The 115,343-nt window shown below is 54.1% G+C and carries 90 protein-coding genes, 1 tRNA gene and 1 pseudogene (2 of these 92 cut by a window edge); 25 read left to right on the top strand and 67 right to left on the bottom strand.

What is annotated here, in order from left to right:
- The 3 genes from AC6T8Q_RS05660 to AC6T8Q_RS05650 form a co-directional block, all read right to left on the bottom strand.
- On the bottom strand, nt 1-1,081 hold the 5' portion of the coding sequence (locus AC6T8Q_RS05660; RefSeq protein ID WP_500678144.1) for a SulP family inorganic anion transporter. Its footprint begins 902 nt before the window's first position; only the first 1,081 of its 1,983 coding nucleotides appear in the window; it begins with the start codon at nt 1,079-1,081; the stop codon falls past the left edge of the window.
- Between the two features lie 67 nt (nt 1,082-1,148).
- Nucleotides 1,149-1,448, bottom strand: a complete 300-nt coding sequence (locus AC6T8Q_RS05655) for a hypothetical protein (protein WP_500678143.1) — start codon at nt 1,446-1,448, stop codon at nt 1,149-1,151.
- Between the two features lie 52 nt (nt 1,449-1,500).
- Nucleotides 1,501-2,166 (bottom strand): carbonic anhydrase, encoded by a 666-nt coding sequence (locus AC6T8Q_RS05650; protein ID WP_500678142.1) that lies wholly within the window; start codon nt 2,164-2,166, stop codon nt 1,501-1,503.
- Nucleotides 2,167-2,969: 803 nt separating this feature from the next.
- Between AC6T8Q_RS05650 and AC6T8Q_RS05645 the strand changes: the two genes are divergently transcribed.
- Together AC6T8Q_RS05645 and AC6T8Q_RS05640 are read left to right on the top strand one after the other, a co-directional pair.
- Nucleotides 2,970-5,315 (top strand): DUF4159 domain-containing protein, encoded by a 2,346-nt coding sequence (locus AC6T8Q_RS05645; RefSeq protein ID WP_500678141.1) that lies wholly within the window; start codon nt 2,970-2,972, stop codon nt 5,313-5,315.
- 114 nt (nt 5,316-5,429) lie between these two features.
- Complete coding sequence (locus AC6T8Q_RS05640; protein WP_500678140.1) at nt 5,430-6,455, top strand: vWA domain-containing protein; 1,026 nt, start codon at nt 5,430-5,432, stop codon at nt 6,453-6,455.
- A gap of 70 nt (nt 6,456-6,525) precedes the next feature.
- Here AC6T8Q_RS05640 and AC6T8Q_RS05635 read toward each other — a convergent pair whose 3' ends face one another.
- The 10 genes from AC6T8Q_RS05635 to AC6T8Q_RS05590 all read right to left on the bottom strand — a co-directional run bounded on the left by AC6T8Q_RS05635 (nt 6,526) and on the right by AC6T8Q_RS05590 (nt 21,156).
- Nucleotides 6,526-7,137 (bottom strand): HdeD family acid-resistance protein, encoded by a 612-nt coding sequence (locus tag AC6T8Q_RS05635; RefSeq protein ID WP_500678139.1) that lies wholly within the window; start codon nt 7,135-7,137, stop codon nt 6,526-6,528.
- Between the two features lie 236 nt (nt 7,138-7,373).
- A complete protein-coding gene (locus tag AC6T8Q_RS05630; RefSeq protein ID WP_500678138.1) occupies nt 7,374-9,977 on the bottom strand; it encodes a glutaminase family protein in 2,604 nt (867 codons plus the stop codon).
- Between the two features lie 80 nt (nt 9,978-10,057).
- Nucleotides 10,058-10,531: a hypothetical protein gene (locus AC6T8Q_RS05625; RefSeq protein WP_500678137.1), complete on the bottom strand. Its 474-nt coding sequence runs from the start codon at nt 10,529-10,531 to the stop codon at nt 10,058-10,060.
- A gap of 16 nt (nt 10,532-10,547) precedes the next feature.
- Nucleotides 10,548-11,600 (bottom strand): DUF1559 family PulG-like putative transporter, encoded by a 1,053-nt coding sequence (locus AC6T8Q_RS05620; protein WP_500678136.1) that lies wholly within the window; start codon nt 11,598-11,600, stop codon nt 10,548-10,550.
- 132 nt (nt 11,601-11,732) lie between these two features.
- Entirely contained in the window at nt 11,733-13,259 is a 1,527-nt protein-coding gene (locus AC6T8Q_RS05615; protein ID WP_500678135.1) for a LamG-like jellyroll fold domain-containing protein, read from the bottom strand.
- Between the two features lie 89 nt (nt 13,260-13,348).
- Nucleotides 13,349-14,845 (bottom strand): LamG-like jellyroll fold domain-containing protein, encoded by a 1,497-nt coding sequence (locus tag AC6T8Q_RS05610; protein WP_500678134.1) that lies wholly within the window; start codon nt 14,843-14,845, stop codon nt 13,349-13,351.
- Nucleotides 14,846-14,922: 77 nt separating this feature from the next.
- Nucleotides 14,923-16,899 carry a PQQ-dependent sugar dehydrogenase gene (locus tag AC6T8Q_RS05605; RefSeq protein WP_500678133.1) on the bottom strand — a complete coding sequence of 659 codons (1,977 nt, stop codon included), beginning with the start codon at nt 16,897-16,899 and terminating at the stop codon, nt 14,923-14,925.
- A 119-nt stretch (nt 16,900-17,018) separates the two neighbouring features.
- Complete coding sequence (locus tag AC6T8Q_RS05600) at nt 17,019-17,978, bottom strand: LamG-like jellyroll fold domain-containing protein (protein ID WP_500678132.1); 960 nt, start codon at nt 17,976-17,978, stop codon at nt 17,019-17,021.
- Between the two features lie 70 nt (nt 17,979-18,048).
- On the bottom strand, nt 18,049-19,548 hold the full coding sequence (locus AC6T8Q_RS05595; protein WP_500678131.1) for a PEP-CTERM sorting domain-containing protein: 1,500 nt from the start codon (nt 19,546-19,548) through the stop codon (nt 18,049-18,051).
- Nucleotides 19,549-19,638: 90 nt separating this feature from the next.
- Nucleotides 19,639-21,156 carry an alpha-L-arabinofuranosidase family protein gene (locus AC6T8Q_RS05590; protein ID WP_500678130.1) on the bottom strand — a complete coding sequence of 506 codons (1,518 nt, stop codon included), beginning with the start codon at nt 21,154-21,156 and terminating at the stop codon, nt 19,639-19,641.
- Between the two features lie 572 nt (nt 21,157-21,728).
- On the opposite strand from AC6T8Q_RS05590, the gene AC6T8Q_RS05585 reads away from it, so the two are divergent.
- The 4 genes from AC6T8Q_RS05585 to AC6T8Q_RS05570 are packed head-to-tail and all read left to right on the top strand — an operon-like array spanning nt 21,729 to nt 27,740.
- Nucleotides 21,729-22,883, top strand: coding sequence for a XylR family transcriptional regulator (locus AC6T8Q_RS05585; RefSeq protein ID WP_496919528.1), 1,155 nt, complete (start codon nt 21,729-21,731; stop codon nt 22,881-22,883).
- A gap of 18 nt (nt 22,884-22,901) precedes the next feature.
- Nucleotides 22,902-25,346, top strand: coding sequence for a PSD1 and planctomycete cytochrome C domain-containing protein (locus AC6T8Q_RS05580; protein WP_500678129.1), 2,445 nt, complete (start codon nt 22,902-22,904; stop codon nt 25,344-25,346).
- A gap of 57 nt (nt 25,347-25,403) precedes the next feature.
- Nucleotides 25,404-26,882 (top strand): DUF1501 domain-containing protein, encoded by a 1,479-nt coding sequence (locus AC6T8Q_RS05575; RefSeq protein WP_500678128.1) that lies wholly within the window; start codon nt 25,404-25,406, stop codon nt 26,880-26,882.
- Nucleotides 26,883-26,930: 48 nt separating this feature from the next.
- A complete protein-coding gene (locus AC6T8Q_RS05570) occupies nt 26,931-27,740 on the top strand; it encodes an SDR family NAD(P)-dependent oxidoreductase (protein WP_500678127.1) in 810 nt (269 codons plus the stop codon).
- Here the strand turns inward: AC6T8Q_RS05570 and AC6T8Q_RS05565 are convergent.
- Together AC6T8Q_RS05565 and AC6T8Q_RS05560 are read right to left on the bottom strand one after the other, a co-directional pair.
- On the bottom strand, nt 27,737-30,037 hold the full coding sequence (locus AC6T8Q_RS05565; protein WP_500678126.1) for a GH92 family glycosyl hydrolase: 2,301 nt from the start codon (nt 30,035-30,037) through the stop codon (nt 27,737-27,739). The genes AC6T8Q_RS05570 and AC6T8Q_RS05565 overlap by 4 nt on opposite strands.
- Nucleotides 30,038-30,715: 678 nt before the next feature.
- Nucleotides 30,716-31,150: a phosphotransferase gene (locus AC6T8Q_RS05560; RefSeq protein ID WP_500678125.1), complete on the bottom strand. Its 435-nt coding sequence runs from the start codon at nt 31,148-31,150 to the stop codon at nt 30,716-30,718.
- On the opposite strand from AC6T8Q_RS05560, the gene AC6T8Q_RS05555 reads away from it, so the two are divergent.
- Nucleotides 31,109-31,831, top strand: coding sequence for a DUF1559 family PulG-like putative transporter (locus AC6T8Q_RS05555; RefSeq protein ID WP_500678124.1), 723 nt, complete (start codon nt 31,109-31,111; stop codon nt 31,829-31,831). The two genes, AC6T8Q_RS05560 and AC6T8Q_RS05555, sit on opposite strands and share 42 nt — an antisense overlap.
- 36 nt (nt 31,832-31,867) lie before the next feature.
- A tRNA-Arg gene (locus AC6T8Q_RS05550) sits at nt 31,868-31,940 on the top strand.
- 541 nt (nt 31,941-32,481) lie between these two features.
- On the opposite strand, the gene AC6T8Q_RS05545 is transcribed toward AC6T8Q_RS05550, so the two are convergent.
- The 11 genes from AC6T8Q_RS05545 to AC6T8Q_RS05495 form a co-directional block, all read right to left on the bottom strand.
- The gene (locus tag AC6T8Q_RS05545; protein ID WP_500678123.1) at nt 32,482-33,237 is read right to left on the bottom strand and encodes a hypothetical protein; all 756 of its coding nucleotides are present in this window, start codon (nt 33,235-33,237) and stop codon (nt 32,482-32,484) included.
- Nucleotides 33,238-33,517: 280 nt separating this feature from the next.
- A complete protein-coding gene (locus AC6T8Q_RS05540; RefSeq protein WP_500678122.1) occupies nt 33,518-34,615 on the bottom strand; it encodes a PEP-CTERM sorting domain-containing protein in 1,098 nt (365 codons plus the stop codon).
- Between the two features lie 527 nt (nt 34,616-35,142).
- Nucleotides 35,143-35,817 (bottom strand): VIT1/CCC1 transporter family protein, encoded by a 675-nt coding sequence (locus AC6T8Q_RS05535; RefSeq protein WP_500678121.1) that lies wholly within the window; start codon nt 35,815-35,817, stop codon nt 35,143-35,145.
- A 26-nt stretch (nt 35,818-35,843) separates the two neighbouring features.
- The gene (locus AC6T8Q_RS05530; protein ID WP_500678120.1) at nt 35,844-36,035 is read right to left on the bottom strand and encodes a hypothetical protein; all 192 of its coding nucleotides are present in this window, start codon (nt 36,033-36,035) and stop codon (nt 35,844-35,846) included.
- 174 nt (nt 36,036-36,209) lie between these two features.
- A complete protein-coding gene (locus AC6T8Q_RS05525; RefSeq protein WP_500678119.1) occupies nt 36,210-36,479 on the bottom strand; it encodes a hypothetical protein in 270 nt (89 codons plus the stop codon).
- An 8-nt stretch (nt 36,480-36,487) separates the two neighbouring features.
- Nucleotides 36,488-36,880 carry a cupin domain-containing protein gene (locus tag AC6T8Q_RS05520; RefSeq protein ID WP_500678118.1) on the bottom strand — a complete coding sequence of 131 codons (393 nt, stop codon included), beginning with the start codon at nt 36,878-36,880 and terminating at the stop codon, nt 36,488-36,490.
- A 292-nt stretch (nt 36,881-37,172) separates the two neighbouring features.
- Entirely contained in the window at nt 37,173-37,844 is a 672-nt protein-coding gene (locus tag AC6T8Q_RS05515; protein ID WP_500678117.1) for a response regulator, read from the bottom strand.
- 3 nt (nt 37,845-37,847) lie between these two features.
- The gene (locus AC6T8Q_RS05510) at nt 37,848-38,642 is read right to left on the bottom strand and encodes a sensor histidine kinase (protein ID WP_500678116.1); all 795 of its coding nucleotides are present in this window, start codon (nt 38,640-38,642) and stop codon (nt 37,848-37,850) included.
- A 313-nt stretch (nt 38,643-38,955) separates the two neighbouring features.
- The gene (locus AC6T8Q_RS05505; RefSeq protein ID WP_500678115.1) at nt 38,956-42,510 is read right to left on the bottom strand and encodes a PQQ-dependent sugar dehydrogenase; all 3,555 of its coding nucleotides are present in this window, start codon (nt 42,508-42,510) and stop codon (nt 38,956-38,958) included.
- A 203-nt stretch (nt 42,511-42,713) separates the two neighbouring features.
- Nucleotides 42,714-44,183: a cryptochrome/photolyase family protein gene (locus AC6T8Q_RS05500; RefSeq protein WP_500678114.1), complete on the bottom strand. Its 1,470-nt coding sequence runs from the start codon at nt 44,181-44,183 to the stop codon at nt 42,714-42,716.
- 498 nt (nt 44,184-44,681) lie between these two features.
- The gene (locus tag AC6T8Q_RS05495; RefSeq protein ID WP_500678113.1) at nt 44,682-45,095 is read right to left on the bottom strand and encodes a thiol-disulfide oxidoreductase DCC family protein; all 414 of its coding nucleotides are present in this window, start codon (nt 45,093-45,095) and stop codon (nt 44,682-44,684) included.
- Between the two features lie 68 nt (nt 45,096-45,163).
- Between AC6T8Q_RS05495 and AC6T8Q_RS05490 the strand changes: the two genes are divergently transcribed.
- The gene (locus AC6T8Q_RS05490; protein ID WP_500678112.1) at nt 45,164-45,574 is read left to right on the top strand and encodes a hypothetical protein; all 411 of its coding nucleotides are present in this window, start codon (nt 45,164-45,166) and stop codon (nt 45,572-45,574) included.
- 40 nt (nt 45,575-45,614) lie between these two features.
- On the opposite strand, the gene AC6T8Q_RS05485 is transcribed toward AC6T8Q_RS05490, so the two are convergent.
- From AC6T8Q_RS05485 to AC6T8Q_RS05475, 3 genes are all read right to left on the bottom strand, one after another.
- Nucleotides 45,615-46,430 (bottom strand): ABC-2 transporter permease, encoded by an 816-nt coding sequence (locus AC6T8Q_RS05485; protein WP_500678111.1) that lies wholly within the window; start codon nt 46,428-46,430, stop codon nt 45,615-45,617.
- A complete protein-coding gene (locus AC6T8Q_RS05480; protein WP_500678110.1) occupies nt 46,427-47,326 on the bottom strand; it encodes an ABC transporter ATP-binding protein in 900 nt (299 codons plus the stop codon). Before AC6T8Q_RS05480 ends, AC6T8Q_RS05485 begins: the two co-directional genes overlap by 4 nt.
- A gap of 111 nt (nt 47,327-47,437) precedes the next feature.
- Nucleotides 47,438-48,448 (bottom strand): inositol monophosphatase family protein, encoded by a 1,011-nt coding sequence (locus tag AC6T8Q_RS05475; protein WP_500678109.1) that lies wholly within the window; start codon nt 48,446-48,448, stop codon nt 47,438-47,440.
- A 249-nt stretch (nt 48,449-48,697) separates the two neighbouring features.
- Between AC6T8Q_RS05475 and AC6T8Q_RS05470 the strand changes: the two genes are divergently transcribed.
- Genes AC6T8Q_RS05470 through AC6T8Q_RS05460 form a run of 3 tightly spaced genes read left to right on the top strand, consistent with a single transcriptional unit; the run spans nt 48,698 to nt 51,682 of the window.
- Nucleotides 48,698-50,149 carry a PQQ-binding-like beta-propeller repeat protein gene (locus tag AC6T8Q_RS05470; protein WP_500678108.1) on the top strand — a complete coding sequence of 484 codons (1,452 nt, stop codon included), beginning with the start codon at nt 48,698-48,700 and terminating at the stop codon, nt 50,147-50,149.
- A gap of 12 nt (nt 50,150-50,161) precedes the next feature.
- Complete coding sequence (locus tag AC6T8Q_RS05465; RefSeq protein WP_500678107.1) at nt 50,162-50,854, top strand: methyltransferase domain-containing protein; 693 nt, start codon at nt 50,162-50,164, stop codon at nt 50,852-50,854.
- A gap of 24 nt (nt 50,855-50,878) precedes the next feature.
- Nucleotides 50,879-51,682, top strand: a complete 804-nt coding sequence (locus AC6T8Q_RS05460) for an ABC transporter ATP-binding protein (RefSeq protein ID WP_500678106.1) — start codon at nt 50,879-50,881, stop codon at nt 51,680-51,682.
- Between the two features lie 18 nt (nt 51,683-51,700).
- Here the strand turns inward: AC6T8Q_RS05460 and AC6T8Q_RS05455 are convergent, their stop codons facing one another.
- The 5 genes and pseudogenes from AC6T8Q_RS05455 to AC6T8Q_RS05435 form a co-directional block, all read right to left on the bottom strand.
- Nucleotides 51,701-53,389 carry a glycosyl hydrolase gene (locus tag AC6T8Q_RS05455; RefSeq protein ID WP_500678105.1) on the bottom strand — a complete coding sequence of 563 codons (1,689 nt, stop codon included), beginning with the start codon at nt 53,387-53,389 and terminating at the stop codon, nt 51,701-51,703.
- 100 nt (nt 53,390-53,489) lie between these two features.
- A complete protein-coding gene (locus tag AC6T8Q_RS05450; RefSeq protein ID WP_500678104.1) occupies nt 53,490-53,951 on the bottom strand; it encodes a YraN family protein in 462 nt (153 codons plus the stop codon).
- A gap of 615 nt (nt 53,952-54,566) precedes the next feature.
- Nucleotides 54,567-55,052: a DUF6941 family protein gene (locus AC6T8Q_RS05445; RefSeq protein ID WP_500678103.1), complete on the bottom strand. Its 486-nt coding sequence runs from the start codon at nt 55,050-55,052 to the stop codon at nt 54,567-54,569.
- Entirely contained in the window at nt 55,045-55,446 is a 402-nt protein-coding gene (locus AC6T8Q_RS05440) for a hypothetical protein (protein WP_500678102.1), read from the bottom strand. Before AC6T8Q_RS05440 ends, AC6T8Q_RS05445 begins: the two co-directional genes overlap by 8 nt.
- A 2-nt stretch (nt 55,447-55,448) precedes the next feature.
- Nucleotides 55,449-55,775, bottom strand: a pseudogene (locus tag AC6T8Q_RS05435) (hypothetical protein); the annotation flags it as partial.
- A 467-nt stretch (nt 55,776-56,242) separates the two neighbouring features.
- Between AC6T8Q_RS05435 and AC6T8Q_RS05430 the strand changes: the two are divergent.
- On the top strand, nt 56,243-56,644 hold the full coding sequence (locus AC6T8Q_RS05430; RefSeq protein WP_500678278.1) for a transposase: 402 nt from the start codon (nt 56,243-56,245) through the stop codon (nt 56,642-56,644).
- Nucleotides 56,645-57,505: 861 nt separating this feature from the next.
- Here the strand turns inward: AC6T8Q_RS05430 and rplS are convergent.
- The 7 genes from rplS to AC6T8Q_RS05395 form a co-directional block, all read right to left on the bottom strand.
- Nucleotides 57,506-57,904, bottom strand: a complete 399-nt coding sequence (gene rplS, locus AC6T8Q_RS05425; protein WP_496919599.1) for a 50S ribosomal protein L19 — start codon at nt 57,902-57,904, stop codon at nt 57,506-57,508.
- A gap of 38 nt (nt 57,905-57,942) precedes the next feature.
- Complete coding sequence (gene trmD / locus AC6T8Q_RS05420; RefSeq protein ID WP_500678101.1) at nt 57,943-58,623, bottom strand: tRNA (guanosine(37)-N1)-methyltransferase TrmD; 681 nt, start codon at nt 58,621-58,623, stop codon at nt 57,943-57,945.
- Between the two features lie 16 nt (nt 58,624-58,639).
- Nucleotides 58,640-59,098 carry a 30S ribosomal protein S16 gene (gene rpsP, locus AC6T8Q_RS05415; protein WP_500678100.1) on the bottom strand — a complete coding sequence of 153 codons (459 nt, stop codon included), beginning with the start codon at nt 59,096-59,098 and terminating at the stop codon, nt 58,640-58,642.
- Between the two features lie 195 nt (nt 59,099-59,293).
- Nucleotides 59,294-60,778, bottom strand: coding sequence for a signal recognition particle protein (gene ffh, locus AC6T8Q_RS05410; RefSeq protein WP_500678099.1), 1,485 nt, complete (start codon nt 60,776-60,778; stop codon nt 59,294-59,296).
- A gap of 139 nt (nt 60,779-60,917) precedes the next feature.
- Nucleotides 60,918-61,817 carry an aminotransferase class IV gene (locus tag AC6T8Q_RS05405; RefSeq protein WP_500678098.1) on the bottom strand — a complete coding sequence of 300 codons (900 nt, stop codon included), beginning with the start codon at nt 61,815-61,817 and terminating at the stop codon, nt 60,918-60,920.
- A gap of 40 nt (nt 61,818-61,857) precedes the next feature.
- The gene (locus AC6T8Q_RS05400) at nt 61,858-62,925 is read right to left on the bottom strand and encodes a hypothetical protein (RefSeq protein ID WP_500678097.1); all 1,068 of its coding nucleotides are present in this window, start codon (nt 62,923-62,925) and stop codon (nt 61,858-61,860) included.
- 298 nt (nt 62,926-63,223) lie between these two features.
- The gene (locus AC6T8Q_RS05395; RefSeq protein ID WP_500678096.1) at nt 63,224-63,694 is read right to left on the bottom strand and encodes a hypothetical protein; all 471 of its coding nucleotides are present in this window, start codon (nt 63,692-63,694) and stop codon (nt 63,224-63,226) included.
- Between AC6T8Q_RS05395 and AC6T8Q_RS05390 the strand changes: the two genes are divergently transcribed.
- Both AC6T8Q_RS05390 and AC6T8Q_RS05385 read left to right on the top strand, forming a co-directional pair.
- Entirely contained in the window at nt 63,693-63,896 is a 204-nt protein-coding gene (locus tag AC6T8Q_RS05390; RefSeq protein ID WP_500678095.1) for a hypothetical protein, read from the top strand. The two genes, AC6T8Q_RS05395 and AC6T8Q_RS05390, sit on opposite strands and share 2 nt — an antisense overlap.
- Before the next feature lie 271 nt (nt 63,897-64,167).
- Complete coding sequence (locus AC6T8Q_RS05385; protein ID WP_500678094.1) at nt 64,168-65,322, top strand: transglutaminase-like domain-containing protein; 1,155 nt, start codon at nt 64,168-64,170, stop codon at nt 65,320-65,322.
- Between the two features lie 91 nt (nt 65,323-65,413).
- Here AC6T8Q_RS05385 and AC6T8Q_RS05380 read toward each other — a convergent pair whose 3' ends face one another.
- The 7 genes from AC6T8Q_RS05380 to AC6T8Q_RS05350 form a co-directional block, all read right to left on the bottom strand.
- Entirely contained in the window at nt 65,414-65,977 is a 564-nt protein-coding gene (locus tag AC6T8Q_RS05380; protein WP_500678093.1) for a TlpA family protein disulfide reductase, read from the bottom strand.
- A 127-nt stretch (nt 65,978-66,104) separates the two neighbouring features.
- Nucleotides 66,105-68,012, bottom strand: coding sequence for a dockerin type I domain-containing protein (locus AC6T8Q_RS05375; RefSeq protein WP_500678092.1), 1,908 nt, complete (start codon nt 68,010-68,012; stop codon nt 66,105-66,107).
- Nucleotides 68,013-68,291: 279 nt separating this feature from the next.
- Nucleotides 68,292-74,387, bottom strand: coding sequence for a hypothetical protein (locus AC6T8Q_RS05370; protein WP_500678091.1), 6,096 nt, complete (start codon nt 74,385-74,387; stop codon nt 68,292-68,294).
- Between the two features lie 130 nt (nt 74,388-74,517).
- Nucleotides 74,518-75,822, bottom strand: coding sequence for a type IV pilus modification PilV family protein (locus tag AC6T8Q_RS05365; protein ID WP_500678090.1), 1,305 nt, complete (start codon nt 75,820-75,822; stop codon nt 74,518-74,520).
- A complete protein-coding gene (locus tag AC6T8Q_RS05360) occupies nt 75,822-77,264 on the bottom strand; it encodes a hypothetical protein (RefSeq protein ID WP_500678089.1) in 1,443 nt (480 codons plus the stop codon). Before AC6T8Q_RS05360 ends, AC6T8Q_RS05365 begins: the two co-directional genes overlap by 1 nt.
- 132 nt (nt 77,265-77,396) lie before the next feature.
- Complete coding sequence (locus tag AC6T8Q_RS05355; RefSeq protein WP_500678088.1) at nt 77,397-78,491, bottom strand: prepilin-type N-terminal cleavage/methylation domain-containing protein; 1,095 nt, start codon at nt 78,489-78,491, stop codon at nt 77,397-77,399.
- Entirely contained in the window at nt 78,488-79,510 is a 1,023-nt protein-coding gene (locus AC6T8Q_RS05350; RefSeq protein ID WP_500678277.1) for a type II secretion system protein, read from the bottom strand. Before AC6T8Q_RS05350 ends, AC6T8Q_RS05355 begins: the two co-directional genes overlap by 4 nt.
- Here AC6T8Q_RS05350 and AC6T8Q_RS05345 point away from each other — a divergent pair.
- Nucleotides 79,452-79,616 (top strand): hypothetical protein, encoded by a 165-nt coding sequence (locus AC6T8Q_RS05345; protein ID WP_500678282.1) that lies wholly within the window; start codon nt 79,452-79,454, stop codon nt 79,614-79,616. The genes AC6T8Q_RS05350 and AC6T8Q_RS05345 overlap by 59 nt on opposite strands.
- Nucleotides 79,617-79,941: 325 nt before the next feature.
- Here the strand turns inward: AC6T8Q_RS05345 and AC6T8Q_RS05340 are convergent, their stop codons facing one another.
- From AC6T8Q_RS05340 to AC6T8Q_RS05295, 10 genes are all read right to left on the bottom strand, one after another.
- Nucleotides 79,942-81,270: a type II secretion system F family protein gene (locus AC6T8Q_RS05340; RefSeq protein WP_500678087.1), complete on the bottom strand. Its 1,329-nt coding sequence runs from the start codon at nt 81,268-81,270 to the stop codon at nt 79,942-79,944.
- 135 nt (nt 81,271-81,405) lie between these two features.
- Nucleotides 81,406-83,121: a GspE/PulE family protein gene (locus AC6T8Q_RS05335; protein ID WP_500678086.1), complete on the bottom strand. Its 1,716-nt coding sequence runs from the start codon at nt 83,119-83,121 to the stop codon at nt 81,406-81,408.
- Between the two features lie 61 nt (nt 83,122-83,182).
- Nucleotides 83,183-84,286 (bottom strand): type IV pilus twitching motility protein PilT, encoded by a 1,104-nt coding sequence (locus AC6T8Q_RS05330; protein WP_500678085.1) that lies wholly within the window; start codon nt 84,284-84,286, stop codon nt 83,183-83,185.
- Between the two features lie 98 nt (nt 84,287-84,384).
- Nucleotides 84,385-86,091, bottom strand: coding sequence for a GspE/PulE family protein (locus tag AC6T8Q_RS05325; protein WP_500678084.1), 1,707 nt, complete (start codon nt 86,089-86,091; stop codon nt 84,385-84,387).
- 356 nt (nt 86,092-86,447) lie between these two features.
- Entirely contained in the window at nt 86,448-86,906 is a 459-nt protein-coding gene (locus AC6T8Q_RS05320) for a hypothetical protein (protein WP_500678083.1), read from the bottom strand.
- Nucleotides 86,907-87,039: 133 nt separating this feature from the next.
- Nucleotides 87,040-87,849: an all3515 family Zur-repressed PEP-CTERM protein gene (locus tag AC6T8Q_RS05315; protein ID WP_500678082.1), complete on the bottom strand. Its 810-nt coding sequence runs from the start codon at nt 87,847-87,849 to the stop codon at nt 87,040-87,042.
- Between the two features lie 209 nt (nt 87,850-88,058).
- Nucleotides 88,059-88,502 (bottom strand): Fur family transcriptional regulator, encoded by a 444-nt coding sequence (locus AC6T8Q_RS05310; protein ID WP_496919624.1) that lies wholly within the window; start codon nt 88,500-88,502, stop codon nt 88,059-88,061.
- Between the two features lie 74 nt (nt 88,503-88,576).
- Nucleotides 88,577-89,065 (bottom strand): hypothetical protein, encoded by a 489-nt coding sequence (locus AC6T8Q_RS05305; protein WP_500678081.1) that lies wholly within the window; start codon nt 89,063-89,065, stop codon nt 88,577-88,579.
- A 1-nt stretch (nt 89,066) separates the two neighbouring features.
- A complete protein-coding gene (locus AC6T8Q_RS05300; protein WP_500678080.1) occupies nt 89,067-90,080 on the bottom strand; it encodes a DUF1559 family PulG-like putative transporter in 1,014 nt (337 codons plus the stop codon).
- 111 nt (nt 90,081-90,191) lie between these two features.
- The gene (locus AC6T8Q_RS05295) at nt 90,192-91,097 is read right to left on the bottom strand and encodes a cytochrome c (RefSeq protein ID WP_500678079.1); all 906 of its coding nucleotides are present in this window, start codon (nt 91,095-91,097) and stop codon (nt 90,192-90,194) included.
- A gap of 130 nt (nt 91,098-91,227) precedes the next feature.
- On the opposite strand from AC6T8Q_RS05295, the gene AC6T8Q_RS05290 reads away from it, so the two are divergent.
- Nucleotides 91,228-93,036 carry a phospho-sugar mutase gene (locus tag AC6T8Q_RS05290; protein ID WP_500678078.1) on the top strand — a complete coding sequence of 603 codons (1,809 nt, stop codon included), beginning with the start codon at nt 91,228-91,230 and terminating at the stop codon, nt 93,034-93,036.
- A 156-nt stretch (nt 93,037-93,192) separates the two neighbouring features.
- Nucleotides 93,193-94,581 (top strand): excinuclease ABC subunit UvrC, encoded by a 1,389-nt coding sequence (locus AC6T8Q_RS05285; RefSeq protein ID WP_500678077.1) that lies wholly within the window; start codon nt 93,193-93,195, stop codon nt 94,579-94,581.
- 11 nt (nt 94,582-94,592) lie between these two features.
- Here AC6T8Q_RS05285 and AC6T8Q_RS05280 read toward each other — a convergent pair whose 3' ends face one another.
- A complete protein-coding gene (locus tag AC6T8Q_RS05280; RefSeq protein WP_500678076.1) occupies nt 94,593-95,792 on the bottom strand; it encodes an outer membrane protein assembly factor BamB family protein in 1,200 nt (399 codons plus the stop codon).
- Between the two features lie 277 nt (nt 95,793-96,069).
- Between AC6T8Q_RS05280 and AC6T8Q_RS05275 the strand changes: the two genes are divergently transcribed.
- On the top strand, nt 96,070-96,555 hold the full coding sequence (locus AC6T8Q_RS05275; RefSeq protein WP_500678075.1) for a division/cell wall cluster transcriptional repressor MraZ: 486 nt from the start codon (nt 96,070-96,072) through the stop codon (nt 96,553-96,555).
- A 353-nt stretch (nt 96,556-96,908) separates the two neighbouring features.
- Here the strand turns inward: AC6T8Q_RS05275 and AC6T8Q_RS05270 are convergent, their stop codons facing one another.
- The 3 genes from AC6T8Q_RS05270 to AC6T8Q_RS05260 form a co-directional block, all read right to left on the bottom strand.
- Nucleotides 96,909-97,331, bottom strand: a complete 423-nt coding sequence (locus tag AC6T8Q_RS05270) for a DUF1844 domain-containing protein (RefSeq protein ID WP_500678074.1) — start codon at nt 97,329-97,331, stop codon at nt 96,909-96,911.
- 11 nt (nt 97,332-97,342) lie between these two features.
- On the bottom strand, nt 97,343-99,040 hold the full coding sequence (pyrG, locus tag AC6T8Q_RS05265; RefSeq protein WP_500678073.1) for a CTP synthase: 1,698 nt from the start codon (nt 99,038-99,040) through the stop codon (nt 97,343-97,345).
- A gap of 286 nt (nt 99,041-99,326) precedes the next feature.
- The gene (locus AC6T8Q_RS05260; RefSeq protein ID WP_500678072.1) at nt 99,327-99,983 is read right to left on the bottom strand and encodes an orotate phosphoribosyltransferase; all 657 of its coding nucleotides are present in this window, start codon (nt 99,981-99,983) and stop codon (nt 99,327-99,329) included.
- 171 nt (nt 99,984-100,154) lie between these two features.
- Here AC6T8Q_RS05260 and AC6T8Q_RS05255 point away from each other — a divergent pair, with 171 nt between their 5' ends.
- The 4 genes from AC6T8Q_RS05255 to AC6T8Q_RS05240 all read left to right on the top strand — a co-directional run bounded on the left by AC6T8Q_RS05255 (nt 100,155) and on the right by AC6T8Q_RS05240 (nt 103,647).
- Complete coding sequence (locus AC6T8Q_RS05255) at nt 100,155-101,423, top strand: hypothetical protein (RefSeq protein ID WP_500678071.1); 1,269 nt, start codon at nt 100,155-100,157, stop codon at nt 101,421-101,423.
- Between the two features lie 124 nt (nt 101,424-101,547).
- Nucleotides 101,548-102,129 (top strand): DUF2513 domain-containing protein, encoded by a 582-nt coding sequence (locus AC6T8Q_RS05250; RefSeq protein WP_500678070.1) that lies wholly within the window; start codon nt 101,548-101,550, stop codon nt 102,127-102,129.
- A 480-nt stretch (nt 102,130-102,609) separates the two neighbouring features.
- Nucleotides 102,610-102,882: a hypothetical protein gene (locus AC6T8Q_RS05245; protein ID WP_500678069.1), complete on the top strand. Its 273-nt coding sequence runs from the start codon at nt 102,610-102,612 to the stop codon at nt 102,880-102,882.
- A 171-nt stretch (nt 102,883-103,053) separates the two neighbouring features.
- Entirely contained in the window at nt 103,054-103,647 is a 594-nt protein-coding gene (locus AC6T8Q_RS05240; RefSeq protein ID WP_500678068.1) for an RNA polymerase sigma factor, read from the top strand.
- A gap of 107 nt (nt 103,648-103,754) precedes the next feature.
- Here the strand turns inward: AC6T8Q_RS05240 and AC6T8Q_RS05235 are convergent, their stop codons facing one another.
- The 5 genes from AC6T8Q_RS05235 to pilM form a co-directional block, all read right to left on the bottom strand.
- Complete coding sequence (locus tag AC6T8Q_RS05235) at nt 103,755-104,162, bottom strand: DUF423 domain-containing protein (protein WP_500678067.1); 408 nt, start codon at nt 104,160-104,162, stop codon at nt 103,755-103,757.
- 71 nt (nt 104,163-104,233) lie between these two features.
- On the bottom strand, nt 104,234-107,899 hold the full coding sequence (locus tag AC6T8Q_RS05230; RefSeq protein WP_500678066.1) for a type II secretion system protein GspD: 3,666 nt from the start codon (nt 107,897-107,899) through the stop codon (nt 104,234-104,236).
- Nucleotides 107,900-108,310: 411 nt separating this feature from the next.
- Nucleotides 108,311-110,383, bottom strand: coding sequence for a hypothetical protein (locus AC6T8Q_RS05225; protein WP_500678065.1), 2,073 nt, complete (start codon nt 110,381-110,383; stop codon nt 108,311-108,313).
- A 65-nt stretch (nt 110,384-110,448) separates the two neighbouring features.
- Nucleotides 110,449-111,813: a hypothetical protein gene (locus tag AC6T8Q_RS05220; RefSeq protein WP_500678064.1), complete on the bottom strand. Its 1,365-nt coding sequence runs from the start codon at nt 111,811-111,813 to the stop codon at nt 110,449-110,451.
- 44 nt (nt 111,814-111,857) lie between these two features.
- Nucleotides 111,858-114,071: a type IV pilus assembly protein PilM gene (gene pilM, locus AC6T8Q_RS05215; protein WP_500678063.1), complete on the bottom strand. Its 2,214-nt coding sequence runs from the start codon at nt 114,069-114,071 to the stop codon at nt 111,858-111,860.
- A 442-nt stretch (nt 114,072-114,513) separates the two neighbouring features.
- Between pilM and cmk the strand changes: the two genes are divergently transcribed.
- Both cmk and AC6T8Q_RS05205 read left to right on the top strand, forming a co-directional pair.
- Nucleotides 114,514-115,221 carry a (d)CMP kinase gene (cmk, locus tag AC6T8Q_RS05210; RefSeq protein ID WP_500678062.1) on the top strand — a complete coding sequence of 236 codons (708 nt, stop codon included), beginning with the start codon at nt 114,514-114,516 and terminating at the stop codon, nt 115,219-115,221.
- Between the two features lie 39 nt (nt 115,222-115,260).
- Nucleotides 115,261-115,343, top strand: the 5' end (the start) of a protein-coding gene (locus AC6T8Q_RS05205) for an FAD-dependent monooxygenase (protein WP_500678061.1). 1,552 nt of this gene lie beyond the right edge of the window; only the first 83 of its 1,635 coding nucleotides appear in the window; its start codon is at nt 115,261-115,263; its stop codon lies off the right edge, out of view.

Here is a 115,343-nt window from a genome sequence, read left to right as displayed (position 1 = left end):
CGGGGACTTCGACATAAAACACCGGAACGATTAAGAACGTCGCCAGAAGTGTCGCGGCCACAACGGCCACAAGCGGAGCGGGCAACACTTTGAGCGTGGTCGGGGCGAACGCTTGCCAGAGCACAATGACAAGAATCGTGAAAATCCCCAGCAACGCCGCGGAGTTGTGATTCTTGAGGTTCCCCAACAAGTTTTCCAGCGACAACCGAAATTCCTGTTGAGCCTCGATCGCCGTGGTGAGATTCTGGCCTTCCAGTGAAGAAATCGCATTGCGGCCCTGTGTAAGGGCTTCTTGAGCGGCCAGAATAATTTCTTGAGCGCGGTCTGTTTCGGGGGCCTTCTGTTCGAACTCGATCAATTGTTGTTCGAGTTTTTCAAATTGATTGACCAGCCCCTTTTCTTGCGGAATCAACGAATTGATATCGGCTGAAATGTCGGGAGACAATTCCGTTGGCACTTCGCTGCCGTCATGCGGCAGGTGCTCGGCCAACTGTTCCTGAATGTTGACCTGCTGGCGATGCAACTCGCCGACGCTACGCAGCATTTCGGTATGAACTTCCCGGACTTCGCGTGGCAAGGGCTTGGGGAGTTCCGCGCTTTTCCAAATTGCCGCAGGGATCGTGGCCAGATTCTCTGCCCCGCTGCCGCTCGGTTTGTCGTCGATCATGACGTGGAATTGGCTGGCTAGAATCAAAAAGCCAATTCCCGCGAGCATGCCTTGAATCACGGCCGGCGACACGGCGCGGAACCATTGCCCCAATCGCATCACCCCGGCGAGCATCTGCATGACACCCGCCAGCAGCACAACGAGCCCCAGCATTTCCAGACCGTGGTGCTGGATGATTTCATAGACAATCACCGTAAGGCCCGCGGCAGGTCCGCTGACTTGCAAGGGGCAGCCAGCGATCGTGCCGACGAGCAATCCGCCGACGATACCGGTAATTAAACCGGCGGCAACCGGGGCCCCCGAAGCGATTGCGATGCCCATGCATAAGGGAAGCGCGACCAGGAAGACGACAACCGAAGCGAGCAAATCGCTTTTGAACGTCGACTTCTTAAGACCAACCGAATTAGAGCTCATTGTGTTCATGACACAATATTCTAGCTTTTTTGCTGGCTGCCGCCTAAAGAAAGCGGCAAAATTCGCACTAAGCAGCGTCTTCGGCTAGTTCACTCTCTAAGTAAGTTTCCTGCCGACCGCTGCGTGCCTGCTGGATAGCATATTTGGGTTTGGCCTTAAACAAGCTAATGATGCCTAGCATCAAGTAAAAAGCACTAATCACCAGGAAAGCACTCAATGTGGTTTCTGAGGTGGTCAGTACATTCACAACATAGCCAATCAAACCTAGAACTAAGCACCCCGCCGCGGCTCCGAAACACATTTGCGATTCCGCGGAGAGGGCCGAAAGTCCTGCGATGCTGGACGCCTGATTCTTATTAGGTTTCATATATTTATTGCCTCGTTTATTTTAATTGAATCAATAATCAAACCGCCCCGCCTCAGATTGCCGGCAAATGGACGTGCATGTCACTCGTGTCGGTAAAGACCTCTTCAATCGTCAAGAATTGACCATGCTCGGGCTCGTAGGCAAAGACTTGTCCCGATTCGAACTTGTAGACCCAGCCATGAATCTTGAGATCGCCGCGCATCATAGCGGCGGCGACGGAAGGATGGGTGCGTAGGTTCTCAAGCTGGACGAGCACGTTTTCTTCCACCGCCGCTGTCAGCTTGGCCTGAGCGTTGTCAATGTGCGAATAGTTTTCCTTAATAATTCGCGCGGTGGCTTCGGCGTGGCAGAGCCAATCCTTAACCGCCGGCAGGCCCTCGGTGGAACTGGGGTCCAAGATGGCACCCATGGCACCACAAAGCGAGTGGCCGCAGATAATAATGTCCTTCACTTTGAGCACGCTTACGGCGTACTCGATCGTGGCGGCCTCTCCGCCGCGAACGGCGCCGTAGGGAGGCACGATGTTCCCAGCGTTCCGCATGATGAACAGCTCGCCGGGATCAGTTTGTGTGAGCAAATTTGGATTAATGCGCGAATCGCTACAAGTAATGAACAGAGCGATCGGGTGTTGCCCTTTGCTCAAGCGTTCAAACAGCCGCTTTTGATCGGCGAACGCAATGTTTTGGAACTGATGAATTCCCTGAATCAACTTCTGCATCGTGAAAGCTCCGAAAGAAGCAAGGTCGATTGTGCGACCTGCCAACACTGGGGAGATGAAAAACCTTGGCGAATTGTTGCGCTACAACAAAAAATGGCCGACAGAAGAAACCGAGCCGCACACCGCGAATGTAGCCCTCTCACTGAGAGACACAACCAGCGCGCAACCATCAGATACTTAACAGCGCAACGGGGCGAGAAGTTCATGAGACAGCCTATGCCCCGTGAGTGGAACAGCCTGCTGCCTGGGAAGAGCCGAATAAAGGGCATCTATGGATAAAAGACTGGGAGAAGTCCACAGCAGGCGAATACGGACGAGACGAGTTTCGAGGCAAACGACCGCTTCCGTGCATGATTCCTTCGACTCGACGGGAGTCGTGGGAGCTTCGGTACTCTCACTGCCCATCACGGGGCCGGACGCTAACAAAACTGCTAGCAAGCAGAGATTGCCGACGGCAATCCGCACGAATGCTAACAATCTTAGTATTGTCGAACGTCGACCCATCGAGTGCTATCTTCCCACTTTTATCAGAAAAGTCTGCCTAACAGTCCTAGTATCGGTCATTGGCCCTTGGGCGTCCAGCGAGAAAGCGCGGTTCCTAGCTATTAAAGCATAGCTTTCGCAGCACCTTGCCGGGACCCAAAATTCACTGCGTCCAAGCCTGTTCTGGCACAAATTCCGACTCATCTGTTACCGATCCGACAGGCGGCCTTTCACAGCCGCCAAATAGAATTGTTGCCAATCACATGGGCTGATATGAAATACCAATCCTCGTATTCGCGCAAAACTCCGAAAATTTGCCTATGTTGCCAACAAGTCACTTTATCCGTGGCTTCACGCTGTTCGCTACGACTCTGGTCTTGGGTTGGTTCGCTGCCAGTACAAAAATCTTGTTGTATGCTCAGAATTCCACAGACATAACGGCCACTGAAGTCCGTGACACGATTCATCGGGCTGTTGAGTTCCTCAAGCTCCATCAAGAGGCGGATGGCACTTGGCCCGAACGACCGGTCTACGGTGGCGGACTCACGCCACTCTGCACGCTCGCCCTCTTGCACGCGGGTTGTCCCGTTACAGATGGCGCGGTGACCAGAGCGCTCGATCATTTGGAGGGTTTCGAGCCTTACTCGACCTACACCGCTTCGCTCCAAACGATGGTCTTCTGCGTGGCCGACGCTGAAAAGTATCGCCCCCTGATCGAGCGGAATGTTCGCTTCCTGGAATCGACTCAGCACAAAAGCGGGGAGAGCGCAGGGATGTGGTCGATTCCGCGTGTCGGCACCCCCGAGCACACCGACAACTCCATGACACACATGGCGATGCTCGCCCTGTACGAAGCCGAGCGATTCGGCGTGCCGGCCAATGATGAAACGTGGCGGTTGGCTAGAGAATATTGGCAACGATATCAAAATCCCGATGGATCGTGGGGCTGGGGACCCGAGTATCCTGGCTCTGGGAGCATGACTTGCGCGGGAATTGCCTCGCTCGTGAACTCGGCCCGCGTGCTGGGAACGGCCGACGCCGAGGTGATCGGTGATGAGATTAACTGCTGCACCATACCTGTGGCTGACGAACACGTCGATCAAGCGTTTGCCTGGCTCACGAGAAACTTTACCGTCAATCGCAATCCGGGCACACGTTTTTGGTTGTCCTATTATCTCTACAGCCTCGAACGCGCTGGCCGCATCACTTCGCGGCGATTCATCGGCGATCACGATCGGTATCGCGAGGGAACTCGGATGCTCGTCAATTTGCAATCGCCCGACGGCTCTTGGCCATCGGATCTCGATGAAGAGGAGCTTGATGATCCACTTGTTTCCACGAGTTTCAATCTGATGTTCCTCAGCAAGGGGCGCTGGCCCGTGTTGTTGGGTGAGTTAAAACATCAGCCTGACAACGATTGGCGACATCATCGCAACGCACTTTTTAATCTTGTGAACAAGGTGGAAATCGCGTGGGAACAACCCCTTTCTTATCAGACCGTGGACATTGCCACGGCTACAGTGGAGGATCTAATGGAATCTCCCGTGCTTTACATGACAGGAAAGACCGCGCCCGATCTCAGTGACAAGGACATCAAAAAACTCCGGCAGTATATCGACCGCGGAGGATTTTTGTTTGCGCACCCCTCGTGTGACGGTGGAGAATTTGACTCCGGCTTTAGAGCTTTAGTGAAACGGATCTTTCCCGATTCGCCATTGCGTTTGCTCTCGCCTCAGCACCCCGCCTGGTATGCAGAAGCAAAACTCGATGCCCGCTTTTTGCGGGAACTGTGGGGTGTTGATACAAGCTGTCGCACGGCTGTTTTCTATTCGCAGCACGACTTGGCCTGCTCGTGGGAGCTGGCTCGCTCGACTCGCGTGAATCAGTATTCGCCCGAAGTACTGGGACGCATCGATCACGATGTTGCGATGGCGATGAATATCTTGGCGTATTGCACGAACCGTGAAGTGAAATTTAAAAATCCCGCCGTACCAACCATGACGGCAAGTGATGAACCCCACACATTTGATCGCGATCGTGTTTACATCGCAAATGTCCTTCATCCGGGGGGATGCGATGCCGCCCCAGGTGCCTTGCGACAACTCTTGCAACTAGCCACGGAAGAACTCGGGATTCACAGCAATACCGTGCAACATGATGTCCGGCTGACCAACCCGGATTTATTTAAGTATTCTCTGCTGTTTATGCATGGCCGCACAAGTTTTGAACTGACCTCTGCCGAACGTAAACAACTGAGAATTTTTCTGGAACGTGGTGGTACGTTGCTGGCTGACTCGGTTTGCTCGAGCGAAGAGTTTACCGATTCGTTCCGGCGCGAAATGTTGCTAATCTCACGCAACCCTCTTTTGGAACGCATCCCCCCCAATGACGTTGTATTCACCAGCAAGTTTGGGGGGTTCGAGATCGACAAAGTTTCCCGGCGGCGGCCGCATGTGGGAGATGCTCCTACCACGTCGCAAATCTTTCGTACCCAGCCCGATATTGAAGGTCTGATGCTGGATGGCCGCTGGGCAGTGTTCTTCTCACCCTACGATTTGAGCTGCGCGCTCGAAAGCTGTGATCCCGTGGAATGTGCCGGTTATACCCGCGAGGACGCAGCCCGGTTGGCCCTCAACATTCTCCTCTATTCCTTAGAACACGAATAATCTGTCGCACGATAGGCAGATTGGGGTTCCGGATTTCGGCTCGGAACCTTGAAACCGTGTTTTTTTCCGCGGCACGGTTATAATGAAGGCCGGAACAATTCTTGAGAGGATGCCGTGCCCACGCTCAGCGCACCTATCAATTCGCAGCCTGTCGACGCTCGCTCGACCAAACGGTACGAGGCGCTCCCTCCTTGGCTATTGTCGACCGCCATTCACATGGTGCTGGTGATCATTCTGGGGATGATCCAGATTGGTATTACCCCCGGCAATAATCTTAATCTGTTATTCTCTCCCACCGAAAGTCTGAACGACGTCGAAGCGGATACCACGGGCTTGGCGGATCTGGATGTCAATCTCGAAGCGAATCCTGAATCGTTCTCAACGGTCGACGATGTTGCCGCACCCTTGGCATCCGCAGAGTTACTCACGGACCTTGAGGGTGATTTTCAGAATCTCGTTTCCGCGGAAAGTGGAGCCCCCTCGCTCATCCCTGGGTTGGGTGAAGGCACGCTAGGCAAAGGCCCAGGTGGGACGGGCACCACAAGCTTGTTTGGTCTCGCCGGCGAGGGCGGCAAGTTTGTGTATGTCTTTGACCGCTCGGAAAGCATGAACTCGGTCTTCAGCTTGTACTCGGCACAGCAGATACTCGCGACGATTACGCCGCTCAAGTCAGCAAAAATGGAGATGGCACGCAGCTTAAACGCGCTCTCGAAGGCCAATGAGTTTCAGATTGTGTTTTACAACGACTTGGTGGAAATCTTTGGCGAAAGCCATGATGAAAAGAAGCTCTATCGCGCCACAGCAGACAACAAGCAGCGCGCCAACGAGTACATCGAAAGCATACCCGGCGAGGGATTTACCAATCACTTGCTAGCGCTCGAAACGGCCATGACGCTCGATCCTGACGTGATTTTCATGTTGACCGACGGCGAAGCCAAAGATGATCTGCATCCCAACATGGTGCGGAAGATTGTCAAGTTCTGCAAACGCCGCAACATCGTCATTAACATTGTTCACTTCTGTCAGGCGCCGCGCGACAATTGCACGCTCGTGGGTCTGGCCGAAAAAACCGGCGGGCAGCATGTTTTCATCAGCCTCGAAAGCCTGGCCGAGGCGTTGATCAATCCGGTCGCGCTGTAGTAAAAAACGCGGCCAAGTGGGATTTAACCACTTGGCCGCGTATCATTCTTTATTCCAAGCTAAAAAATTCTTAAGCTTGGGCGGGAGTCGGCTCGGGCAGCTTTTCGGTCACTTGACGCAGACCAAGCGCCAAGGCAACCCAGGCCCAACCATTGAAGATCAGATCGATGCCGATGAACAAACCAATCACCCAGAGACCCGAGGCGGGCCACTGCTTATAGATCAATAAGCCCAAGACGAACGTCACCACGCCGTTGAGCAGCACCCAGCCTGAACCGGCAAAACGCTCGGCCACGGCAAACACGACGCGAAAGATACCGCTGATCATCAGGAAGATGGACATCAACAAAGTCAATTCAATCGCTGCATTGAGCGGTTGGTCGATGATGATGAATCCTACCAAAATGTAAAGCACACCCACTAGCAAGTGCAACAACATGCCGCTCCAGCGTCCGACCCAGAACGAGTTGATAACTTCACCGATACCGCCGGCAAGCAAAAAGAAGCCAAACAACCAGGTGGCGGTCACTGTCACGGTGGCAATACATGACCAACTGATGGCGATGGTGCCCAAGATGAGCATGGCGACGCCCAGGGCCATAAACCACTTCCAATACTTACGAAGCAAACCCTTTTCATGAGAAAGAAGGTCGACAATGGGCGAGGTGGTAAAACCGTTCATGGTAATGTTCAGCCTTGTACGAATGGAATTGAAGCTACGGCGGGAGTCTCCCCAGCACTTCCGCACGAGAAGCACTGGTCAAGTGTAGCTCAATTCTGTGAACGGTTTACAAGACTGTGTCACCAAACGGCATGGGTTAAACCTTGAATTGCAGGCATTTGCCGACGCTTGTCCGACAAGAACAATCGGTATAAGCGTGCAAACGAGCGCATTCGTTCGCAGAATCGTTCCACGAGTTACGGCCCCGCCGTCTCGACCGCCACAAGGCCAACGTCGATATATTGGCCCCCATGCGTCTGATGACAATGCACTGCCAGGACATTCCCCGTGGGGCGCAAGGTTTTCGCTGCCGCCTCTGAGATAGGAAAGCAAAAATATCCATTCGAGTGGCCCGAAATCTCCGCGGCCAACACGCCATTGATAAGCACTTTGGCGTCTTCGTCATTATGGATATAGAGCAAGAGCTGGCCGGCTGGCTTTTCGGAAAGATCGAATCCTCGCCGCATCCAGATGTCGTTGGTGTTCCAGAGTGTGCCCACGACGGCACCCGGAGTGTGCGGAGTACCAAAACCTGATGGCCCTTCGCTCCATGCGGAGTCGTCGTATTCCAAGTCCGTCCAAGAGCTATGGGGCTCGGCCGTCGTAAAGCGCCATTGGGCCGCTTGCGAATCGGCGGCAGGCACAGTCGAAGTCATCTTCGGTGGCGTGGGTAATGGCGCGTAATCTCCCACCTTCGTTTGACCAAAAGCGGACCATTTTTTCCACAGGTCGTCATCGTAAAGCAGCTTCATGAATACGCCCCCCACGACGGGTCGGGCAGTGAAGCCAACCTTCTTGGCATCGTGCGTGTGGTACCAATCAGTCATCGGCGACTTGTCGGGCGTTTCTTGCAAAAACTCAAAGACTGGCTGCACGAGTGCCGTGAAGTCGTCCTGATTCTCCGTCAATGTCGCCGACCATAATATCCAATCAAGCTTGGTGTAGGTGCTGCGATTGTCCAAAGGCAAACCATATTGATTTTGAACCTTAAGATAGTAATCCATCTCTTTGCGGCGAACGCTCTCGGGAAACAAATCGAGACCCAGCACACGGTCCCACACGAGATTGTATTTCTGGCTCCAGCTCTCGGGATTATCGAACGTCAGACGATAATGGTCGCCGGCATCCGCTTCAGCCATCCAACGTTCCGCAAAGTCGCGTGCAAGTTGGCGATATTCCTCAGCAACTTGTTCTTCGCCTCGCATTTCGCAAAGTTTTGCATAGGCGCCCAAACCGCAAATCGATTTGGCCGAAAGATTCACGTTGTGAGCCAAATGTCCGGCGAAATCATCGGTACACAATTGATTTTCGGGATCAAACCCTTTGCTCTTCAAGTACTCGGCCCAAGTGGTGAGCCTGTCCCAATAGCGATTGGCAAATCCGGGATGTCCTTCAACCTGAGCAACCGCCGCCACAAGGATCAGCACGTTGCCGCACTCTTCCACGGGCATTTGATTGTCTTCGGTCTTTTCGCCACCGCCATAAACTTGGCCGTTGGCCATCGGATAAGTACCGATGTCATGCGGAGCAAACGGAAACTTCCAGCGATCACTCGCGGCGTATTCCATATAAGGAACGAGAAACGACTTGGCCAATGCCGGCCCAAACAACAGAAATTGAGGCGACATCGGATAGAACACGTCGGCGGTCGCGATGCATCCATTCGAGTGATTTTCTTTGCTAAACTGAAGCGGCTGGCCGTTGGCATCGGCGACGAACTTGCCCGCGGCAAAGCATTGCCGATATGCGAGTGCCGCGATTTGCGCGTATTCCGTACCGCCAGACTTCTCTAAGTCGTGCATGAGCTCCGCATCGAACTCATCGCATCGTTTCATCAAGTCGGCATAGTTGGCAGCCGATTCTTTCAACAAACCGGCAGCGTCAAGTCCGTTCCGCCGCCAGTAGGGACGTAACTTGTTGTGCATGAACTCGATGGAATAGAGATCATCGTAAGCCAGCATCAACCAACGCCGTACTGGCTCATCGCGGACCTGACCACAGTCGATCACAAGACCGGCTGCCACGCCTTCCGCAGGGCGCGGATCGGTGGATTCGCTCGCAGGCAGCTTCCCAGCTTGCTCAAATTCAGTAGCTAACGACTGTTCTTTGCCGAAAGCTTCGGAGGTCACTGATTCCTGAGGCGCGGCCAAATAGAGATAACCCCAATCAATGCGACGATCGTCTCCCTTGGTGGCCAGCACGGGTTGTTGCTCGGAGCCGATCCGCTGCACGGCGAGGCCCGGCACGTCATCCTTGGCATACACAATAGCCTGTTTGGGTATATTGACGGCCAATTCGGCTGAGGCCGAGAAAAAGATTTCGAGCTGATGCTGCTCACCATCATTAGACTGCACGTCGTAAGTAACATAAGTGACGGGCCGCGAGAGCGTGTCGATGTCGTCGGGCAAGAGGGGCGTTGTAAAGGTCAGGGTGAGATCAATTCCGCCACCGGCAAATTCATAAATACTTTGCGTGGGTGTGATCGTGAGTTCGGTCTGTTCCAACACCGATGTTTTTTCCGACGTGGTTCCCATCACGCGGAACACTTTTCCGTCGATGCGCACCAATGACACGAGTCGATGGGGTTTGCCCGTCCAATGAGTCGTATCAGCGGCGTTGAGCTTGGGTCCAGGCGACCAAATACTGAAATATGGATCGCAAGCCACCAGCGGCGTCGCAGGGGGGACCAATTTTGCATGCCGGGAGATTGGCGTGTTTGTTTCAGCACTGGTCGTGCCAGCGAAACAAAACAGACAAGCCAATGCGAATAACATATTTTTAACGAACAATCGAACTTTCATCTTTGCTCCGAACGTAAATCTTAAAACCAATGCGCGCAGCATCTCCCTTGAAGACAGGCCGCCTTCATTTTTTTGCCTGTCTATTCTGGGCGGGGGACGCCGGTTATAGAAAAATCAATCGTCTGATCACCCGGCATGATCTCGACTTGCTTGCTGTTGCCTTCCGCATCTTCGGCGATGTAGTCGGCGGGTTCCATTCCATCAGCCCATTGCTTACCGGCCTGTCTGGCCTCCTCAGCTTTTTTGTAGGCTTCTTCCGAACTCATGTAATGGTCAATTTCTTTCGTGCCAAACACCACGACCATTTTTGTCCCTGGCGTCACCTTATCGGCAGCTTCATACTTTCCGTCTTTGATTCGTGCACCGAACGACTGACCTGTGCCATCTGTCGGTCGGAAGGAAATCGTACCCTTTTTAACCGGTTCACCGTTGTAAGTAACGGAACCACTAACAGTTGTTGCTTTCTCGCCACAGCCAACAAGAAGCACCAGTATCAAAGGGCAAATCGCAGTGATTTTGATCTTATTAATTACACGCATATCATGAATATCCATCCGTACTAATCGGAAATTAACGCGCATTATCAGCGAAGCGCCCTGTGCCTAGAGCGCGCCATAATGCTGTATCTGTATCATCACTCGCAAAGGTCACTGAACCATCGGTCATGGCAGCATTCACACCTCCCGGATGATAGCTTCGTGCGTACACCATGGCACGATCACCACCAGGTGCGGTCGCACCCGGGTGCCCTTGGAACGAGTCGCAATTGTCGGGGTATTGCTCATCGAGCAAGTCTTCATGCGGGCAGGGCCCAACAAGTCGATCAAGTTCGGAGGTATTGGGAGGATAAAAAGCGGAAAACATTGATCCACCCATGTTCCCATAGATCATGGATCCGATAGGGCCTCCCCAACCAGGGATAAAGGGCGAAAGGCCTTCCGAAATGAGCAATGTAGATGATGTCCCATCACTAATCTCCGCCAATTTTGCGCCCCGCAAAAACTTCTGTGGGTTGGATGTATCTTTCTTAACCCCTAGTGAGCCCAGCAAATCTCCAGGCATAGGTAAAGGGAGAAACGATGTATTGTCCTGGCGATTTCCATACATGTCGCTACCACCCACGCAACCTCGGTAATTACCACGTAACGTGCCAAACTCCAGAGTGTCCAGTTCATTGGCAATTGGCGTTTGATCACTCGGACAATAGAACAGCGATATGGGCGTCGTGCGGGCAGTCCGCATTCGTTCGTCATTGCCAATAGGTCCATTGCTACTTGGCGCACCTGCGGTGGGCGCTCCCCAAGATTGATTAGGCAAAGTCCAATACATGTCGTAGACCGCTTGCTGTTCGATAAACGGCAAGATGTACTCCGTCCAAGTGTAGCTATCCCAATAATTGAACTTTCTTCCGGGAGGAAGATGTTTGTTCGTTGATTCGTAATTAAGGCAAGCTAACGCTAAGTTTTTGATATTGTTTGTGCACGACGACCGACGCGCCGCCTCGCGTGCCGCTTGTACGGCGGGGAGCAACAATGCCACCAACACGCCGATAATCGCAATCACCACCAGTAGTTCCACGAGAGTAAAACCACGAGACTGCCACCCGGAATTCTGACGTTTCATGATTTAATCCTTTTGTCCATAACTCGCAGCCTGTTGACTGCTCCACGGACTAGCGGCAGCGCTAGTCCGTGGTTCGTCAAATAATCTTAGGCATCGAGTTTCAACATATACTGACCATCCCAGAGGTTGGTCTTACGCCCCTACCAATCTGCCCCGTGCGGAAACCACAACGGCACCCGCAATCGACAATAGAATCACTGTGGTTGGCTCAGGCACAGCGGTGGCATTGGCTGTCAACGCACCTCCGTTGTAAGCCGCCTGCCAAACCGCCAAGCTACCGACACTGGGGTTACGCTGCCACAGTAGGAAGTCGCGACCAGTGACGGCACCATCACCGTTGAAATCCCCTGGCAAGCTGGCCGAAAGATATTCAACAAGCCCGCCCGCGAGGGACCCGCCGTTGTAACCGAAGCTGAACTCCAGATCGCCATCGTTGCCTGCACCAAAGATGGACGTATTGAAGGCATTACCCAAGATGATTTCAGCACCGGCGGGAATGATCGAACCTTCTTCACGCAAGAATTGTTCGACCAACTGATTGGCGTTGCTCCCACCAGCTTGGTCCCAACCTTCACCAGGCGAGTTGCCAGCCACTCCGCCGACGTCTGGGCCGTCAATAGCATCGAAATTGCGATCATCCAGACTCTGTGTCCAACCCGCTACACTCAGAGCGCCGCCATCGCTGACGATCTCATAAAAGTCGATGTTCACATCAAAGCTAACGTCGTTGCGGAGGGTGATTTGGCCGCTCGTGGTGTCGACTTCAATCGACAGAGGAGAACGGTTCAAAAATTCTGTCGGAGTTAACGCGCTGTTCGAGATGCGCACTTCATCGATGAAACCGTAAGCCCGGTCACCGTGACCTCCGTTGAACAAACCGCGCCCCACCGACCAACTACCGGCATCCCAGTCACCACCGTCGGTCGTACCTACAGCCAAACGGGGATCAGCACTCACGATCGGGGAAGAGGCAACTAGTTTGTTGTTCACGTACAACTTCACGTCAGTGCCGTCGCTGACGCCCACCAAGTGATACCAATCGGCATTGAGTCCGTCGGGATCGCTTCCAAAGTTGTAGCCGACAGCTAACCCCGGGGCAGAAACGGCTTGGTGAACATTGCCTGCCACGTCCGTAAAAAGAAACTTGATGCTGTTATCCGGCTGAGCCTGCAAATAGAGAGCTGCCAAGGCTCCCTCGCCGGTAGCGACATTTTGCGCATCGCGTCCCACCACCGTGCGATGGCCGCCGTTTTCGAATTTCCAGCTTGCTTCGACGGTAAACGTCGAAGGGGTCATCGTGTCGATGTTCACCCCCGTGGGGTTGCTCACAGCGGCCTTGGTAAACATGCCCGGTCCGCCACCGGTGTTCTTGACGCTCAAGTTGTTGGCTGCTCCCGTGCCAGCCACAACCGGCGCAGAAACATCGTCGCGATAGGCATAGCCGCAACAACCACCGGTGTTCCAGGTGGAAAGGTGATTGCCATTACCTGAAACGTCTAATATATCTGCCGAAAACGTGTTGTCGGCACCGGCAATGTGGGTGACGTCGGTCCCCGTTGTGCCGTCTTCAAAGCGCCAATAAGCAACGGTATCTGCGTAGGATGCGTTCGCCGTGGCCAACGCCGTCATGAGTCCCAGAATCCAAAGTTTCATATTCATCTGCGTCATCTCCCTCAGAGGTTTGTGTTTTCTTTTTGCGGCATTCTAGTTGCCGTTGAGGTGTTTATATTAAAAAAGGATTGATTAGGTTACTTGCGACGAGCACTCAGCATCAGCGATGCGAATAGTATGAGAACCATGCTACTGGGTTCAGGCACGGAAGTGAAAAGTGCGTTGAAACCACTCAAGCCGTTCGCAGCGATATAGTCGCTTTTGAACAACTGGAAGTCTTGGTAATCGTTGTCGAGATCGCCATCGAGGTCGCCCTTGAGATAAGCGCCAACAGCCGACTGACTCGACAAGTCGGCATAGCTGTTCTGCACAAACGTCGTCCAGTCAGCAGCGTTGATCGAGCCATCACCGTTAAGGTCGCTACGATCAACCTCCGAGCCGATGTATTGAACGAGCCCCGTTCCTGTCGAGTTGTCACCCAGCGTAAAACTAAACGTGAGGTCCTCAATGGGAGTTTCTTGCCAAGGCGTGCCGATGCTCCACGAGGCATTGCCATTGATCGTGCCGCCATCGGTCGTGCCACCAGTGACCGACTCAGCGATACTCAAAGTCGTTAGCGATTGGGTCGTCCAAGTCCCGTTATTGTCGAACAAATTGCCAGTATCGATTGATGACCAAGAAAGCGGATCGAGAGCACCTCCAGCGGAACCAATCGTGTAACCCTTTAAAACGATATTGCCTAATGTTTCGTTCTTAATTGAAATCGCGCCCGTGTCCCGATTCACAATCAATACCGGTAGCGGAGCAGGGTCGGGGACGGAAGCTGCAATTTCCGCAGGAGTCATCGCCGAGTCATGTACACGGAACTCATCGATAAAACCATCGAATAGTCCATCACCCCACTGTGAGCGTCCTAACCAATTGTTGTTGTCGAGCATCGAATCAATAAAGGGACGTATCTCCGCTGAAACAGGGGCTCCATTATTGAGATAGAGCTTGGTCGTTCCATTCGGCCCGGCGGTGCTATCGAAAATATCAAACGTCATCACGACGTGATGCTTTTGGTTGAGAGCCAACGGAGTTGGGCTGCCAATAATCGGAGTTTCTTCCGGATCACCTGCGGCCGCTTTGGTCGTTGCGCGAAAGTCATTGAAGCCCCCTCCCGACTTGGGAATCAAGGCAACATAGTCGGAATCAGCACCTCCCCCTGAAACACCTTCGCCGCCATCGCTCGTGCCAAAGGTGAACACTTCGGCCCAATCGTGGTGCTGTTGCACGGAGAACCAAATTTCCAGCGATGCCTGGCCAAAGACGCCATTGTTGACCGCACTCGTAAAGATGCCGTTGGGTAGATCGACAAAAGCTCCCACGGTTGCCGGGTTATTAAAATCTTGACCCGAACCCGCACCGTTGTTAGCAGACAGATTGATGGTGCCACCGGTGAAGCTTGAAATTCCGGTGTTATCAACCACGGTGCCATTCATACCACCGACGCTGTCGGCCGCGCTTCCATTGTTGAAGGTGTACTTATTGACCACCGCCGCGTGAAGCGAAAGCGGCCAGGATACGATCAGGCAAGCCACGCTTGCCCGCCATAAGTTCCGACCGAACGTCGTCTGAGAAGAGTGAAACATAGGTCCTCCTGGAACAAAAATGTCTTGCAACTTGAGTCTGAGTAAATTTGCGATTCTTAATTCTATAAGTTGAATACTTATCGCTTGGGGGCCGACCGCCGTCCCAACAAGCAACTTGCCAATCCGAGCATCAATAAGGCCGACGTAGGTTCGGGTACGCCCATGAGCATTGCCTCAAATGCACCCAACCCATTGGCCTCATTAAAATCTGCTTTGAAAACTTGAAAGTCTTCGTAGTCGCTAACTCCATCACCGTTCAAATCCCCCAATCCGTACGCCTCCGCGGGGCTCAATCCTGCGAGATTTGTATAACTCGAAGCTATAAATGCGGCCCAATCATCGGCACTGATCTCTCCATCAAAGTCGAGATCGCTCCGTTCAAATGGGTCGCCATTATTGCCCGTGTAAGAGACGTTGATATTCACAAGTCCGCCGCCACTGGCCATGAATGTGGCTTGGATATCCTCGGTAGGAGACTGAATCCAACCATTACCTGGCGAGAAGGTTATGCTCTGCCCAGCGGCCAGAGTGCCAAAGTCGCCGGTTGTTGCTTCAGTGAAAAGCGTGTTGTCGCCAGCGCCCGAAGTGATCGACCAGTTATTGTTGCCATCAACATCGCCGTTTCCTGACAAATCATAATTGCCCGTGATGGGCGTGAGAGCATTGGGATTAAGTCCGCCAAAGGCGCTGCTCATACTCAGCGACGTGAGATTCACAGGTGCACTCGTGTTATTGACCAACGTCATCGCACCACTGGCCCGATCAACCAACAATTCAACCGCCGATGACGAAATCGGTGTGATGCGAAAGATTTCCCCCTGTCCCAAGGGCGGGAAGAAACTATTGCCGAACTTAATGATGTAGAGGTTGCCCGAGTTGTCCTCGGCAAAGGAGGTGACGAACTGAATATTCGCGCCACCGGCCACTTCCGATTCAAAGGCCGTCGTGTGATTCACAATGTCGGTCATGTTCGTACCGTCAAACGCCGCAGGATTTGTGTTCGAATTGAATGACCCTGAATAAACATTTCCATTTAGGTAATCGGAAAAGAAATAGCGTCCTTGAAGCTCTGGGATTGCTCCTCGGTACACATAACCGCCAGTAATCGATTGCCCTGATATCAGTGAAGGATGCGGCAATGGTTGTCCGCCGTGGGCATAGTCAAAAATCGGATTGATGTCGCTCGGTGAACCTTGACCGGGATTGAGTTCGATGGTTCCCTCGCGATCAGTCCAACCGAAGTCAAGCACGGGGGCGGAGGTGTTGGCCAGATGGCTCGATGAGATGAAATTGACTTCTTCAGCCGTATTGAAACCGACGTCGGCGATGTAGAAATCACCAGTCAGTCGATCAAAAGACGATCGATAAGGATTACGCAACCCTCGCGCGACAACATCCACCCCCGCGTGAGTAGGACCTGTCGCCGGCGTGGGATAACTCTCATTCAAATCGACCTTCATCAACTTCCCATACGGAGAGTTGAGACTTTCGATCAATGCGGGATCAAAACCGGGGGAATCGGCTTGTGTGCCGCCATCACCCGTTGTGACAAAGAGTTCCGAGTTGTTGCCATTCGGGCGGAAATGGACTTGGTTAATCGTGTGAAACACGTTCTCCAAGCTGTTGTACTGCAGCAAACGCCGCTGCATTTGAGGTGTGCCGCTGACGACTTTGTATTCGTCAAGTGCATTGACGCCACTGACGTTGGAAGTCACGTAGAACAAGCTATTCGTTTGATAATCAGGATGGAACGTCATCCCCAACAGCCCACCATCGGAAAAAATACTTCCTGTCAGGTCAAGAAAAGTGTTGAATGTATGCGTCTGTAAGTTGTAGCGACGTATTTTGCCGAGCGAATTTCCCGAGTCGCTGCGTTCAACGATATAAAGCGAGTCGTTCTCGCCAGGGGCCTGAGTGAGGTACATCGGCTGATTCAAGCCACCCACAACTCGCTCGACTGTGTAATCCGCATGCGCTTGGTCGATCAATACACAGGTCGCCAGCAAGCTGAAAGTAAGCCGTGAAAAGTTTAAAAATTTTGTGCTGATAGCCATGATGCCTATTTCTGTATTGAGTTGGATCCTTTGCCGAGCCTGCAGCCAATCTGCCCAATCAGCCGACAGGACTCGGCAGAGAATCCCTGATAACCAATCTCTATCTTTCAGTACTTGTGTTAATTGCCGCGGCGAATTCTTGTCAGCCCGAACACGCTTCCCAGCAGCAATAGGGCCGCTGATCCCGGTTCAGGGACACCCAAGAACTCACTTGGCGACAGTGCGTGGTCCGAGATGCGAACTTCATCGATAAAGCCGTATGCGCGATCACCATGCCCGCCGTTGTACAAACCACGTCCAACACTCCAACTGCCGGCATCCCAGTCACCACCATCGTCAGTACCGACTGCTAGTCGTGGATCGGAATTTACAATCGGCGAGGAAGCAACCAGCGCACCATTCACATACAACTTGACGGTGTTGCCGTCACTCACCCCGGCAAGCTGATACCAATCGGCAAGCAAACCATCGGGATCGGTGGGGAAGTTGTAGCCGACAGCCAAGCCAGGTGCCGAGATAGCGGCATGGGTATTACCTGCCACATCGGTGAACTCGAACTTGATGCTGTTATCCGGCTGGGCTTGTAAATAAAGGGCGGCCAACGCGCCGTTGGAGGACGAAACATTCCGGGCGTCGCGTCCCACCACCGTACGATGGCCGCCGTTTTCGAACTTCCAGCTTGCTTCCACTGTGAAAGCCGAGGGGGTCATTGTGTCGATATTCACTCCCGAGGGATTGCTCACGGCGGCCTTGGTAAACATGCCTGGCCCGCCACCTGTATTTTTTACGCTCAATGTGTTTGCTGCTCCTGTACCAGGCACCACTGAAGAAGCAACATCCGCTCGATAGCCATAGCCGCAGCAGCCGCCGGTGTTCCAGGTCGAAAGGTGATTGCCATTGCCCGAAACGTCTAAAACATCTGCCGAAAAAGTGTTGTCTGACCCAGCAATATGCGTGACATCTGCCCCCGCCACGCCGTCTTCAAATCGCCAGTAAGCGACGGTTGCAGCATGCGTCGATTGAATGGCAACCAACGCCATCCCTATCCCAACGACCGCGAAAACAAAAGTTCGTTTCATCAGCATCTCCCAGTTGAAAAAGAAAAGAATAGGAAGAGAAGGTAGCCCTTAACTTCGCATACAAACACCGTTACTCACCTCTATTCGCCAGCCTACTCTTGTTCAAGCTCATAAACACACTCGCCACAACCAGTAACACCAATGTCGATGGTTCGGGTACGGCGAGATAAACAACTTCAAAAATCCGAAACGACGACGTTGATATCACGTCAGGAAATCCTCGCGTGTGTGGGCCATTTGTCATGATCCCACCGAAGATGTAACCCAAGGTCGCCGTGCTAACCAAGGCGTCGCGATCAATGACTCCATTCTCAAAGGCCGCAATCCCCTCAGCCAAAAAGAATTCTGCATTGGCGCCAAACCGCCATGCGTTGCCTTCTTCATCCAATATCTCTGGAAAATAGCCCATGTGATGTTGGCTATATTCGCCACTTGCGTTAATGGCCACGGAAGTCACATCGTTGACAAAAGGCATGTCGTTATCCGTTTCGACAACTCCTGTGAGCGGATCGACATACTGCAAACTAATGCCACCAAAGAGAAGCTCATGCATGTCGCCGGTGGCTTGCGAATACAATCCGAGTTTAGCCGAGTGATAGCCATTAAAGCCTTGCTTGAATGTTGAAAGATCACTAGGCGTAGCCATCGTTGGTACGCCGCTGGAATCAATTTCTACGGGAACAGTCCACACACCAAACGAGGTCGTGAACACACCCGACAAGGCCACAAGTCCTTCTTCCGTCCCTCCAAAACCATCGGGCGAGAGCACGGGAATCACGTTCAAGTCACGACGGCGATAAGAATTGTTGATGGGAGTTGAAGTTGCATTCTCAATCGCCAAATTCACCCCATCATCAACAATATCAAAGCTGCGTACCTGTCTGGTGTATGCCCCTTCGCTGCGAGGGCTGTACGGACCTTCAAAATCTTGTCCGAAAACAAGGTGCATTCGGCCACCCATCTCATACATGGCCCCTCCTGTGACCGAGACAATCGGATGGTCGACCTGCCGAATCGAATCCACTGCTTGTCCAGTGCCATCAATCACCCAATGAACCAAACCAGGTAGGTCAATGGCCGTCAACGTGTTGAAGGTTGTAAAGTTGTTGGCAGGATTCAAGCCGTAACCACCCGTCATGTAGAGAGTGTTGCCAACTTGCTCGAACTGGTTGTTTGTTGGCGTCAATGATGCGATTTGATTCGGAGATAAGCCTGAAACCGGATCATTCCCTGGCATGGCTGGATTACCTAAAGAGCGGTGCCAAGACTGCTTGGTCACGGGATCAATAACCCACACATCGCGATTCTGGCTTTCTGCAGGAAAACTATCTTCACCTGATGAATCAAGAGTGTGCACACCGTTCGTACGGCCAGCGATCATCACCCACTTGCCGTTGAAAGTTCCAGCCGCGTAAGAATGAAGCCCAGGCAAGTCAGCCGTACCGAAATCGAGTTCTTGAATTTTGATCCGATAGGGAAGCGTTCCACTTTGATCAATTGGAGTGAACGTGCTTGTTTGGTGCTGCCCACTTACAGACAGTGGAAAACCAAGCACACAAGCGCAGTACATGAAAAACCCAGCTATTTGCTGAGTTAGTCGTGTATGTGTTATGTGGCTCGGATTCGAATGCATGGATGATGTATTCAATGTTTCAGTTGCTTATGCCGTTAACTCGATTTCTACTGCTGACACGGTAGCCGCAGGAAATTTCCACCGACCGTTTTTTTCCAAAGAACGCTCACGGATCTGCATTACCTCGGAGCTATTCAACTCCGAAACTTCCACCATGGGATCATCCGAGATCTCGAAAGCTGTTGCTTTCGCAATCCCTCCCGCAGACAAGGTGAAATCCATCGCAATTTCTCGCGAACGGTTAGTATTTACCACGTGCAGGAACAACTTGTTATCCGAGCGACTGGCCACCACGTCTAAGTCGGATGGGGATGACGATACATCCACAGCATGCGTACCGATGTGATGCCGATACAGCTTCATCACACGCGCGACCGGCATCAGATAAGCCCGTCCATGAGGCACGGGAATCATGACTGCATTCACCTGCCAACGCGTGCCACAAAAATCCGCCGCCGTGGCGATCTTCAGCACGTCGCCATGACGCTGATGGTTGTTCAGAATGCGGCCATAAGCTACGCCCGTGGCCCAAGTCGACATCACATCGCAACGGTCGCGGCCTGGAATGGCAAAGTGGCATTCGGTCATCGCCAGCGGCATTTGATGTTCACCCAAGCTTGCGCGAACTTCGCGAATCTTGGCATCGTTCATTTTCCATGCCTGCATCAGGCAATCCCACGTGGCGGCAGGATCGCGACGATATCGTTCACCGCTCAAGACGTGTTCAGGGCGATCCGGGTTGAACATGTGATGGAAGGCGAGCATATCGAAATGCTCGCCAGCCCGCTCACACATGTCCTTGGCCCAACCTGAATCTCCCCACGCGATGACTTTGATCGAAGGGTCAACCGCACGCAACGCCCGAGAAAATTGGATCGTTTTCTCGATCGTGGTCGCCTGATCGAAACCTTGCGAATCGTAAGAGGTTTCATTCCCCAACTGCCAATAGGGGATGGTGAGCGGATCGCTGATACCGTGACTGCGGCGCTCGGCATTGTCAGGATCGTTGCAGTAGGCCACCCAATCCGCAGCCTCCTGCGCATCTGCCGTGCGGACATTGTCTTTAATTTTTTTGTATTGCTGTCGACCATCGGATTCAAAGTTGACGCACATCAACGGCTCGGCTTGCACCTGCCGGCAGAAATCGACGAACTCACCCGTGCCAATCTGATTCGATTCCAACCCGCCCCACATCAGGTTCGCCATCGTGGGACGCTTTTCACGAGGACCAACCCCTTCGCGCCAGCGGTAAAAGTCGCAAAAGATGCCGCCCCAGCGGACCATCGTGGGTGCCAGCTCACGAGTTACGTCGACCACGTCGCCACGCCAGCAATCATTACGGTGATCCCAAGCGGCCTCGACGGAACTGTCGGTGACTCCCAATGGTTCCATGAACTGCATATAAAGATGGGGCGAGAGTTCAAACCGTGGCGTAAGATCAACCCGTAACGCATCGGCCGTGGCGGGTGCATTCGCGCACGCTGATCCGGCCACCAGCCCAGCGGCACCGACCAGCACAGTTTTGACGGCATCACGACGATTCATGTGCATTGAGCAATGAATCGCTGCCTTGATGAAAAGGAGAAACAGACTTCCTGTACGGAAATACGCCAGGATGCCTGTGCCCACCTCCCAGGAGCAACGAATCCAAAGCCTCACCCAAATCCAATGACAATCAGGACAAGACAACGACAAGCGTGTCACGAAAAGTAGTTCGAACTAGAGATGCAGTGATAAGTGTGGATTTCTCTCCAGTCTTTTCTCATTGTGTTTGCATACGACAAGTTCAACAATGAGATTGATCGTCAATCTTATTGAGACATTTTACTCATACTTATTGAGTTTCTTTGTCATTCTGCTGGAAGCGGATTTTTACCACCCAGGCCTTGGGGTTATCGTCGAAATTATGCTATAATTCAAGCTGTATTTAATAACTACTCCTCATCGTCCCCTAGGCCAAGCTTGGCTTTTGATCCTTAACAGAGATACGAAACCGCCATCCTGATTGATATTTCTATCACTCACGATTGAGCTATTCAGCAGGTCTTGTGTGTTTTGTAGGACAATGGCTACCAGGCGTTTTTCTCGTCTAGAACCTCAATTACTGGAATCTTGTCGTGTCAAAAGCGCCTCGTGTAGCACTCGACGTTGAGACTTCGCTCGTCTACGGCCGAAGGATTTTGGAGGGAGTTTCGCGTTATCTGCGTGCCAATCGACCCTGGTCAATCTGCCTGGAGCAGCATGAACTAAGTGCCGATCCACTGGGTTTGTTAAAGCGTTGGAGCGGCGATGGGATCATTACCCGTAATGCCACTAAGGAATCGGTCAAACTGATGCGCCGTCGCCGGTTGGCCACAATTGATTTGGGCGATATCCATGCCCATTTGGGAGTTTTGCGGATTTTGTCAGCCGACATGGTGATCGGCCGGATGGCGGCCGAGCATCTGCTCGAACGGGGTTTTGAAAACTTTGCCTGCTGTGGTTTTGCCGGTGAATATTGGTCCCAGCGTCGCCGCGACGGCTTCATTACGGAAATTGGGCACAAAGGCTTCACAGGAAGCGTCTACGAATCGCCCCGGAGCGGTCAGCAAGCTTGGAAACGCGATCAAATTCAACTCGTCGAGTGGATCGCCTCGCTGAAGAAGCCACTTGGCATCTTTGCCACCAACGATCTCCGCGGCCAACACGTGCTGGATGCTTGCGCGCAACTCGATCTGGCCGTCCCCGAGCACGTGGCCGTTATCGGCGTTGATAATGACGAGATTGTCTGTGGCTTTTGTCAGCCACAACTGACAAGTATCATCCCCAACCCGGAACGTATCGGATACGAAGCGGCTGTCTGGCTCGATCGGTTGATGCAAGGGCAGAAACCGACCACACTAGAGATAGAGGTTCCCCCACAAGGAATCGCCGTGCGTCAGTCTTCGGATGTCTATGCCGTCTCGGATCCGACCGTGGCCTCGGCTTTGAGTTTTATTCGAGAACGGGCGTGTGAAGGCGTCACTGTGAATGACGTACTTGATTATGTGTCAGTTTCGCGAAGTTGGTTGGAGCGTAGTTTTCGCAAACTCGTGCGGCACTCCCCTCAGGCTGAAATTCGTGACGTGCAAATCAAGCGTTGCAAAGAACTTTTGCGGACAACGAACCTACCCTTGGATAAAATTGCTCAGTTGGCTGGATTTGAGCATCCTGAGTACATGAGTGTCGTTTTCAAACGCACCACAAAGGAAACACCCGGCAATTACAGAAAGCGCAACGGCGAGCACAATTGATGTAGAATCACATACAGTATGACTCTTCTTCGTAAACTTCTCATCTCCGCGAATTTGCTTTTAGCCATCAGCATTCTTAGCTGGTTGGGCACGTGCGTTGTGCAAGCTCGCGAAACGGACAAGCACGTTGATTTCGCAACCCAGGTCAAGCCGCTGCTCGCGCGACGCTGCTTTGCTTGCCACGGCCCCGAAACAGGTGAAGGGGGCTTGCATCTCGACAATCCTCAGACGGCGCTTGCGGAATTGGATTCTGGCTTGCATGCCATCGTGCCGGGGGATCCGGAAAGTAGTGAGTTGCTCACTCGTGTTTCTTCGACTGACGAGTTTATGCGGATGCCCCCCGAAGGAGAGCCGCTCAAGCCCGAAGAAATCGACACGCTCAAACGTTGGATCGAACAAGGGGCCGAATGGAAAAAGCATTGGGCGTTCATTCCACCCAAGCCACAAACGCCTCCGCAGGTCAAACAAACCAAGTGGGTCAAGAATCCCATCGATGCCTTCATCTTGGCGGATTTGGAAGCGGCGGAGCTCTCCCCTGCCCCGGCTGCTGACAAACGAACGCTTGCCCGCCGTGCCTACTTTAATTTGATTGGCTTGCCACCCACCAATGAAGAGCTGGATGAATTTGTCGCTGATAATCGACCTGATGCTTGGCCGCGACTCATAGATCGGCTTTTAGATTCCGAACACTATGGCGAACAATGGGCTCGCCACTGGCTCGATGTGGTGCGCTATGCGGAGACAAACAGTTTCGAGCGCGATGGCCCTAAGCCCAATGCCTGGAAGTATCGCGACTACGTGATTCGGTCGTTCAATGAAGACAAACCTTACGATCAGTTTGTCAAAGAACAATTGGCCGGCGACGAGCTTGATGAAGTGACGCAAGATTCCGTAATCGCCACGGGATACTATCGCTTGGGCATTTGGGATGATGAGCCTGCCGATCCCATGCAAGCACTCGCCGACGAAAAAGACGATCTGGTTTCGACGACCGGCCAAGCATTTTTAGGTCTCACACTGGGTTGCGCCCGTTGTCACGATCATAAGGTCGATCCGATTCCCCAACGCGATTACTTTGGCTTTGTCAGCTTCTTTGCCGATGTGACATCCTACGGTACGCGCGGCGATGAAAACAGCAACAGCCAATGGACCATCGAGTCCGAAGAAACCCGCAAGCAGCGTCAGGAGTACAACGCGGAGATTGGCAAGATTGAACGTGAAAAGATCTCGATGGAAGAAGTGGGCATTAAACGCATGTCCGCCGTTGATCAGCGACGCAGCGAAACGCCCGAGCGTCAAGAATTACTGGATGACAAACTAGAGAAATTTCTTAATGACTCTGAGTGGAAACTCTTTCGAGATACGCTTGATCGCTTGAATGAAGTCCGCCGCAAACGCGATGAGCTTCCTGCGGCTGAGGCCGTCTTAGCCTTAGCCCGCTGCGAACCCCAACCCGAGCCGACGCGATTGGCGGTGCGAGGCAATCCTCATGTCCTCGATGAGGTCGTGGAACCACACTTCCCTCAATTGTTCAACATTCCTACGCCATCGATTCCCACCGCGAAAGAGGAGGCTCATTCGGCGGGGCGCCGGCGAATTCTAGCGGATTGGATTGCTTCACCAGACAACATGCTCACGGCCCGCGTGATCGTCAATCGTGTGTGGCAGCATCATTTTGGCCGTGGCATCGTGCGTTCATCCAATAATTTCGGCGAACTCGGCGATCCTCCGACCCATCCTGAGTTATTGGATTGGCTGGCGTTGTGGTTGATCGAACACGATTGGCATCTCAAACCGTTGCACCGTTTGATCATGACGTCCAACGCCTACCAAATGTCGAGCGCCGGCAATGACGAGGCCCTTGCGATTGATCCGATGAACGATTTGTTCTGGCGTTTTGACATGCGACGATTGAGCGCTGAGGAATTGCGTGACGCCACGCTTGTGACCACGGGAAAATTTAACCCACAAGCCTACGGCCCAAGTTTTTATCCGCAAATGTCGGCCGAGGTTTTGGCCACGCAGTCGCAACCCGGCCAAGGTTGGGGCGAATCTTCGTTGGAAGAGCAGTCGCGACGCAGCATCTACATTCACGTGAAGCGTTCGTTGATTCTGCCTCAACTCGCCGCGTTTGATTTCCCCGACGTCGATTCAACCTGCGAAGCACGGTTTGTCACCACACAACCACAGCAAGCGTTGACCATGCTCAACGGCAGTTTCTTCAACGAGCAAGCTCAATATTTTGCTGAAAGAGTGCGCGCCACGAGCAGCAAGAAGCCTCAAGATCAGGTCGCGACCGCCTTGAGACTCACGCTTGGCCGTGAAGCCACGCAGGATGAAATACGATCCGGAGTCAATTTAATGAATCGGTTGCGGAAAATGCATTCGCAAAAGCCTGAAGAGGCCCTGCGGTATTGGTGTTTGACGGTGCTTAATCTCAATGAATATGTGTATCTCGATTAGAGATTGATAAATAAATCCATCCAATAGGCGAATGAGTCTTATACAAGGCCGTTAACTATGAACGATAAATCGAACTCTTCTGGGTCGTTTTGCCGACGTACGCGCCGTGAATTCCTGTGGGAAACGGGTTGCGGATTCGGTGGTACGGCTCTGGCTGCGCTCTTATCAGCCGATGGATTTTTTTCCCGTCCACAGCAAGCGGTGGCGGCACCCAGTGCTGCCTATCACAATCCGTTGGCAGCGCGGGAAGGACATTTCGCACCCAAGGCCAAGAGCGTCATCTTTCTGTTCATGTACGGCGGGCCGAGCCATATCGATACGTTCGATTACAAGCCGGGCATGATTGGCCAGGATGGTAAGACGATCACGGTGAAAACCCACGGCCGGGGTGGCCATAAGAATGAAGGCCGCATTGTTGAACCTCGCTGGAAATTTCAACAGCATGGCGAATGCGGCAAATGGGTCAGCACGCTGTTTCCGCATTTGAGCGGCTGCGTCGATGACATCGCTTTCATGCATTCGATGACCGCCGAATCGCCAATTCATGGTTCCGCGATGTTGATGATGAATTCCGGCAAACTGCAAAGTGGCAGTCCGGCGATGGGATCATGGCTTAATTACGGCTTGGGGAGTGTGAACGAAAATCTGCCGGGCTATGTCGTGATGCTCGATCCCACGGGCGGTCCGATCAGCGGTGCGAAGAACTGGGCCAGCGGGTACATGCCTGCCACTTATGCTGGGACCGTGATCCGTCCTGAAGGTTCGCCCATCAACGATTTATCACTACCTGCGGAAACAACGCGGCCCATGCGGCGTGAAGTTCTCGATACCCTCGCCCATCTCAATCAACAACACCACGCCACACGGACGGATCAAAGCGATTTAGCTTCACGGATTGCGACGTACGAATTAGCGTTTCGCATGCAGCAACATGCCCCGGAAGCTGTTGACCTCAACCAAGAAACCCAATCGACACGCGATCTGTATGGGTTGGACGACGACAAAACTCGGAACTTTGGCACGCGTTGTTTGCTGGCGCGGCGGTTGGTCGAACGCGGCGTGAGATTTATTCAAGTCTATTCGGGTGGTGCCCATAACGACGACAACTGGGATGCCCACGGCGACCTCGTGGCCAACCACGAGAAGCACGCGGGGGCGACGGATCGACCCATTGCGGCCCTGTTAAAAGATCTCAAGCAACGCGGATTATTGGATGAGACTTTAGTCATTTGGGGCGGTGAATTCGGCCGGCAACCCACGGCTGAGTATGACGTCGGCACGGGCCGCGATCACAACTCCTATGGCTTCACCATGTGGATGGCAGGCGGTGGTATCAAAGGGGGCATGAGCGTTGGCTCGACTGACGAGATTGGCTCAGCCGCGGTCGACGATCCAATGCACGTGAAGCGATTGCATGCCACGGTGCTCCAGCAAATGGGTCTCGATCCCAATCGGCTTTCGTACTTTTATCGGGGACTGGATCAAAAACTTGTGGGAGTCGAGCACGTCGAACCCATTCATCAAATCATCGCTTAAACAAGATTAGCAACAAGCGCGAGCAGCAAAAGCAAAAGGGCAGATTGTATGTCAAACAATGGAAAACACTTTCGGCTCGACGGACACGTCGCCTTGGTGACGGGGAGCACCCGTGGGTTGGGGAAGGAAATGGCGCTCGCACTCGCGCAAGCCGGTGCGCGTACGGCGATGAACTATCACAACGACTACGAGAATGCCTTACGGTCGTTCGCCGATTTGCAACAAGTTTCTCGCGATTCGCACCTCGTGCAAGGGGACGTCACCGATGCCGACTCGATCGAGCGGATGTATCAAGATGTCTACGATACGCTTGGACCCATTGATATCTTGGTGATCAATGCCACGTGCAGCCAACCGGAATTGCCCTTTGAAGATTACGATTGGGAATTCTTTCAAACGATGCTCGACTTCTTTGTAAAAAGTCCTGTACTGTTGATGAAAAAGTGCCTCCCATATATGCGACAACAACAATGGGGCCGCATCATTCATATAACGAGTGAAGTGCTGGCCCTGGCTTCCGCCCCCTTCAGTGCCTATGTGGCTGCTAAGGGAGGACAAACCGGCTTGGCGTTAAGCACGGCTCGCGAATTGGCATCGACGGGAATCACCGTGAACATGGTGGCTCCCGGCTGGATCCCTGTGGAACGCCATGCGAATTGCGAACCAGAAGTACTCGACAAATATCGCTCGAAAGTTCCTGCGGGCTGCATTGGCACGCCGCAGGACGTCGCCGCCGCGGTGATTTATCTCGCCAGCGAAGAGGCACGTTTTGTAACTGGCCAAACAGTCTCGGTGAATGGCGGAAACACTATTAAGAACGGTGTTCCACACATGGAACAATATGCCCGCACGGTCTAAAGTTCGGGCGTGCTGGCTGCTGCTTGTATTTTGGAAACAGAGAAAGGTCGATCTTCCAGACGAATACCCCGCGATAAATTCGGCTGATCGCTCATCTCTAGCTCCAACACGCCACCGTTGGTGATCTCGCTGTGCCGTAGGAAATTTCGCTCGAGCGGTTGGCCATTCAGCTTCGCCGATTGAATGTAAACATTCTGCGACGAATTGTTATGCGCTTCGATAACAAATTTCTTGCCTGACTCAAAAGCAATTGTCGCTTTTTTGAAGACAGGGCTGCCCAACACATATTCATCGGTTCCCGGGCAAACGCTATAGAATCCCAAGGCGCTCAGCACGTACCACGATGAAGTCTGCCCTTGGTCTTCGTCGCCGGGATAGCCGTTCTCACTCGAATCGTAAAGCCGTTGCATAATCGTGCGCGTCCACTGCTGCGACTTCCAAGGCTGGCCAGCGTAGTTGTATAGGTAGACCATGTGCTGCATCGGCTGATTACCGTGGGCGTATTGGCCCATATTGGCAAGAACCATTTCGCGCATTTCGTGAATCGGCGCGCCGTATGTCCCTACCCTATAGTCGTTCGGCGCGGTAAAAACCGCATCTAGCTTGGATACGAAGGCCTCGTCTCCTCCCATGAGTTCGATCAAACCGGCCACATCGTGAAACACGGCCCAGGTCCAATGCCAGGCACATCCCTCGGTGAATGGGCCGCCCCACTCCGCAGGATCGAAGTTGTCGTTCCAAGCCCCTTGGTCGTTCTTACCACGAACAAATCCAGTCGACGGATCGAAAACATGGCGATAATTGAACATCCGGCCGCCGAATTTCGTTACTTGATCGTCGCGACCAATGTCTCGTGCAAGTTGCTGCCCACAGAAATCGTCGTAAGCATATTCAAGAGTTTTGGCCGTGGCCTCATGATGGTTGGGATAGGGCAAGTAACCCAATCGTTCTATATCTTCCCAGCCGCCGCGTCCGTTGGCAGGCCCCCAGGGCCCCTTGCCACTTGACTCATGTTGATAGGCCGACAACGCCAGTTCCGGATCAAAGGTGCGAATCTCTTTCACCCACGCATCGGCCAAAAGTGAGATCGCATGATTACCGATCATGCTGCCCGCCTCGCCAGGGAAAGACCACGAAGGCAGCCAGCCACATTGTTTGTACGCGGCCAGAAGTGCCACCATGTAGCGGCCATGCATCGTGGGATGCAGCAACGTATTCAGCGGCATCTGCGAGCGAAATGTGTCCCATAAGCCGGTGTCGGTATACATATAACCGTGATGCACTCGTCCGTCATAGGGGCTGCGGTAAATTGGTTTTCCCGCCGCATCGATTTCGTAAAACTTTCGTGGAAAGAGACTCGCTCGAAATAAGCATGAATAGAATGTACGAAATTCTTCCTCCGTCCCGCCCTCGATCTGAACCTTACCTAGATGATCGTTCCAAACCTTCTTCGCCGCCGTTCGCGCTGCTTCGATGCTGGTAAAGCCGCCCAACTCTTGGCTGAGATTCGCATGTGCTTGCTCTAAATCGATGTAGGACGAAGCAATCTTCAGATTAACAATCGATCCCAGTGGAAACTCTAGATAGCCTCCCACGCGATGCCCTTCAATCTGTGTCTCAGTGGCTTGAATCACGTCGCCGCCATGTTGCCATGTCCCCCACGAAACGAACGGTTGGTCAGCTTCGATGACAAAATAATTGCGGAAACCACGAGGCTGGTTTCTGCCGTTGCGTACGGTTCCAGTCACACACTGTTTGTTAGGAAGAATTTCGAGCGAGCCCTTTTCGGTGTAACCATCGATCACCAAGTATGCTCGCTCTTCAGCGGGAAACCTAATTTGCATAAACACGCCACGCTCGGTAGGAGCCATCGCCACGGATGCGCCATTTGCCAGCTTGACGCGATAATCATACGGCTTTGCAGTTTCATCTTCGTGTCGAAACCCTACGGATCGCTGCTCTTCTTTAACGACTAACGTTCCAACAACAGGCATCACAGAAAAGACAGCATAGTCGTTCGACCATGAGCTGCATTGATGGGCTTGTTGAAAGCCCCGGATGGTGTCTTTCTCAAACTGGTATTTCCATCCGTCACCGTTGGCACCTGTTTGCGGCGTCCAGGTGTGCATACCAAACGGCAATGCCGTGGTGGGATAAGTATTCCCGCGAGTTAGCTCAAAGCGAGAGTTCGTCCCTTGCAGTGTGTTGACGTAATCCGCCAAGTCTTCTGCTTGCAGAGCCGCAAGCAGCGATGAAAGCAAACAAAGCACACCAACAAAAGTGATTCGTAGCAGCATCAAATCGTTCCGGAGATAGAAGGCGAGAGCCGCAATAACGCGACAGCAAAGCAGATTTATTGAGGATGGTCAGGTATTGAATCGAACCCGGAATATTCGATCCAAGGGCAGAATAACTTTACTCCCGTAGAACGATTTTGACAATGACAGACGATCTCCACGGAACCTGTGATTGATAAATCCTCGTTCTATTCAGTTTTATGGCACCTACAATTTTGATTGCCCATGCGGCATCTCAGGGGCGAGTCCCAGCTGCGCTCGTTTTACACTCTTTACCCGATGTTCTCCGAGTAAAACTATTCGAAAAAAATTTTACTCGGGTGCCCAAATTTGACCCTAGATGACCAAGAATGGCAGAATTTGGGTGCCAAGTTTAGTGCCAGTCTCTCAGTGCGTGCCTCTCGAACGGCGTCGGCGCATTTCAATCTGACGCAGTGAAGAGTGTAAAGCTTGGTCGGGAATCTTGGTGGGCCCGAGGCTTCAAAGTGACTGTACTCGGAAACTCCGCAAGCGCTGGCGGTACCAAAACACCATTACGTTTTGTACGTGAAGGTAGGGCGACTTCTGCGGAATATTTTTCTATTCCCAAGCTAACAGCACTTGCCCTATCGCGTGCGATCAGTCGCCTTATCCTACATCGAGTAGAAATGAGCTAATTGGACAGCTTGTGATCATACTTTACGCCGAATTTGCTTGGCACGAATTGTCCCAATAGTTGCCAGCCAACTGTACATCCAGGCGACGCTCGCACGTATCAAGTATTAAAGGTGTGAAACGGCAGCGGTCGATGAAAAGCGTTGAAAGATAGACATGGCGAGCCAACGTCAGGGTCGTAAATGCTTCCACGGTCTTCCATTCTCTCTCACTGTAAGTTCTTATATAGTAAGCTGCGAATTGATTATGGCACTCGGATGCTATCGGAGTGAACGCGGGGTCGCGTAAACTTCGCTCAATCAAATGACCGTGGAAATTGCCAAGATCCAGACCGGGGTCGCTCAGGCAAAATAAATCAAAATCGATGAGACACAATCCTCGTGTTGTGAAGATAATTTGATCGGGATAGAAATCGCGGTGAGTAAGTTCCTTGCTTCTCTGATTTGTCCAAGCGATCAAGCCTACGGCCGAAAGTTCAATCTCTTGAAGACGGGAGTGGGACTGAACTATGCAGAGCTAGCAAAGGGAAACTATGCTGCTTATGTCAGCCCATTTCATGTCGATCTGACTTACCTTTATCCTGGCGCGCTGTCAGCCAGACCAACACCGTTTGCCACGATCGAGGATGGCAGCAGCGTTACGCTCGTTTTGAGCGAAGTACGAACATTGGACAACGAAAAAGACGAACGAGGTACCTGGTCATTGCCGTGGAATGGAGCAACTCTATTGGCGTTCGATATGCATCCCGAAGACTGGTGGAACGAACACGATGGCATCGGTGTGGGAAATCCATACATCATTGAGAATCGTGGGCCTTATTTGGCTAACCCAGATAGCCGTGACGAGGCACAATTGCCTAACAATCAAGGCATCAACTTTGATACTACTAAACAGTGTGACGAGCAATTGGCCACCCTCTCTGCTGAAGCTCAAATGCCCTGCTCTCTGCATATCAGTGCTCAGGACAAGAACGGAATCGGTGTGGGAGGCTATATGTCAGCCGCTCCCCGAAGCCTACATCCGGGAGGCGTTAACGCCTCCTTTCTTGACGGCCATGTAAGATTTCTGGTCAACGAGATTGATGAAGTAGCTATGGCGTATATGATCAGCATCAATGACGGGCTTGTTTCAGGCGAATAGTAGTGCGTATCATGATGATATTCAAACAAATTTAGCGCCCTCGTAGCTCAGGGGATAGAGCGACGGTTTCCTAAACCGCAGGTCGCAGGTTCGAATCCTGCCTGGGGCACTCTCCATAAAGTGGCGAGAAGTTGTAGGTGGAAATTCAGAAAACGACTCAAACCGTCGAAACAGACGTTCGAATTTCCGAATGGCGAATTTGACCGCCTAAGTTTCCTACCCACACCATTGAGGCACAGACGACTAGGCCCCCTAAAAGTAAGATCACTAATAGGACCAGCGAAATGGGCCCCTCTCTTCTGAATGCAACTATACTTACGGCAACGGTAAGCCCCGTAAATATTCCCGCGAGCAGTGTTGCCAATTTTGCAGCATCCTCATGCCTCTCGACTAATACCTCTGGAACATCTCTAAGCTCTTCTACAACTTCTTCTGCTGGCTCCCCGGTAAAATATGCTGCCGCGGACCCTCCCCCTGCGAATACAAGCACAAGTACTGACGCCAAGAACATGCCCCGATCTCCGCGGCTGGCCAGCGTGCAGGCGATTAATAGGACACCGATTACGTACCCTACAATAGGGAGGTGATTGACTATCAAGTGAAGGTGTGCAGCGTTCATGGGCTATCCGAGTTTAAAACCTCTATTTGATCTAGATGATGACTAGCTTGGGATATCTATGAATTGTCGCTACCAAGCAGATAACAATAGTCAGGGTACAAGATGCAGGTTCAGGAATCTGTTGGGACGAAGCCGTCAGCATCTCGATCCCACCATAATGCTGTTGCCAGATCGCAAGATCCCCACTATCAACCTGGCCGCTCCCATCTCCGTCGGCTCCGCTTCCGGGGGGCTCTACCATCGTGCCGTACTCACGTTGCCAGCGTAAGAAATCTGCACCATCGATGTCACCGTCGAGATCAAAATCGCCGGGCGATCCGGCGATGTCGGCGCCTTCAAGCGAGAGATCTATCAAAGCAAAATCGACGAACAGGCCGATCTTGTAAGTGTCAAACGCCCTCAGCGCAGCCGTACTCCCTGGACCGTAAGAAAACGAATTACCGTAATAGCCACTAGCATTGAAGTAGATCGGATCGTTGAAAGCGTCCTCTCCATTTAGCAAGGGCATGATCTCGAATGACGCGCCAGTCGCTGCCGTGTTGGCAAGTAGTTTGGCCGAGAAAGATGTCAGGTCGAAGACATCGCCGTCGACACGCTTGAGCGTGATGCGTGCCTTGTAGTCAGTCACCCCGGGGGGTGGAGTCGTCACGGCCTGTGCTTCTACACCCTCGGGCCAGGGAACACGAACATAGCGGCCGATTGGATCGGGACCAAGACCGCCGGTAAACAATTTATCTCGCGTGTACGTGAACAGATAGCCGTTGCTGCTAATGGTATCAGAGGTCACCCCCGACGTTACTTCCGTTGCTATCTGAGAAGCGTCAAAGAACACGACGGTTGACGCGTTTGCTGTCGCGAAACAGAGGCAGCAAAGCCACATTGCTAGTGTCAGAGTTGCGTGCCGGATCATACAGTCTCGTTTCGATCAAAGAGAATTTAAATTTTTCATGCCCGTCACTCGTTTGCCAGCATTCCGAAGCGAAAGGTGTCACCAACCAATTGAATCAGTGTTGCGCTCCCATAGAGTTGGTTGATGACACCTTGTCACCTCGCTGATAGAAAACCTTTTATTTACGACGCTTGAAGAAGAACGCTCCAAAACTCACAAACCCAAGAATAAGTGTTGAAGGTTCCGGCACAGCAGGTGCCAAAACCGCAGCAACCATATTTGCTGAGATGAAATCGCCACGTTCGGCGGCAAAGACGAGATCCCCATTATCGTCGAACACATCGAGGCCTGGGTCAGCTGGATTGCCGATGTCTTCCCATACCGATATTGGCTCGTTATCTTCATTAACTTCACCAATATATTTGTAGAATTCGTAGCGTCGGATGATCACCTTATCACCTTCTGCGACTTCATCTTCACCCATTTTCTCTTTTGGGTTTTTGCCCCCTTCGAGGAGTTCCCACTCCGACTCAACTTCGATGGGATCCTCGCCCTGAGGAACGAGATTGACATAATTTGGATCGTTTGGGTCGCCGGAGATCAATTTCTCAAGGAGATCCTGCATCTCCACATCACTGAATGGTGACACATCAACTTTGGTTTTGAAGACCTTCATCCAGGTTGAGTCTGGTCTTAGATTAGGCGCGTCTGCAGGTTCTGGCACTTGAATAACCGCTTGCAGTACAGCTGGCCCGCCGTTATTTGCAGGGGGCACATAAGTCCAGGTTGGGCCCGGCACTGTTTCAGGCACACTTCCAATTCTTTCGTAGGCCCCATTGTTGTTGTTCAGCCAGAAGAAACGTGTTGCCGTGGGCTGGGCGCCGTTGAGCCAGAAGCCAAAGTGCTCGCCTCCAGCCGAATAGGTCAGTTCATGCCCGTTTGTCGAAGGTGGATTGATACTCGGCATGAGGGAGCCCGGGTTAGGAGCGCCGGCGAAGTTGTACCCCGTATAGGTAATGCGAGTTCCAGCGAATTGGCCGAAATCGTCGTTGTATTCCAGGATACTTTTACTGCTGTAATGTGCTGGAAAGTCTCCACCAACGCTCGACGAATGAATCCCCTCTAACTCTATCTCGGCCCCCTCACACGGTTCAGGAGTTGTGTTGTAGATATCAAAGTTTGAAAGCGTACCGTAAATACCGCTCGCAATGGCCACAGGCGTACCGAAGATGGTGAACACCGCCAAGGCCACAAGAACTCCAATCTTTTTTTGCAAGGCTCTCTTTCTGTGTAGCGATCTGATCAAACTAGATGATAAGGTCATAAGTCAACACCTCTCCAAATGCTCCGCGTATTTTTCCAAACTCAACACGAAGGAGCATTTCGTGATGTGTTCTGCGGGGTAAGGTTTATTCGAAGTCCCGTGCAAACTAAGGCCGCATTTAGCTAGAGGACTTGTCGTAATGTAAAGCAGTTTTTTTGTGATCGATCCGCCACAAAGTTCAATAATTTTTAAAGAACTTGGAGAATGATGTTAAATAATTAAGTAGAGCCAAACTGCGAATTGCAGTCCCGGAGTCATGCTTAAACTTAATTGCACATCGAAATGTTGCGCAGCGGGGATAACGGCAATTCAAAAAAGCAAATGCCGGGGAAAACCTGCCAGAAAGAATTGCTTGCCAGGGAAACCCCGGCAGATGCGAGCAAACACCAGAAACTAGAACGCTCACCACGGCTTTCAGCAAGCAAAAATACACAACGTATTGCGGCGTTCTGCTAGGAAGTGTACGAAACGGAACACACTCAAACTACCGCACCGAATAGAGCACCGACTCCGGCCGTAAGCGCCATCGCAAGCGCCCCCCAAATCATAACTCGAAATGCAGCTTTGACGACCGGGGCCCCGCCGGCATTTGCGCCGAAACCACCTAGCAAAGCAAGAAGCACGATCGACGTACCAGTCACAAGTGGGATCAGCATGTATGTTGGTACGATCAACACCACTAATAATGGAATCGCAGCGCCAACCGCAAATGTTGCTGCCGACGCAATTGCTGCCTGTACCGGCCTAGCAGATGTAATCTCTGAAATACCAAGTTCATCTCGCGCGTGGGCACTCAACGCGTCGTGAGCCATCAGTTGATCGGCGACCTGTTTTGCCAGTAACGGCTCAATGCCTCGATTAACGTAAATTGAGGCAAGTTCGTTGCGCTCGGATTCTCTATCGTTGACAAGTTCCTTGCGCTCGCGTCCGAGGTCAGCGTTTTCGGTATCAGCCTGCGAGCTGACCGATACGTATTCACCGGCGGCCATCGACATTGCTCCGGCGACAAGTCCAGCAACTCCTGCAACGAGAATGTCGCCTCGCGCCGCGTTGGCTGCGGCAACACCGACGATCAAACTTGCCGTGGACACAATGCCATCATTGGCGCCCAATACCGCCGCGCGTAGCCAGCCGATTCGATCCGTGCGATGCAATTCTTTGTGTTGAACAAACAAGTTATCTATCCGCCTAGAAATATGACCAGCAGAATAACAATCGTTATCAGGAAGCCCACGACGAACAAGTCGAGGACATGAGCGATGCCAAGAGAGAAACAAACGTCGTCCGCAGCGCTGATGGCTCGCAGCCAAAGCGGCTTGTATTGATGAATCACAGTGTAACCAAGGCGGGCGAACTCATGGGCTGCGCTCAAGCCCGCTATTCCAGCCCCGAATACCGCTACCTTTTTTTCATCGCTATTTCATTCTAGTTGATGCATGTTGAGTTTGGCTGGCTTTTGGGCACGAACACTTTGAAAAAGACAATAGTCCCTATGATAGTTATACTAAACACCGCTTCACGCGTCCTTTCCGTTTATCGAAACAATTCACATTTGTTCGGCTTTCAACTGAACTGCAAGCTGTGAACCGGATAAGCCGACCCAGGAACTTTTTTTACAAGACCATTTATTAAGACTCTCATCCACGGACTTCTGGTAAAAACTTGGTGCAGTAAGCGGATGTTTGGCCGTTACCCCGATGGCGTGGATACCAGCATCCTGGCAGGCCCCGCTCAACGTTGGATTGCCTGTTCTGGGAAACACTTGCCAATCCGCTTCTCCAGCGTTCTTGTCAATCTTCTCTTTTCCCCGCTCCATCGCCTTCTTTATTCCGTCGTCTTGCCGTCAAAATGCTCATTGTCGGCCTCCGCTTCTTCGCGAGTACGATGGACGATGCCATCTCGATGATTCGGCGGCGAGTAGATCGTATAGAGTTTCAGTGCAACGCTCCCAGTGTTGACGATGTTGTGTTTGGCGCCCGCTGGGACGAGTACCGCGAAGCCAGCGCGGATCGCCGTGTGGACGCCGTCTAAGACGGCCTCACCGGTTCCCTCCTCCACACGAAAGAACTGGTCGAGTTGATGGATTTCAGCCCCGATATCCTCCTGGGGCTTAAGCGACATGACAACGAGTTGGCAATTTTTTGCTGTATAGAGCACCCGGCGAAAATCTTCGTTCCCGGTGGCCAGTTCCTCAATATCTTGCAAATACCCTTTCAATTTCAAATTCTCCTTGCGTTACGCGTTCATGAATGCAGGTTTCACAGCTTTCAATTAATCTGGCTTATCTTGTGAGAAAAGCCGCACACCATAGGGCCCGATGTTGACCTTTCCTGAAGCAGGAAAGCCGTCGCGTGGCGCGGTGGGTTGCTAACTTGAGCTTATTTATTGCGTTGTTTCTTGCTCAGCGGGGTAACTGGTAATCTAGATGCAAGCTGTCATGAAAACCCGGGCAGATGAACCGATTTGCCGGGGTAACCCTGGCACTTACGAAGCTGCACGACAGAAAGTGTTACAGAAGGGGCTCGCTAGTCCCACTTTTCAGCAAACCCTGTTCAAGGGCAAACCGTGTCAAATCGGCCCGATTGTGTAAGCCAAGTTTATCCATGAGTCGACTGCGATACGACTCGATCGTCTTGACACTTACATCAAGTTGACCGGCAACAGCTTGGTTGGTATGGCCTTGTGCGATCAAACCCAGGACTTCTTTTTCACGAGCACTCAGCTTGTTAAGAAGAGATTCCAACGGTGTGGTTGATGATTGCAAGGGCGTATTGATCGTAGCCGTACTACTGCGCGCATCCACGAACACTCGTCCCTGGGAAACGGCGCGAATCGCACTCAAGAGTTCCGTGTCGGCGGCACTCTTGACGACATACCCAGACACCCCCATGGCCAGGGCCGTCCGCAAATATGCGGGGTCGTCGTGCATGGTTAACACGATCACGCGTGATTCGGGAACCTTTTGACGTAGTTTTTCAATCGCTTTAAGCCCAAGACCTCCCGGCATCGAAAGGTCGAGAGTCACAATATCAGGTCTGATTGCAGTCACCTGCGAAAGGGTCTCGGCAAAGTCACCCGCTTCTCCGACAACCTCCATGTCGTCTTGAGATTCCATCAGAAGGCGTAATCCACTACGGAGAACGGCGTGGTCGTCGGCGATAAGAATACGGATCTTCTTCATCACTTATTCAGGCAAAGGAATAGTTACTTGGATCAATGTTCCCCCACTGACGACTGACCGGATCATACAATCCCCACTCAGCATCTCTGCACGCTCACGAATACTGTTTAAGCCAAGACAATTTTTAGCTAGCAACGATGCATCTTCTGGATCTTCCTGAAATCCGCGACCATTATCAGCTATGGACAATGTTATTACATCGCCAACTCTGTTGAGCCTCACTTCGACAGAGCACGCCTGCGCATGTCGGGCTACGTTGGTGAGTGATTCCTGCAAAATTCTGTACAGCGAAGTTTGAACAGACAATTCCAACACCCCGTTTATGGTCGCAGATGTTTCGAGTCTCACGGGGATAGTATGGGATTTTTCAAAGTCTTCACAAAGTCGCTCGACGGCGGCAATTAAGCCCAACTCCTCGAGCACACCAGGGCGTAGGCCATTCGCCAATCGACGTACTTCTTCGTGGGCCGTTGCGCCTACCTGACGAAGGTCATGTGCCAGCATCTGTGCTTTCGCCAGATCACGGGACGCCTCGATCATTCCTAGTCCTACCAGTAGAGCGGTCAATTGTTGGCCGATTTCATCATGCAAATCACGCGCGATGCGCAAGCGCTCTAACTCATGAGCCCCAAATAATGCGTGCAGCAACTCGCGACGAGAATCCGACAATCGTTGAAGCGGCTTCACTACGACCCACCAAATGACTGGTGCAATCACTAAAGTCAGGATCGAGGCATCGAAAAACCCTTGTAAAAGTTGTGCACTCGACCAACTAGGAAGGTACTGCAGAAGGTACATGATGCATCCTTCGACAGTAAATGTCGTTAGGAGCACTAACACGAAAACCTTAAATGGCGCCGGGGGTGTCCATGCAGTAGCTGGAAATCTATTCATAGAACATAATTCTACTCCTACTGACTGATGGACACTATCATCTCAAATTTGCGTTGGTATTTCTATTTTTTTCAGTGCCTAGATAGTGACAAATTGCCTCGGCATTCCGCAATAGAGGTTTGCTGAACAACGAAGATCAAGACCGCAGGTCGCAGGTTCAACTCCTACCAGGGGCACTCTTAATTAGTTGCGGGTATGAGCATTCTTGGCGGTCGCGTTAGATCATGTCCACCAATTTCCCCCAGCTGGCAAACAAATCGTCAATTAGCTCCGACTCCTTTTGACCGTCATTGTACGCCAGTGGATCGCTCTCGACGCCGTAGCTTGCCGTGACTGGTCCTTTTTCAAAGACTTCATCGACAATTTGTTCGAGTGGCACGAATTCATCGCTAACAGAGTAGTCAAAAGCAACACTTTTCATCGTCGCCGAAAATTCGACCCAAAAAACTGGAAGTGATCCAAAGAGACTTCCCGCTTCCACAGCGACATCTGCTTCGGCTTCACTCTCGGCATGTGTTGACAACGGTGCGGTTGATGCAGAATAAGCGCTCACGAGCGAACTGACCGCCGACAAGTTTGCATTGCCATACTCGGCTTGCCATATGGCTAAATCGGCACTGTTTACGACATCGTCGTTATTGGCGTCCCCAGAAGCCTTCGTGGGATTGGCACTCCCCGCGCCGCGTTGCCAGGCGAGAAAGTCACGGCCATCGACGTCGCCATCCAAGTCGAAATCGGCATCGCCACCAGCGGTAAAGCGAACTCGAAAGATGCGTGCGCCAAAATCAATCGGCGACACGGGATCAAGGTCTTTATACAACTCCGTGAAATAAAGACCATCGGGTCCGGCGATCAATCCCGACACCGTGCCACGCCCGATGCCGACATATTCCACCAGCGTGGTCGGCGCGCCAACGACGTTACCGTTGGCATCGAAAACAAACTCGATGATGCGTTTGCCAGCCGTTTGTTGACCCAAGGCGTAGGTTGGTCCTGATTCGCTGACAAATGCGTGGCCCTGTTTGGAACCAGGAAATTGACTGCCACCAAAAGTCTCGGGCTCGACAAATGTTATATTGACTGGGGCATGGGCGGGATTCCACACGTACCGTGCTTGCGGCAATAACGACGAGTCTGATCCATTCCAACCATAGTTTCCACCACTATCAACACGGGCTAAACGGTCGAGCGCATTGCCGTTCTCCACTGTATAGTGTTTGCCGTCGGCTGCGCGCCAGGCTCCACCAAACGGATTGCGGAATCCGTAGGCATACACATAGTCACGGGCATTAATGCCATTCGATGCATTATAGAAGGGATTATCACTCGGTGCGGTGCCATCGAGATTCATTCGCAGAACTTTTCCGCGGTAGGAATCCAAGTTCAGCGCCGTAGAAGCCGTGAATCCATCCCCATTGTGCACATACAGTTTGCCATCAGGGCCAATCGTTAGATTGGAGATTTGATGGGATTGGCCTTGGCTCTCGCCGACCATATCGCGAATCACCGTGATCGTCGAAGCGGTTCGCCCACCATCGGTGCTGCTCAATCGGACAACCTGCGGATGATGAACGCCACCTTCGATGCCATCGGTATCCGTCACTCGTGTGACGAAGACGTCTCCTGTGAGCGGATCGACAACCAGTCCCGCTAAGCCTTGTTCCCCTGAGCCTGGAAACGCCCCCGTCGGATTAAAGTTCAATAAATTCGTCGCATAGGTGCTCACAGTGAAATCGTTGCTCACAACTTTGATCGTGCCGTAGAGCTCGTTGACGTAGAACAAAGGATCATCGGGATCGGAACCAGGATTAGGCACAAAAGCGATGTTCACTGGCAATTGCAAACCGCCAGCCACTTCGTCGATTTGATAGCCGGGCTCAAATGCAATGAATGGCACGGGCAGTTCCGCTTGTCGCGCCAAACTGGTAAAGACTGGCTCGGTTTGCGACTCGATGCCGTAGTAGGTCGAGCCATCAGCTGCGATCCACAAGTCGAGCCGCCCGTTGGCTCCTAAGTTGATCGCCGGCAAATAGACGGCCCGTTGTTGACCTGCATCATCAGCGAACCGAATTTCTGTCGGTCCCAGGTTCAAGCCATTCGAGCCCGCAACAATGACCGCACGGGGGTTCACGTGTTCGTCGAGCGTACCCGGATTCATGATCGTGTTCGATACGCCATTGTTTCCGGTAAAGGAAAGTAACAGATCGCTGAGCGGACCTTCCAGACGTAGCTGCGATTGATTGGGGCTCGCAACGGGCAAAATGATCGGATTGTCATTGGCAGTGGTCCACGTGGGAGTAGGTGAAGCAGCTATTCCCTCCAATTCGAGCGGGAACGTCGTTGAGGCCTCGTCCACAATGAAATTGCGCGTGGCGTACGCACTCACAGCTCCAACGGCATCGCGGAATCGAACTCGCAGTTGGTATTCCGGCGCAAAGGAATTCAGTAAATCGATAGTCTTCATGCCACCCGAACCGCTGGACGCGATACTTGTGCGAAACGCACCTACCGTCGTAGGAAAATTCTGCTCAATCTTAGCGGCAAACGTGAGCGTGTAATCTCCTGAAGTTGGCGCAGTCACTACCTGAGTTACCGACGCATCGACCGGAACTCCAGGAGTGCCGCGGTAACCTTTGAACCAAACGCCTGTGTTGCCCGATGCGGCGGCCCAGGTTGCAGTTTGAAAAGCGCCGGCAGGTTCGACGCCATCCGATTGAGCCGTCATCACCCAAGCACTATTACTGGTTTGCGTGTTGTTCGTGGCCAACTCAAAACTGCCATCACTAAGCAAATTGCCACTTGCGTTTGTCGTCAACACAAACGAATCGACCATGGCCGAGCGATTCGCTCCCCCTCCGCCGATCGCGTTAAGCATATCCGTAGAGATCGTCAATTGATCTCCGGCGGTCACGCCAGGAATTGTGATTGAGTAAGTATTGAAATTGAAATTTGGAATCGGCGTGGAAATGAGGTCGGTTCGGCCGGCATGGGAGTTCTCAAAAATGCCGTCACCCAAATGAGTGTGCAGCCGTTCCACACCAGTAATGCCCAGCGTGTGCCATACTCGCTCCGGCGAAGGGCCCGTGGTCCAGATTTCCCAGTCCGTGGAATAATGCTCATCTCCTTCGGGATCGACATAATCGACTGCTTCCATATGCACGTCGGCCGGATTGACGATGTCACCTTCGACAACCGGCTCCATAATTGTAGGTGCAGCGGGGCCATTGTTCGGACCGCTAGGCAAGCCAACAACATGAATAAAATTGATACGAGTTGCCATCTCGGCAGCAGAACCTTGATTTAATGTGAGCCGGCCGTCGTTGACCGTCACGGTCCGTGTGTCGGTAAGGAATGCGCCCGATCCGAGTGCGACGGCGTTCCAAACATTCACGCCTTCGACGTTTAACGTGTGAGTGCTGCCAAACGACGGATCACCTATTGAGACAGTGACCTGATACTGCCCGTTGGGCAGTTGCAGTTCCCAGGACTGGTTTTGATGAAAGTGAATCAGTGTATCCAAACGTTGGTCGGCATGGGCGTTGCGTTCGCGAGCCACGTCCGTGTGGTCCGTCGACCAACCATAGCTCCAGCCATTATTGCGCAGCCCAAAAACTTCGCCCGTATCAGCCGCGTACCGCGTCGGCGTCAATGCAGCTTCAAGCTGAAAATTGATGAGATACGTATCTGCCGCCAACAGTTCGCGTTCTTCCAAACGCTCAAACTTTAATCGACGGCTTGCCAGTGATTGTGAACGAGTTCGATAGCCCAACATGCGCGCACCCTCGAATGAAAAAAATCGCGGTACGTGAACTTCCCGCGATAATTCATGAAGCTAAAAGCGTATTGCGTAGCTCACCTTAGGAGAAGCTCGGCTGGCACACTCAAACGCCTGAAAAGACAGCGTTCATTGTAGCCCTGTTAGAAATGGCTGCACAATGTTTGGACAGTGAGAAACATGTTTCCAAGAGTGATCGACTAGGACGGATCACAGTGGATTTTGCGTAAGAATTTGTCGGCGATCTCCTGATGTTTGCAAAGTTTGTCGCCCATCTTGTCGAGTTGACTCACCAACACACTCATACGGTGATTCGACGCAAAAAAGTCCCTGTGCTTCGCCATAAAGCGCCAAAACAGGGCATCCCAAATTTCGCACCAAGGCCCTTTGCGAAAGTCGCTCATGCGGAGTATATAGCTCGAGCCACTGATGTACGGCTTGGTTGTGATGAGCCCGCCATCGGCATGTTGGCTCATACCGTAAACATTGGGCACCATTACCCAATCATACGAATCGATAAAAAATTCCATAAACCATTGATAGATGGCATCGGGATCAACCTCGCAAAGGAGCATAAAATTGCCGAGGATCATTAGCCGTTCGATGTGATGGCAATAGGCGCGTTCGGAGACTCGTTGAATGACAGTATCCACAGGTTCAATGCCAGTCGTACCCTCGTAAAATGCTTGTGGCATTGGCTTGGTATGCTGCCAGAAATTTTTCGTTCGCTGCCGTCGACCATGCACTACGTAAACACCACGGATATATTCCCGCCAGCCGATCACTTGCCGCACAAAACCTTCCAACGAGTTAAGCGGAACGCGATCCTGGTACTCTAATGCTGCTTCCACGACTTGCCGCGGCGACAGTAAGCCTATGTTCAACGCTGGCGTGAGTACGGAATGGAACAGATAGGAATCGCGCGAGCTGATCGCATCTTCGTATTGGCCGAATGACTCCAAGCGAACTCGTAGAAAATCTTTCAGAAATCGTTCGGCTTGAGAACGATTGATCGGAAAACAAAAATTCTCTCTATCACCAATCGCTTGCGGAAAATGCTCAGCGACATACTGCTTTGCCTCATGCACATAAGGACCCTCCTGCGTCCAGGAGATTCTTGGCAATTTAAGGCCTCGCGGAAGCTTCTTGCGATTCTCCACATCAAAACTCAACTTGCCACCTGCGGGCTTACCATCTTCCATCAGAATGTTGAGTCTCTGGCGCTGTAACCTATAGAAATCGGTAAAGAATAGCTTGGAGTGCTTGCGAGCATACGCATCAAATTCATCGTTTGATGTGAGAAAATGGGGATCTTCAACCATCTGATGCTCAATCTTGGCAGAATCAAGCCTACGGATCAGTCGGGTTGTTAACCAATCGTCACATGGGTCGACAAACTGAACGTCTGTCACTCCCCATTTAACAAGCGAGTCGACGATTTGGCCCGTTTTAGTAAGTTCATGCGATTCGACGTATCGCACATCCCAGTGCTCTTTTTTAAGCGCATCCGCGTAATGACGCATCGACGCACGGTGCAAAATAAGCTTCTGTGCGTGAAATCGGTACTGGGCAAAGAAGAGAGGCTCTTCAATCAACACGCATAAATCCACGCCACGGATGGCTGGATGATCGATGAAGAGTTGGTGTGGATAGATCAGTGCAGCGCGCATGGTGTTAACCACTGCCATATTCCATTTTTCTAGATTCCACAAACACGAACTACCACAAAATTTGCCGTGCAGTGAATAGGCAACACAAGATGATTGAACGCAAAGTCCAGGCAAACGTACGAATCCAATTCGAGCGGACCAAGCGATCTATGCAATGCGCGTTGTGGCCGAGCAAGAGTTGGCGGTGCAAGGGCATCTGTCGGAGAGCTGTTGAGATCCAGATTGCAATGAGCAAAATCACGCTCGCTTGATAGACCAGCGACTGTCTTAGCATCGTGCTACTCACAACTAACCCCAGCGAGGTGGCTAATTCTAACAACATCGGGCCAGCGACAACCCAAGTGGTTCGGTTCTGATGAGCCGCCGAAAATGTAGGAAACTGGTCAGCGCCCGCTAGTTTCATCAATGGATAGTGGACCAATTGCACAAACCAGATTAGTCCCGTCATAAACAGCGTGCTTGCGAGTTGCAACAAAAAAAAAAGTTCATTGTTGGCGGTCATGGCTGTAAACCACCAACGCGTTTTCCAGGCACTCGGCAGGTCTCGGTCGTGCAGCGCCCGGTGAGTGCGAGTCTGTACTTAGCGAAGATCACATATCCAAGGTCCATTAACTGAGAAACCACTGGCAAGCGAGTCAGCGCGACCAGTTTGTTGAAGCCGATGGCTCGGTATAAATGGCGAAACGTCTCAACACCTCGGACCCAACTTCCGTCAGGTAACTGCCCATGGATCTGAGCCATCAGTTGATCGTAGCTTTTGCCGACCTCAGCGGGATCAAAACTAGCATCGTCGATATTGGTGAGGCGAACTCGGTTGTGCTTATCACGGATGCGGATCAAGTCGATCTCGCGCCGACACAAGGGGCAACCCCCGTCATAAAATACTTCAATGTCGTACGATGATGTGGTCACGATAGGGATATGCGTATGAGTTAAGTTGAGTCAGCTTGTGCGGTTCTACACTTCGAGGACCGTATAAAATGTCGCATGTTAACCCTGCTCCACCCCGCTGGATGAAGGCCACACTCTCCCTGGCGGCCATTTATAATCTGCTTTGGGGGAGTTTGATCGTTTTTCTGCCGGTTTCGCCCTTTATCTGGGCAGGGATGACACCGCCCAATTACCCTTCGCTTGCCCAATGCATTGGCATGATCGTCGGAGTTTACGGCGTTGGCTATGCCATTGCCGCAACCGACCCGTTGCGGCATTGGCCAATCGTGTTGGTCGGGCTGCTGGGGAAAATCTTTGGCCCCATTGGTTTTGTCTGGGCAGCCAGCCATGGAGAACTCCCCTGGATCGCCGGTCTCACAATTCTCTCGAATGATCTTGTCTGGTGGGTGCCCTTCGCGCTGATTCTTCAAAGCGCATGGAAGCAGTCTGGCAAAAGATAGCAAGGAGTGGTGGAAAGACTGATTTTCATACCATGAGGCCTCAAACTGTGCAAATATTTCGCCGGGCAAAAATCTCACAGGCCGAGACCCACGCAACCCCACCGACGCTCAACAGAATTCCCATGTCTGTGAGCGGCATTGCACCGGTCGCCAGAATCGCAGCGGGGCGGTAGTAGTGCAGAATTCCAAACGGTGCGAGGCCAGAGATAGCTTGCCAAAACTGCACCACGAAATTCAAGAGAAATGATGCCAACAAAATTGTAAAAATCACGGCAATCGCACGACCCCGGTGACTGCTCATAGCCGATACGAAAAATGTCAAGCCTCCCACGGCCAGATACAGGCAATAAAGGTTGGCCAAGATGATAAGCACACGCTGAGGTGATGTTGGCACACTGGAGGGGGCAAACTGGCGGGCCAGAAAATGACCCGTGAACATCATCACGCAGAGGCCTACGCCGGTCGCCAGCCAGATCAGCGACTCAGCACAATACAGTTTCCTGCGCGAAACAGGCCAACTCAATAAAATATCAATCGTACCACGATCAATTTCCCCCGGCGGCAGACGCGTGCAGAAAACAATTTCTTGTGCCCAGATCAATGCCAAGACCGAGGGATGGACCCAGATGATCGCTTGCAAATTCTGTGGGCTAATGTTCGCTCCCAAGTCCTCTCCCAGCAAGGCTTGGATAAGGTCGCTGACAAACGGAAATGCCGACAACACCTGGGTCAGCCCTTGTTCTAACTGTGGTAACAACATCGTGAGCACGGCGGGCACAATCAGCAGCGCCACGCCAAATAACAGTAGCTGCACCCAAGTCTCATGGAGCGTTTTGCGCAATATCCCACGTATCATGCAGGCTCCTGGTCACTTTGGTAGTAGGCGTGGAACAAACTTTCCAAACTCGGCGGGCTCAATTCGAGATCATCCAGCGGCTGTGCAGCGGCCCATGCCACCAACTCAGAAACCGTGCCGGTAAGCTCTCCACTCCAAACATAATTGGTCCGCTGCTCGATTTTCAGGAAATTTGGCAGCTGCATTCCAGCCATGTTTGCGTTTGAGCGGAATCGTAGCATCACCGTTCGGTGGGCGTTTTGTCGTAAGGCCTCTATTTTTTCATCGGCAACAATTTGCCCAGCCCTGACGATCGCCACGCGCTCACAGAGGGACTCGACTTCACTCAAAGTGTGGCTGGAAAAGAAAACGGTTGTCCCTGTCGCGGCTGCCTCACGCAATGTCCGATACAATTCGTCACACATCAAGGGGTCAAGGCCCGACGTGGGTTCATCCAGAATCAACAGCTTTGGCCGATGCGCCAAGGCCAGCACGATCCCCAACTTTTGTCGCATGCCGCGCGACATTTTTCGCACTGGCACATTTTCGTCGAGTTGAAATTGCTCCAGGAGCGCGCTTCCACGCTGCCTCACCTCGCTCTGGCCTCGAACTTCGCTGACAATTTTGAGTGCGTTTTTGCCTGTAAACCAGGGATAGAGTCGCAGGTCGCCGGGGAGATAACCGATGTGCTGCTTGATGAGGGCGCTTTGCGACCAGCAATCGTGGCCCAATATTTTGGCCGTGCCCTGGCTGGGTCGCAACAGTCCGAGCAATATCCGGATCGTGGTTGTCTTGCCCGCACCGTTGGGACCTAGAAAGCCAAAAATCTCTTCCGCGTTCACCGAGAGATTGATTCCCTCAATTCCGCGTCGCTGCCCATAACTCTTGGAAAGCCCTTGTAGCTCGAGAACCTCCACATCATGCCTCAAATTGCTTGCAAAGATTGACCACGAATTCACAGTCTCCACATCGGTTCATGAGATTCGTCTCATTCGTGGTTTCGCTTCCAGGCTTCCACAATCGACAGTTCAGTCCAATATATCACGGAGGACAGCGATGAGAACCGGCTCGATCAGCGTTTGTAGGTTGCCATTGGCATAGCCCACCCAAGTCACGTCGGTGTGAGTATCCAAAGGCACATCCACAGGCTGGCCATCGGGCAAACACACAGATACTCCTGCTTCTTCGGCGATGAGTTTCGTGCAAAGATCATATGGGTGGCAGCAGTGTGCTAATGTCCCACCACGCTTCTTAACCGCATCGGCCAGAAGGGGACGCACGTCGGCGACAAAACGATCTTGCCCCAGCATCAGCCCAGCGATTTGCCCGGCCGTGGAGGCGTATTGATCTTCAAAGACGCGCGCCTCGCTTTGTTGATTGCCTCCCAATAGCCGATGCGAAAGCTCATCGGCGATCGCCCCCAACAAATCACGGCCACCGGCAAAAAAGTTGCAGACGGTGGCATAGCCGTGGGCCACCTGAGTTGCTGTCGACGGCTGCAAATGGAATGGCTTCGCTTTATTAGTAAATCGATCAAAACGCTCCGCGTGTGCCCCTTGTCCTTGGATCGCCCAGAAGTTGTCGCACAGATGCTGTTTCACCAGCGGCAGTTCCGTCTGCACGGCGAGTTCAATGTCTGACAAACTCGTGCCCGGACCGAGATTTTTAGCCACACCGGTCAGTATCCAAGCCGACCGCTTTTGAAACATCAGACCGCGTGTGCCATCAATAGGGTCAACAATCATCCGCCACTTGGCGTCGGCTTCCTTGATGCCTTTTGGCAAAACGATTTGTCCATCAGGAACTCCTTCGCCAATGAGAACAACTGGAGTATTCGCAGCGATCTTTGTTTCGATACCGGCTAGCAGAGCACCTTCGGCAACGCGATCGATCGCATAAACAGTGTCTCCCGCAGCGGCGGTTGCTTCACCACACAGTTCTTCAAACGTGTGGGATTCACAAGCGGCGATGACCTGCTGCCGAACATCGTCGTGCACTTCACGAATTGCTTGGAGAAGTTCTTGCAGGGAGAGTGCCATAGTTGCTTACATCAGCCAAATTGAAGGACGAATCGGGCTTATTCTACGAGTCTTTTGCATACAAACGCAAATCCAATTGCTCGCGGCAAGAAAACTCACGCAAGATTTTCGCTGCTTTTCTCGCCCGCCTGTTGGAGACTGCTGCCCGATATGCGATGATTCTCAAGTTGGCCCACCTCATTGCCGCGGCTAGCTCCTACCTCGCCGACGGCGTTGCTCTTGTCACTACCAGTTTACGGAGAACAGGTTATGTGGAGACATGTTTGCTTGACGATTGCCTTGTTGGCAACGACGCATCCAACCTTGGCTGATGAAGCAGCGACTAACTGGCCCAACTTCCGTGGCCCAGAATTCACCGGCATCTCTTCCACGGCGAAGCCTCCGACCGCCTGGAGTGAAACCGAAAACATCAAATGGAAGGTCGAACTCCCCGGCCAGGGAAGCGGTTCACCGATCGTGTGGGGTGATCGAATTTATTTGCAAACCGCCATCAAAACCGATTATACGGCTGAAAATCCTCCTGAAGGTCTGTCGTTGAAAACCATGCGACGATTCCACTTGGTGGCAAATGAAAGATTGCTCGCGCAAGCAGAATCGACGCCTGCACCACAATCCACACCACCTGCTGACCGTCCTCGGGAAGGACGTCGTGGGGGCCGTGGCGGCGGGGGTGGTTTTGGTGGCTTCGAGATTGGTACGCCGACCAACTACTACCAATTCGTCGTGATCTGTCTCGACCGCAAAACCGGCAAAACTCTTTGGCAGCAAGTCGCCATACAAGCGATTCCCCATGAAGGTCACCATGGCACGGCCAGCTTTGCCTCGTCCACGCCTGTTACTGACGGCAAGAATATCTATCTGTCGTTCGGTTCGCGAGGGGTTTATTCCTACACGATGGACGGCGAGTTTCGCTGGAAGAAAGACCTGGGCATCATGCGCACCCGGCACATGTTTGGCGAAGGCTCCTCCCCTGCCCTGCATGGCGATACGTTGGTGATCAATTGGGATCATGAAGGCCAATCGTTCATCACGGCGCTTGACGCCAACACGGGTGAAACCAAGTGGAAAGTCGATCGCGATGAGGAGACGACCTGGAACACACCACTGATTCTTGAACATGACGGCAAGACGCAAGTTGTCGTGAATGGCATGAATCGCGCTCGTGGCTACGACCTCGAAAATGGCGAGATCATTTGGGAATGTGGTGGGCAGGCGATGGGAGCCGTTCCAACTCCCTTGGTTTATAAGAATTTGGCTTTCCTGATGACCGGCCATCGAGGCGCGGCTTTGTATGCTATTCCGCTCAGCTCGAAAGGCGATATCACCGACACCGATCAAGTTGCTTGGAAGTTGGATCAAGACACGCCCTACGTCCCATCGCCGTTGCTCTACGAAGACCAGCTCTATTTCACGAAGTCGAACAACGGCATATTGTCGTGTTACAAAGCCGAAACGGGTGAGCAGGTCTTCAAGGCTCAGCGTCTGCCCGGCATCGATATGATTTACTCCTCGCCCGTGGGTGCCGACGGCAAGATTTATTTTGCCGGCCGCAATGGCGCCACCTCCGTCGTCAAACATGGCTCGGAACTCGAAATTCTGGCCACCAATCAACTCGACGAAGCGATCGATGCGACACCGGCACTCGTGGGCAACGAAATCATCATTCGTGGCGAGAAGTCGCTGTACTGTATCGGGGAATAGATTGGAGCCGGCATGAGCCAACAAGGATGGAATCGCCTGGCGGCGGAATTTGAAACGTCGGTTTGCGATATCACCGCTACGAGCGGCCCGCAAATCGCCAGATTGGTCGCTCTCACCAAGCCCAACCGCCGTAAAACGCTCGTTGATGCGGGCTGCGGCATCGGCACGTTCGTCGAGCGATTTGGCCAATCCTTCGGCAAAATTGTCGCGTTTGATTTCGCCGCAGCGATGGTGAAACGCGCCCAGCGCCGATGCCAGGATACGAAACACGCCGAATGGCACGCCTTGCCCCTGGAAAAAGCTGGCGCGAAGTTCGGATCGATCGCGAACCTGGCCGTTTGCTTGAACGTCATCACTGCTCCCAAGCCGCGGCTGCGCGAGCAGCAATGGATCAGCCTCGGTCAACTCGTAAAGCCAGGCGGGCATTTGCTCGTTGTCGTTCCCGCGTTGGAATCTGCCCGATACGTAGCCGAGATGGATGCCGAAGCCTTTCACGGCTCGGTCGATATCGAAAGCGAGCTCGTTCGCCGCAACGACACTGAGCAGAAGCATTACTCGCGGCAGGAATTGCGGCGGATCGTCACGCAGCTCAGATTCGAAGTGGTCTCGCTGCGCAAGGCCACGTATCCTTGGGGAGAAGATGGCCTGGAACTGACCGAACGCAAATCGCCTTGGGATTGGGCCTGTTTGGCACGCAAAAGTTAATCGTCGACATCGTATTGAATCGCCATGCCTGCCGAACCCATCATTGAGCTTGCGAACGTCAGCTACGTTCAACAAGACACCCAAATTCTTACCGACGTGAGTTGGTCGCTGCGGCCCGGAGAGCACTGGGCCGTGTTGGGACCGAATGGCTCCGGCAAAACGACGCTGCTGAAAATTGCTTGCGGTTATCTTTGGCCTTCGAGCGGCCAAGTCTTGCGTTTGGGTCAGGAACTGCTCGACTTGCGTGAGTTGCGTAAACGTATCGGCTGGATCACCGGCAATCTCGCGGCGGAAATCCCCGCCGAAGATACGGCGCTGGAAACCGTGGTCACGGGACGGCTCGCGCAGTTTGGACTCAAGATCTTTCTTGGTTTTGAACCGACCGACCAAGATTTCGCCGATGCCCGGCAAATGCTGATCGATTTGCGGTGCGAAGACCTGATCGATAAACCGTTCGGAGTGCTGTCGCAAGGGGAACGCCAGCAAGTGTTGATCGCCCGCGCCCGCATGGCCGAACCGCTGCTCATGGTGCTCGATGAACCCTGCGCGGGAATGGACCCAGGCGTTCGCGAGCGGTTTCTTGCTTGGCTGAACGACGCGGTCGCCACAACCGATGGCCCCACGGTCATCCTTGTCACCCATCATGTTGAGGAAATCGTTCCCGGTATTCGACAAACTTTAATGCTCAGCAACGGCCGGATTCATGCCAGCGGTCCCACGCGTGAGATCGTCACGCAAGCGACCATCGAGCACGTCTACGGTTTGCGTTTGCACGCGCTCGAACAATATGCGAATCGCTTGTGGCCGATTTGGCAATCATCGACCTGATTCTACCACCCTTTGATTCTACCACCTTGCGCGGCCAAAAACGACGAACGCTGTTGCGAACCAAACGAGTGACATCGCCCCCGGCTCGGGGACGTTCAATGTCTCGGTCAATTGTCCTGCTCCCGTGACCTGCCGCATCCACAATAAGAAGTCGCGGCCATCGGTATCGCCATCCAGATCGGCATCCCCCACGGCAGTATCACCATAAGCGGCTTGCCAGATTGCGAGATCAGCGCCGTTCACTTCGCCGTCGAAATTCAAATCAGCCCCCAGAAAACCACCGCTCTGTTTCCAAGGTGTGATCAACAACTCGTCGAGCGTGATAATGTCTTCATGACCCAAAGTCGCTTGCAGTTGCGCGGGGGTCATGGCATCGATAAACGAGCCACTCCAAGGGGAAAAATAATTCCACTCGATCCCCCATTGATCCATCACGTCGGGATTGGGCAGCGTGCCGGTTTCGGAAAGAGCGATCAACTTGTTTCCATTGAACACTTCGAGCAAATCCTGCCATTCGCCGCTCATGCTGGAAGTCGGATCGGTGTAAATATCCGCACCGATCATGTCGACGTATTCATCGCCCGGATACCAATCCAAAAACTCTTCATTCACGCCGGTCGACGTGTATTCCCAAATCAGATTGTGCAGGCCATGCTCGTTCGTAAGCCGGTCGTGCATCAAGTGCCACAAGTCCTTGAACGTCTCGGGCCCGTGAGCGCCCCACCAAAACCATTCCCCTTGCGCTTCGTGCAGCGGCCGCCAAAGCACGGGGATATTTTCGTCTTCGAATTTCTGCAGCTGCACAGCGATGGCATCGATATCCCGCAACAACAGTTGATAGTCGTTGCCATTGGGATTTGCCAGAGCACCAGGCAAATCGAAAGTCGTGGCATACGTGTAAAAACCACGCCACCACTCTTTGTCAGTCTGATTAATGAGATTGGCAGGCGCATTCCAGTGCCACATCATCGTGACGATGCCACCGGTCTGCTTCGCCCACTGAATCGTCTGCTCGGTTTCATTGCGAGGATTCGAGCCATACTGCAAACGCGACGGCGAATACTCGATGAAGTCGCCACCACGAATCGCGGGAATCAAACCGCCGGATTTGCTGAGGTAGGAATTGACCGGGAACGAGAGATTCTGGCTTGAGCTGTGCTGCTGCCCCGAGAATGTCTTCTGACCATATTGGCTATTCATGTAATTCATCAGCCACTGCGTTCGCGGGCTGGCTTGCGGATCGGAGAGCTGCGTGCTCACCGGCAACACCACGGGTGGTTCATAGGGACGAAACTCCAAGTAGTCGATATCGTAATAGCCCCAATTGTGTTGGATGCCAAGCGTGCTCGTGCTGTTCGGGATACTGAACAACCCCGCGCGTTCTTCGGACCAAGTCGACGTCTGCTCAAACATGCCGCTCCCCGTCTCTCCGTTGACGTGATAGGTGTAGCCCTTCTCGCCATATTGCGAACGGTAACCAATCCACATTTCATAAAGACCAGCGGGGATGTTGGCCTGTAGCGCGAAACGATCGTTGGCGTTGGTGAAATCGGTAACATAGCCCGTGCCGGAATAGCCAGGCACGGTGTTGCGAACCAACGTGCCGAACATCTGCCCCGCTTCGGCCTCGAAGCGGTAGGTCTGGCCGTAAGAACGCTGCGCTACCAACGCGATGAGAACCGCCAACAGAATGATGAAACGCCGCATATTATTCCGCCTGGAAAAGTTCGCCGCACCAAAAACTTTGAATTCAAGTGCTTTAACACGTTATTTTACACAAATCCTGCTCTTTCGCAAACTTGGAATGCTAATTGTAAAACTGCCCCCGCCCCACGGCCGGAAAGGCGTCCTCGATCTGCCGAATCGTCGGCAATTCGGCATCACTCGGCCAAACGACTTCGATCACGTCAAACCGGCTCGGATACTCCAGCAATCCGTGAAACTTGAGGAATGCCAACGCCGCGCGGGTAAGACGTTGCCGTCGCTGCGCATCAACGGCATCCGCGGGTTGCGTCGTTAAATCCAACCGCCGCGTTTTCACTTCAATAAACACGACGGTCTTCTCTTGCACCGCGATGATGTCAATCTCGCCATACCGTTGCCGCATCCGCGTTGTGACCACGCGATAGCCAGCACGTTCAAGAAACTTCGCCGCGGCGAGCTCACCCCGTTCTCCCAACGTCAGCGCGCGGCTTGAGAGGCGGAGCGATGAGCGCACGCTGGCGGCGAGTCGCAAAAGCCTCTGAGATAATGAGTGAGCTAGTTTCATTATTTTATGATTTCGACCTCCTACTTAGCCAACCTGGCCAAGTTGATTTCTGTTACAAACCTTCGTTTTTCTCGGGAATGACGCGAAGGTTTCCAACTTGTCCAACTTGGCAGGCTTTTTTGCGTACTTCCAATAGGAATCGTGTTTTTTTCATCGTTTTCGCCATCAGCGCGGACCTTCGGCGTGGCCAGGATTGAGGGTGTGAAGCCTCCGTCCCTCGTAATGGATGTAATCTTGTAGGCCGGAACAAGCAGTGCGCAGTTCCGGAAATTCATCATAGGGAAAGTATTTAGCGTTAACGTACTGCTTGCCGGAACTCGTGTTACTCTTTCCGGCCTACAAAACAAACTAACAACAAGACCCCATTATCGTGATTCGTGGGCTGGGTGCCACAACTATTTTTGGCCACCTTCCGACATGTCATTTCTGTGGGCTTGGAAGGCTCGTCGTCGATGCAAGCCTCGGGATCTCGCAGTTTGGGCATTGGTCACCTCGCATTGGGCTTTTGGGCTTTGCACAAGAAGTGCCGCCTGCACATTAAGTCGGGTGGCTGCACAAAAAAAGCTACCCACGATTCTAGGAGTAGCTTGCTGTTGAATTTGCAGAATGACGCTGCTACGAGCGCTTACCTGTTTTTCGCTTAGCTTTTTTCTTGGGGGCAGCGACGGCTTTCTTTCTGGCAGCTTTTTTGGGCATCGATTGCGATCCAAAGGAGGCGCTGTTGTTCGGCGGTTCCACAGCAAGTATCTCGTAAATTGCGGTTTTGAAGCTAGCCCCACTTAAACGCCAACGAAGGATGCCAGGCTCTGTAAAAGGCATCAGTGCAGTCACAACTGACCGACATCGACGCTTGCCATCAAAGTCGAAGTTAATGCGGCCACTAAATACTTCTTTGCCATTGTTGTCTAGCTTTAGGTCGAGCTTAATTTGCTCGGCATCGCCATCTTCTCTCTCTAGCACAATCACAACAGTGCAGTCACCAACAACCCCAGGATATTGGCTTGGTTGAATATCCTCAATGAGATTGAAGATACTCAGCCTATTCGTGAACTGGTCAATTGAGCACGAGCTAGCGCAAACGAAAAGCGATGTCTTAAACACTTGGTATGACTATCCTTTGGGTGCTGTTTGACGATGACATACTTGACTTATTGCTGGTAACCTCTCCCATGTAAATCCGCTGGGACGGAGCATATCGCTGTTTGATTCTAGCGATCAACTCTTCTCCCCATTGCAACCCGCTTACATCTAAGTCGTCTAAGGCAGCAATAGCTGTAGGAGAATTTGAAAGCGAGATTGCCCCTAAGTACGCGTAGGCTGACAGCAAGTCGCTAATATCCTTAGGTGCCTTCAAGGCTTTCTCGAAGCCATCCAAAAGCTGTTCTGGGGTTTTGTTACGCTCAAGTGTCACCACATCGTTGTCACGCATCAACTTCTTGAATAGAAACCCCGCGTCATTCGCGACAGTCAAGCTAATCTTGAGTTCATCAAACATTTTTAAATCCACTTTTTCTGTCGGTAAAACTCCACATTAGTCGAGTATGGCCCGTAATTATAGCGGTGCCGTACCTCTGGTCCCGCGCCCCACTTGCTAAGGACCCAAGGTGTTTTTCGTCCGAAACCATACCCCTGAACAAGCTCAACTACCAAGGCGGAATGGTCGACTTGACCGTCATCATCCAAATAAATTGCAATGTCACCGACCTGCACTTCCTCGCCATCAGCAAGCTTCCTAAATCCATCCTCAGCAAGCAATGTGACGAACGATTCAGGCTTCGGCATGGTCCTTCTAGAGGCAAATGTCATACCGTGGCAATTGTATACCGGGCAAGCGTCAGAGAGAAAAGTTGCGGCAGTCGTATCCGTTTATTTAGCTCTTAACTCCGCTGCCCCAGCTAATTCGAACGGAGACAGCTTGCTTTCCTGCTTATTATCCAAACGGGTCCCAGTTCGGCTGGCCAAATGGATAGCGTAGTTATCGGGAGTTTTTGCCACCATGCGATAGTATCATGGTGGATATTGCGGTGCAATAAATCGGTGGTCTATTTCAATCATTTTTATGCCAGCCTGCAACCTAAGCATTCCGCTCAAACTTTTTTTCTCTGTCCCAGTTCGGCGATTTACATTTCGGGCAAACTCTTGGCTTCTCTCCTGGATCGCGGGATAGCCAGTCGTGGCCGCACCGGCAGCCGGGAAGCATCACCATTCCTATCTCTTTTTCCTTTGCAGATTTGGCCATAAAGCCCCCTTTATCGGTAGTTACTAAAAATATATACCAATTGTATTGACAAATTGGCGACATATGCGCAAACAAAGCCTATCTCTCTGAAAGCAATCTATTCGCAATTGACGCTATTGGCGCAAATGCCTTTATCCCGTTCAAAAGCAACTCCCGTCCAGGCCGCGCCGGTGTGTGGGACAAGGCATATCACTTTTTCAACTTGCACCGGGATGAGTTTTTAACGCGGTATCACCAACGGTCGAATGTTGAGTCCATGTTTTCGATGATTAAGCGTAAGTATGGCGACAGCGTAAAAGCGAAGAATGATATCGCCATGAAGAACGAAGTTCTGGCTAAGTTCGTTTGCCACAACCTAAGCTGCCTGATTAATGCGGTGCAGGAATTTGGAATCGACCCGACTTTCAACTGCACAGAAACTATTACACCTGCACAACAACTCCCGGCTTGCTAGCGGTTATTGTGCAAAGCCTGGGCTTTTGTATACATTTGCACACACTTAACCTAACGGGGGGCGCGGCCAAATTCTAGCAAAAACTCAAGGAACTTTTTGGACGAAGGCCTTATGTCACCGTAGCCTGGGGCATCGCCCCAGGAGGATTTTTGGACCAGCTCGTTGGGCCGAAGGTCCTATTCATCACCATGACCTTCGCATTCCGGGACATATGAAAATGGCTTTCAGCCAATTGGGTTTGGTCGGTTTCCATCCCTAGGGCGTTGCCCTAGGCTACGATGAGGTTGGCCGTTGGCCAAAAGAAAAGAAGTCGCCTCACCCAGCATGCGAGCGAGAATTGATGTTGGGAGTTTCCTTCATTTGACAATAGAATGTCAATAATACGCCATTTTGGTAGCGAAACTGTTTCTTTTAGTTTAGCGATATCGATGGTCAGAATTGGTTTAATCATCTTTGGTACGATCTGTGGGCTTCACGCACTCAATGCGTCTCTTTTGCTGATACCGACGATTATGGCAAACAGTCCGCTTAACCCACTTTGGTCGGCACAGATGGCATCTTCTGTCATTCCCATTGCCATTGCGTTAGTGGTTTGCATTAGCTGCTTCTCTTATGCGAGAAATTCAAATCACCATTGACCGATCAGGCGTTGTCAAAGCTGAAATGACTGCGGCGTGTTTCGTTCTCGTCAACATGTCGACTGCCCTGGGTGTCTTGTCGGCAGTACCGACAAATCACCCGGCGCCAAAGTTTTTCGTGTGGTTGGTGTGTTTCGTGGTTTTCAATATTCGCGCAACAAAAACGCCCAGGGATTGTGATCCCTGGGCGTTGTGTTTTTGTTGCTAAGCCGCGAGCGGCTGGTTACTTGCCGGCTTTGGCCTTGGCTGCTCTGGCTTTGGCCTTCGGCGTATCGGTGCGGCGTTCCTTGAGGCGGGTGGCCTTGCCGGAAAGTTCACGCAGGAAGTAGAGCTTCGCACGACGCACAACCGCGCTGCGTTTGACGTCGACCTTGGCAATGCGGGGTGAGTGAATCGGGAACTTTCGCTCGACACCTTGGCCGTCGACGATGCGACGCACGGTGAACATTTCCTTGGAACCCGAGCCGCTGCGAGCGATCACCACGCCGGTGAAAATCTGGATGCGTTCCTTGTCGCCTTCCAGAATCCGGGTGTGTACGTCGACCGTGTCGCCGATTTCGAATTGTGGAACGTCCGTTTTCAGGCTCGATTGTTCAACGAGTTTGAGAATTTGTTGGCTCATGGATTTTTCCTTTTATTAGGTCGCTAAGCCGCAAGCGGCTAGAGCAGATCAGGTCTGCGCTGGCGTGTTCGTTCTTGACTGTTCTGTTGTCGCCAGGCGGCAATCTGTGTGTGATCGCCGCTTAGCAAAACTTCCGGAACCTGGTGGCCCCGATACTCGCGTGGCCGCGTGTATTGGCTGTGTTCCAGAAGCCGGTTGCCGGTTGAAAACGAATCGTCCCGGCTACTGTCTTCATCCCCTAAAACTCCCGGTACGAGTCGAATCACCGTGTCGATGACCGTCATCGCCGCGACTTCGCCTCCGTTGAGCACGAAATCACCGACCGAAATCTCTTGGGGCTGCAAAATCTCGCTCACCCGTTGGTCGAAGCCCTCGTAGCGACCGCACAACAGCAACAGCCGTTTGTGCGTGGCGAGTTCTTCGACCACTTTTTGATTGAGCGTCTTCCCTTGGGGAGTCAGCAAAATCACATGCCCTGGGCCATCGCCCTGGGTTTGAACCTCTTCGACCGCTTCCACGGTGGGCTCGGGTTTGATGACCATCCCCGGCCCGCCCCCGAAGGGTCGATCGTCGACACATTGGTGTTTGTCTCGACTCCAATTTCGTATGTTGTGCAGATCGATCCGCACGAGGGAGCGTTCGATGGCCAGCTTGAGCAGGCTTTGCGTCATGTAACCGGAAAAAATTTCCGGAAACAGCGTCAATACATCGAATCGCATTGTTGGCTTTAGTTCATTATTCCGCGGCCGCGGCTTCGGGAGCTGCTTCAGCGGGGGCAGCAGCTTCTTCGGCAGCGGGTGCTGCTTCCGCAGCAGGAGCGGCTTCGGGAGCTGGCTCTTGTTCTTCGCCCTTCTTCTTGGGCTTCGAAGCAGGTTCACCAGGAGCAGGCACAACCTTGGGAGCAGCGATCTTATCGAGCGCAACCTTTTGCTTATCCAAGTGCGTGCCGTCCTTGCCGTACTTCTTAATCAGGATAGCGACCTTTTCGCTCGGCTGGGCACCGACGCTCAACCAATAGGAGATCCGCTCGCCATTGAGAACCGCGCGGGCATCTGAATCGGGAACGCTCGGGTCATAGGTACCGAGTTCTTCCAAAGCCTTACCGTCGCGCGGTGAATTTTGATCAAACGCACACACACGGAAAAATGCCCGATGGGCCCGACCCATCTTCTTCATGCGAATTCTGACTGCCACGTAGTTCTCCTCGCTGGCTACTGCAACGCGATCAATGGGAAATGTCTGTATAGGAAGCCTACCGGTAGACGGGTCTACCAGCCCAGGCTCAGGTATCTCTTGGAAACCCGTAATTTTGCCAGATTTTGTCCTGACAGGGAAGGGGTGATGTGGCCGCAAATCCCGGCTCGCGTGGCGAGCCGGCTGGGACAATCGCTACCCGCCGCGTTGGTCGCGTTTTCGCTTGCGCAGCTCTTTTTCCCGGTCTTTTTTGAGTTTGGCCTTCTCCGCGGGGGAAAGCCGCTTGCCGGTGTGCTGTTTTTTCTTGCCCAGGCCGGCTGCGTTGGGGTTGGTGAGGCTCGATTGCATCTCGCGGACCATCTTCATCCGCTCGCGCATTCCCTTGCCGGCCATGGAGGTCATCATCGTCGACATGACGGTGAATTGCTTCACGAGATCGTTCACTTCGTGCGGCTCGACCCCGGACCCTGCCGCGATTCGCCGCCGTCGGCTTTGGTCGATCACCTTCGTCGGATTGCGACGTTCGTCGGCGGTCATCGAATCGATGATCCCAAACAGTCGCCGCATATCCTTTTCGGCGTCCATATCCCCGAGGGCATCTTTGAAGGCCCCCATGCCGGGAATCATGCCCATCACTTTTTGCAGGGGCCCCAGTCGCTTGATTTGGCTCAACTGCGATTTGAAATCGTCGAGCGTGAATTCGCCCTTGCGCATCCGCTCTTCCTGGCGGAGCATTTCGTCCTGATCGAATTCGCGCTGTGCTTTCTCAACGAGCGTGAGGATATCCCCCTGCCCAAGGATTCGTCCCGCCATGCGGTCGGCGTGAAATTCTTCGAGCGCGTCGAGATGTTCGCCCGTGCCGATGAACTTGATCGGCACGCCCGTAACCTGCTTCACCGACAGGGCCGCGCCACCGCGGGCATCGCCATCCATCTTGGTGAGGATCACGCCGTCGAGCTCCAAGGCTTCGTTGAAGACCTTGGCACTGTTCACCGCGTCCTGGCCGGTCATGCCGTCGACGACCAGATAAACCTGATGCGGCGCGCATTGGCGGTCGATGCGTTCGAGCTGCTCCATCAACTCGTCGTCGACGTGCAGTCGGCCCGCCGTATCGAGAATCACGACGTCGGCGCCCAATTTTTTCGCTTGCTCGACCGCCGATTTACAAACAGTGACCGGATCTTTCTGGGCACGGTCCGAAAAGACCGAGATCCCCAGTTGCTCGCCCAGCACGTGGAGTTGGTCGATCGCCGCGGGGCGCTGTAGGTCCGCAGCAACCAGCAACGGCTTGCGGCCCGCTTCCTTGAGCATCCGGCCGAGCTTGCCGCAGGTCGTTGTTTTGCCCGAACCCTGCAGACCGCACATCATCAGGACGGTCACTTCGCCCGTGGGCTTCAAATGCAGCGAGTTGTCCACGGGGCCCATCAGGTTGATCAGCTCGCGGTGAACAATGCCGACCACTTGTTGATCGGGATCGAGCGATTTGAGGACCTTTTCGCCGACGGCTTCCTGCGTGACGTGCGACATGAATTCCCGCACAACAGCAAAACTCACGTCGGCTTCGAGCAGCGACTTTTCGACCAGCTTGAGGCCGTCGCGCATGTTGGCTTCGGAAAGCTTTCCTTTGCCGCGCAAGGTCTTAAACGCGCTACTGAGTCCATCCTGCAGGGCTTCAAACATGGTGTTTCCTTAACAGCCGCAAACCCGAAGGCCACGGCACGAATCAATGAAATCAAGCGAATTCATGATTTTAACCAATTCGCCCAACAGGGGGAACCGGCCGTAGTAATTGAGTCAACTAGCAAGCGATGATTCAAAATCAGCGAATCGCGAACTTTTGGGCCTGGGCCGCGATGTCGACGCCGACTTGTTCGGACCAACCGGCGAGCAGCTTTTGAAAGATAGGCCCGGGCTGGCCGCTGCCGATCGGCAGGCCATCGAGATTCACCACCGGCAACAGGCAAATCGACGTGCTGGCAAAAAACACCTCATCGGCCTGCGACAAATCGGCGGGCTGCAGATCGCTTTCTTGGTGTGTGATTCCCATCCGCTTCGCCAAATCGAAAATGACTTGCTGACTCACACCGGGAAGGACTTTCTCGATTCGTGGCGTCACCAACCCACGGTTCGCGAAATACGCGATCACGTTGGCTGTCGAGCCTTCGCAGACGTAACCATCTTGATCCAACAAGATTGCCCGAGCGTTGGGCGATGCTTTCAAGGCGTGTCGATCCGCCAGATAATAGTGCATGCGGCTGCGACACTTCAATTCTGCTGGCCAACAATTGGTCGGCACCTGCCGCACGTCGACGATCACCGCTTCGACACCCTGGACGAATTGGTGCGCCCACTGATGAAATGGAATCGGATAGCCATGCACGCAGACCGTGGGACTCAAGGCTTCCGCCGACTTACCCGGAGTAATGAACAGCGAAATGTTCCAGTCGTCCCCCTCGGCAATCAGAGACGCATTGCGCGTCATGTATTCATCAATCGCGCAACCCGCTTCATCGCAAAGTCGATCTGCGTGCCAGCCAACGATTTCGAGCGAATTGCGCATCCGCGCGAGATGAGCCTCAGCAAGATAAGGCCGGCCGCCAAAGGTCCGCAACTTTTCGGTGAGCGTGACGCCCAGCACGAAGCCCAAATCTTGAACGGAAATGGCAAGCTCCGCGTTCGGAATCCAGGCACCATTGAAATAGGCCACGCTGTCGCTCATGCGACTGATTATGACAGGCTTTGGCCGAGAGCGGAATAAGCTACTTCCGCGTGCTTTCAGTGCGCAAATGCGCGTAGGCTGGGATCGCCAGGTCTTGAATCGGCCGGGCGTCGTCATCGATCATTTGGGCCCACATGCGATTCATTTTGGGCGTGTCGGCCAAATAATCGTAAATGATGTGGCTGCGGCCAACCTCGTGGGTGACATCAATATATTGCACCCGTTTGCCAGCCGTGCCCAGCTTTTCAATCTGCGGTATCCCCGCCAATCCCAGGGCATCCATCCGGCTATTCTTGGTGCTTAGCTTAAAGAACTTCATGGCCGGGTCTTGCTTGTTGGTAACGACGACCATGCGTTCCACTTGTGAGAGTGCTTTCTCATGAACTTCGCCGGGCTGCAACCAATCGGCATCGAAGGCGGCCGCCATCAACGCCGTCCGAACCGGGGGACGGTTCGGATGCAGTCGCTTCGCAAGTTTGAGCGTTCCTAAGGTTCCTCCCCCCAACAAATGGGTTGCACCGCTCACGGCCCGAGCACCGTAGCTGTAGCCCATCATGGCCACGGGCGTTTCCGCGGGAAGCTGATCCAAGAACCAGGCCAACTGCCAGGCCACGGGGTTCGTGCGAACCGCTTTGACCTGATAGTCCTTAATCAAACCCGGAATTTGCGACGATGGCCAAGACCAAATAATGTAACGCAGCGGCAGCCCACTGGGGCGGGCACCAATCAGCGATTGATATACGGCCATCCCTTCGGCGGCATCGACCCCTTCCGAGACGCGGTTGCCGTGGACATACATCACGGTCTGTCGCTTGGCGTTAGCAGGAAATTGTAAATTGTGCCAATCATAGGCCACCCAGGTCGGCTGCCCCGCGGCATCAAATGTTAGCCGCCAGCAATCAAGCTCGCGGTCCATGCGGTTAGCGTCGCAAGTCGTGCCGAGTTTGCGGGTGCTGATGAGCAAAATTTCGTCGGCTTGCGGCGGCGCAGGAGGGTCGGCAATCGACGCGCCGAAACACGGCGCAGCAACAAGCGGTAACCAGGCCGCCATAAATAACGAGACGAAGCGGCGGCCAATCGCTGGGCGCAATTGGATCAACGCAAACATGGGAGGTTCCATCCAACTTCAGGTTTTCGGCCGCGGGAGTTCCACCAAATGTGAAGCGGCAACACAACGAAAAACGTGCCTGAACGACGCATTCCATTGTGTCGGATCGTGCCGCTTGGCCTTGGCGTACGGGAGTGCCTTGGCCGTCCTCTGCGGTTATAGAAATGTAGCATTCTTTCAACGTGCGCGCCGGGAAAATGTTGCAAAAAATTTTCGTGTTGCGTTTGCACATCGCTGGGTGTGTTGTAGAGTTGCTTGACCTTAATGTTTCGTAGTTGGTTTTAGGATTGGGAAGGCTTTACGGCCACTCGATCACACTTGCGAGACCCGTGCGATTGCACCAAACGTTGCAATCGCACCCCCACCAACAATCCCGCCACGAAACTCTCCACACTTCACCCGCCACGGGTGCCAAGGAGACTCCGATGAGAGCGAATGTAATGATTGCGCTGGCGTTGGCCGCTGTAACGGCTGCCAACACCGGCTGCTGTAGCCGTACCCGTAACTGGCTCCACCGCGGATCCATTTGTGGTACGACGACAGTTCCCCCGACAACGATGGCCACCCCCGTCGCGTTGGGAACCCCGTATGTCCAGCCCCAGATGATCGCACCCGCACCGCAGATGATGATGCAGCAGCCCAACTGCCAATGCGTCCCACAGTGTGTGCCGCAATGCGTGCCGATGTGTCCCCCCTGTTGTTGTGATCCGTGCGCCTCGATGTGCTCGCCTTGCTGCGAGTCGTCCGGTAGCTGGTCGGGTGGGTACATGGACAGCGGATGTTGTGAAGGAGCGGCTCCTGCAACCGGGTACGAAAGTGGCACCACCATTGGGCCCGCTACCCCGCAGCCGTCGCTCAGTCCCGGCACGACTTACGGCCCACCGAGTACAACGCCGCTGACTGGACCTGATCCAGGACCATCGAGCCGCGCGAACTACCCGGAACCCGCGAAGTCGACCGACGAAAACTAAGCCGCTCCGCGTGACTGCTGCAGAGAGCTCAAGCTCCCACCACCCAATCGCTGGGTCTGCCGCGCACGCCGAGCAATCGCCAAGCTGCGTCCCCTCCGCAGTCCTGGCGACGAATCAACGTGCAAACCTATCTTGCGCCCGCTCGGCCGTGCCATCCTGAACACGGTCGAGCGGGTTTTTTTGTGGCTATTGCTGGCCGAGAAGCTCGGTTTCTGGAATTGTTCCAAGCTACAATTAAAGGTAGCTCCATCACTCCTGAACAGAGAAACCGATGTTTGCACGATTGTTCTTCGCCTGTTGGCTTGCGCTGGTTTTCACTCAAGTCGCATTTGCCCAACTCACTGCAACCGACACCGCGGCCGATCCCTACCGCCAATATGGCGACACCGTCGCCGTGCGCTACAAAGTCGGCGCCTCGGTCACGGCCATTGCCGGTCCTGTGAAAGACGTCATCGCGATGGTGGCGGTCCCCTTTGAATGCGACGAACAGGAAGTGCTCGTCATCGACGAAGATATCTCGCCGGAGATTGACTCGGTCGACTACCGCGTTCTCAACAAAGGTGCCCGGCAGATGGTGATCAATATCCCGTACCTTCCGGGCGGGGTTGAAGCGCACGCGCTGCTGACGTTTGAAGTCCGCACCAAAAAGATCCTGCCGCCGGATGAGAAGCTCACGGCCGAGTTGGTTCCTCCGAAAAAGCCCGACCGCGATCTCAAACGCTATCTCGGTCGCAGCCCGTACATTCAATCCAGCCATGGCAAGATTCGCCGCACGCTCAAAGAGATCTTCGCCGAGCCGAAGCCCGATAAGAAGAAGTCCAACGAAAAAGAGGACGAAGAAGAAACCAACAGCGATGCGGTCGAAATCACCGTGTTCGACGACAAAGTTGAAACCGCCGAGTCGGCCGAAGAAAAAGTCGCCGACGAAATTGATCCCGCCAACATGACGACCTGGCAGCGGATCGAAAAAATCTACGACTACGTGCAACAGAATATCGAATACGAAGAAGGCGAAGACCACAGCGCGGTCGAAACCTTGCAGCGCGGCAAGGGCGACTGTCACGACGTGAGTGCCTTGTTCGTGGCGTTATTGCGGGCCGACAAAATTCCGGCGCGGATGGTTTGGGTCCACGAGCACCAATACCCAGAATTCTGCCTGCAAGACGCCGAAGGCAACCTGCACTGGTTCCCCTGCGAATCGAGCGGCATGCGAGCCTTTGGCGAGATGCCCACGGCGCGCGTGATCATGCAGAAGGGCGACAACTTCGACGTCCCCGAACGCCCCCGCGATCCCTTGCGCTACGCCAGCGACTACCTGATCGGCAAGCCGGTCCCCGGCAGCGGCAAACCCAAGGTTCGCTACATCCGCGAAATGCTCGACCGTCCGACCGGTGGACTCGAGGCGATGCCAGAACAGAGTTTCTAACCACGAAAGACACGAACTACACGAAAGAAATTGAATAGGTATTTGAATTAATTCTTATTTCGTGTCTTTAGAGTATTTCGTGGTAAATCTCTTACCGCGCGAGCGCCTCGTCGAGCGCGGCTTCCAGGCCGTTCGTCGACGTGCTTGACCACGTCGCGCGGCCGTCCTTGCCGAAGACCACCATCGTGGGTAGCACGCCTACGCCCAACATGTCGAGCGTGGGATTCGCCCCGTAACCCACCGGCCAATCGAAGCCCTTGACCGTGCCGACGAACTGCTCGATGCTCGCGCGGCTCGATTCGTCCTCGGGAGTGAGCCCCACGAACTCGACGCCCAGCTCGGGATACTTTTCGTAAAGCTTCGCCAGCTTCGGCATCGATGCCCGACAAGGGGGGCACCACGTCGCCCAAAAATCGACGAGCACGACCTTGCCCTTCAGATTCTCCCGCGTCGGAATTGCGGAACCTCCGGTCGCTGACGCTGACGGCTCGCCGACATTCAACCAGCCCTCGGCCATCAACTCCGGCAGCTGCGTGCCGACGGGAACCAGATTCGTCGCGCCCCCGCCGGAGCGGAAGATCGTCACCAGCACCACTAGAATGAGCGCGATGCCGACGATCTCGCCGATTCCAATCCCCGGCTTCTTATTTGCCATGATTTCTACCCAAGTAATTTCATAGAAAAAGCCACAGAGCTCACAGAGCAACACAGAGAATTAACTCTGTGACCTCTGTGCACTCCGTGGCTAATCTTAGCAAATCCGTGTTATCTGCGTTCTATTTTTAAGAGCGTTTCCGACGAACCGCGAAGCCGCCGACCAGCGACAGCAGCAACACCATTGACGAAGGTTCGGGCACGGAAACCAAATCGGCAACCAACGCCCCTGGCAGGCCCCAACGACTCTGAATGAGCAGGAAGTCCCGGCCATCGACGTCGCCATCGCCGTCCGCATCACCGAAGGCGCTCAAATCGGGTGGCGAAGTCCGGCCATAATTATCCTGCCAAATCAACAGGTCGGCTCCATTGACGATGCCATCGCCGTTGAAGTCGGCACCGAGGGGCGTGGGGGCCAGTCCCGTGAAGGTGGCCAACACACGGTTGGTGTCGACGGTAATATCCCAGATGCCGCCACCGGCGGTTGCCGTGGGACTCGCAAACGTTCCAAAGATTCCATCCGAAGCGGACAGAATCTGATAGGTATCACCCGCTTGCGGAAAAATGCCGGCCGAATAATCGAGCGACAACGTCGCGTTGCCCAGATCGATGGCACCGGTCACGTCGAGCGTGCCCGCTTCTGGTCCGACGGTCAGGCCCAGCACGTTCCCGGCTGAGAACGTTAAATCACCCACAACCAATGTGGCACTATCGGACATTACCAACAAATCGCCGCCACCCCCGAAATCGATTGGTCCATGGATCGTCGTATTGCCACCAACGGTGATCGTGCCGTTGTTCTCAAGTCCAGCGGGAAATCGCATCACGGCATCGCGGGCGACGATCTCGAAGTTATTCACAACTTCGGAGAGAAACTCCATTTCACCCCCCAACGATTCAATGGTGCCGAAATTATCCACGAGTCCCGTCACAATCAGCTCTTCCCGAAGATTGGCCGTGCTGGCCGCGTTGCGGAGTTCGCCTTCCGGCAAGATAGCGAGCAAGCCGTCGATCATGCCGTCGCCTTTGATGACGCCATTATTCAAGATGGGTGTCTGATTCGTGACAGATGTCCCCGTTTGGACGCGCAAGGTTCCCCCGGCAAGTTCCACGCGACCGTTGGTATTGATAATCAACTCATCTTCTTCAAAAGGACTTTGAGTTGTGTAATTACCAACCTGCACGATGGCTTGATCGCTAATCTCCAACACGCCGAAACCTTGTTCGTCGGTGTCTGTCAAATCATCTCCAATCGTCAAGCTACTCTGCGTGGTCCAGCGTGAGCCAAGACCAGTAACTGTCACGCGCCCCGTCGGTTGCGAGACCGAGAGAAACGGACTCACCGGATCAAAATCGGGATCAGCCACGCCAATCGTGGCATCACCAATCGTAACCATGTTGCCACGGTTGGTGACGATAATCGAACCATCCCCTTCGCGACCCACCATCAGATACGTCGACTGCAAACGCGAACCAAACCCGTCGACCGTAACGATTGCAGCCGAGCCGCTCTGATATCCCAAATACAAGAACGCACTATCAGCCACGGGTGAACCGCTACCGTCATCAGCATCTGTGCTAATGAAGCGTGCCCCCGCCAAGAGCGACATGAATGCCAAGCCTTGATCGCCGATGATCGACGTTCCACGCACTTCCCATTCGGACCCAAGTCCCGTGATGACGACTTCGCCGATCGCACTCGGTCCTTCGCCGACGATGGCACCAATCGTGTCGGCATTGGTGCCCTGAGAGACCAAGGGCAAAGTGAAGGCCGGCACGTCAATCACCAACCGTCCGATACCGTCTTCACCAGTGCCGACGGTAATTAAATCCGTCGGAATCGGCTGATCGCTGCCATCAAGCGGGCTACCGAACAGCGGCAGATCAGGATCAGTATCCGGATCTACGTCGCCGAACGCGACCACCTCTGCGTGAGACGTCGCAGCAAATCCTCCCATGATGCCAACCGCAAGCAGGGCGGCTAACAGGTGGAGCGGCGAAAATTGAAAATGAATCCGTCGAAAATTCGTAAGCATGAATCCCTCTTCTCATTAAATTAGGGATTGATCCTGCCCAAGGACCAATCGGCAGAGCGCCCACTCTACCACCTTCTATCATCCTCACGGCCCGCGAGGGTGTCAATAAAATAGTCGTTAGGTATTAGTCGTAAGTCGTTATTAGCGAGGGATTAGAGACTAGGAATTGGGGGACTGGGGTGAGAAATATACCGATTATTCGTCTCCCCTCTGGTCATTTCGCAATCCACTTACTGCCTTAGCCCTAAAACCCGAGCCCCAAATCTCCAGTCCCCAGCACTACTCCGTCTTGATCTTCCGCCGGAGGCGGATCATCTCGCCGATGTTGTGGTTGGCCCCCGGCTCGAACGCGACGGGAATCGTGCGGTCGACGATGGCAAACTCGCGCACCCGTTCCACCTCGCCCGTCTCGATGCCCGCTTCTTTGCCGAAGCGGTAACCGTCGGGATAGACACGGTTGTAAACTTCTGGGTCATTTCCATATCTAGCTTTGTCAGCTACTGCAGACCAAGGTTCGACTTCTTCCACCTCGAAGAACCCGACCGTCACCCAGATGGCAAACACGTTGGAGCGCGTGGTCGTTATGCTCGACAATCGCGAGATGGGTGAGTAGCGGAAGTAGGGGTTACGGTTAGAGTCACGGTGTTTGTACGCTGTCGCGTTGGTCGTTTCTGTGACATCGGCGGAGAATAGCGGTACTCCAACGGGGTCTGACTGAGGAATGGGTGTTGAGTTATTTAGAGGTGCTTGGCCCGTTGTTCGCATGAAAGTGGATTCGGTCTCGTTACGCAACAATGCAGGTAATGGGACAAAACCGCCGGTCGAGCCTGGCCGGAATGGATTGGCAAATAAGGTAGGCGAATTGGCATTCAACGTCGTTGGTCCGTCTCCTAACGTTCCGTAACCACGACGCACAGAGGCAAATCCATCATCATCCATAACAGGGTGACCAGAACTAGTACCATCACGCTTCGCACTACCATGAAATAAACCGTGCCATACAGCACCGTTGGCAAGCGTATTAATGTTCACCTTCCCTGGTTCACGCCGGCTTGCGATCTTGTTGAACGGCGGCTGCAAGCCGTAACGCGGATCAAGCGGGCTTGTGACCGGCGTGCTGCCAAACGCCATCGGGTTGAGCCACGTTTCGTTCCCCACGTACATGCTGGGGACGCTCACAAAATCCAGCACGCGATGCAAACCAGCGATGCCATCACCCGTTGGCGTGTTGTTGCTTGATTGGGTCCGGAAGAAGTTCATCAAATGCCCAAAGGGACCATCCTTGATTGGCAAATATTTAACGAACAGCGGAAAATATTTATTGCCATAAGTATTGATCGGCGTGTTCACTCGGCCTGAGAAGACTTCGTTCTTGAGGTTGGAATCGACCGTGCCAGCAGCATTCCCCGCGGCAAGCAAGCTGAACGCCCGCAAGAGTTGCGACGAACGCATCGCCGGGACAAAGAGCAATTCCCCCGCATTGGCAAACGGGCGATTGTTCCATGTCAGCCAGGGGAAAGGTTGATTGGGCGTGACTTTATCACCTCCAACATAATTTTGCGTGAATCCTTGATTCAGGTGCCCCAAAGAGCAATCCGGCATGGCATTGAAGAAATGCCCAGACCCTGCGGGAAAGCGGCCATTATCCCGTGGACGTTTGCCCGAAGTTTCAACGTTGTAGGGATTCGCGTTATTGTGACTCGTCGGGACATTGGTTTTGTTCTGGGCGTTATAAAGAGTCTTCGCTAAATCCGCCGGGTCGTTCCGCCAGCCACGTTCCACGCTTGATAGTTCACCAGAGATTGCTGGGCTCGCGCCGAAGTTCGATTCCGGATTGACCGAGTTCTGCACGATGGCCGAATTGATCATGCCGTTGAACACCGACAGATTGACCGAACTGTGATCGATCGTCATGTAAGGGTTCACAGGCCGGTTTTGATCGTGGCCTGGCTCGCCCCGTTCCGGATTGAACGGCAACAGAGGATTAGCCAATCGCTGTAAATATATCCAGCGGTATCCTTGCACGGTGCCATAATTCTTCAAATCGGGATCGAGTGGCCGCACCGCCGTTTCGTTGTCGTCGAGCGGAATATCAAACGGTAACGGCGTCGAGGAGTTCGGGCCGTTTACATACCAACCTTCGACCTCCGGTCCACCGGAGGGAATATTGGTCGTCGACCACAAGCTGCCCAAGTTTGGCAAACGGGTGGGATAGCCGTTGGCCGGTTCGGAGAACGTGAAGGCGCGGTCCGCCGGTCCTTGCACCGTGCCATCTCGCGTGCGGTCGATGACGCGATTGATGATCGCCACGTCAGCCACATACTGGTGGCTGTTGTAGGCAGGTGTTTTTCTGGGACTGGCATCAGTGGCTGAATTGAATACGGCAACGGGTGCTGGCGACGCACCAGCGGTGTTATTCAAATCAACATCAGCACGGAGTTCAATTCGACGACCGATCTTACCCGACTGAACTGGATTGTTATTCACAAACGTCAAACCGACGGGCGAGCGAAAGATGCCGGAGTCGGGTGCCGTTTCGTCGCCGCTGCCGACAACTAGATACGATCCCGGCCGCACGGGCCGAATGCCCAAATCGGTGAAGAATTCTACTCCGTCGGTACTATCTAGCGATTGATAGGAGTTATCAGGAAAACCATATCCCACGGGGTATTGAGGACTCAGATTCTGAATGACGGTATCCGTCGGGGCGAAGTAGATCGTGCGATCCACCTCAGGCCGATTTACTGCCGGCAACGACTCACGATCCTCGGGATCATAGAACAGCAACATCGGATTCAGATCGGGGCCATAAGTCAGGCCATCCTTCTTGCGGTTGCGGACCACCTGGATTCGCCATACAGGAGAACGACGTGAATTGTTATCAGGATCAACCGCCACGGCGCTAAGATTCACGCCCAGATCTTGCCCCGGCACGACGTTTGGCTGATTGCTGTTGATGTTGAACCCCTGCACGGCGTGGGTGTCGGCGCTGGCCCCCCCGCTCGCGGCATTGGGATTGTAAAGCTCAATAAAGGCTGCCCCCTTGGGACGGTATTGCGAATCGAGATGTGGGTCACGCTTCTTCGGATCGCTGTCTTCCAAAGTGCCCGGCTCGGTTCGAGTTCCTATATATAGTGGATCGATCTCTTCCCGCGCGGTGTCGGTGGTGCGTCGGTCGTGCCAGGCCAATGTTTCGGTGATCAACAAGTCGGGACGCTCCAGCCCCCACACGACGGCCCGTTGGTTAGCCACGTCGTCGTCGGCATTGCCCTGCGTGTTGTCAGGTCCAAAAGTGTTGGCCGCGTTGCCGTCGACGCCCCAACCGTCGAACGGATTCTCGTCATACTCAAACGCCGTCATAATGTTGTCGGGATCGCGGAAATCGACGGCATTGATCGCCCACTGCGCCAACTGCCGGGCTTTGATCTTGCTCGCTTGGGGAAGCGTGCCACTGGTATTGAGTTGGAACGGATCGACAAGAGCATAAGCCAGCACATACAAATGCCGCGCGAGTAACTGCCGACGATAGTTGTGCAGGTTCACACGACCGATGTGCGTTGTCGGATTACTGAAGTTCTGTTCCGTCATAGATAACGTGCCGTCGCCGTCTAAATCGATAGCATTTTGAAACGCTCCAGCGGCACTGCGGAATGCATCTTTCGCGGTGTTGGCCGCTTCGTTCGGGTTGAGACGAGCGTCGTCGAATTGCCAAAACGGCCCCTCATCCTCGCCTGGCTCATCCACAACACCGTTGTTGTCGTCGTCCTTCCCGTTGCCGATCGGTCGGTTGAGATCAAGCTTCAAGCCTGCCATCATCTCGGGGGCGATCAGCATCCGCATTTGACGTTGGATGATAGGTAAGCGCGTAGGATTCGCCGCGTCTTGGCTTACATGCCAGGGAGGGTTCTGCGAGATACGCAGACGATACTCCACCAAATCAGCAAATGTAGCATTGATCGGTTGACGACCCATCACGTTATCAAAGTCGTCCGACTGGGCGTTGCCTGCCGCCTCTTTCGCATTATTCAGACCGAATCGCACCCAGGAGGGCAACTGTACGCCCGGTTCTGGCAGGTCATAGCTATCGGTCGTCAGCAGTGTCCGCCAGATGTTGAGATCATTCAGAGGCACATTGGGTTGATCACCCTTCAAAAGTTCAAACAACCGCGGCGAGAGAGTCCCCGCATCGAGATCGTAAGCTCGTAGCAGTCGCTCCAACTCGGCGACTGAGAACGGATTGTCCACGCTCGTCCCGTCGCCACGGGCACCTGTTGTGGAAAGATCGAGTTCGTAGGGATTGTCTTCCACGAGCGAATGAGCGTTGCTGTCGGCGGGCGTCCAGGTCGTCACGAACTGACCAAAGTCGTTCAGCGCGGTGCGATAACGGCTCCGCAAGTCGGGGAGCGTTCCAAAATTGCTGCGAGCCACGATAGGCGAACTATCGGCTTGGAAGGGAAAGCCCTGCATCTTCAATTGCGCCGAGAGTTCGAATGCGTTCTTGGTGCCTGGTTCGTCATCGATTTTTATCAAGTCAGTAAGGCCATACCGCCCTGCTAAAAAAAGATCGGGATCAGCGTCATTATCGATGTTTCTGCTCTCGCCTCTCATCAAGCGTTCATAAGTGTTGGCATTAAGTAATTGTCCCAAATCGATCTCGGCGACGCCAAAACCTTGACCTCGGGGGACTTGGTTCCAAGTCGTGCCCGTGACAGGATTAATCAACGGATCAGGAACAACAGCGCCCCCACCAATTCCCGCCAGCTCCCGCGTGCCGTGCGCGTTGACATTCAACCGGCCATCCATGTCGAGGACCATGATCGCGGCGAGCGGTTTGACGAGCCGGCCCTTCGAGCCGACCATCACCGGCGCACCGAAGTCGACCCACACGCTGTCGCGCACTCGGTCCATGTCGTTGTCGACGTCCCACGGGCCGTAGATCATGCGGGCGAGTCTTTGTCGGTCATTCACGCACGCAGCCAGCTCGGGGTTGCTTCCTGTAAAGTCCGGATGATCGAGCCAGTTGGGCCGCAGCAACACTTTCCGAAGCATGGGATATGCCTCACCGAGAGTCGACTGTTCCCACACTTTACCGGGAGTAGAGAAAAATGTTGGATGTTTAGCCCAGTAATGAATTAACTCAGGACGATGAAAAGAGGGAATGACGAGTGATCTATCGTCATCACCATCGTTCCCATCCCCTGGATTGCCATCGCCGTTATCATCATCTGGATTTCCGTTGTATCCGAATTCCCGATCGATCCCTGGATCAGTCAGAACAGTGTGTTCCGGCGCATTGAAGTCATAGATAGCAGTCTCACCCGGATTCGGCGCCGTCCAAGCCAAGAACATATTCTGAAAGTCCGGCGCATCGTACGATTCGTCGCTGCCGCCGAGGCCTTCAAAACCTAAACTGTTGAATAATGTTTGCTGCTGCACGGGCGTCAGCGTCGTCCACTGAGGATGAAAATAGTTCGCCGTGCCGTTGACCACCAGATTCGCAGCATTGAAGAAAGGGGCGTTCGGCATCAAGGCAATTTCAAATTCCGGCGTACCGGAAGGAAAGACAACTCTTTCCTTTGCGCCTGATTTCGGATCATTCGCGGCCAACGTCGGATCGGGATTGTACCCCGCACCCGTGCCGTTGAATGGCCGGCCGTTGATGAGAATCCGCGAGCCGTTAATGACTGAAGGATCCAATAACGCGATGCCATCGGGACTCGTCACATTTAGCGTGCGTAAGCTCACAATGTTATTCGTTGGGTTATTAAAATAGCCAACAATCCGCGTTGATTTGCCTTTCGCCGGACCATCGAGAAAAGTCAGAATCGATCCATTCAGTGCCGAATCTGCAACCGGCAAGCTCTGAACCGTTCCATTTAATGGTGCTGGCATGCTTTGAGAGTGAGGGATCCCTTGAAGATCGAAATACGGAGCAACATCTGTGGTTGCAAAACGGAACTCAATGAACTGCTGACCGGTTACCTCTCCAACAGGAGTGTAGGGAGCTGGTAAGAAATTAGGGGTCGTTCCTGCGAATCCCGCGGAGTTTGGCAGGATGGTTGCCACCAACCCTTCCATGCCATACAAATCCCGCAGCAAACTGTGGAATCGCAGCGAGGAATTTTGGTTGGCCGTATCACGGATGATTTGGTTGATCACCTCAGTGAGAAAGCCGTCTTGCGAGGCTTGCAGGTTCTTGGCTTCGCCGACTTTGGAATAGGTTTTGTTCGCGCGGCGGTATTGGTTGCCCGACATGATGAAGGCCGTGCCGATCATCAGAAACAGCGTGAGCATGCCGAGGATCACGAGCAGCAAAACGCCGCGGCGGGAGGAGTTGCGAGAAGTGAGTAGCGAGCCACGAGTGCCACGACTCATGCGCGCCTCGTTACGTGGACCTCGTGAATGTCTTTTCTTTACTATCATCATTGCCTCTTCAAACACAGGTCGCCAATTCTCCCGACCTGCTGTCGCTTTTCTCAAAACTCGAAACTCGCAACTCGAAAACTCACTCCACATCCACCTGCATCACGCGGGTGTAGGCGTCGATCGCACCGGGGAGAAACAAAACTTGCAGATTGGTGTAAGAACTCTTCGGCCAGTCGGGTCCTTGCACCATCATATAGCGTCCCGTCATGCCAGTAGCAGGTGTTGCCGGACCCATCGTCGCAATCGGCGTGTTCTCATCATCGATCGCTTGAACTTTGTACCACTTCATCATGAAGGCACCTGTGAGCTGGTTGACACCCATCACGGCGATCCAGTTGGTTGGCTTAATTCCATCGAGGGCCGTTTCGATGGTTTCGTTGTCGGACGGGTTGGCGTCGTAAATGGCCAGTTCGCTTTCGTTCAAAAACTCTCCGGCAATCAAGCGCTCGCTGCCCGTGCTGCCGGCGATAGTGGCCGAGGGGACGACATCGCGTTTGTAAAACACAACGGTCGTGACTTCGTAGAAGCCATCTTTGATATTTGCGGCAGGCTGCAGACCCAATAGGGCCCGACTGCTGGTGGGGACGACGGTCGCCAGCCAGGAGTAATCGCCCGAGTAGTTGCGGCTGAGAAGTTGATCGTCTGTGGGATCGTTCGGGGTATTGTTCGGATCAGCCTTGGCCCAGCGCTGAATGCTCGGCCGATCCCCGGCGTCGGGCTGCTCGACGGACAGATCATCGCGGAGGCGGAAGATGGTTTCGGCGGTTCGTGGATCCAAAGGCCCACCATTTTGCGGCAAAGTCATGCGACGTACTGGCCATGTGGTACCGGCGAAACCAAAGCCTGCCGGCTGTAAATTGTCGACCCACGGATTGGCGTCGTTATCAAGTGTCGGGTAGGTGTATATGGCCGAAGGAACAATAGGCGCATTCGCCGCTCCCAACGGATCAATCACAAAAGCATGACCTGGACCAAAGGCAGAGACCGGCGGGCTTGGAATTGGCTGAACAAATCCTCCAGCGACATTTAGCAGAGGCAGCATGTTCGTGTTGGGTGGAGGAGCAATCGAATTTCCGTAGTACCACAACCGCGGTCGCAAAATCTTTCGCGCCTGAAGTTCCTCGAACGCGAGCTGAGCCAAGCCGCTGCTGCGGTCGCGTTTGTCGCCTTCGAGGATATAGTGGCTCGCGACGGGAAAGATCGCCGCCACGCCCATCAGGCCGAACAGCAGCACGAACATCGAAATCAGCACTTCGATGAGGGTGATGCCGGAGCGAGGGGGGAAGGGGGAGAGGGGAAGGGGGAAATGATGCGCGCAGCGAGGACGGTGGAAATGATTTCCGCCATCCGCCATCCGCCTTCCACCCTTAACTAGCAATCTCATCAATGCTCCTCACTATGCCCGCCGTGGGCGAGCTCGTGCGCGGCTTCGATTTGGAACGCCTTCGTCAGCATGGCTCGCGCATAGTCATCTCCGCCTAGATTGTTGATTTGCGTTTGGTCCAAACTCTGCATACCTGCAGTCACATAGTCCCTCGTATCATCTTGGAAGTCGACACCACGCGGGTCAACAAACGCATTTTGGCTGACAGCCAACCGACCATCGTTGCCGTTAATCATTAGCCAGCGGCTATCCGGGTTGAGCCAATTGACTTTGTCCTGCCGGTCGCGAAATTCGTCGTCGGAAAGACGCTTGTTATCGCCCCAATCCATGTAAAGTTCCTGCGGAGGATTACCATTTTCAACCCGTCCCAAGAGGAAGAACACACGCGACACACTTGTGAGGCGATTGCCGTTGACCCAGACACTATCGATCCCACCGTTGGGCGAAAACATGACACCAGCGATAGTCGGAACAATTTTGGTGGAATCGGGATAAGTACTAGCAAACAATCCTCCATCAGATCCTTCAGCTCCGGAAGCTTGCATGTCGATCACAACTCCCGCAGGCAACGGAAATGGCGATTCGACGGACGTGATGATACGTTCTTTGGGGCTTCCAGCAGTACGTTCAGCACCGATCGGCTGGCGATGTATGCCGTAGGTGAAAATGCTAACTTGTTGCGGCAGGGGTGGAACTTTCGTGCCTTGCTGCACTTCTTCAAGGCGAACACAAACTAATGTATTCTTAAACTCGTCGGTTCGTTCAGCGGGATTTAAAAACCATACCCCATTGGGAAACTCTCTCATTTTAAGATTGCGCCTGTCGTCGACTATCACAAAGCGATTTCCCTCGGCTTCGATAATATCTCCGAGTTGAAACATGTTAGACGGTAGCGAATCTTCGTTGTTTCCACCGATGGGCACGGCCAACTGTGTTTGGACTGCATAGAGACGTGCATCGAGGTAAGCAGGAAAACGAATTCCCGCTTCCGTACCGGCATACAGCTCAGGCGGCTTACTGGGATCAGGCAATCCGGTAGTCGGATCAATCGGCATGGCCTTGACTGCTACTCGTGACAAACTGCTACTGCCAGGATAAGCAGGGGGGACAACCATCTGAAACGCTTCCAGGGCCACGCCACTGTTCGACCCCGTCTCACGGAAGCCAACGCCAACGGGACGACCCAAACGGGCTGCCTCGGCTTGGGCCTGCATGAAATAAGTTTGCATAGTGCGGCTCGCCTCGGCGATCTTGCGGGCATCGTTATTGGGCGACACCAACGGCAACACCCCGGCCACGAGCGTCACGAGAATGACGATCACGACCATCAATTCGATGAGGGTCATGGCGAGGCGCGAGGTGTGAGGCGCGAGGCGCGAGTTATCCCCCGCCACGTTCACTCGTAACTCGCAACTCAACACTCGATACTTTTCTGCGTTCATGGTTTCACTTGTTCCTCCGTCAGGACAAGCCTGACGGCTCGGTTCTGCACGCCCCTGCAGTGTTTTTTCTTTAGCGATGCAATCATCGCGGCTAAATAATCTAGCGACTAACGTCTTGCCACTAATGTCTACTTATCTTGCCTCTTGGAGGTGGTTGTGAATGTCATCGAGATGGCCTGTCTCTGTACGCGAAGGACCACCGGTCGTGGCGAGCTTTACAAGATCGCTATTTTCCTCATTGCCATAAATTTGTGCATAAGGGTTTAAGTTCAAACGTGGCTGATCGTCGGGATATTGAACCCCACCATCTTCGGGGAGGTAAAGAGTTTCTCCATCCGCACCTGCTGAGAAAATCAGCGGCACAAGACGATAAGCCATCGGATCAACTCCGAAGGGGTCATCGGGATCGTGATCTTGATCGGGGTCTCCTTCTCGAAGCACGTCTTGGAGTCCGTTGGGCGCAAGCACGGATTGCAACGGCGAAATAAAGCCCGCCGGCCAACGCACGAAATGAATGGGACGACCCCAACCGTCAAGAAATTCAGGAGCACCATCTTCGTCCACGTCACCAATATCTTGCGCCGCAAACATGGTTCGCGCTTCGCCATCGCCACAGGCATACATGATGATCATATAGAGGCATTCGGCCCCTTGAAAACGTTCAGAAGGGTCCGCAGTCAAGTACCGGCGCAGATAGATCTTCGCCAGCGTGGGCCGATCCGCCAAGTAAGTTGGGTAGTGATTAGGAGGATTGGTTGGGTAAAGGGGAGTTCCACCAAAACCAGTGCCCGTAATATCACTCCATCGATCGGGCATCTCGAGCTTCATCATTTCCCGCTTCGCTTGAAGCTGGTATTGCCTTGTGGCTGTCGATTTCGACTTAACTTGATCGATATTGCTCATGCCCAATCCATTGAGTTGACCTAGAGCATAACCATTCAAATCGATCCTTCTGGTCTCATAACTGTTCCACTGCTGCATCAAGAGCGTATGCAACTTCGAGATCGTCGTCTTGGTGCGCGAGGCCCGCGATTGTTCCATCGCGACGCGGGAGGCCCCCAGGAACATTGCACTCAACGTGGCGATGATCGTGATGGTGATCAGCAGCTCGATGAGAGTTAAGCCATGGCGGAGGGGGGAAGGGGGAAGAGGGAAGTTATGCGCGCAGCGCGAACGAGGGAATTGATTTCCGCCTTCCGCCTTCCGATTTCCGCCTTTCGCGATCATTCTTGTGCACTCTCCAATGTACCGGTCGTGAAGTTGGTGAGCGTGTCGGCAACCTCGCCAGTGAAAGGGCCAAGTGGGTACATCAACAAATTGCTGGCATTAGAACTTGAGTTCGCAGAAAAAATTTCGGCAGGCAACCAATTCCCCCAAGCGTCATCTAACCCGGCGTGCAAGATTTGATACTTCCCTTTGTTGACAAAATGAATGTCCGCGGGCGTTGGCGTTGCACCGCTGAAACCTTCTCGAACTCGCTTAACACCATAAACCTTTGAGTCGAAAACACCGGAAAGATCAAGGTCGTAGCGGACCGGGTCATAACGTGACGCATCGAAATAGGCAAAAGAACTCGTCAAACCTTTGGGAGTATATGTCCACAAATTGATGCGGCGTCTGTCACCGGGATCATTCACATCTCCATCGCCATTCAGGTCGATCTCATAGTCAACAGACCTGCCATCAAACACACCCGCATCATCACGTGGAGCAAGACGCGTTAAGTCGAACTCATAGGTGCGGTTGCGATTCTCCAAAATTTCGTCGCCCGGATCTAATCCAGAAATTGTGTTATTTTCACCAAACGAAGGGCCTCCAGGGCCAGAAATAGGATAGACAGGATCACTACTGAAACCGCCTAACCAAAAACAGAGAGCTTCGGCGGAATTCATACCGCCATCAAGATCCGTTGGATTTCCTGGGAGCGTTGCGTCTGTTTGTCCCGCAAGCCGCCGCAACAAACCTTCCGGTTCGTTGTGTCTGGGGAACGCCTTCCGCATTGAGCGAATGAAATCATTGACTGTTTGCTGGTAGACGGATTGTCCCGCGTAGTTGTCTTTAGTTACTACCGAATTCTCATTCATCGAGTTCGGCGGATAGGCCCCGCCGGTTTCTGTTTTGAACCGCTCGACGGCATCGGCAAGTTGGCCAATCTCCAACGTGATAGCCGCTTCTTGCGAGCGCCGCATGGCGTTCATCGCCCCGGCGGTGATCAGGCTGGCTAGGATCGCGATGATCGTGATCACCACCAAGAGTTCGGTGAGCGTGAATGCGGACGGGGGAAGGGGGAAAGAAAGACACGATCCGCCTTCCGCCTTCCGCCTTCCGCCTTGGCTGCGCAGCAAAATTTGATTTTTTGTTTGTCCGTTTAACATCTGCTTTTCTCCTAAGCTAGCGAATGTGTTGCAAATCATGTGCGCACTCGGTAAATCCCCGGCGAATCGTCGATTCGCGGCGATTTTGAGCCATCATAGTCGCTTTTCGTCTCAGAATGCGACTAAAACGGCGATCCACCCCCCCGGAGTGGTGATTTTTCTCACCCTGAGACTCTGGCCAAGTCGCTCCGGCGCCACAGGTGATTGTAGCGAAATGAGACAAGTCGAGGGGCTGGGAGTTTGGGGCTGGGGGCTGGAATCTGTAATTCCTAGTCCCCAAATCCCAGTCCCTAGTCCCACTCTTAGCCCGTCAAACCGTTGATCAGTTCCACCAGCGGGATGAAGAGCGCGATCACGATAAAACCGACCGCACCACCGAGGAACAGAATCAACAACGGCTCCATCAGCTTGGTGAGGCCGTCGGTGAGCACCGCGACTTCTTCGTCGTACGTGTCGGCCACTTTGTAGAGCATCGTGTCGAGTTCGCCGGTTTCTTCGCCGACGTCGACCATGTTCACCACAATGTCGTCGACGACGCGCTGGCGATATTTCATCATGTAGATAAGAATTCCGACCGGTCCGCCAATGAAGCAGAACCAGAAGAACGCGGCCACGGGATGGAAGCTCAGCTTTGAGTATTCCTTCAAGGGCTGGGCTATCGCATCGCCCTCGCGGATGCGTTCGCTCACGCGGGAATAGAGCTTTTCAAAGACCGCATTGCCGGCCGTTTCGCGGGTGATGTTGAGCGCTTCCAAAATCGGCACGCCGGAGGAAATCAGCGTTCCCAAGGTTCGCGACGTACGGGCCATGATGTTCTTTTCGATCAGGTTGCCGAAGATCGGCACTTTAATCGCGAACTGATCCCAACCCATGCGGCCCGCTTTGAATTTGCGGATCAATTTGATCGTGAGCCAGATCGCGATCGGCACGCCGGGTATCAAATACCAATAGTTCACGCACCATTGCGAGAAGGCAATCAGGTAGACCGTCATCGCCGGCAGATCGAGTTCAAAATCGTCGAAAATCGCTTGGAAACTCGGCACAATCTTGATCATGATGAAGGTCAAAATACCGACCGCCACCGTCACCACAACGACCGGGTAGATCATCGCGGACTTCACTTTGCGCTTTAACGACTCGGCCCGTTCCTTGAAGTCGGCCAAGCGTTGCAGAATGACTTCGAGCGCACCACCGGCTTCACCGGCTTTGATCATGTTCACATACAGGCGGTCGAATGCCTTGGGCGATTTGGCCATCGCTTCGGAGAGCGTGTCGCCCGCTTCGATGGCTTCGCAGGTATCTTCAAGCGAATACTTCAAGCGGCCCGGCTTGGCTTGTTCCCCCAAGATGCGCAAGGACCGCAAAATCGGCAGGCCCGCGTCTTGCAGAATGGACAACTGGCGGGTGAACGCGGTGAGATCCTTGGACTTCACGCCGCCGAAGGTGAAACCACGTTTCTTTTTGACGCCGCCGCCTTCGGTTTTCTTCCGCGCTTTTTTGACGGAGATCTTCGTGACGAAGTATCCCATCTGGCGAATCGTCGCTTGGGCATCTTCTTCGGTCGGGGCGTCGATCACGTCTTTGATCTCGGCACCGGTCGAATCCATCGCTTCGAATTGAAAAGTGGGCATGGCTGTGGCCGCTTGAAAAGCTGTTCCGAAAATCTTTTACTGAACCATCGACGACCGTGCCCGTCCTTGTGCTGGCAAAGCAGCGAGCGGACGGACGCTGTCTCAAAATCAAACACCTGAAGCTAAATTATACGGTTAACCTTCGATAATTGTCTCGCGTACGACCTCTTCGGGGGTTGTGATGCCCTCGAAAGCAACTTTCATTCCCGCGTCTCTCAAAGTGAGCATACCCCGCTTCTGGGCGGCGTTGCGGAGCTCGTCGGTCGAGCAGTTCTCCATGATCAACTCCCGGAGCTCGTTGTTCATGATCATCAGCTCGAACAAACCGACGCGGCCCTTATATCCAGTATTGTTACAATTTTCGCAGCCGGAGCCACGATAAAACTTCTTTCCCTTTAATTGCTCGGGTTTAAGTTCCAAATCGTCCAAGATTTCCTTGCTGGGGACGTACTCTTCCCGGCATTTCGAGCAAACTCGCCGCACCAGGCGCTGGGCCAAAATGGCCTCGACCGTGGCCGTGATCAAAAACGTGGGAACCCCCATATCTTTGAGGCGGGTGATCGTGCTGGGGGCGTCGTTCGTGTGCAACGTGCTGAACACCATATGCCCGGTGAGCGAGGCTTGAATGGCAATTTCAGCCGTTTCATAGTCGCGGATTTCGCCGACGAGAATCTTGTCGGGGTCCTGCCGCAAAATGGCCCGCAAACACTGGGCGAACGTGTTGCCAATCGAGGCATCAATCGGGACCTGGACAATCCCTTCCATGTCGTATTCCACCGGATCCTCGGTGGTAATCAGCTTATCTTCAATAACGTTGAGCTCGTTCAGGGCCGAGTACAACGTCGTCGTTTTGCCCGAACCGGTGGGGCCGGTCACCAGGACAATGCCGTTGGGCTTGGAAATCACATCTCGGAACTGGGCCATCAGGTCATCGTTCATACCGACGTTTTTCAGGTCGAGCGATACGACCGAACGGTCGAGCACCCGCATAACGACGCTTTCGCCGAACATTGTGGGGAGCACGCTCACCCGCAAGTCGACGGGGTGACCACCCACGGTCAGTTCGATACGGCCGTCCTGCGGCAGGCGGCGTTCGGCGATGTCGAGGTTCGCCATCACTTTGATGCGGGTCGTGATCGCGAAGGCCAAGTGACGGGGCGGCGGCACCATTTCGTAGAGCACGCCGTCGGCTTTGATACGGATGCGGAATTCGTCTTCAAACGGCTCGAAGTGCAAATCGCTCGCGTGATCCTTGATCGCCAACAACAGCACCATGTTTAGCAGCTTGCGAACCGGGGCGCTATCGGCCATCGCTTCGACGCTCGCCAGGTCGACCGAGTTGCCTTGCGCGGCAGCCACCGCGGCGGCAAGATCTTTGTCGTTTTCCAAGTCGGAAACGATCGATTCCACGCTTTCGCTGCTCTCGCCGTAGTAGCGGTCGAGCGCCGCGAGAATGGCCGGTTCAGTGGCCACCACCACGCGGATGTTGTAACCCAGGAACGTGCGGAGCTCGTCTTGGACACTCAAGTTTTGTGGATCGCACATCGCGACCGTAAGGTTGTCGCCGTCGAATTCGGTGGGCACGATGCGATACATCTGCGCCATCGGCTCGGTGACTTTGGACAGCGTTTCCGGCGTGATCGTCAGATCGCCCAAAGCCACGGTTCGCAACGACATCTGCTCGCCCAAAGCCTGGGCCAGTTGATCGTCGTTGATGAGGCCCATGTCCATGGCCACCTGGCCCAAGAGCTGGCCAGGGCGTTGTTCTTGTTCCTCGATCAACATTTCCAACTGTTCGTCGGAAATGTAACCAAGGTCTACCAGAATCTGTCCAATGCGACGTAGGGCCATAAGAAGGGGTCAGGGGGCTAGGGGTCGGGGGCTAGGGATTTTTTTAACGAGTCGCTGGGATTTACTCTTCCGGCGTTGTGGGTTCGTCGAACACGCCCCGTTCGGCACCTGCGATACGGCGGGCCAATTCTTCGGGCGAGTTAGCCTTTGAAAGCACGTCTTCCTTGGTCGCCATTTCACTCTTCCAATGTTCGAACAGGTGATCGTCGAGCAACTGCATGCCGTGCTTCGAGCCGGTTTGGATCGACGACGTGATGCGGAAAATCTTGTTTTCGCGAATCAGGTTGGCGATACCCGGCGTCACCACGAGCGTTTCAAAAGCCGCCAAGCGGCCGCCGCCGATCTTGGGAATCAGCTGCTGGGCGAGAATGCCGATGATTGAAGTCGCAAGCTGCGTGCGGATCTGATCCTGTTGGTTCGTGGGGAACACGTCGATAATACGGTTGATCGTACCGGCGGCACTACTCGTGTGGAGCGTGCCGAACACGACGTGCCCAGTTTCCGCGGCGGTGATCGCCGCTTCGATGGTTTCCAAGTCACGCATTTCGCCCACGAGGATCACGTCGGGGTCCTGACGCAACGCCCGGCGAATCGCCTCGGCGAAGGATGTGACGTCGACGCCTACTTCGCGCTGGTTGATCGTGCTCTTACGGTGGTTGTGATAAAACTCGATCGGGTCTTCGATCGTGATAATATGATGGTCGACCGTCGTGTTGAGGTAGTCAATCATCGCGGCGAGCGACGTACTCTTGCCCGAACCGGTCGGCCCGGTCACGAGGATCAAACCGCGGGGCCGCATGATCAGGTCTTTGAAAATCGTGGGTAGTTTGAGCTGATCCATGCTCATCAAATGGACCGGAATCTGCCGCAGCACCATCGCGACGTTACCGCGTTGGCGGAACACCGACACGCGGAAACGGGCTTGATCGCCGAACGCGAAACCAAAGTCGGTACTGCCCGTTTCTTGAAATTCCTGCTGGCAGCGGTCGGGCGTGATGCTTTTCATCAGGCCCATCGTGTCGGCCGGCTCAAGCACCTTGGTCTTGAGCTTTTGCATGTGGCCATGCAGACGCAGCACGGGAGGTTGTCCCACCGTGATATGCAAGTCGCTTGCTCCCTGCTTGACCTGAGCGGAGAGCAATTTGTCGATTAGAATTGTGCCCATAAATTCTCTGTTCCGTTGCCGCGAGGTTTTTAGTCCGCAGCTCTAACTTCTATCTTAACTGGCTCGAATTCTTCTGTGGTTTGAAATCCAATTCCGGCTTATTGTTCGACCTTTTTGGCCACGCGGAAGACCTCTTCAAGCGTGGTCACCCCCATTAAAGCTTTGCGGATGCCGTCATCATAAAGCGTTGTCATGCCTGAACTAATCGCGGCCTTGCGAATATCAGCGGTCGAGGCCCCTTGGAACGCCAGTTCACGAACTTTCGAGTTCATCATCATCAATTCAAAAATGCCAAGTCGGCCGCGATAACCATTCTTGCCGCAATGCGAACAGCCCTGCCCCTTCATGAAGGTTGCTCCAGCGGCTTGTTCAGGAGTGATCCCCGCCGCCTCAAGCTGGGCAGCTGTCGGTTGGTAAGGATGTTTGCACTTCGTGCAGACCACGCGTACCAAGCGCTGAGCCAAGATGCCGATGATGCTGCCCGCGACCAAGTAAGCTGGCACGCCCATGTCGACCATACGCGTGATTGCGCCGGGGGCATCGTTCGTGTGCAACGTGCTGAACACCAAGTGACCCGTAAGCGAGGCTTGAATACCCATCGACGCGGTTTCGTTGTCGCGCATTTCGCCGACGAGAATCACATTGGGAGCTTGCCGCAACATGGCACGAATGATCAATGCGAAGTCGAGCCCAATGGAATGCCGGACTTCGACCTGATTGATGCCTGGCAAGTAATATTCGACCGGGTCTTCGGCGGTAATGATTTTGCGGTCGGGGCGATTCAGCTCGTTGAGCGCCGCGTAAAGCGTCGTTGTCTTGCCCGAACCTGTCGGACCCGTCACCAGAAAAATGCCGTTCGGACGGCGAATCAAATTGCGGAACTTGCGGAAGTCGGCCTCCGACAAACCAAGTTGCCGCACGCCGACCTTGATGTTGTCCTTGTCCAACAGCCGCATGACGCAGGACTGGCCGTGCGTGGTGGGGAGCATGCTCACGCGCAAGTCGAGTTCCTTGCCGCCGGCGGTGATTTTGATACGACCGTCCTGAGTACGACGCCGCTCGGCGATGTCCATTTTGGCCAAAATCTTAATACGCGAGAGCAACGCGCCCAACAAACGCCGGGGGGGGCTATCGCGTTCGACCAACACGCCGTCGATGCGGTAACGAATTCGCACGCGCTCTTCAAACGGCTCGACGTGAATATCCGAAGCCCGCAATTGCACGGCTTCGGTAATCATCAACTGCACCAACCGCACGATGGGAGCGCTGGTCTCGTCGACCACGTCGTCGTCACCACCGCTCGCGTCATCCCCTTCGGTTTCGGTGAAGTCGATGGCCGTGTCGGTGAATTCTTGTAGCATCGAGTCAGCCGATTCGCCGTCGACCTGACCATAGTTTCTGTTGATCGCTTCGAGAATGCTCTCGCGGGTCGAAATACCGATCTCGACTTTGCGGTTCAGAATGAACTGCAACTTGTCGAATGTCTCGAACGCTTCGGGATCGCTCACCACGACCTTGAGCTTGCCATCTTCTTCCGAAAACGGGATCACGGCGTTTTCGCGCGCGACCGATTCGGGCACGAGTTCGACCACCGCCGGCGGGATCGGCACGGAGTTGAGATCGTAGTACTCGTACTTGTGCATTTCGGCGAGCGCACGCCAGACTTGCTCGGGCGTACCGTAGCCCAATTGCACGATCGCGTCTTGCAGCTTCAGCTTCCGCGAGGAAGACACGGTCTCGGCTTCCTGCAATTGCTCGGGGCCAATGACGCGCTTCTTGATAAGGTATTCACCGAGTTTCGACATCGCACAGCAATCTCTGGACGGGGGCTCTTCAGGTTCCGGCAGTGAGATCGGGACCACGGCAGGCGCGGCTTCTCATCCACTCGGTGTTATATCTCAACGCAACTGGGAAGAGAAACGCGGGGCGGGACCACCGAAAGCATGCAAAAGTTTCGGAGGCAATGCTGGACAGAAGTCCTCACACACTCGCGAGTTACGCGCGAATCCCCCATCTCACCGCATAACTACTAGGCTACTGGCGGTAGGGGCGAATGTCAATTAAGTGCGGTATACGCAAACGCGCGAAACGCTCACGCAAAGCGGCAGGTCATGAGCATGTTAATGACCGCGCGGCAAACCAACGAATGGCTGATTTAAGCCTATTCTGGCTGTACCGATGTGGTATCGGCTTTCAATTTCCGTGCATCGTGGCGGAGCCTTGCCGCTGTTTCCCGCAAGGCGTCAGCTTGGGAATAGAGATCGAGCGATTCCAACAGATGGGCCGATTGTTCCAATTGCCACGACACATCGCGGAGCGCCGACACGGGCGAGCGGGTCGCCGGTTGATAGGTCATCGGCGGTGCACCGGCGGGCGGCGGAGTCCACTGGTTGCCAAAACCGGCGGCCACGGAGCCCCCCATTTCTTCCTGGAGTCGCAAGACTTCACGGGCCACGTCTTCGGTCACAGGGGGCGCGGTGGAAGTGGGACCGTCGGTCGCAATCGCCGCGACGCGTTCCGCCGGAGCCGACCCAACGGCTTCGTTGGCCCAAGCCCGACCCGACACAATCACTATCAAGACGAACAATATCTGAAAATCGTAACGACGACTGGCGGGCATGGGTGACCTCCGTGAATGAACAGCTAAGCACCGTTCTAATATTTGGAAGCACGAATACACAAGCGCACTTCGGCCCGCTAGCAGCACAACAAGAATACCCCTGCGCCGGGTGCCCGACGCAGGGGGCCAAGAATTATCGCCGTTTCATCACAACGCCCAGCAAAGCCAATCCCCCCAGAGCCAAGTTCGTTGGCTCGGGCACATTTTGGACATCAATAAAGAAGCGACCCGAATTGCCAAAGTTGCCTGACAAATCGGTGAGCTGGAACTCAGCCCAATAGCTTCCCGCGGGAGCGGTGGCGTCGACCCAGAGCACGGGCGTAAAGGAAAAGATTTCGTTGCCGTCGCCCAAATGCGCGTCACCAAAAGCGAAAGCATTGGGATTCGTGGCTGAGCCCACCTTGAGATCGGGGGAACTCACACTCAACAACTCGATGTGGATATGGGCCGCGTCAAATGCCGCTTTCCAGCGGTTTGCACTGCTGTTGAACAGTATGTCATCCACTCCGGCCAGCGACTGTGTGTTGCGCATCTCCAGGTCGGAGTAGGTAAGACCTAAGACTTCCTGCGAAGTTTTCTTACCAGCATACAAACCAGCCCCTGGTAGCAACGGCAGAGGCGATTGGCCAGAGTACGTTTCGGGGAGGCGGTTATTGGAACTCGTGTCGTTGAGCACGGGAGTAGCTGCGGGGCCCGTGTAAGTGTAAGCGCCGATGCCATGGTAGTGATCTCCGTGGTTCAGCAAAAGCGTCAAGCGGTTGTAATTCGGATTGTCGGGATAGGCTCCGCCACCATCGCCCGCTGGGGCCGTGAAGGGTGCCGTCCGATTATCGATGCCGATGTAATATTCGGCCAATTGGGCAGAAGCTGCTGAAGCCCAGGCCGACAGCCAGCCAGCGGCCATGGCCAGTGTAAACAAAGTCTTACTTTTCATGCATTTCATGAGTCAATTTCCTTAAGCGAATAAATCAATGAGGTTGTTCGCAAACACGATGCAAGGCCTTCGTCGCAGCGCTGACCAACGAAGACAATTTGCAATACAAACGTACTTGCAATTGATTTGCATAATATACACACATGCAATTGGATTGCAAATACGATTTCTGTGAATTTTGCGCGAAGAGTCTGCTACGTGAGGAGAGTCGCAGCCGATCAGGCTGGAGTGCAATCCCTACAATGGCCGCGCAAGAGAACTTCGGTGATCTCACCAAGTTTTTCGCGGCGTGGACCCCGGCTGGGGGTCAATTGGAATGAGAATTCTTCGAGGCAGGTGACCTTGCCGCAATCGACGCACATGAAATGGGGATGCTCGAGCTCATGGCGATTGGTTGAGGAACGAAACTCGAAACGGCGGACCTGATCCCCGAGATCGAGTTTAGTGAGCAGCCCCGCTTCTGCCAATTCCTGCAACACACGATAGATCGTCGACTGGTCAAAGCCGAATTCACTCAGTGCATCGGTGACCTCGCCGTGACTCACCGGTTTAGCAAGGAGAGCCAGATGGCGCAGGACGCCCACCCGGGCTGCCGTGCTGCGGAGCCCCGCCTGTTTGAGGATGCCTTTGGCCCAGGGAGTGTCTTGCTTCGGTTCAGTCACAATGGCCTCACAATTAAGTTCGCTGAGGCAATTAGATACCATTTGCATTTGAATTGCAAATACGAACAGCAATCTTATCGCTGGCCAGGCTGGCTGGTCTTATTGTGATTCGGATTTTGTCGGCGTTCGACGCGAAGTTTGACTTGATTATCAAGCTCTTCGACGTTCGCCGTGAGTGGTGACACTTCATATTGCGTGTAGCGAATGTCGACTAAGCTTGATTCGTCATCTGCCCCGTGGGCGTCCGAGTGTTTGATGACCTTGCCACTGGCGGCAGACACATGTTGAGTGATGATCACACGATGCCCACCGGGGATCGCGCCATCGTCCTTAGAGAAGGTCCCCAACTCGAAGCGACCATTCGTATCGATTAGGCCTCGAGCGGACGGCCCTGGATTGTCAGGCAAGAATTGTACTGTCCCAAATCGCACGGGCTGCCCATCGGCAAAGGCAATGCTGCCAGATACAGGGTACGTCGACGGTCGGGAATCACTGCAGCCGAGAAGCAGCACGAAGCCAAGCAAGTTGACCCAACGTGAAAGCGTAATCAACGAGGAACTCATCCTACCACCAATAAGGTTCCTCTTCCCAAGGGGGGAGTGCGGCATCATCTCGGCGACAGATTTGTTGCAGGATGCGGTCGTCGACGAAGTTGTCGATCGACCCTGTTGACCCATCCGCAAAAACAAACGGGCAGACACCGGGATGCCAACTTCCAAATCCAAGAATGGGGATCGTCGTATCGTCAGGACCACGCGCTAAGGGAACTCCTGGCCCGCCAATCCGTGCAAACGCTGGCAAATCTTTGCCGTTGTAAAGCGGACCAGTCTCAGGCACCTGGGCGAGGCGACCCTGGGGGACGTGCATCTCACCGGCGAGCGCCGTGTTGCTGGCCCCATCGACGAGGTGTTTGTGCCGCAGCTTGTTGAGCCAATCGGCGGGTTTGTTTTCCTTGCAAACGGGCTCACTGGAAATGATCACACCCATGCCGTTGCCGCCCCGCCAGTATGCGTACAGCCAGTCATCGGATCCGCCGGTGTAGTCACCATGGTTGCCGGCATAGTCGCCTACAGCCCCACCTGTGAGTTCGATGATTTCGGTGCCGCTGCAACCACAACCATAGGTGATGTTTTGCTCGACCACACCCGAATCAACGCGAGCCTCCTCCACGGTCCGTCGCGAGGGACAAACAAAATGCGAAGGGATAAAGTTTCGCGTATCGAGATCGTGATCGTCGTAAGGCTTATAGATGTTCCACTTGGAGTAAGTCACCGCTTGCTCGACGAAGGGAAGTATCCTCACCATCCACGAGGGTTCCGTCTCGGCGCAATCATTGGGCCCGTAAAATTCCCGTGCGCGAAGCCGAGCGGGTGGGAAGGCCTGTTTGGCTTGCTCGAAATTCAGAGTGGCCAAGCCGATTTGACGTAAGTGGTTTTGGCACTCCGCCAGGCGAGCCGACTCACGAGCTGCTTGGACCGCGGGCAGCAGCAAGCCGACCATCGCTCCCACGATGGCAATCACGACCAAAAGTTCCACCAAAGTGAAGGCTGTTCGCAATGCGGGCGGTCTTCGCAACATCAAACGGGAGTCCACTTTAAGTCGATGGGTCGGCTGATCGCAGTATAACCGCGAATTATGAGGACGCAAACATTTCAAACTGCGCGATTAAGAACTCACGACTCTAATCATTTATCCCCGAAAATCGGCATGGCAGGCGGCACACGATTTCTTGACCGCTGTTTCGGCTTCAACGGCCTTGGCAAAATCCTCCGACTTGGCGGATTGCTTCAACTGGTTCGCGGCATCGCGCAAGGCATCGGCGTGGGCTTGGTAGGTTTCGTCGTCGCCGTAGCCATAGTCTTCACTGCGGATCACTTGCGAGAGCATGGCGAGTAGCTCCGCTTCATGAACGACTTGCGTCGCCTGCTTCCGAAAGTCGCGTGGCTTGGCGAGTAGCGTCGGCAGCTTCTCTTGAACCGTGATTTCCATCCGCTGCATCAACGGGGCGAACTGGGGGAAGCCGGTTTCGGCTTCGCTCGCTGGCACCGTTTGGCCGCGAAGTAAATCCTCGAGCAGCAAACAAGTTTCCTTGACCATCGCCAGACTTTCGTCAGAACCCACTTCGCAGGCTTCGGCGGCCTGCAGGCATTGTCGTTCCATCGCCGCGGCACTTTTCTGCCAAGGGATGTCCCCTGGGTACAGCTGGATGACTCGAAACAGTGTGGCCAGCATTGCCAGTTCTCGCGGGCAATCCTTCAGCTTGGCGGCTTCAAACTTGGCGGGGCTCGTTGTGAGCGCCGTTAGGTTATTGGCAATCCGCTTCACTTCCGTGGCGAGCGTCTCGGAGTCGATCAGCGTCTGCCAATCAATCTTGTCGGTCGCATCAGTGTCTTGCCGAATGGCGTCTTGCTGAATCGCCGCTGTTTCCTTGGCTTGGCCGGGCGGTTCACCGCTAAGGGCTTGGAACGCATCGTCGTAAAAAACATCCTGAGTATCGCCGAATGACTCGGGCGGTTGCGCAAAGTCTTCACCCGCCACCACCGAGCAAATCGCCGACACCAGAACCCACGCGAAGAAAATTCTCGATTGCGGCACGCTTCGCCTCTGGGTTTGTTGGGTAGAAGCTTGTTGGGTAGAAGCTCGATGGCTGGAAGATTTTGGCCGATTCGTGTAGGTTGGCGTCTTAGCAACCAGCCCACGATTCGTGCATTTGTCAGGGAACGCGATGTCCAATCTACCAGAGATTCTCGCCAAAATCGATCAAGCCGTCGCCGCGGACAAGCTCACCAGTTCCGCCGCCGACAACATCAAGATTTGGCTTACCGAGCCGCGCTATGCCGAATACGCCTCGCAGGTCATCGAGCATGTGCAAACGGATCGTTGGCGGGAACTCGACGACGTGTTTTGGACGATCATTCCCTTCGGCACGGGCGGGCGCCGCGGGCGGATGTACCCCATCGGCAGCAACGCCATCAACGACCGCACGATCGGCGAGAGCGCGCAGGGCCTCGCCAATTATGTGAAATCGCAACTCGGCAAAGATGCCAAGCTGGCTTGCGCGATTGCTTACGATACCCGCCATCGGTCGATCGAGTTTTCCAAACTCTGTGCCGAGGTGATGGTCGCCGCGGGCTTCAAGGTTTATTACCTCAAAGGTCACCGCAGCACGCCGGAATTGTCGTTCACGGTGCGCTACAAAAACTGCTCCTGCGGCATCATGGTCACGGCGAGCCATAATCCTCCCAGCGATAATGCCGTGAAGGCCTATTGGTTGACCGGCGGGCAGTTGTTGCCTCCGCACGATCAGGGCGTGATCGATGAAGTGATGTCGGTCGAAACCATCGAGCGGGCCAACTTCGACGAAGCGGTTGCCGCGGGGAAAATCGAATTCTGCCAGGACGAGATCGATCCCAAGTTCATCGAAGCCGTGTTGAAGCAATCGACTCCCGGCCCGCGCGATTTGAAAGTGATTTATTCGCCGCTCCACGGCGTGGGTGCCACGGCGGTGTGTCCCGTGCTGGATCAAGCCGGGTTCAAAGATGTCGAAGTCTTTGCCTTGCACGCCAAGCCGGACGGCGATTTCCCCAACGCGCCGGGCAATGTTTCCAACCCCGAGAATCCTCAGGTGTTCGACACAATTGTCGCGCACGCCAAGCACGTGAATGCCGATCTCGCTTTGGCCACCGATCCCGACTGCGATCGCATCGGCTGTTCGGCGCCGCTTACCAAAGCTGAAAACAGCCCCTGGCACACCCTTTCGGGAAATCAAATCGGGGCGTTATTGGCCGACCACATTCTGGAACTTCGCAAATCACAGGGCCGACTTTCGCCCGACAATTTCATCGTGATCACTCTGGTCACCACGCAATTGACCCGCCGGATTGCCGACAGCTACGGCATCAAAACCTTCGGCGATTTGCTCGTCGGTTTCAAATGGATCGCCGGCGTAATCGACGAGCAAGGCCCCGACAAGTTCATCTATGGCACGGAAGAATCGCACGGCTACATGGCCGGGGATCACACCCGCGACAAAGATGGTGCCGTCGCTTCGCTGCTGTTGTGTGAGCTTGCCGCGAAGCTGAAAGCCAACGGCCAGACGTTGCACGAAAAGCTTGATTCGTTGTTTTGGCAACATGGGATGCACGTCGAGCGAACGATATCGGTGCAAATGCCTGGCAGTGAAGGGATGGAGCGGATGAAGGAAGTGATGCTCAAATTCCGCACGGAACCGCTCAAGTTGCTCGCTGGGATCGACGTCAAGCAAATGCGCGACTACGAAAACATGGAGATCGTGCTGCCCGACGGCACGAAAAAGCCGCTCGTTGGTCCCAAGGGGGATTTGGTGATCATCGATCTAGCCACCGAAGGCAATTACGTGGCGATCCGCCCCAGTGGCACCGAGCCCAAGATTAAGCTCTACATGTTTACCTACGAGCCACCCGAGCAACTGGCCAATCTCGACCGCGCGAAGGAAGAGCTCAACGGCCGGCTTGATAGCATGGAAGCCGACATGCGCAAGTTTGCGGGTGTGTAGAAGTAGCATTAATTAAATTGCCACGGACAGACACGGATTAAACACGGAATCATTTGAATTCATCCGTGTTTCATCTGTGAAATTCCGTGGCCATTCTCTTGAACATCTGGCGGCAGGTCTGGCCTGCGAGCCGCCATCGGCTTACGATTTGTTGCCATGGCCGACACTTCCGAAGCATCGGACAACTCATCTGCCGACACCTCCCCTGCCCTGCCCGAGCCAAAATCTCAGGTGGAGTTCTTTCTGCGCGCCGCCGAGAAGGTCCGCTCAAAGTTTCCCGACACCCCCGGCGTCTATTTGTTTCAAGATCAAACGGGCCGGGTGCTGTACGTCGGCAAGGCGAAGAACTTACGCAACCGCGCGAGCAGTTATTTCCTCAAAGCCGCCGCTCAGGATCTCCGCACGAGCCGACTGGTGCAAGAAGTTTACGACATCGACTTCATGGAAGCGGAAAGCGAAGTCGACGCCCTGCTGATGGAAGCCCGGCTGATCAAAGACATTCAGCCGAAATACAACAAAGAACTCCGCGATGACAAAACTTTTCCTTATTTGCAAATCACTACGCACGAAGATTTCCCCCGCGTCGAGATCACCCGGGAACCACGTTCAAGCGGCGTGAAACTCTATGGCCCCTTCACCAGCGCTGGGGCGCTCAACGGGGCGCTGCAAGTCCTCCAGCGCGTGTTTCAGTTTCGCACCTGCTCGCTCGATATCGAAGCCGAAGACGAGCGTTGGCGATGGTTCCGACCTTGTCTGCTGGCTTCGATCAAGCAGTGCACGGCCCCCTGCAATTTGCGAATCAGCAAGGAAGAGTATCGCCGCGACATTCAGCGGCTGAAGAAATTTCTCGACGGCAACCGCAAGTCGCTCGTAAAGGAACTCCAAGCCGAAATGCTCGACGCGGCCACCAACCGCCGCTTCGAGCAAGCGGCTCGGCTGCGCGATGAAATCGCGATGCTCGAATCGATCAAGGAGCGGGGCGACCTGGATAAACATATCCAGCCGGAAGTTTTTTACATCGATCCCAAGAAAGGCCTCACGGGCCTGCAAAAAGTTCTCAAGCTGCCCACGGCTCCGCGGACGATCGAAGGGATGGACATCGCCCACCTCGGTGGCAGCGAAACGGTCGCGAGCCTCGTGCAGTTCATCGATGGCATGCCGTTCAAACCGGGCTATCGCCGCTACCGCATTCGCGAAGTGCAAGGAATCGACGACTACGCAAGCATGCAGGAAGTCGTCACTCGGCGGTTCTCGCGTTTGAAAGACGAAACGGAGATGTTCCCCGACATCCTGCTGATCGACGGCGGCAAGGGCCAGCTCAACGCGGCCATGAAAGCGTTTGACGCAGCCGGGGTCGATCCACCTTTTGTGATTTCACTCGCCAAAAAAGAAGAACTGATCTTCATCAACGGCCGCCCGAAACCGCTGCGACTGAGTCACAGTTCGTATGCGTTGCGGCTATTGCAATACGTCCGCGACGAAGCCCACCGCTTCGCGCAGCACTATCATCACTTGCTGCGGCGGAAGAAGAATCTGGGGGAATGATAAAAAGTCAGTCAAACATAGCTCTCACGTCGAGGCATCATGACTAATGTCATGGCAAGCAATAAAAGTCCTGCACTACTGGGTTCTGGAATCAAAGTGTAGGCCGTGAGCATAGTGGCACTGTACGCTCCATTAATGGCCACCGTATAAGCCGAAATGAGTTGTCGTCCGGCAATGGTCAATCCCGAGTTGAACAGCATTTGATTCGGCCCCGGAGCCTGCAGCTCGCTCCACAATAGCGTCCCCGCCACGTCGTACTCGGCAACATAAGACGAGAATGTTTTATTGCCCGCCACGAAGACTCGGTCGTCGGCCCCAATCGTGAGCGAAAGAAGAACAGGGCTGATACCGGACTCGTTAGGGATTGACCAAACTTCGTTACCATCCTCGTCGAATTTTAAAATCCGATTGTTGACCACGGCGTAAATATTGTTCTGGCTGTCAACGTCGATACTGAAAGCATTGAACCAAGGCCCCAAATCTTTAAGCCAAACAATATCGCCATTGGGCGTTGTCTTTGTGAGATAGGAATTGAGATCGGGCGAGTTTGGTTGCGAGTAGTTATTGAACATCGAAACGATGTTTCCACTGTTGTCGACGGCGGTACCGTTAGAGGTCGTCGAGCCATTTCCTGGGTAAGTTCCATCGAGTGTATCAAACTCGGTGAGCCATTCGAGTTGGCCCGTGGGACTGTACTTTTGCAGATTGTGAAATGTGCCGGGTGGAGGCGTGCCGTAGTTAATAGCCCAAGGGGCAACAGAAACATACGAATGACCGTCTTGACTCACAGCAATTCCAACAGGCACATCACGGAGTGGCCTTGTGATCGGTTGATACCAGCTCTCGGTACCGTTGTGTTTGATTTTGCTTACGAATGCTTGATCTTCGTTATGACCAATGACCAGGGCGTTTCCCTGGAAATCAGTCGTTACGCCGGTTGGGCTATTGTTGCCGTCAAAGACATGGCTCCACACTATGATTCCGTTGTTATTGATGCGTGCCAAGCGGTCGTCATGCGGCCAGTTCATCAGGCCCGTTACATAGATATCGCCATGAGGCGCAGGGGACACGTCAGGTTCGTAGAAATTCGGTATCGTGATCGACCAAGCCTTGGGAAGTGCCGTGCCGAAAGCGAAACCAAGTGTTGCATGACTCGCAACGAAGATCACGGTGAGTAAGAAACGAACTAAAACGCAGTAGGTCGACTTCATGAGCGCAGCTCCGCCTAACAAAGACAAGATCGTGATGCGAGCGATTCTATCACGGCCACCAGCAGATTCCCGCATTGAGCAGGCTTTCCAAACGCCATTTTCCCCGAAAATCTCGCTCCTACTTGCATCCTCCTCGCACTCCGCTAAAATGCGTCTACTGAGTGGGAAACTATCCCAAATTCAGTGAATAACGGATTAATTTGTGGGTTTTTAGCCTTTAACGGCGGCCAGTTTTTTTAAGGAGGGCATCTCACACTTTCGTTGAGCTCGCTCGTTCATGCCCGATGCACCGGAACTCTTTGTTGGGGAATGGGCGCGGTCGGTTGACGAGCGTTTCCGGCTCTCGATTCCCACGGAGTGGGCCGACGAGCTGGTCGACGACAGCAACGAATGCGTGCTCGCCAAAGAACGGCCCGGTTGTGTGAGTGTTTGGCACCCACGTGATTGGACCGAATGGTTGAATCAAGGATTAGAGTTGGTGGCCGGCAAGATTCGCAGTGGGCGAACCGCCGGTCGCATGGATCAGGTCCAGATGTTTGGCCGTCTGCTGTCGACACGACACAAGACGGTCCCTATCGCGGGCCGTGGACGGATCGCGATTCCCGACAGCTTCCGCACGTTTTTGGAAGTGGAGCCTGGCGGGGAATTGTTGGTCGTGGGTGCCGCGGTGTGCGTGGAAATTTGGAATCCAACCCGTTGGAGTGAACACATCGGCCAACACATGAGCGAGTTTCGCGACTTGTTCGATAAGTTGGCCAACTAAGAAGCACATCAGGCGAGCCGGGTACGTCAGTGCCCGGACATTTCGGCAGGCTCACGCCTACCGCTCGCCAACCAAATCATCGTCGCCGTGCCCGGTCGGCACGATAGCCTATAACAACCCGTCCGTTGTCACCCGGTGCGGGATGCAAGTCGCATTTTGGAAAGGCTATTGGGCTTTCGAGCCGCGGAAATCGCCGGCTGGGCATGGCGACCAATTTTTTGAAGTAGTCATCCCGATGGGAGTTCTACGACCAGAGGGATCTGGCTTCAAGTCGCATACGTCATCAATGCGAAGGCGGCTGCAATCCAGATTCCTCAGTCGCCAAGGCTCCTTCGGAATGGCATAAACCTACACTACGGCTGAATGATCGACGACTGCGTCGGATCGGCCGTCGGCATCTGCGAGCCGTACTCATTCTGCAGCGTCACATACGCGAGCCGCAACTGATGCAGTAGCGTTTCGAGCATCGCGGCTTCTTCGGTCGAGAGATTCCCCTTGGTCTTATCCTGCAAGACTTGCAGCATGTCGATCGTGTAGCGGGCATGTTCCCAATTAAGCGTATGCTCGTTGGTGAAGGGATTCGGCAACTGCCCCAACGCGACCATGGCTTCCGACGCAAAAGTGGTCACCAGCATTTCGAAGGAGGCCGGTGGCAGGTCGTGAGGCCCTGGCGACGCGGTGTTGCCGGTCTCGGGTTCCTTAGCAAGAGCTTCCTTTTCGGCTTCGACTTGGCTTTTCCAGTCTTCGTCGATGAAAATCTTCTTCTCTTCGCTCATATCACTGCTTTCTAACGGGCCTTACGAACAAAAGGGACGGTTTCTTCCTCACCAGTTGGGGAAGTTTCTGACGACGTTTCCGAGGATCGCTCTTTACGAGTTTGCCGGTGCGCGACAGCGGCCTTCACAAAACCGGCAAACAACGGGTGAGCTGCCGTCGGCTTCGATTGAAATTCGGGGTGATATTGCACCGCCAGAAACCAAGGATGGCTAGGAAGCTCGACGATTTCCACGAGCGAACCATCGGGGCTCGTGCCGGTGATCGCAAGGCCTTGATCGATCAGTTGTTGACGATATTCGTTGTTCACTTCGTAACGGTGACGATGGCGCTCGCTGACAAGTTGCTTGCCGTAGCTTTCGGCGGCATGACTTTCGGCGGCAAGATTCGTCGGCTGCGCGCCGAGTCTCATCGTGCCCCCCTTGTCGGTAATCGTTTTTTGATCGTTGAGCAGACAGATCACGGGATAGCGAGTTTCCTTGTCGAACTCGGTGGAATGAGCCCCCGTCATGCCGCAGACATTGCGGGCGAATTCGACGACGGCACACTGCATTCCCAGGCAAATGCCAAAGAAAGGGATTCCTTTCTCGCGGGCATATTTGATGGCCATGACTTTGCCTTCGATGCCACGTTCGCCGAAACCGCCGGGCACTAAAATACCGTCGTAACCTGCGAGCAGCTTCTCGGCCCCTTCGTTCTCGACCTCTTCGCTTTGGATGCGAGCTAGGCGAATATTGGCGGCGTTCGCTATGCCAGCGTGATCGAGTGATTCGTAAATCGATTTGTAAGCATCGCGGTGCTCCGCATATTTGCCCACCACGGCGATGCTGACCTCATGCTGCGGATTGCGTAGCCCGTTGAGCAAATTCCGCCAATCTTGCAGGTCCGGCTCGCGGGTCGAGAGGCCCAGCTTACGGCAAATCATGCCGTCGAGATTGTTGTCCAACAAGCTCAACGGCACTTCGTAGATCGAAAAATCCTTATCGCGTTCTTCGATGACCGCTTCTAAGGAGATGTTGCAGAACAACGCAATCTTTTCACGATCTTCGCGGCTGATCGGCTGTTCGGTACGACAAATGAGAATGTCGGGCTGAATGCCGATCTGACGCAATTGGCCGACGGAATGTTGCGTCGGTTTGGTCTTCAATTCTCGCGCGGCTTTCAAGTACGGCACGAGCGTCAGGTGAATATACAGGCAATTCTCTTTGCCGATGTCGAGCGCGAATTGGCGGATCGCTTCCAAGAAAGGCAAGCTCTCGATATCGCCCACCGTGCCGCCGATTTCCGTAATCACCACGTCAACTTTTTCGTCAGCATCCTTGGCGATCTTATGAATGACCGATTTGATTTCGTTTGTGATGTGCGGAATGACCTGCACGGTCTTCCCCAAGAATTCGCCACGGCGTTCTTTGTTGATCACCGACTGATAAATCTGGCCGGTCGTGTAGTTCGAGTCGCGCGTGAGGGGCGCGCTGGTAAATCGCTCGTAGTGTCCCAGGTCGAGATCGGTTTCGCTGCCGTCATCGAGCACATACACTTCGCCATGCTGATAGGGGCTCATCGTCCCCGGATCGACGTTGATATACGGGTCGAGCTTCTGCATGCGGACCGTGAGACCGCGCCGTTCGAGCAGCATGGCAGCCGACGCACTCGTCAGGCCCTTGCCTAAAGAGCTGACAACACCGCCGGTGACAAAAATGTGCTTGGTCATTTGGCAGAATACCTTCCTGGCTTGCTAAAAGGGTCGCGTCATAGATCCGCCCTTAAAAGTATGGCACAATCCTTCATTCTAGCGGCGAAAGTGCTAGCTGGGGAGGGTTGACCCCCAATCCCCCCTGCCGGCTTTGTAGGAGAACTGCGAAGGCGAAAACATGGAACCGCCAAGATCGCCACATTCGCCAAGAAAAGAAGAATTTAATAAGAATTTCGCAGGGATTTTGTGGCCGTCCTCTTAGCGTTCTTGGTACCCTCGGCGGTTCACTTTTGAATTCAGCAGTTTAAGAAACGCCGTTGGATTGCTGCTGGGCATCGAGAAAATCCTGCCCGTGGGCGTAACGGGTGTTCACCGGCACGCCCCTTTGGCAGAGCGGGCACTCGCTGGCAGACCAGTCGGGAATGTCATATTCCAACAAATAGGCGTAATCGTTCACGCCCAAATCGGCGGCCGTGACATTCCCCCGATCGACTAGCGCCGCAGCGGCGATCACATCGGCGCCCGCCTGGCGGAGGGCATTCGACGTTTGGCGGATCGAGAGCCCAGTGTTCACCACGTCGTCGACGACCAGCACGCGCTTCCCCGCCACGAGTTTGTCGTAACCACGATGAAACGCGAAATCGCCGCGCAATTGCGAGGAACGTGGCGCCGTGTGTTCGGCGAACACTGCCGGCAGGCCCAATTCGAAGGCGGTCCACTGGGCCACCACCAAGCCACCGGTCGCCGGGCCGCAGAGAATTTCCGCATCAAAATGCTTTACCGCCTCGGCTAGAAGGAGCGTGAGCCGACGGATTCGCTGCGGTTCGACGAAAATCGTGTCCTTGTCGATCCAGCCGCTGCCATGGTCGCCCGAGATATAAACAAAGTGATCGTCGGCCAGTAGTGCGTGGCAATCGACCAAAATTTGCCGGGTTTCAGCGGTCGCGGAATTCTCGGACATTGGAGGGCTCACGATGAAGATGAGGGAATCACTCGATTGTAGCAGGCCCCACAATCTTGCAAACGCGGCCAGAAACCACGGTTTATTGCGCGGCAAAAGAGCACGGGAACGAGTAGAATGGCAACTTGTCAGTTCTCCTCATTGATTCTTTTGTAACTCAGTTTATTTCGCATGTTCCGCTTCTCTTTTGTGATTCTGCTAACTTTGTTGGCCGCGACGAATCTCTGCCAAGCGCAAATCGCGGTCGACGGCACTTTCGTTGGCGATGAAGCCGATTACGGTGCCGCGCGATCGGTACAAAACACGAACACGGGGTACGGCAACTCGACGAATGGCGACCCGAAGGCCGCCAAGTCGGGCTCGGAAATCGATCAGGTGTTCGCCGCCGTTCGCGATCAAAGGCTTTATGTGTTGATCACCGGCAACTTGGAAGACAACTTTAATAAGCTCAGCGTGTTCATTGACTCCAAGCCGGGGGGCATGAATCAAATCGTCGGAAGCAACTTGCCAGCTCAGGTTGATCCCTACTGTTGTTCGGGGAGCGGGGCGTTGCAACGTTTTGACGGTTTACGCTTCGACACTGGTTTCGAGGCCGATCACTTTCTCACGTTCTCGAACGGCAATCATACGTTCGGGGCGGGAATTAACATTTGGACTTTGTCCGCTTACTTTGCCGACCTGACCCAAGGCCCCAGCGGGAATAAAAGCGAGATTGGTTTTCAGCGCAATGCGTCGGGCATCGAACCTGGACTCGGAGTTGGTGAGCCCATCGATCAGTTCAACAATGGTTGCAGCGGGCCAAGCGACACAAATTGTACACCCCCCGAGCACGAATTTGCCGAGCCGATTGATTTGGTGAACGACCCTGGTAACACACGCGGTCATCGCGATTTTCTAAATGATGTCGATTTGTTGATGGCGATCAACAACAGCAACACACAAGGAGTCAACTCCGGCAGCGGTGCGGCGACCGGCAATCCGGCTAACGTGCTCACCGGCCTTGAGTTCTCGCTGCCGCTGTCGGTGTTGGGCAATCCCACGGCCGACATCAAGATCACCGCCTTCATCGGCAACGGCAATCATGGGCATATCTCGAATCAATTCGCTGGAACGGGGGTGCTGCAAGCAAACGTGGGAAGCCCCAGTTCGGTCAATTTAGCCAACATCGCTGGGAATCAGTATGTGACCGTTCCCGTCCCCAGCGCCGACTTCGACAACGACGGTGACATTGATGGCCACGATTTTCTCGCCTGGCAGCGAAACAACGGCTCGGCTGCTGACTTATCGCTCTGGCAACAACAGTACGAGGCCTCAGGCTCAATCAGCAGCACACAGGCCATCCCCGAGCCGAGCGGTTTGGTGCTAACGATTCTCTTCCTAGCCGCAGGCGGCAGCAGGCGGTCCTCAAATTCGCTTAGCAAAACGACAGCCCAGCTCTAGCCAAATTGCTAGCATCAAAATTCATATTGACTCGCAAGGTCGATCCAGCACACATTGCCGCAAATGCCGTCGCACTATTTCGCCGCGGCCGACCCGCTCCCAAGTGCAAATGGAGGTGCACATCATGAAACGCGATTTGGATTTAGCGCGACAACTTCTTCTCGACATCGAAGCCCGCGGCGCTGACTGCTCGGTCAGTGTCCTGCACAACGGCACGATTCACGAACATGCTTCGACGAGCTTCGAGATCGACGAGCGAGTCCGGTATCACTTGCGGCTTCTCATCGATGGCGGCTTTTTGAAAGAAGTCGACCGCACGACCGCTGGCGTGCCTTGTGTACGGCTCACTTACGATGGCCACGAATTCTTGGAACTCGCCCGGCACGAATCCCTCTGGCGCGAAGCGAAATGGCTCTGCCAGGAACGAACCGGCGGAGAATCGCTGACCGTCATTCGCACGTTCCTCGTGCGTCTTGCCGTTGGACCACGCGACTACGTGCCCCGGGTGCGTCAGAGCCTAGCCCGACACCCGCGATACGTGACAACAACCGAACCCCGCGCAACTCGCAATCGCGTCCGTTATGTGCGCGTGCGTCCGACCGAAGACAATGTGATTGAACGACCTTTGCATTACTTGGCCGACGTCGAATCCGACGGCCGGTACGACTTGGACTACGAAACGGCTTTCCCGACACATTTGATCTAAGCAACGATCTGCAGAGATCGGTGATGAATCGAGGCGCTGCCCTCCAAAGGCAGCGCCTTTTTTCGTGTGTGTCCCACGAGCACGTTGAAACCGGCTCGCGGCAAGCCGTGCTGGCAGCGGTCCGCGTCGGAGCCCTGCAAATGCGAAAATTTTTCGCTTCGTCGAGTCGAGTCAAGCAGGGATTTAGTCATAAGTTGTAATTTATCAACAAGTTATGGCGTAAGATTAATTTTCGGGATCGTCCGAATTTTTGCGGTTCTACCGCGAACCTTCGCGACGAAACCATAGTCAGTAGGGAGTTCGCTCGCTGGGCGAGGACGGCGTTGGGTCAGGTTTCGCTTGACCGCAACTAGTTCGGTAGCGAAACTCCAATAGTGGAGTCAGTTTTTCAAGCGTCACTTTCACACAGTCGCGTAAAAAAATCTGACCGTTTTATCCTTTAGGTTCTCTTCAGCAGCGCAGAGCGCAGCGAGGGTCACCATGCGTAATCTTCACACGAACATCAGCAATATTGGCATTCAAAGCATTTGCCAAGGCATCGCGCTGATCGTCCGCAATGAAGTCGTACGCCCCTTGCGCGCCACTCTATCAGCGCTGCGTTGGTATGCGTCACGCCTGTCAGGCGATATGCGCGACGCACGTTGGCATGGGCTCGCTATGGCCGCTATGACGGCCAAACCGGCCCACTGCTTTGCCACGGCAAAGCAGCACGAGCGGCACGTCGTACGAGTTACGACCCGCTCAGTCGCCTGAGCTTGGGAATTCTGAAGCACTAGCAACGCTTCCCCCAAAATCAGCCCGACCGCTAGCAGCCAACTGCCCCCGGCATTGCCTTGGTTGCTGTGCATTCGTTGCCACGATTTTTACCAATATTTAACCGCGCCTGGCCTTGGGGCCACCGTCGGTTCCATAAGCGAGAGAACCATGACCGCATTACTGGAAGATGAGTACCTTGAATTAGAAGAACCTGTGGAAGCCACCACTGCCGAGTTGGTGATGGCCGCCCAGGATGGCGAATCCGAGGCTTTCGGCGAGCTCGCCAATCGTTTCGAGCGGATGGTCTACTCCGTCTGCTGGCAGCGGTTGCGTAACCACGCCGAGGCGCAGGAAGTTGCTCAAGACGTGTTCATCAAGGCATTCGAAAAGTTGTACCAGTTAACCGAACCCGCGGCCTTCGCGGGGTGGTTGCGGTCGATTGCCGTCCGACAGTCGATCAACCGCAGCACTCGGCGTCCTCCTTCGATCGCGGTCGAGCCACAAACCATGGATCGGCCTGACAATCGACATGTTGCTCCGCTCGATTCGTTGCTCACCAACGAACGATACGATCAACTGCGGTACGGTTTGGGACAATTGTCGTCGCTCGACCGGAGCACACTTGTGGCGTTCTACCTGCAAGGCCGTTCGCTGTTGGAAATGAGCGATGATTTTGAAGCCCCGGTCGGCACGATCAAGCGTCGGTTGCACGTCGCTCGGAAGCGGCTGGCCAAAGAATTGGAGTGCCTTCAAGCGGTGTGAACCGCGTTAAGGTCTCCAAGAGTTTTTCCTGGACGGGTCGGGGATTGGCAACGATGTCGGTCTCCGACCTTTTTTCGTTTGCTTTTAACACGGTGCAAGCACCGTGGCTAAATCGTTCTGCGTGCACCCACCGCCAAACAGACCCAACCCACGATGAACGCCAAACCGCCCAGCGGCGTGATCGCGCCCAATTTGCTCCACGCCGAACTTAAAAACGTCATGGCGTAGAGCGAACCGCTGAACAGAACTATCCCGACAAAAAATAGCACGGGTGCGGCTAGCAGCAGGCGGCTTTTGGCTGATCGTTCCGCCACGAGCGCCACTACGATCAATGCTAAAGCGTGATACATGTGATACTTCACGCCAGTTTCAAACCAGCCAAGCCGCTTGGCGAGATCGGCGTCGTAGCCTAGCGCCACGACTTGCTTTTCGAGCCCATGAGCGCCATACGCCCCTAAGCCAACCGCAGCCGCGGCGAGCAAGGCCCCCAGCATGATTGCCGTTCGACTATTCACGTTTTTGACTCCATAAAAAAACCTCCGACTCCACGATAAGTGAAGCCGGAGGTGTTGTGAAGTCCCGAGAATTACTCGCCTTGGTTGATGCCAAGACGTTCTTCTTCTTCCTCTTGGATAATGATGTGTGGCGTAACCATCATCATCAAGCTGTCGGTTTCGCGACCGATGCCGACGTTGCGGAACAAGCGGTCGACGTAAGCGATCTTACTTAACAATGGCACACCAAATTCGTTGCGACCTTCTCGCAATCGCTTGATGCCGCCCAACAGCACCGTACCACCGTCCGGCACGCTGACCGTGGTTGCCACCGTAATAATGTCAAAAGTCGGCAATTGCACCGTAGTGCCGCTGCGGATCACCTCTTCCGTTTCCTCGTCGCTGTTGTTGTCTTCACCTTGCTCGGTCGTGCTACTCGAAGTCGAGGTCGTTTCCGAACCTTCGAAAGTGAACGTATCCACGTCGCCGATCTGACTGAAGAATGGCACCAATGTGAGACGCACATACTTCCGGTCGTCCGATACCACGGCTTGAACCGTGAGTAATGTTCCTTCCGAAAGCACCACAATCACAGGCTGCTGAGCCGCGGCAAATTCACCCACGACCGGGATCACACTGATCACGAACGGCCGCAGCGACGTGTCAGCCACGATGCCCTGTTGACCATTGAAAAGAGTAACCTTAGGTGCCTGTAAAACGTTAGCACGGATATCACCTTGAGATGCATTGATTAGGAAGAATGCTTCGATATCGCTTAGAATAGCAAAACCGAATTCACCCACCGTTTGTGGACCTCCAAACTGAGGACTGGCAAGCCCAAAGCTTCCCTGACGGAACGGTACGTCCAAATCTACGGTAAAGTCAGGCAGTGGATCGGCCAAACCGTCGGGATCGGCGCTGATGCCCACCGTGGCACTTGGCCCCTGATAGTTTGGTGTGATTGATGCAGATGTCAGACTCGAGTTGCTTCTGATATTGAAGTCGAAATCGATACCGATCCGCTCGAAGAAACTGTCGGTCAGACGGATGAAGCGAACTTCAATCGTCACTTGCAGATCTTGGAGACGACGCAATTGTTCCAGCAGATCGACGATTTGCTCGTGAACACGTTGGGTTTGGCTGACCACCAGACTCAGGTTCGTCGGGAAAGGTTGAATTTCACCTTCACCGCTACCGTTTTCCATCCAGGTGTCGTATTCCACGGTCGAGACGATCAAATCAATCAACGAATCGAAGTCGGCGTTAGCCGCACCACCCAGACCGCCAGGCCCGCCACCGACGGGAACCGAAGATCCTCCGGGCGCACTATTGCCAAACTGTTGTGCCAGCGTTCCGCCAGGCATCGTACCGCCACCGCCCGGAGGGGCCGTCGGCACCATCGCTACAGGACTCGAAGTTCGCGAACCGTTGCTGAAGGGCATGTTGGCATAGGCATCGTTGATCAAACCCTGCAGACCCATATTGCTGCTGGGAACGAAGTTCGGAATGGGGATCACCAAGTCGGCCACGTTGTACACAACCCGGACCATTTCGCCATCGCGAATCTGTTCGCTGGTGATCTTGAGCACCTCATCTTTGATCATGTACGTCAGGTGCAAGGGTTCGAGAATCAGATTGAGCGCGCTTTCCAAGGAAACTTCGCTGCTCAAGGTCAGCGAGACCGGCGTATCAGGTTCAACACCTTCCTGGCCCAGTCCGCGCGGATCGAGATAAATGTTGATCCCGGCAAGTTTCGACAAACTGTCGATGACTTGCGAAAGGGGCATCTTGTCATAGTTGGGAAGGACCGGAGTTTTGAGCTTCTTTTGGATTTCCAATTCTTGCTTGGATTTGTAACCGTCCCTATCCGTGGCACCCTTACGATTAACTATTTTGTCCCAAGTTTCCGCATCGTAATTGATCGGGTTGGTCGAATCTGCCAAAGCTTCAGCGCTGGTTTTGCGAATGTCCAAAAATGCGTTGGCGACGCCACTCTCGCTCAGCTCTTGAATCTCGTTGTTGAGAATCGTGCGGCGAATAAACTTGGCATTTTCCCATACCTGTTGAGCCACCGGATCATCCGGAGCCATGTCGTACAGCCGCTTGGCGACGACTTCCATTTCGCCGTAGCGCTGTTCATCGCGAAGTTGATTGAACTGATCGACCATTTCAGCCATCTTGGTCCTCAGCTGTTCTTTGACGGCCCGTTCACGTTCGACGTCGGCCAAAACTTTGGCGTTCGCTTCATCCAACTCCAATTCCGCGGAATGATCCTTGATGTAGCGTTCGGTTTCGGCCGTGCTGAGGCTCAAACGACGCAGAAGTTGTGTTTTGGTGCTTTCGTCGAGTTCACTCTTGGTGACGACCTCGGCGGCTTCCTGCAAAATCGCGAGCGACTTCCTGGGTTCACTCTCACGCAACTTGTGGGCTTCCGCTTGACGCTTACCAATATCAGCCGACAGTTGCTGGGCAATCATTGCCTGGCCCGTCGACGCATCCTCCAGCAGGTTAGAATCGGCCTGAGAAGCGCCTTGTGTTGGATTGCTCGCGAGCATCTGCAAGTGATCCTGCAAACGCTGCTGGTTCTCTAAATCGATTTCGTTCCGCTTAGCATGGGCCATACGGAATAATCTGAGAGCTTGATTACGGTCACCGGCCCGTAGCGCGATTTCACCTTCTTGCAACAGAGCAAAACCATCCATCTGCTCCGGCATGAGATTCGGAGTTGGGGGCGTTGTGTCGGTCGCAGGCAAGGGTTCCGGAGTCGGCAATTGAGCCAACCGCGGCACTTCAGGGGTTGCTGCTTCTTCAAGGGTCGGCAAAGTCAAATCCACAGGCAACGCAGCTGCGGCCGGGGCGATTGCTTGATCCACGATCACTTGATTGTTGGCGTTGTTACGCTCTTTGCGTGTTTGTGCGATCCGAGCCAGCAATTGATTGGGAGCAGGGTCAGCCAGTTTGACTGCCGTCACTAATTGGCTTGCTTCCGAGGCGGCCCGTTCGGCGTTATCCAAATCGCCCCATCCCAACAAAATCTGACCCTGGCCGGTCAGGAATTTCGCGTAGTTGTACTTCCAGCTCGACGAATCGTCCTGGTTCCCTTTGAGTTGCTTCAGATCGGCTACCGACTGAGCCAACGTGGCTGGTGAATCTTCGCCGTCGGTATAGGCGACGCCACACGCTTGGGCTTGTTCCAAATGCTTGGCGGCTTGCACCAAATCTCCGACGATCAACGCACGACGACCAGCCAGAATTTCGGCATCGCAATCTTCGCGTGTCCCAGCCGGAGTTGTTGCAGCAGGGATATTCACATGAGGGGCTGAGCCCATCAGAGCGGACGAATTCCCAGTTGACGCCGGTGCGGCCGCTTGAGCGGCCGTGAACGGATTTGTGACGCCGTTTTCCTTAGCAACCTTGGCGGCAGGTGCTTGCTTGCCGGCGGGACGGCTCTGGGCGAGCTTGTCCAAATCGCGGCGAACACGGGCCGGTGTGTCACCAAAGTGCAACACGGGATATTTGGGATTTACGGCTTCGGCCCGCTTGACCAGCGTTTCGGCCTTCGCCAAGTCGCCCTGTGCCATTGCTTGCCGCGCGTTCGACAAGATTTGGTCGATGTCGGCGTGCGTCAGTGCACCGGCCTGACCGGTCGAAACATTCCCGCCTGGAGAATTGGTTTGTGTCTCGGCATGAACCCGCGACATGGTGAACAAAATCGCCAACGTCGACAGCCAACCAACTCTTTTGATGAACCGGTTCAACTCGATACTCCTTTCGAGACGTTTGCCATCCATGGCCGAGTCTCGCAACGCTTTGGTAAGCAGTTTCTAGACACGCGAAAGGCGTGAACTTTCAATTCTGCTTGGCCGCGTAGCCATCCCATATGATGTCTGAATGAAAATCTCCGAACTCCGCCCGTAACCAGAGATTTCTGGCACGAGAGGGGGGTTTAAATACTTGGCACGCTATATCGCGTCAAGTGCAGAAAAGAAACTCAGGAAGAAGTCCTGAAAAGATTGCGCATGCTAGCAGTACACGCGCCGTGCCATGCTGAGTCCTAACAAGCGAAGGAAAACCTAGCCGGGGCGAGACGCACGCCAGGCCACAAAACAAAATTCGGGCAGGACCGCGTGGCGACCTGGCTAGGTTAGCATTTGTCGAGAGATAAATTCCTAGAAACCGCCTCGTCCACGGCCTCCACCACCGCGACCGCCACCCCCCCGGCCAAAGCCCCCTTCGCCCCCATAACCGCCGCCCCGCTCATCTTGTGGCGCTTCGAGGATCGCTTTGTATTCCTTGACCGTGGGTAAGTCGTTGAGTTCTTCTTTGATGGTCAATTTGCCGGCCGCATCCATCAACACGACCCTTGCCGGGGCGAGCAAATCACGATTCTTGCTGCTCAGCTTGTCGCCACCTTGGATATCCACCAGTGTCGCCCCAGTCGTAAAATCGAACTCAGGATCTTTGTCGACTTCATACTGGTTAGACCAAACCACCTTCGCTGCTTCACGCAGATTCATGACTGTGCCACGAGTGAACGATTCCGCCAAGGCAATTTCTGCGGCAAAAGCGCTGTTCAGAGCTTTGATCAACAATTCGGCTTCCGGCTGAGAATTGTAAACCCCTTCCTTCACAGGCTCAGCGCTCATCACGTACAAACGGGCGGGCAACGGCACGCTGGCAATCGGGCTCGGTTTGCTCCATTCGGTGAGCCGGAAGCTGCGCATCTTGGGCGTTTTGATCTCGTTCCGGCGGGTCGTGACTGTTTTGTCCAAATCTTTGATGGGAACGCCGTCGTTCACGTCCTGCAAGGCCAGCTTAACGCGATAGCGATAACGATGTCCCGGCTGCACGGTGTTATCAAAGAAGCGCAACAGCACATCGGACGTTTTTCCATCCCAGCTGAATTCACCAATTTCCACGGCGCTGCCTGCACCCATCGAGCCACCACGACCGTAGCCCACTTCGCCCCCGCGACCATAGCCTCCTCCCCCATCCATACCACCACCACCGCGACCGTATCCTTCGCCGCCGCCACCGTACATACCCCGACCACCTTCACCCCCGTATCCGCCTTCGCCGCCGTAGCCGCCGCGCTCCATGTAACCACCAGGAGGCACTTCACCAGCCCGAGGCGCTGTGCGCCCGAATCCCATGTCATCTTCTCCATCAGCATCCTCTGCGGCAGGATCTTCTTCCACGGGAGTCATTTCTGTTTCCATCATCGCGGCTTCCTCGTCGGCCGCCAGCGGAATCGAAGAATGACTCGCGCGGTCGTCCCATTCCTTCAAAATCAACGGAGGCAGCGGGTGGGTCAGCAATGGATGCACATATTTCGCGGCGACAACCTCCTGAGGATTCACGGGATAGGTCGCAAGCTCTTTGATCAAGACTTCCTTGTTCACAACGGCGAGCTTTTTCCATTCTCCCTGGCCCTCAGGAGTCACTTCAGCTCGCTCGATTAAGTAACCCTTATAAGTCGGCATGTCGCGTTGGGGTTGATAACCACGAGCCGATTCCAAGGCATCTTCATACAAACGGTTCTGAGCTTTGATCGGCACTCGTGCTAAGACGGTCACCCATGATTGAGCGCGAATATCTTCAAAACCTTCGAGTTCCACGCCCGTACCGGGTTGCAGTACGATCGTGGAATTCGGACCACGAGGCCGTTCCTCTTCTTCCCGTTCGTCGCGTCCACGACCGCGGCGCCCTCGGCCTTCGCCTTCATCCCCATCGCGCTCACGCGCTTCACGAGCTTCTGCTTCGGCCTTTTCTTTCTGCAGCTCAGCCAGAGCCTCCAGCTGCCGTTGTTTAATCGTGTCGGGGTTGGCCGTTGCCCAAAGACCAGAATCAGCCCGGACTTCGAGGTCTTCCGCCGTGAGCAATACGGGATCGGTCCTCGGTTTCTGCGGTTGCACGATGTAAGGATTTTGAGGGGCAATATTCGGAAAATGCTCGGGCTCGACCGCTTTCATCGACGCCAGATCGATTTGAACCTTTTCGATCACGGCGGCGGGGTCGACCTCCGCAACTTTCTGATAGTCGAAGCTGTTGACGTGCTGTTCCGCAGCGCTGGCTTGAGTGGTCAGCGTGCCAGGGTCTTTACCCGCTTCCATGCGCGGCACACCCATCGCCGACCAGAGCAGCAAAACGGCACAGGCCAAGATTGCCGCCATGCCGATTTTCTCGCCATGGGCCAGCAACAATCGCACGACGGCGTTTCCACCCTTAAGATTGGTTTTCATGGCCTGCTCTCCTGTTCGAATCCTTCTAAAACTTGGGCAACAACTACTCAGTTATTGTTAAAAAACTACTGACCTACCGCGAGTTGGCTGTCGTCAGCTGGCGCGGCTCCGGGATCGCTGGTGGGCTCGTTATAAATGAACACCGAGCCCTTCAAAAGCAGTTGCACGTAAATCGGATCAACCGGTCCGCTCGAGCTCGTCATACTGCTGTAGGCCCCTCCGCCCCCTTGGCCACCAAACCCTTCCATCGATTTGTCGGGATTAATTCGTAATTGTTTGACTTCAATCGGCAGCGGTGAATTCGCACATTCAATCAACAACCGAGGGATATAGCGCTGGTCGATCACCAGATCCATGCGAATGGGGAGCTGGCGATATTCGGTACCAACGTCTGCCGCGGGTGCTCCGGCATCATCCAAGTAACGTCCCGCGAGAAGCGCTGCATCCATAGCCGCGGGGTCGCCTCCCCCTTCTCCGCCATAGCCACCCATTTCGCCCATGCCATCGCGACCCATCGACATTTCACCTCCAGGCATCCCTCCGCCGTATTCCCCCCCACGGGACATCATGCCTCCTTCGCCGCCCATGCCACCACCAGGAGCCGCCGAAGGCATATAAATTTGACCAGGAGACAAGCCCATCGATGCACTCGCTCCCACTTCCAATGCCAAAATCGTGCGGATCGCAGCGTTGTCAGGGCGGGTTGCTCCGCGGGCTTCGTTCGTCTTGGCAATCACGTTAAGCAGTGTTTCGTAGACCCACAAATCTTCTTGTGTCACCCAGATTTGCATCGCCGAAGGTTTCGCTTCGCGGAAAGAGAGCTTGGCTCGCAATTTGTCTTGCTCGGGCCACTGCACGATGTAGTCTTCCACAATCGCGCCCGTGTCCGCCACGCCGCCATAAGCGCCTTCACCCCCGCCGTACCCCCCTTCGCGTCCTCCGTACCCACCACCCGCACCAGAGCTCCCTTCGGCCAGCTTTTGCGCCTGCACAATTTCCAGCAAACCGTCGAAACGCTTACCGATGTAGTTCTGATAAATCGATCGCATGGACGAGTCGATCGGATCTTTGAATTTCAGTTTTTCGATATATTCAACAAACTGCGGTCCCAATTCCTTGGGCCACTTGAGCACGGAGTCTTTTTGCTTGTTGTAAAGCGTGTTCCAAACCGACTGGACGATCTGGGTTTGCCCGGCAACTACGGCTTCTTCTGTTTCGTTCACCACAGGATTGGGATGCACGGACTTGTTTTTCAAGCCTTGAATGGCAGTGAACATGCCGTCGATGGCCGATTTGCGCGTCGCGAACTGCGCATCCAATTCGCCAGCTGCCATCTTCCAACAAATTACCGCGATTAGGAGGCCGAGCACACTCAGCACCCAAAAGCGTTGTTGCCAAATCACTTTGGCTATTGCCCGCACTTGATCCATCGAGATTTCCTCAAACTAAAAAACGGTATGTTTTGTTTTCTCTGCTATTCCGCAGGGGGTTGCTCAGCTTCCGTAGCAGCCGCAGCGGCCGCAGCTTCTTGAGCCGCCTTCTCTGCCTCGGCGCGAGCCGCTGCTAGTTCTTCACGCTCGGCCCGCGACTTCGGCTGCCACACGAACTGCACAATGAAATCAAAGCGGTTCACTTTGATCAGTTTGCTATTCGCACTCGCTCCGCCAGGATTGTAGCCCCCTTCGCGACCGTAGCCGCCACCAGAACCCGAAGCCGACGGGTCTTGCGCCATCGCCTCGGGATCAATCTGCTCTTCGTAAAGTTTCTTTTCGCCATTGGCTAACCAAGCATGGCTGATCGCTAGATCCTTGATAGGAACCTCAATCAATTCGCCGTTGGGGCCGTCTGGCAGTTGAACAGTCCCCTCTTCGAGATTCTTGATCAATGTGCTTTTGACGAATTCACCACGCTCGTTCTGGGGATCGCTGTTGTGGTAATGAAAACCGGTGAGCTGAACCACCCAACCGGGGCCACTCAAGGCTCCGCCACCGGTAGCACCGGCAGCTCCGGGGTCGGCGCCCGCCATGGGATCAGCAAACTCAGCCGCAGGAGAAGCAGCATCCAGGGGTGCCGCAGCTGAATCAGCCGCGCCGGCCACTGGCTGACCTTTGGCATCGTCATAAGCCGCTTGCACCACCGTCATCCACTCGGTGCCGATGTCCGCAAAGTGCTGCGTTTCCATGGAAACGATATGCAACTCGTTCCGCTTGCTGATATCCTCAGCCGTTTCTTTTCTTTCCTCGGCCGGACGTGTGTCCTTGGGCAAAGCCACGTCGACGGCCTTAAGCAGCTCTAACCACCGCAAACGACCCTCGATGTTACTCACTAGCTTTTCGCCGGTCGTCTTCATCGCTTCAAAGCGCGAATGAATATCCGCATTGCTCGATTCATAACCGGCCGCCGTGGTTTGCACCGATTTAGCTCGCGACTCGGCTTGCTTCATCGCATCGTTTTCGACTTCGCTGTAGGCGGCCACGTGCGAGTAGTAATTGAACGTCAGCCCCGCGAGAATCGCTGCGGCACCGGCCACCATCCAAGGCTTCTTATTCCGAACCAACCGCGTACGGACAATTTCTTCGGGCAACAAATTGGTTTTGAGTTCCGACTTGTCCAGCCCTTGTAAACAAAGGCCATACGCCACGGCGAAGCTTAGCGTGTTTTCCTTGAACTGTGGTTTTCCCGCCGCACTGCCGGCCATGAGTCTCTCGAACTCCGTGACCGGATTCACTTCCATTTCGAGATTCTGCGACAGATAGCGCTGCAAGCCCGGCAGCTTCATGCCGTTGCCCAAAGCGAGTACGTTGCCGATCTTCGCCGACTTATCGATGCTCGTGAAATAGCCCAGCGAACGCTGAATTTCCGACAGCAAATCGCTAAACACGGGCCGCATCGCCTGGAAAACGGCCTTGGGATCGTCGGCCTCGGTGGCGTTGCGTTTGAGATGCTCCGCCTTCACAAACGTGAGTTTTAGTTCTTTACTGAGCGCACGGGTAAAGTGATTCCCACCGATGGGGATATTTCGCTGCCAAACGCGAAAACCGTTCGTCACCACAAGATCGGTCGTGTCGGTTCCCAGCGAAATCACAACCGTCGACTGCGGCGGCTTCTTGGGATCGTACGGCTCGGCCTTGAAATCACCTAGGCGATCGAAGCAGACAAAGTTGTAGACCGCCAACGGCATCAACTGAATGATATCGACTTCGATCCCCGCGGCGTCGAGCGGCTTGAGCGCGCGGGCCACTTGATCGCGTTTCATCGCAAACAGGCCCACTTCCGGCTCCAAGGCGAAGCCATCTTCTTCGCTTCCGCCGGTGAGTTGCTGATAATCCCACACCACGTCGTCAAGCGAAAATGGAATCTGCTGACGCGCTTCGTATTTAACGATGTCGGGAATCTTCTTGGCTTCGACCGGCGGCAACTTGATGAACCGCGCGAGGCCGCTTTGCCCGGCGACCGAAATCGCGACGCGATCTCCCAGGACTTCGTTACGCGAGAGAAACTGCGTGAGCGCTTCGCTCACCAGCTCTTCGGGATCAGCCTCGGGCTGCGAGAGAATCTTCGGATACTCGATGTAGTCAAATGACTCCACGACTAGCCGATCCGGTTCTTTTTCGTGGGGGCGACACAACAGCGCTTTGAGCGCGCATTGGCCAATATCAATTCCCCAAACGGCATTGCTCTTCGCCATACCTAATAGATTCCTGTTCCGATTTATTGTCACCGCAGGCAGCAGCGCTCGCCGCCACGGCTGTTTCGTCGTTCTCTTGAAAAGCCCAAGAACGACGCATCTCTGTGATAAGTGCCTCTATGGACAATTTATCGCGTCAGCGTCGTGTTCGTCAATTTTTTCTGACGAGAAATGGGCACGGAGAGAGCTTCCCCCGACAGCCCAAAAGCCGCGCGAGCTGAAAGTCCCCCAGCCCCTCCATTTTAGTCGAGAAAAGGCCTTTGTATAGAATTTGCCGGTTGGAACGACTTATCGGCTCGACTTGGACAATTCGCCGCATTTCCCGGCGAAAACTACGAGTCGCGGTGGTTGCAATTCCCAGCTGGGAATCTGATAACAAGGTGACGGCACCAATCGGCTCGGCAATGAAGCCCATCCGTCATGCCACCCAAGAGGGGCTCGCATGTCATTTCCAACCACCATTGAAGAGACAATCCCCACGGCCCAAGCTACCATGATCGTCACCATCGATGGTCCGGCAGGATCGGGAAAAAGTAGTGCCGCCCGTAGATTGGCCAAACGGCTCGGCTTCAAGTTTTTAGATACGGGGGCCATGTATCGGGCCATCACCCTGGCCGGTGCTCGCCAGAAAATCGACTGGAACGACCCGGAACCACTCGCCCGCATCGCCGCCACGGCCACGATCGAACTCTTCGACGACCGAGTGATGCTCGATGGTGAGGACGTTTCCAGTGAAATTCGCACGGTCGAAATCACGCGGCTCACCCGCCACGCGGCTGACAATCTCGAAGTCCGACACATCCTGGTCGACCTTCAGCGGAAAATTGCTGGTGACTACGACGTGGTCGCCGAAGGCCGAGATCAAGCCACTCTCGCCTTTCCGCAAGCCGAGTGCAAAATCTTTCTGACGGCCACCGAAGACGTTCGCGCCGAACGACGCTTTCACGATCTCGTTGCCCGCGGCGAAGATGTTTCGCTCGAAATTGTGAAGGAAAACCAACGCCTGCGAGATCAACAAGATCACGAACGCGATTTCGGTGGTTTGCGCAAAGCGCCGGATTCCATTGAAATCTACACCGACGATCTTTCCCCCAGCGAAGTCGTCGACAAGCTCGAAGAGTTGGTTCGCTCACGAATGACCATTATCTAGTTAGCCGGCATCGTCCCGATGCCGTTGCCGGAGAGCAAGATGTCAAATTCCGCAGACGTTCTGATTGTCGGTGCCGGGCCCGTGGGTCTCGCCATGGCCACGGCGCTCCATCATCACGGCCT

The organism is Bythopirellula sp., assembly GCF_041737835.1.
Classification (GTDB): Bacteria; Planctomycetota; Planctomycetia; order Pirellulales; family Lacipirellulaceae; genus Bythopirellula.
The sequence above is the reverse complement of the archived record's forward strand: the minus strand, read 5'-3'. Positions and strand labels throughout refer to the sequence as shown.

Coding starts and splice junctions, on each gene's coding strand:
- AC6T8Q_RS05655 (WP_500678143.1), bottom strand. CDS start 1,448: ATGAAACCTAATAAGAATCAGGCGTCCAGCATCGCAGGACTTTCGGCC.
- AC6T8Q_RS05650 (WP_500678142.1), bottom strand. CDS start 2,166: ATGCAGAAGTTGATTCAGGGAATTCATCAGTTCCAAAACATTGCGTTC.
- AC6T8Q_RS05645 (WP_500678141.1), top strand. CDS start 2,970: ATGTTGCCAACAAGTCACTTTATCCGTGGCTTCACGCTGTTCGCTACG.
- AC6T8Q_RS05635 (WP_500678139.1), bottom strand. CDS start 7,137: ATGAACGGTTTTACCACCTCGCCCATTGTCGACCTTCTTTCTCATGAA.
- AC6T8Q_RS05630 (WP_500678138.1), bottom strand. CDS start 9,977: ATGAAAGTTCGATTGTTCGTTAAAAATATGTTATTCGCATTGGCTTGT.
- AC6T8Q_RS05625 (WP_500678137.1), bottom strand. CDS start 10,531: ATGGATATTCATGATATGCGTGTAATTAATAAGATCAAAATCACTGCG.
- AC6T8Q_RS05620 (WP_500678136.1), bottom strand. CDS start 11,600: ATGAAACGTCAGAATTCCGGGTGGCAGTCTCGTGGTTTTACTCTCGTG.
- AC6T8Q_RS05615 (WP_500678135.1), bottom strand. CDS start 13,259: ATGAATATGAAACTTTGGATTCTGGGACTCATGACGGCGTTGGCCACG.
- AC6T8Q_RS05610 (WP_500678134.1), bottom strand. CDS start 14,845: ATGTTTCACTCTTCTCAGACGACGTTCGGTCGGAACTTATGGCGGGCA.
- AC6T8Q_RS05605 (WP_500678133.1), bottom strand. CDS start 16,899: ATGGCTATCAGCACAAAATTTTTAAACTTTTCACGGCTTACTTTCAGC.
- AC6T8Q_RS05600 (WP_500678132.1), bottom strand. CDS start 17,978: ATGAAACGAACTTTTGTTTTCGCGGTCGTTGGGATAGGGATGGCGTTG.
- AC6T8Q_RS05595 (WP_500678131.1), bottom strand. CDS start 19,548: ATGTACTGCGCTTGTGTGCTTGGTTTTCCACTGTCTGTAAGTGGGCAG.
- AC6T8Q_RS05590 (WP_500678130.1), bottom strand. CDS start 21,156: ATGAATCGTCGTGATGCCGTCAAAACTGTGCTGGTCGGTGCCGCTGGG.
- AC6T8Q_RS05580 (WP_500678129.1), top strand. CDS start 22,902: ATGACTCTTCTTCGTAAACTTCTCATCTCCGCGAATTTGCTTTTAGCC.
- AC6T8Q_RS05575 (WP_500678128.1), top strand. CDS start 25,404: ATGAACGATAAATCGAACTCTTCTGGGTCGTTTTGCCGACGTACGCGC.
- AC6T8Q_RS05570 (WP_500678127.1), top strand. CDS start 26,931: ATGTCAAACAATGGAAAACACTTTCGGCTCGACGGACACGTCGCCTTG.
- AC6T8Q_RS05565 (WP_500678126.1), bottom strand. CDS start 30,037: ATGCTGCTACGAATCACTTTTGTTGGTGTGCTTTGTTTGCTTTCATCG.
- AC6T8Q_RS05525 (WP_500678119.1), bottom strand. CDS start 36,479: ATGGAGCGGGGAAAAGAGAAGATTGACAAGAACGCTGGAGAAGCGGAT.
- AC6T8Q_RS05515 (WP_500678117.1), bottom strand. CDS start 37,844: ATGAAGAAGATCCGTATTCTTATCGCCGACGACCACGCCGTTCTCCGT.
- AC6T8Q_RS05510 (WP_500678116.1), bottom strand. CDS start 38,642: ATGTACCTTCTGCAGTACCTTCCTAGTTGGTCGAGTGCACAACTTTTA.
- AC6T8Q_RS05505 (WP_500678115.1), bottom strand. CDS start 42,510: ATGTTGGGCTATCGAACTCGTTCACAATCACTGGCAAGCCGTCGATTA.
- AC6T8Q_RS05500 (WP_500678114.1), bottom strand. CDS start 44,183: ATGCGCGCTGCACTGATCTATCCACACCAACTCTTCATCGATCATCCA.
- AC6T8Q_RS05490 (WP_500678112.1), top strand. CDS start 45,164: ATGTCGCATGTTAACCCTGCTCCACCCCGCTGGATGAAGGCCACACTC.
- AC6T8Q_RS05485 (WP_500678111.1), bottom strand. CDS start 46,430: ATGATACGTGGGATATTGCGCAAAACGCTCCATGAGACTTGGGTGCAG.
- AC6T8Q_RS05475 (WP_500678109.1), bottom strand. CDS start 48,448: ATGGCACTCTCCCTGCAAGAACTTCTCCAAGCAATTCGTGAAGTGCAC.
- AC6T8Q_RS05470 (WP_500678108.1), top strand. CDS start 48,698: ATGTGGAGACATGTTTGCTTGACGATTGCCTTGTTGGCAACGACGCAT.
- AC6T8Q_RS05465 (WP_500678107.1), top strand. CDS start 50,162: ATGAGCCAACAAGGATGGAATCGCCTGGCGGCGGAATTTGAAACGTCG.
- AC6T8Q_RS05460 (WP_500678106.1), top strand. CDS start 50,879: ATGCCTGCCGAACCCATCATTGAGCTTGCGAACGTCAGCTACGTTCAA.
- AC6T8Q_RS05455 (WP_500678105.1), bottom strand. CDS start 53,389: ATGCGGCGTTTCATCATTCTGTTGGCGGTTCTCATCGCGTTGGTAGCG.
- AC6T8Q_RS05450 (WP_500678104.1), bottom strand. CDS start 53,951: ATGAAACTAGCTCACTCATTATCTCAGAGGCTTTTGCGACTCGCCGCC.
- AC6T8Q_RS05440 (WP_500678102.1), bottom strand. CDS start 55,446: ATGTTTGATGAACTCAAGATTAGCTTGACTGTCGCGAATGACGCGGGG.
- rplS (WP_496919599.1), bottom strand. CDS start 57,904: ATGAGCCAACAAATTCTCAAACTCGTTGAACAATCGAGCCTGAAAACG.
- trmD (WP_500678101.1), bottom strand. CDS start 58,623: ATGCGATTCGATGTATTGACGCTGTTTCCGGAAATTTTTTCCGGTTAC.
- ffh (WP_500678099.1), bottom strand. CDS start 60,778: ATGTTTGAAGCCCTGCAGGATGGACTCAGTAGCGCGTTTAAGACCTTG.
- AC6T8Q_RS05405 (WP_500678098.1), bottom strand. CDS start 61,817: ATGAGCGACAGCGTGGCCTATTTCAATGGTGCCTGGATTCCGAACGCG.
- AC6T8Q_RS05400 (WP_500678097.1), bottom strand. CDS start 62,925: ATGTTTGCGTTGATCCAATTGCGCCCAGCGATTGGCCGCCGCTTCGTC.
- AC6T8Q_RS05390 (WP_500678095.1), top strand. CDS start 63,693: ATGGACAGCGGATGTTGTGAAGGAGCGGCTCCTGCAACCGGGTACGAA.
- AC6T8Q_RS05395 (WP_500678096.1), bottom strand. CDS start 63,694: ATGTACCCACCCGACCAGCTACCGGACGACTCGCAGCAAGGCGAGCAC.
- AC6T8Q_RS05385 (WP_500678094.1), top strand. CDS start 64,168: ATGTTTGCACGATTGTTCTTCGCCTGTTGGCTTGCGCTGGTTTTCACT.
- AC6T8Q_RS05380 (WP_500678093.1), bottom strand. CDS start 65,977: ATGGCAAATAAGAAGCCGGGGATTGGAATCGGCGAGATCGTCGGCATC.
- AC6T8Q_RS05375 (WP_500678092.1), bottom strand. CDS start 68,012: ATGCTTACGAATTTTCGACGGATTCATTTTCAATTTTCGCCGCTCCAC.
- AC6T8Q_RS05370 (WP_500678091.1), bottom strand. CDS start 74,387: ATGAGTCGTGGCACTCGTGGCTCGCTACTCACTTCTCGCAACTCCTCC.
- AC6T8Q_RS05365 (WP_500678090.1), bottom strand. CDS start 75,822: ATGAGATTGCTAGTTAAGGGTGGAAGGCGGATGGCGGATGGCGGAAAT.
- AC6T8Q_RS05360 (WP_500678089.1), bottom strand. CDS start 77,264: ATGAACGCAGAAAAGTATCGAGTGTTGAGTTGCGAGTTACGAGTGAAC.
- AC6T8Q_RS05355 (WP_500678088.1), bottom strand. CDS start 78,491: ATGATCGCGAAAGGCGGAAATCGGAAGGCGGAAGGCGGAAATCAATTC.
- AC6T8Q_RS05345 (WP_500678282.1), top strand. CDS start 79,452: ATGGCGTTCATCGCCCCGGCGGTGATCAGGCTGGCTAGGATCGCGATG.
- AC6T8Q_RS05340 (WP_500678087.1), bottom strand. CDS start 81,270: ATGCCCACTTTTCAATTCGAAGCGATGGATTCGACCGGTGCCGAGATC.
- AC6T8Q_RS05335 (WP_500678086.1), bottom strand. CDS start 83,121: ATGGCCCTACGTCGCATTGGACAGATTCTGGTAGACCTTGGTTACATT.
- AC6T8Q_RS05330 (WP_500678085.1), bottom strand. CDS start 84,286: ATGGGCACAATTCTAATCGACAAATTGCTCTCCGCTCAGGTCAAGCAG.
- AC6T8Q_RS05325 (WP_500678084.1), bottom strand. CDS start 86,091: ATGTCGAAACTCGGTGAATACCTTATCAAGAAGCGCGTCATTGGCCCC.
- AC6T8Q_RS05320 (WP_500678083.1), bottom strand. CDS start 86,906: ATGCCCGCCAGTCGTCGTTACGATTTTCAGATATTGTTCGTCTTGATA.
- AC6T8Q_RS05315 (WP_500678082.1), bottom strand. CDS start 87,849: ATGAAATGCATGAAAAGTAAGACTTTGTTTACACTGGCCATGGCCGCT.
- AC6T8Q_RS05305 (WP_500678081.1), bottom strand. CDS start 89,065: ATGAGTTCCTCGTTGATTACGCTTTCACGTTGGGTCAACTTGCTTGGC.
- AC6T8Q_RS05300 (WP_500678080.1), bottom strand. CDS start 90,080: ATGTTGCGAAGACCGCCCGCATTGCGAACAGCCTTCACTTTGGTGGAA.
- AC6T8Q_RS05290 (WP_500678078.1), top strand. CDS start 91,228: ATGTCCAATCTACCAGAGATTCTCGCCAAAATCGATCAAGCCGTCGCC.
- AC6T8Q_RS05285 (WP_500678077.1), top strand. CDS start 93,193: ATGGCCGACACTTCCGAAGCATCGGACAACTCATCTGCCGACACCTCC.
- AC6T8Q_RS05280 (WP_500678076.1), bottom strand. CDS start 95,792: ATGAAGTCGACCTACTGCGTTTTAGTTCGTTTCTTACTCACCGTGATC.
- AC6T8Q_RS05275 (WP_500678075.1), top strand. CDS start 96,070: ATGCCCGATGCACCGGAACTCTTTGTTGGGGAATGGGCGCGGTCGGTT.
- AC6T8Q_RS05270 (WP_500678074.1), bottom strand. CDS start 97,331: ATGAGCGAAGAGAAGAAGATTTTCATCGACGAAGACTGGAAAAGCCAA.
- pyrG (WP_500678073.1), bottom strand. CDS start 99,040: ATGACCAAGCACATTTTTGTCACCGGCGGTGTTGTCAGCTCTTTAGGC.
- AC6T8Q_RS05260 (WP_500678072.1), bottom strand. CDS start 99,983: ATGTCCGAGAATTCCGCGACCGCTGAAACCCGGCAAATTTTGGTCGAT.
- AC6T8Q_RS05255 (WP_500678071.1), top strand. CDS start 100,155: ATGTTCCGCTTCTCTTTTGTGATTCTGCTAACTTTGTTGGCCGCGACG.
- AC6T8Q_RS05250 (WP_500678070.1), top strand. CDS start 101,548: ATGAAACGCGATTTGGATTTAGCGCGACAACTTCTTCTCGACATCGAA.
- AC6T8Q_RS05245 (WP_500678069.1), top strand. CDS start 102,610: ATGCGTAATCTTCACACGAACATCAGCAATATTGGCATTCAAAGCATT.
- AC6T8Q_RS05240 (WP_500678068.1), top strand. CDS start 103,054: ATGACCGCATTACTGGAAGATGAGTACCTTGAATTAGAAGAACCTGTG.
- AC6T8Q_RS05225 (WP_500678065.1), bottom strand. CDS start 110,383: ATGAAAACCAATCTTAAGGGTGGAAACGCCGTCGTGCGATTGTTGCTG.
- AC6T8Q_RS05220 (WP_500678064.1), bottom strand. CDS start 111,813: ATGGATCAAGTGCGGGCAATAGCCAAAGTGATTTGGCAACAACGCTTT.
- pilM (WP_500678063.1), bottom strand. CDS start 114,071: ATGGCGAAGAGCAATGCCGTTTGGGGAATTGATATTGGCCAATGCGCG.
- cmk (WP_500678062.1), top strand. CDS start 114,514: ATGTCATTTCCAACCACCATTGAAGAGACAATCCCCACGGCCCAAGCT.